The sequence below is a fragment of the Psychrosphaera sp. F3M07 genome (assembly GCF_018860345.1).
Classification (GTDB): Bacteria; Pseudomonadota; Gammaproteobacteria; order Enterobacterales; family Alteromonadaceae; genus Psychrosphaera; species Psychrosphaera aquimarina.
This window is the reverse complement of sequence record NZ_JAHKPJ010000015.1, coordinates 1-85,402: the sequence shown is the minus strand read 5'-3', so window position 1 is coordinate 85,402 and position 85,402 is coordinate 1. Positions and strand designations below refer to the sequence as shown.

The 85,402-nt window shown below is 37.9% G+C and carries 84 protein-coding genes and 2 pseudogenes; 30 read left to right on the top strand and 56 right to left on the bottom strand.

All coding sequences use genetic code 11. The annotated features are described in order from the left end of the window. Positions 1-76 precede the first annotated feature (76 nt). The 8 genes from sucD to sdhC all read right to left on the bottom strand — a co-directional run bounded on the left by sucD (position 77) and on the right by sdhC (position 9,905). Positions 77-949, bottom strand: a complete 873-nt coding sequence (gene sucD / locus KO505_RS07055) for a succinate--CoA ligase subunit alpha (RefSeq protein ID WP_216054749.1) — start codon at positions 947-949, stop codon at positions 77-79. Beyond that, positions 949-2,115, bottom strand: a complete 1,167-nt coding sequence (gene sucC / locus KO505_RS07050; protein WP_216054748.1) for an ADP-forming succinate--CoA ligase subunit beta — start codon at positions 2,113-2,115, stop codon at positions 949-951. The genes sucD and sucC overlap by 1 nt, the downstream gene beginning before the upstream one ends. 145 nt (positions 2,116-2,260) lie before the next feature. Beyond that, positions 2,261-3,745 carry a 2-oxoglutarate dehydrogenase complex dihydrolipoyllysine-residue succinyltransferase gene (odhB, locus tag KO505_RS07045; protein WP_216054747.1) on the bottom strand — a complete coding sequence of 495 codons (1,485 nt, stop codon included), beginning with the start codon at positions 3,743-3,745 and terminating at the stop codon, positions 2,261-2,263. Between the two features lie 15 nt (positions 3,746-3,760). Then, positions 3,761-6,568 carry a 2-oxoglutarate dehydrogenase E1 component gene (gene sucA, locus KO505_RS07040; RefSeq protein ID WP_216054746.1) on the bottom strand — a complete coding sequence of 936 codons (2,808 nt, stop codon included), beginning with the start codon at positions 6,566-6,568 and terminating at the stop codon, positions 3,761-3,763. Between the two features lie 123 nt (positions 6,569-6,691). Continuing rightward, on the bottom strand, positions 6,692-7,405 hold the full coding sequence (locus tag KO505_RS07035) for a succinate dehydrogenase iron-sulfur subunit (RefSeq protein ID WP_216054745.1): 714 nt from the start codon (positions 7,403-7,405) through the stop codon (positions 6,692-6,694). Positions 7,406-7,423: 18 nt separating this feature from the next. Then, a complete protein-coding gene (gene sdhA, locus KO505_RS07030; RefSeq protein ID WP_216054744.1) occupies positions 7,424-9,190 on the bottom strand; it encodes a succinate dehydrogenase flavoprotein subunit in 1,767 nt (588 codons plus the stop codon). Further along, positions 9,190-9,537 (bottom strand): succinate dehydrogenase, hydrophobic membrane anchor protein, encoded by a 348-nt coding sequence (sdhD, locus tag KO505_RS07025; protein WP_216054743.1) that lies wholly within the window; start codon positions 9,535-9,537, stop codon positions 9,190-9,192. The genes sdhA and sdhD overlap by 1 nt, the downstream gene beginning before the upstream one ends. Next, a complete protein-coding gene (sdhC, locus tag KO505_RS07020; RefSeq protein ID WP_216054742.1) occupies positions 9,531-9,905 on the bottom strand; it encodes a succinate dehydrogenase, cytochrome b556 subunit in 375 nt (124 codons plus the stop codon). The genes sdhD and sdhC overlap by 7 nt, the downstream gene beginning before the upstream one ends. Positions 9,906-10,309: 404 nt before the next feature. Between sdhC and gltA the strand changes: the two genes are divergently transcribed. Beyond that, positions 10,310-11,596 carry a citrate synthase gene (gltA, locus tag KO505_RS07015; protein WP_216054741.1) on the top strand — a complete coding sequence of 429 codons (1,287 nt, stop codon included), beginning with the start codon at positions 10,310-10,312 and terminating at the stop codon, positions 11,594-11,596. A gap of 67 nt (positions 11,597-11,663) precedes the next feature. Here the strand turns inward: gltA and KO505_RS07010 are convergent, their stop codons facing one another. After that, entirely contained in the window at positions 11,664-13,337 is a 1,674-nt protein-coding gene (locus KO505_RS07010) for a DUF342 domain-containing protein (protein ID WP_216054740.1), read from the bottom strand. 220 nt (positions 13,338-13,557) lie between these two features. Here KO505_RS07010 and KO505_RS07005 point away from each other — a divergent pair, with 220 nt between their 5' ends. Then, a complete protein-coding gene (locus tag KO505_RS07005; protein WP_216054739.1) occupies positions 13,558-14,772 on the top strand; it encodes an aminotransferase class V-fold PLP-dependent enzyme in 1,215 nt (404 codons plus the stop codon). Positions 14,773-14,794: 22 nt separating this feature from the next. Beyond that, complete coding sequence (locus KO505_RS07000) at positions 14,795-15,244, top strand: SufE family protein (RefSeq protein ID WP_216054738.1); 450 nt, start codon at positions 14,795-14,797, stop codon at positions 15,242-15,244. Positions 15,245-15,252: 8 nt separating this feature from the next. Here the strand turns inward: KO505_RS07000 and KO505_RS06995 are convergent, their stop codons facing one another. Continuing rightward, positions 15,253-16,317, bottom strand: a complete 1,065-nt coding sequence (locus KO505_RS06995) for a DUF3549 family protein (RefSeq protein WP_216054737.1) — start codon at positions 16,315-16,317, stop codon at positions 15,253-15,255. Between the two features lie 94 nt (positions 16,318-16,411). On the opposite strand from KO505_RS06995, the gene KO505_RS06990 reads away from it, so the two are divergent. From KO505_RS06990 to KO505_RS06980, 3 genes are all read left to right on the top strand, one after another. Continuing rightward, positions 16,412-16,768, top strand: a complete 357-nt coding sequence (locus tag KO505_RS06990) for a YqcC family protein (protein WP_216054736.1) — start codon at positions 16,412-16,414, stop codon at positions 16,766-16,768. Further along, on the top strand, positions 16,769-17,527 hold the full coding sequence (gene truC / locus KO505_RS06985; RefSeq protein ID WP_216054735.1) for a tRNA pseudouridine(65) synthase TruC: 759 nt from the start codon (positions 16,769-16,771) through the stop codon (positions 17,525-17,527). It abuts the gene before it with no gap. Between the two features lie 68 nt (positions 17,528-17,595). Beyond that, entirely contained in the window at positions 17,596-18,036 is a 441-nt protein-coding gene (locus KO505_RS06980) for a flavodoxin domain-containing protein (RefSeq protein ID WP_216054734.1), read from the top strand. Between the two features lie 137 nt (positions 18,037-18,173). Here KO505_RS06980 and topA read toward each other — a convergent pair whose 3' ends face one another. Next, complete coding sequence (gene topA / locus KO505_RS06975; RefSeq protein WP_216054733.1) at positions 18,174-20,855, bottom strand: type I DNA topoisomerase; 2,682 nt, start codon at positions 20,853-20,855, stop codon at positions 18,174-18,176. A gap of 346 nt (positions 20,856-21,201) precedes the next feature. Between topA and astB the strand changes: the two genes are divergently transcribed. Further along, positions 21,202-22,548 (top strand): N-succinylarginine dihydrolase, encoded by a 1,347-nt coding sequence (gene astB, locus KO505_RS06970; RefSeq protein ID WP_216054732.1) that lies wholly within the window; start codon positions 21,202-21,204, stop codon positions 22,546-22,548. Between the two features lie 171 nt (positions 22,549-22,719). Then, complete coding sequence (locus KO505_RS06965) at positions 22,720-24,066, top strand: dicarboxylate/amino acid:cation symporter (RefSeq protein WP_216054731.1); 1,347 nt, start codon at positions 22,720-22,722, stop codon at positions 24,064-24,066. Between the two features lie 75 nt (positions 24,067-24,141). Here KO505_RS06965 and KO505_RS06960 read toward each other — a convergent pair whose 3' ends face one another. Then, positions 24,142-24,537 (bottom strand): DUF3192 domain-containing protein, encoded by a 396-nt coding sequence (locus KO505_RS06960; protein ID WP_216054730.1) that lies wholly within the window; start codon positions 24,535-24,537, stop codon positions 24,142-24,144. A 171-nt stretch (positions 24,538-24,708) separates the two neighbouring features. Between KO505_RS06960 and KO505_RS06955 the strand changes: the two genes are divergently transcribed. Further along, positions 24,709-24,978 carry a hypothetical protein gene (locus KO505_RS06955; RefSeq protein WP_216054729.1) on the top strand — a complete coding sequence of 90 codons (270 nt, stop codon included), beginning with the start codon at positions 24,709-24,711 and terminating at the stop codon, positions 24,976-24,978. A gap of 57 nt (positions 24,979-25,035) precedes the next feature. On the opposite strand, the gene syd is transcribed toward KO505_RS06955, so the two are convergent. Continuing rightward, positions 25,036-25,578: a SecY-interacting protein gene (gene syd / locus KO505_RS06950; RefSeq protein WP_216054728.1), complete on the bottom strand. Its 543-nt coding sequence runs from the start codon at positions 25,576-25,578 to the stop codon at positions 25,036-25,038. Between the two features lie 65 nt (positions 25,579-25,643). Here syd and queF point away from each other — a divergent pair, with 65 nt between their 5' ends. From queF to KO505_RS06935, 3 genes are all read left to right on the top strand, one after another. Further along, positions 25,644-26,492 carry an NADPH-dependent 7-cyano-7-deazaguanine reductase QueF gene (gene queF, locus KO505_RS06945; RefSeq protein ID WP_216054727.1) on the top strand — a complete coding sequence of 283 codons (849 nt, stop codon included), beginning with the start codon at positions 25,644-25,646 and terminating at the stop codon, positions 26,490-26,492. Between the two features lie 141 nt (positions 26,493-26,633). Then, complete coding sequence (locus tag KO505_RS06940) at positions 26,634-27,020, top strand: ribonuclease E inhibitor RraB (protein ID WP_216054726.1); 387 nt, start codon at positions 26,634-26,636, stop codon at positions 27,018-27,020. 190 nt (positions 27,021-27,210) lie between these two features. After that, on the top strand, positions 27,211-28,101 hold the full coding sequence (locus KO505_RS06935; protein WP_216054725.1) for a radical SAM protein: 891 nt from the start codon (positions 27,211-27,213) through the stop codon (positions 28,099-28,101). A 470-nt stretch (positions 28,102-28,571) separates the two neighbouring features. Here KO505_RS06935 and KO505_RS06930 read toward each other — a convergent pair whose 3' ends face one another. Continuing rightward, positions 28,572-29,993: a sodium-dependent transporter gene (locus KO505_RS06930; protein ID WP_216054724.1), complete on the bottom strand. Its 1,422-nt coding sequence runs from the start codon at positions 29,991-29,993 to the stop codon at positions 28,572-28,574. Positions 29,994-30,152: 159 nt separating this feature from the next. Here KO505_RS06930 and KO505_RS06925 point away from each other — a divergent pair, with 159 nt between their 5' ends. After that, positions 30,153-30,452, top strand: a complete 300-nt coding sequence (locus KO505_RS06925) for a YciI family protein (protein ID WP_216054723.1) — start codon at positions 30,153-30,155, stop codon at positions 30,450-30,452. 31 nt (positions 30,453-30,483) lie between these two features. Further along, complete coding sequence (locus KO505_RS06920; protein WP_216054722.1) at positions 30,484-30,933, top strand: lysozyme inhibitor LprI family protein; 450 nt, start codon at positions 30,484-30,486, stop codon at positions 30,931-30,933. Positions 30,934-31,021: 88 nt separating this feature from the next. On the opposite strand, the gene KO505_RS06915 is transcribed toward KO505_RS06920, so the two are convergent. From KO505_RS06915 to KO505_RS06890, 6 genes are read right to left on the bottom strand one after another with little or no spacing between them, the layout of a single operon-like run. Further along, positions 31,022-31,252: a hypothetical protein gene (locus KO505_RS06915; protein WP_216054721.1), complete on the bottom strand. Its 231-nt coding sequence runs from the start codon at positions 31,250-31,252 to the stop codon at positions 31,022-31,024. A gap of 26 nt (positions 31,253-31,278) precedes the next feature. Then, positions 31,279-32,256 (bottom strand): Gfo/Idh/MocA family protein, encoded by a 978-nt coding sequence (locus KO505_RS06910; RefSeq protein ID WP_216054720.1) that lies wholly within the window; start codon positions 32,254-32,256, stop codon positions 31,279-31,281. Between the two features lie 2 nt (positions 32,257-32,258). Further along, entirely contained in the window at positions 32,259-32,780 is a 522-nt protein-coding gene (locus KO505_RS06905) for a DUF1697 domain-containing protein (protein ID WP_216054719.1), read from the bottom strand. Between the two features lie 36 nt (positions 32,781-32,816). Continuing rightward, complete coding sequence (locus KO505_RS06900) at positions 32,817-33,263, bottom strand: hypothetical protein (RefSeq protein ID WP_216054718.1); 447 nt, start codon at positions 33,261-33,263, stop codon at positions 32,817-32,819. Between the two features lie 9 nt (positions 33,264-33,272). Next, the gene (locus KO505_RS06895; RefSeq protein ID WP_216054717.1) at positions 33,273-33,500 is read right to left on the bottom strand and encodes a hypothetical protein; all 228 of its coding nucleotides are present in this window, start codon (positions 33,498-33,500) and stop codon (positions 33,273-33,275) included. Between the two features lie 11 nt (positions 33,501-33,511). After that, complete coding sequence (locus KO505_RS06890; protein ID WP_216054716.1) at positions 33,512-34,525, bottom strand: nucleoid-associated protein; 1,014 nt, start codon at positions 34,523-34,525, stop codon at positions 33,512-33,514. A gap of 69 nt (positions 34,526-34,594) precedes the next feature. Between KO505_RS06890 and KO505_RS06885 the strand changes: the two genes are divergently transcribed. Both KO505_RS06885 and KO505_RS06880 read left to right on the top strand, forming a co-directional pair. After that, positions 34,595-34,810: a DUF1414 domain-containing protein gene (locus KO505_RS06885; protein WP_216054715.1), complete on the top strand. Its 216-nt coding sequence runs from the start codon at positions 34,595-34,597 to the stop codon at positions 34,808-34,810. Between the two features lie 29 nt (positions 34,811-34,839). Continuing rightward, positions 34,840-36,315, top strand: coding sequence for a DUF3413 domain-containing protein (locus tag KO505_RS06880; RefSeq protein ID WP_216054714.1), 1,476 nt, complete (start codon positions 34,840-34,842; stop codon positions 36,313-36,315). A 27-nt stretch (positions 36,316-36,342) separates the two neighbouring features. On the opposite strand, the gene KO505_RS06875 is transcribed toward KO505_RS06880, so the two are convergent. The 12 genes from KO505_RS06875 to yceD form a co-directional block, all read right to left on the bottom strand. Next, the gene (locus KO505_RS06875) at positions 36,343-37,233 is read right to left on the bottom strand and encodes a hypothetical protein (RefSeq protein ID WP_216054713.1); all 891 of its coding nucleotides are present in this window, start codon (positions 37,231-37,233) and stop codon (positions 36,343-36,345) included. Further along, on the bottom strand, positions 37,230-37,853 hold the full coding sequence (gene tmk / locus KO505_RS06870) for a dTMP kinase (RefSeq protein ID WP_216054712.1): 624 nt from the start codon (positions 37,851-37,853) through the stop codon (positions 37,230-37,232). The genes KO505_RS06875 and tmk overlap by 4 nt, the downstream gene beginning before the upstream one ends. Before the next feature lie 19 nt (positions 37,854-37,872). Further along, positions 37,873-38,907 carry an endolytic transglycosylase MltG gene (gene mltG / locus KO505_RS06865; protein WP_216054711.1) on the bottom strand — a complete coding sequence of 345 codons (1,035 nt, stop codon included), beginning with the start codon at positions 38,905-38,907 and terminating at the stop codon, positions 37,873-37,875. Beyond that, positions 38,900-39,718, bottom strand: a complete 819-nt coding sequence (gene pabC / locus KO505_RS06860; RefSeq protein ID WP_216054710.1) for an aminodeoxychorismate lyase — start codon at positions 39,716-39,718, stop codon at positions 38,900-38,902. Before pabC ends, mltG begins: the two co-directional genes overlap by 8 nt. A gap of 118 nt (positions 39,719-39,836) precedes the next feature. Beyond that, the gene (gene fabF, locus KO505_RS06855) at positions 39,837-41,075 is read right to left on the bottom strand and encodes a beta-ketoacyl-ACP synthase II (RefSeq protein ID WP_216054709.1); all 1,239 of its coding nucleotides are present in this window, start codon (positions 41,073-41,075) and stop codon (positions 39,837-39,839) included. Between the two features lie 98 nt (positions 41,076-41,173). After that, positions 41,174-41,407, bottom strand: a complete 234-nt coding sequence (acpP, locus tag KO505_RS06850) for an acyl carrier protein (protein ID WP_105052546.1) — start codon at positions 41,405-41,407, stop codon at positions 41,174-41,176. A gap of 163 nt (positions 41,408-41,570) precedes the next feature. Next, a complete protein-coding gene (fabG, locus tag KO505_RS06845; protein ID WP_371819970.1) occupies positions 41,571-42,314 on the bottom strand; it encodes a 3-oxoacyl-ACP reductase FabG in 744 nt (247 codons plus the stop codon). Positions 42,315-42,339: 25 nt separating this feature from the next. Continuing rightward, entirely contained in the window at positions 42,340-43,260 is a 921-nt protein-coding gene (gene fabD / locus KO505_RS06840) for an ACP S-malonyltransferase (RefSeq protein WP_216054707.1), read from the bottom strand. Between the two features lie 25 nt (positions 43,261-43,285). Beyond that, on the bottom strand, positions 43,286-44,248 hold the full coding sequence (locus KO505_RS06835; RefSeq protein ID WP_216054706.1) for a beta-ketoacyl-ACP synthase III: 963 nt from the start codon (positions 44,246-44,248) through the stop codon (positions 43,286-43,288). 29 nt (positions 44,249-44,277) lie between these two features. Further along, positions 44,278-45,309 carry a phosphate acyltransferase PlsX gene (gene plsX / locus KO505_RS06830; protein ID WP_371819973.1) on the bottom strand — a complete coding sequence of 344 codons (1,032 nt, stop codon included), beginning with the start codon at positions 45,307-45,309 and terminating at the stop codon, positions 44,278-44,280. A gap of 19 nt (positions 45,310-45,328) precedes the next feature. Then, on the bottom strand, positions 45,329-45,493 hold the full coding sequence (gene rpmF, locus KO505_RS06825; protein WP_216054704.1) for a 50S ribosomal protein L32: 165 nt from the start codon (positions 45,491-45,493) through the stop codon (positions 45,329-45,331). Positions 45,494-45,514: 21 nt separating this feature from the next. Then, positions 45,515-46,048: a 23S rRNA accumulation protein YceD gene (gene yceD / locus KO505_RS06820; RefSeq protein ID WP_216054703.1), complete on the bottom strand. Its 534-nt coding sequence runs from the start codon at positions 46,046-46,048 to the stop codon at positions 45,515-45,517. A 125-nt stretch (positions 46,049-46,173) separates the two neighbouring features. On the opposite strand from yceD, the gene KO505_RS06815 reads away from it, so the two are divergent. Next, positions 46,174-46,788 carry a nucleoside triphosphate pyrophosphatase gene (locus tag KO505_RS06815; protein ID WP_216054702.1) on the top strand — a complete coding sequence of 205 codons (615 nt, stop codon included), beginning with the start codon at positions 46,174-46,176 and terminating at the stop codon, positions 46,786-46,788. 118 nt (positions 46,789-46,906) lie between these two features. Here the strand turns inward: KO505_RS06815 and KO505_RS06810 are convergent, their stop codons facing one another. Then, complete coding sequence (locus tag KO505_RS06810; RefSeq protein WP_216054701.1) at positions 46,907-48,703, bottom strand: bifunctional diguanylate cyclase/phosphodiesterase; 1,797 nt, start codon at positions 48,701-48,703, stop codon at positions 46,907-46,909. A 179-nt stretch (positions 48,704-48,882) separates the two neighbouring features. Next, positions 48,883-49,854, bottom strand: a complete 972-nt coding sequence (gene rluC / locus KO505_RS06805; protein WP_216054700.1) for a 23S rRNA pseudouridine(955/2504/2580) synthase RluC — start codon at positions 49,852-49,854, stop codon at positions 48,883-48,885. 544 nt (positions 49,855-50,398) lie between these two features. Here rluC and rne point away from each other — a divergent pair. After that, complete coding sequence (gene rne, locus KO505_RS06800) at positions 50,399-53,233, top strand: ribonuclease E (protein WP_216054699.1); 2,835 nt, start codon at positions 50,399-50,401, stop codon at positions 53,231-53,233. Between the two features lie 85 nt (positions 53,234-53,318). Here the strand turns inward: rne and KO505_RS06795 are convergent, their stop codons facing one another. Beyond that, on the bottom strand, positions 53,319-53,684 hold the full coding sequence (locus KO505_RS06795) for a hypothetical protein (RefSeq protein WP_216054698.1): 366 nt from the start codon (positions 53,682-53,684) through the stop codon (positions 53,319-53,321). Between the two features lie 355 nt (positions 53,685-54,039). Here KO505_RS06795 and KO505_RS06790 point away from each other — a divergent pair, with 355 nt between their 5' ends. Both KO505_RS06790 and KO505_RS06785 read left to right on the top strand, forming a co-directional pair. After that, positions 54,040-54,345, top strand: coding sequence for a hypothetical protein (locus tag KO505_RS06790; protein WP_216054752.1), 306 nt, complete (start codon positions 54,040-54,042; stop codon positions 54,343-54,345). Next, on the top strand, positions 54,342-54,719 hold the full coding sequence (locus KO505_RS06785; RefSeq protein ID WP_216054697.1) for a hypothetical protein: 378 nt from the start codon (positions 54,342-54,344) through the stop codon (positions 54,717-54,719). The genes KO505_RS06790 and KO505_RS06785 overlap by 4 nt, the downstream gene beginning before the upstream one ends. Before the next feature lie 123 nt (positions 54,720-54,842). On the opposite strand, the gene KO505_RS06780 is transcribed toward KO505_RS06785, so the two are convergent. After that, positions 54,843-55,517, bottom strand: coding sequence for an alpha/beta hydrolase (locus tag KO505_RS06780; RefSeq protein ID WP_216054696.1), 675 nt, complete (start codon positions 55,515-55,517; stop codon positions 54,843-54,845). A 605-nt stretch (positions 55,518-56,122) separates the two neighbouring features. On the opposite strand from KO505_RS06780, the pseudogene KO505_RS06775 reads away from it, so the two are divergent. Beyond that, positions 56,123-56,332 (top strand): annotated as a pseudogene (locus KO505_RS06775) (IS110 family transposase); the annotation flags it as partial. Between the two features lie 913 nt (positions 56,333-57,245). Here KO505_RS06775 and KO505_RS06770 read toward each other — a convergent pair. The 10 genes and pseudogenes from KO505_RS06770 to KO505_RS06725 all read right to left on the bottom strand — a co-directional run. Further along, positions 57,246-57,548 carry a hypothetical protein gene (locus tag KO505_RS06770; RefSeq protein ID WP_216054695.1) on the bottom strand — a complete coding sequence of 101 codons (303 nt, stop codon included), beginning with the start codon at positions 57,546-57,548 and terminating at the stop codon, positions 57,246-57,248. Positions 57,549-57,670: 122 nt separating this feature from the next. Then, positions 57,671-58,000 carry a hypothetical protein gene (locus KO505_RS06765; RefSeq protein ID WP_216054694.1) on the bottom strand — a complete coding sequence of 110 codons (330 nt, stop codon included), beginning with the start codon at positions 57,998-58,000 and terminating at the stop codon, positions 57,671-57,673. A gap of 123 nt (positions 58,001-58,123) precedes the next feature. Next, complete coding sequence (locus KO505_RS06760; RefSeq protein ID WP_216054693.1) at positions 58,124-58,405, bottom strand: hypothetical protein; 282 nt, start codon at positions 58,403-58,405, stop codon at positions 58,124-58,126. A 137-nt stretch (positions 58,406-58,542) separates the two neighbouring features. Further along, complete coding sequence (locus KO505_RS06755) at positions 58,543-58,944, bottom strand: hypothetical protein (protein ID WP_216054692.1); 402 nt, start codon at positions 58,942-58,944, stop codon at positions 58,543-58,545. A 99-nt stretch (positions 58,945-59,043) separates the two neighbouring features. Further along, the gene (locus KO505_RS06750; RefSeq protein WP_216054691.1) at positions 59,044-59,439 is read right to left on the bottom strand and encodes a hypothetical protein; all 396 of its coding nucleotides are present in this window, start codon (positions 59,437-59,439) and stop codon (positions 59,044-59,046) included. Between the two features lie 125 nt (positions 59,440-59,564). Beyond that, on the bottom strand, positions 59,565-60,674 hold the full coding sequence (locus tag KO505_RS06745) for a RelA/SpoT domain-containing protein (RefSeq protein WP_216054690.1): 1,110 nt from the start codon (positions 60,672-60,674) through the stop codon (positions 59,565-59,567). 509 nt (positions 60,675-61,183) lie between these two features. Beyond that, entirely contained in the window at positions 61,184-61,402 is a 219-nt protein-coding gene (locus tag KO505_RS06740; RefSeq protein WP_216054689.1) for a hypothetical protein, read from the bottom strand. A 515-nt stretch (positions 61,403-61,917) separates the two neighbouring features. Then, a complete protein-coding gene (locus KO505_RS06735) occupies positions 61,918-62,214 on the bottom strand; it encodes a hypothetical protein (protein WP_216054688.1) in 297 nt (98 codons plus the stop codon). 976 nt (positions 62,215-63,190) lie between these two features. Beyond that, positions 63,191-64,303 carry a PilT/PilU family type 4a pilus ATPase gene (locus tag KO505_RS06730; protein WP_371819969.1) on the bottom strand — a complete coding sequence of 371 codons (1,113 nt, stop codon included), beginning with the start codon at positions 64,301-64,303 and terminating at the stop codon, positions 63,191-63,193. 103 nt (positions 64,304-64,406) lie between these two features. Then, a pseudogene (locus KO505_RS06725) lies at positions 64,407-65,444 on the bottom strand (type IV pilus twitching motility protein PilT); the annotation flags it as partial. A 32-nt stretch (positions 65,445-65,476) separates the two neighbouring features. On the opposite strand from KO505_RS06725, the gene KO505_RS06720 reads away from it, so the two are divergent. The 4 genes from KO505_RS06720 to KO505_RS06705 all read left to right on the top strand — a co-directional run bounded on the left by KO505_RS06720 (position 65,477) and on the right by KO505_RS06705 (position 68,132). Continuing rightward, complete coding sequence (locus KO505_RS06720; protein WP_252731683.1) at positions 65,477-66,196, top strand: YggS family pyridoxal phosphate-dependent enzyme; 720 nt, start codon at positions 65,477-65,479, stop codon at positions 66,194-66,196. Between the two features lie 23 nt (positions 66,197-66,219). Further along, on the top strand, positions 66,220-67,065 hold the full coding sequence (gene proC, locus KO505_RS06715; RefSeq protein WP_216054685.1) for a pyrroline-5-carboxylate reductase: 846 nt from the start codon (positions 66,220-66,222) through the stop codon (positions 67,063-67,065). Between the two features lie 86 nt (positions 67,066-67,151). Next, entirely contained in the window at positions 67,152-67,694 is a 543-nt protein-coding gene (locus KO505_RS06710) for a YggT family protein (RefSeq protein ID WP_216054684.1), read from the top strand. A 12-nt stretch (positions 67,695-67,706) separates the two neighbouring features. Continuing rightward, entirely contained in the window at positions 67,707-68,132 is a 426-nt protein-coding gene (locus KO505_RS06705; RefSeq protein WP_216054683.1) for a DUF4426 domain-containing protein, read from the top strand. Between the two features lie 35 nt (positions 68,133-68,167). On the opposite strand, the gene KO505_RS06700 is transcribed toward KO505_RS06705, so the two are convergent. The 3 genes from KO505_RS06700 to KO505_RS06690 form a co-directional block, all read right to left on the bottom strand. Further along, the gene (locus KO505_RS06700; protein ID WP_216054682.1) at positions 68,168-69,877 is read right to left on the bottom strand and encodes a bifunctional diguanylate cyclase/phosphodiesterase; all 1,710 of its coding nucleotides are present in this window, start codon (positions 69,875-69,877) and stop codon (positions 68,168-68,170) included. A gap of 389 nt (positions 69,878-70,266) precedes the next feature. Continuing rightward, positions 70,267-70,629 carry a glutaredoxin domain-containing protein gene (locus tag KO505_RS06695; RefSeq protein WP_216054681.1) on the bottom strand — a complete coding sequence of 121 codons (363 nt, stop codon included), beginning with the start codon at positions 70,627-70,629 and terminating at the stop codon, positions 70,267-70,269. Between the two features lie 111 nt (positions 70,630-70,740). Next, entirely contained in the window at positions 70,741-71,649 is a 909-nt protein-coding gene (locus KO505_RS06690; RefSeq protein WP_216054680.1) for a LysR family transcriptional regulator, read from the bottom strand. A 109-nt stretch (positions 71,650-71,758) separates the two neighbouring features. On the opposite strand from KO505_RS06690, the gene KO505_RS06685 reads away from it, so the two are divergent. Then, positions 71,759-72,472 carry a CPBP family intramembrane glutamic endopeptidase gene (locus KO505_RS06685; protein WP_216054679.1) on the top strand — a complete coding sequence of 238 codons (714 nt, stop codon included), beginning with the start codon at positions 71,759-71,761 and terminating at the stop codon, positions 72,470-72,472. On the opposite strand, the gene KO505_RS06680 is transcribed toward KO505_RS06685, so the two are convergent. The 3 genes from KO505_RS06680 to KO505_RS06670 are packed head-to-tail and all read right to left on the bottom strand — an operon-like array spanning position 72,450 to position 76,696. Then, on the bottom strand, positions 72,450-73,166 hold the full coding sequence (locus tag KO505_RS06680; protein WP_216054678.1) for an alpha/beta fold hydrolase: 717 nt from the start codon (positions 73,164-73,166) through the stop codon (positions 72,450-72,452). The two genes, KO505_RS06685 and KO505_RS06680, sit on opposite strands and share 23 nt — an antisense overlap. A gap of 55 nt (positions 73,167-73,221) precedes the next feature. Further along, positions 73,222-75,891 (bottom strand): ABC transporter permease, encoded by a 2,670-nt coding sequence (locus KO505_RS06675; protein ID WP_216054677.1) that lies wholly within the window; start codon positions 75,889-75,891, stop codon positions 73,222-73,224. Next, a complete protein-coding gene (locus tag KO505_RS06670; RefSeq protein ID WP_216054676.1) occupies positions 75,881-76,696 on the bottom strand; it encodes an ABC transporter ATP-binding protein in 816 nt (271 codons plus the stop codon). Before KO505_RS06670 ends, KO505_RS06675 begins: the two co-directional genes overlap by 11 nt. 19 nt (positions 76,697-76,715) lie before the next feature. Between KO505_RS06670 and KO505_RS06665 the strand changes: the two genes are divergently transcribed. After that, complete coding sequence (locus KO505_RS06665; RefSeq protein WP_252731682.1) at positions 76,716-77,435, top strand: arylesterase; 720 nt, start codon at positions 76,716-76,718, stop codon at positions 77,433-77,435. On the opposite strand, the gene KO505_RS06660 is transcribed toward KO505_RS06665, so the two are convergent. Together KO505_RS06660 and KO505_RS06655 are read right to left on the bottom strand one after the other, a co-directional pair. Next, positions 77,436-78,278, bottom strand: a complete 843-nt coding sequence (locus KO505_RS06660; protein WP_216054675.1) for a sulfurtransferase — start codon at positions 78,276-78,278, stop codon at positions 77,436-77,438. Next, positions 78,275-78,988, bottom strand: coding sequence for an ABC transporter substrate-binding protein (locus tag KO505_RS06655; protein ID WP_216054674.1), 714 nt, complete (start codon positions 78,986-78,988; stop codon positions 78,275-78,277). The genes KO505_RS06660 and KO505_RS06655 overlap by 4 nt, the downstream gene beginning before the upstream one ends. A gap of 333 nt (positions 78,989-79,321) precedes the next feature. On the opposite strand from KO505_RS06655, the gene KO505_RS06650 reads away from it, so the two are divergent. Then, a complete protein-coding gene (locus KO505_RS06650) occupies positions 79,322-81,238 on the top strand; it encodes a TonB-dependent siderophore receptor (protein WP_216054673.1) in 1,917 nt (638 codons plus the stop codon). Positions 81,239-81,332: 94 nt separating this feature from the next. Here the strand turns inward: KO505_RS06650 and KO505_RS06645 are convergent, their stop codons facing one another. Further along, entirely contained in the window at positions 81,333-81,992 is a 660-nt protein-coding gene (locus tag KO505_RS06645; RefSeq protein ID WP_216054672.1) for an NADPH-dependent FMN reductase, read from the bottom strand. 392 nt (positions 81,993-82,384) lie between these two features. On the opposite strand from KO505_RS06645, the gene KO505_RS06640 reads away from it, so the two are divergent. Both KO505_RS06640 and KO505_RS06635 read left to right on the top strand, forming a co-directional pair. Continuing rightward, positions 82,385-83,050, top strand: coding sequence for a glutathione S-transferase (locus KO505_RS06640; protein ID WP_216054671.1), 666 nt, complete (start codon positions 82,385-82,387; stop codon positions 83,048-83,050). A gap of 229 nt (positions 83,051-83,279) precedes the next feature. Continuing rightward, positions 83,280-84,284, top strand: a complete 1,005-nt coding sequence (locus KO505_RS06635; RefSeq protein WP_216054670.1) for a Gfo/Idh/MocA family protein — start codon at positions 83,280-83,282, stop codon at positions 84,282-84,284. Positions 84,285-84,552: 268 nt separating this feature from the next. On the opposite strand, the gene KO505_RS06630 is transcribed toward KO505_RS06635, so the two are convergent. Next, positions 84,553-85,047 (bottom strand): arsinothricin resistance N-acetyltransferase ArsN1 family B, encoded by a 495-nt coding sequence (locus tag KO505_RS06630; RefSeq protein WP_216054669.1) that lies wholly within the window; start codon positions 85,045-85,047, stop codon positions 84,553-84,555. Positions 85,048-85,402 lie beyond the last annotated feature (355 nt).

The window sequence follows — 85,402 nt, the reverse complement described above, 5'->3', positions numbered from 1 at the left end:
TCGTTTTGTCCCTTAAACGAAAAAAAGGCGCTGAAAGCGCCTTTTTTATACATTATCAATTAACTAGAAGTAGAGACTACCAACCAGTTTTTTCTGCTAATGCTTTACCAATTTCAGCTAAAGAACGAACCGTTTTAACACCGGCTGCTTCTAATGCTGCAAATTTGTCGTCAGCTGTACCTTTACCACCAGAGATGATTGCACCAGCGTGACCCATACGTTTACCAGCAGGTGCAGTAACACCAGCAATATAAGAAACGACAGGCTTAGTAACGTTTTCAGCGATGTAAGCTGCAGCTTCTTCTTCTGCAGTACCACCGATTTCACCAATCATTACGATTGCTTCAGTCGCTGGATCTTTTTCAAACATTTCTAAAACGTCAATGAAGTTAGTACCTGGAATTGGATCACCACCGATACCAACACAAGTAGACTGACCAAAACCAGCGTCTGTAGTTTGCTTAACAGCTTCATAAGTCAACGTACCTGAACGAGATACGATACCTACTTTACCTGGCATATGAATGTGACCTGGCATGATACCAATCTTACATTCACCCGGAGTGATAACACCTGGGCAGTTAGGGCCGATTAAACGAACACCTAGCTCGTCACATTTAACTTTACAGTCAAGCATGTCTAATGTTGGTACACCTTCAGTGATACAAACAATTAGTTTAATACCAGAATTAGCCGCTTCTAAGATAGAGTCTTTACAAAATGCAGCAGGTACATAGATAACAGATGCATCTGCACCAGTTTCAGCAACCGCTTCTGCAACTGTATTAAATACAGGAAGACCTAAATGAACTTGACCACCTTTACCAGGAGTAACACCACCAACCATGTTAGTGCCGTATGCAATTGCTTGCTCTGAGTGGAAAGTACCTTGAGAACCAGTAAAACCTTGACAGATTACTTTAGTTTCTTTATTAATTAAGACAGACATTATTTGCCCTCCGCAGCTTTAACAACTAATTCAGCAGCTTCTTGTAAGCTTGGAGCTGCAATAATATCAACGTCTGAATTGGCAAGAACTTCACGACCAGCTTCTGCGTTAGTACCTTCTAAACGTACAACAACAGGAACCTGAACGCCCACTTCTTTAACTGCAGCAATAATACCTTCAGCGATCATGTCACAACGTACGATACCACCAAAGATGTTAACTAAAACCGCTTTAACGTTGTCGTCAGATAAGATGATTTTAAATGCTTCAGCAACACGTTCTTTTGTTGCGCCACCACCAACATCTAGGAAGTTTGCAGGACGGCCACCGTTTAAGTTAACGATATCCATTGTACCCATTGCAAGACCAGCACCGTTAACCATACAGCCAACGTTTCCGTCTAGAGCAACGTAGTTTAATTCCCATTTAGCAGCATCAGCTTCACGCGCGTCTTCTTGAGAAGGATCGTGCATTTCTTTAAGATCTGGGTGACGACCAACAGCATTGCTGTCGATTGCTACTTTAGCGTCAAGACAATGTAAGTCACCAGCTGGTGTGATTACTAATGGGTTAATTTCAATTAACTCAACGTCTTTTTCTTTGAATAATTTAGCTAAACCTAAGAAGATTTTAACAAATTGACCAATTTGCTTGCCTTCTAAGCCTAGTTTGAATGCTAAGTCACGACCTTGGTAAGGTTGTGCGCCAGCTAGTGGGCAAATCTCAGCTTTTAAAATTTTCTCAGGCGTTTCTTCTGCAACCGTTTCAATTTCAACACCACCTTCAGTAGATGCCATGAATACGATACGACGAGATGAACGGTCTACTACAGCACCAAGATATAATTCTTGCGCGATATCAGTACAAGGTTCAACCAAAATACGTGTAACCGGTTGGCCTTTTTCGTCTGTTTGATAAGTAACTAAGTTGTTGCCTAACCACTTTTCAGCAAATGCTTTAATTTCGTCTTTTGTTTTAACTAGCTTAACACCGCCAGCTTTACCACGGCCACCGGCGTGAACCTGTGCTTTAACAACAAACATATCACCGCCGATTTGATCTGCCGCTGCAGCTGCTTCAGCTGGAGTTTCAGTCGCGATGCCTTTTGATACAGGAAGCCCGTATTGAGCAAACAACTGTTTGCCCTGATATTCATGCAAGTTCATGATGTTCTGTCCATCTATTTTATAAGTTAAAGGCTACATAAAATGTAGCCCGATATAACATGCGGGGCGTATTATAAAACACCCTTGGATTAGTGCAACTAGACAAAAGTCTTAATTTGAATAATTACACTAATTTTTTGTTCTATTATACGTCTAATAGTAAACGTGTAGGATCTTCTAACAATTCTTTGATTGTTACTAAGAAACCTACTGACTCTTTACCGTCGATTAAGCGATGATCATAAGATAACGCTAAGTACATCATTGGTAAGATTTCAACTTTGCCATTTACTGCCATAGGACGATCTTGGATTTTATGCATTCCCAAAATAGCCGCTTGTGGTAAGTTTAAAATTGGCGTTGATAATAACGAGCCAAATACTCCGCCGTTAGTAACAGTGAAGTTACCACCTTGCATTTCTTCAACTGTTAGTTTTCCGTCACGGCCTTTAATAGCTAGTTCACGGATACCATTTTCAATTTCAGCAAAACCTAATTTGTCACAATCACGTAATACTGGCGTTACTAATCCACGAGGAGTAGAAACCGCAATACTTACATCAAAGTAGTTGTGATAAACAATGTCATCGCCATCTATTGATGCATTTACTGCAGGAAAACGTTTAAGAGCTTCAACAACGGCTTTTACGTAAAAAGACATAAATCCAAGACGTGCACCATGGCGCTCTTCGAATACATCTTTATATTGTTTACGAAGATCCATGATAGGTTTCATGTTGATTTCGTTAAACGTTGTTAACATAGCCGTTGAGTTTTTAGCTTCTAATAAACGTTTAGCAATGGTTTTACGCAAACGAGTCATAGGAACACGTTTTTGCGTACGCTCGCCTAAAACTTGGCTTGAAGGAGTCGCTGACACTGGCGCCGGTGCTTTAGGCGCAGAAGCTTGTGCTTTCATAAAACTTTCAACATCTTCTTTTGTAACTCGACCGTTTTTACCGGTACCTGTGATTTTAGAAGCGTCTAATCCTTTTTCAGAGATTAAACGACGAACAGAAGGAGATAAAACGTCATCCGCAGATGATGATTCTTCAGCTGCAGCTGGCGCGGCTGCCGCAGCAGATGCTCCAAAAGTAACTTCAGCAATTAGTTGATCACCAAGAACCGTTTCACCTTCAGGGCTAATGATTTTAGTCACTACACCATCTTCTGGAGAAACAACTTCTAATACAACTTTATCAGTTTCTATATCAACTAGATTTTCATCACGGCTAACAGACTGACCTTCTTGTACATGCCAAGTAGCTATCGTTGCATCAGCAACAGACTCTGGCAATACAGGAACTTTGATTTGTATTGTTTTAGTTTCACCAGCTGGGGCTTGAGGAGCACTAGCAGCCGGAGCAGCAGCGGCTGGTGCAGATGCACCAGCTGCGTCTTCAATTTTAGCTAGAAGTTGCTCACCTAAAACAGTTGCACCTTCTTCTTGTAGTATTTCAGTGATAACACCGTCTTCTGGTGCTACAACTTCTAATACAACTTTATCAGTTTCAATATCAACTAAGTTTTGATCTCGAGATACGGTATCTCCAACACTGACGTGCCAAGTGGCAACTGAAGCGTCAGCAACTGATTCAGGTAATACTGGAACTTTAATTTCAGTAGTCATGATTAATCCTTGAGATTATTTAATCGTTAATGCGTCGTTTACCAACGCTTGTTGTTCTTTAGCATGGACAGATGCATAACCTACCGCTGGTGAAGCTGAAGCTTTACGACCTGCATAAGTTAAATTTGCCCCGTTTGGAATAGACTTCCAGAAATGATGTTGACTACAATACCAAGCACCTTGGTTTTGTGGTTCTTCTTGACACCAAATAAAGTCTTTTACGTGTTTGTATTTTTCAACAACAACATCCATCTCTGCATGAGGGAAAGGATAAAGTTGTTCAATTCGCACAATAGCGATATCAGTTTGGTTATCTTTACGACGTTGTTCTAACAAATCGTAATAAACTTTACCTGAACACAGAATTACACGCTTAACTTTACTAGCATCAATATCATCTATTTCATCAATAACATTGTGATAAGTACCGTCAGCTAACTCTTCCATAGAAGAAACAGCTAATGGGTGACGTAACAATGATTTTGGCGTCATAACCACTAATGGACGACGCATTGGTCTAATAGATTGACGACGGATCATATTAAATACTTGAGCTGGTGTAGTTGGTACACAAACTTGCATATTATGATCAGCACACAATTGTAAAAAACGTTCCATGCGCGCAGATGAATGTTCCGGACCTTGCCCTTCATATCCATGCGGTAACAACATAGTAAGGCCGCATAAACGTCCCCACTTTTGTTCGCCAGAACAAATAAATTGGTCAATTACAACTTGAGCAACGTTGGCAAAATCACCAAACTGCGCTTCCCAAATTACTAATGAATCCGGTTCTGCTGTGGCATAACCATATTCAAATGCTAAAACACCAACTTCTGATAACACGGCATCATATATTTCAAATTTGCCTTGCTCTTTACTTATATTTTCAAGAGGTACATAGGTTGATGCATCTTCTTGATTATGCAAAACAGCGTGACGGTGGAAGAAAGTACCACGCCCACTATCTTGACCCGTAATACGAATATCCGTACCACGTTCAACAATGTCTGCATAAGCTAATGTTTCTGCAAAACCCCAGTCTAATAATTTCTCACCATTAAGCATTTTCACACGTTCATCGTATTGTTTTTTAACACGTGAATGTAGTTTATGCTCAGCAGGATATGTGGTTATCTTTTTGCCAAGGTCTTTTAATTTTTCTACCGAAACTGCTTTATCGTATGCGATATCCCAGTCATGGTTAAGATAAGGAGTCCAGTCTACCGAATGTGCTTCCATTGGACGCCATTCTTCAACCGTACGCTCACCTTGATCTAATAAACCACGGTAGCTGTCCGTTAATTGTTTCACTTCATCCGCTGAAATTGCGCCGTCTTTAGTTAAACGGTCAATATACAATTGACGAGGAACTGGATGCTTTTTGATTTTTTGATACATAATCGGCTGAGTTGCATTTGGCTCGTCTGCTTCATTATGACCATGTCGTCTATAACAAACTAAATCAATAACCACATCTCTACGGAATGTATTACGATAATCCACTGCAATTTGAGAAACCAAAGCAACCGCTTCAGGATCATCCGCATTTACATGAAATATTGGCGCCTGAACCATCTTCGCAATATCAGTACAGTATTCAGTTGAACGTGTATCTTCTTGTTTAGATGTGGTGAAACCAACTTGGTTGTTAACCACAATTCTAATTGTGCCGCCCACTTTATAACCGCGAGTTTGAGACATATTAAACGTCTCTTGTACAACACCTTGACCTGCAATTGCAGAATCACCGTGTACGGTAATTGGTAAAGCTTTAGAACCATTATCACAATTATGACGATCTAAACGCGCTCTCACTGAACCAATAACAACTGGATTTACAATTTCCAAATGTGATGGGTTAAATGCTAAGGCTAAATGAACATTGCCGCCAGCTGTCGCAAAATCAGAAGAGAAACCTTGGTGATATTTAACGTCACCTGCAGTTAACGATGGGTCGACTTTCCCACCAAACTCATCAAATAACTCGCCAGATTTTTTACCTAGAACATTAACTAATACATTAAGACGTCCACGGTGAGCCATTCCAATAACGACTTCTTTTTGTCCTTGTTCACCAGCGCGGTGAATGATCTCTTTGACCATAGGAACTAAAGCGTCGCCACCTTCTAATGAGAAACGTTTAGCACCAGGAAATTTAGCGCCTAGATATTTCTCAAGCCCGTCAGCAGCAATTAAGCCTTTTAAAATGCGTTTTTTAATGTCCGTAGAAAATGCAGGTTGACTCTGAATAGATTCAAATCGTTGTTGTATCCAACGTTTTTCATCAGTATCAGTGATGTGCATATATTCTGCACCAACCGAGCCACAATACGTATTTTGAAGAGCTGAATACAACTCACCTAATTGCATTTTATCTTGGCCGACAGCAAAAGAACCTACGTTAAATTCACGAGACATGTCTTCGTCGTCAAGTTCGTGATGAGCTAAACTAAGCTCTCTAACGATTTCTCTCTGCCATAATCCTAGTGGATCTAAATTGGCATTTTGATGACCTCTAAAACGGAAAGCATTAATTAGTTGCAAAACTTTTACTTGTTTTGCATCTGCTTGATCCGCCCCAGAAACAACCATACGGTCTTTGTTTTTGGCTAGTTGGGCAAATAAGTCGCGAACATCTGAATGTTTAGTTTCGACCGAAACACCTTCTACTTTCGGTAAATGGTCGAAGATCTCACGCCACTCGTCTGATACAGACGTAGGATCATCTAAAAATAATTCGTACATCTGCTCAACATATACCATGCTGTTAGCTGATAAATGCGAACTATCAAGCCAATTTTGCATAACACCTTCGTGCATTAGATATATATCCTTGTAAGTCTTACAGACTTAATTTTACTAGTTAAAAAATGAAAAAAGCCCTTCCACCGAAACGGAACGACTTTTGTCTTATCTGTTAAATTAAAGTATCAGTTATCAAAGCTAAACTGACCTCTGCAATAACATCGATTTGATATGACCTATCGCCTTAGTCGGGTTTAGGCCTTTCGGACAAACGTTGACGCAGTTCATGATGCCGTGGCATCTAAATACGCTAAACGCATCATCCAAATCAGCCAGGCGTTCATCAGTTGCGGTATCACGACTATCTATTAAGAAGCGATATGCATGTAATAAACCTGCAGGGCCAACGAATTTATCAGGGTTCCACCAGAATGACGGACATGACGTCGAACAACACGCACAAAGTATACATTCGTATAATCCGTCCAACTTGTCACGCTCTTCAACTGACTGAAGATATTCACGAGCTGGCGGCTGTTTGTCATCATTAATTAAAAATGGTTTTACTTTTTCATACTGAGTAAAGAACTGAGTCATATCAATAACTAAGTCACGTACTACTGGCAATCCAGGTAAAGGACGTAAAATAATAGTACCTTTGCCTAAAGAAGAAACCGGTGTAATACACGCTAAACCATTTTTACCATTCATGTTTAAACCGTCAGAACCACACACACCTTCACGGCATGAGCGACGGAAAACTAATGTTGGATCTTGTTCTTTAAGAAGAATAAGAGCATCAAGTACCATCATGTCATGACCATCTTCAACTTCTAGTTGGTAGTCTTTCATGTATGGCGCATCGTCTACGTCAGAGTTATAACGGTAAACAGAGAAATTCAAAGTTTTCATAATACGTTACTCTCCTGATTAATAAGTACGAGCTTTAGGTGGGAACGCTTCACGATGCACTGGGCTCATGTTAACTTCACGCTTGCTCATTTCTTCACTATTTGGATCATAAATACTGTGACATAACCAGTTTTCATCATCACGGTCTAAGAAATCTTCACGGCTGTGTGCACCACGACTTTCTGTACGGAAATTAGCTGCAACCGCTGTTGCATAAGCTGTTTCCATCAAGTTATCTAACTCAAGGCACTCAATACGCTGTGTATTAAATTCTTTCGAATTATCAGATAATTTCGCGTGTTTTAAACGTTCACGAATTTCTTTTAATTGAGCAAGACCTTCTGCCATTGCTTTACCTTCACGGAATACCGAGAAGTTAAGCTGCATACATTGTTGTAAATCTTTTTTGATTTGAACTGGATCTTCACCTTGAGATGTAGAATCCCAACGATTGTAACGTTCTAATGCTTTTTCAATGTCTGCATCATTTACTTCAGTTGCGCCTTTGCCTTCGCCTAAATATTTTTCTAAATATTTACCAGCAGCACGGCCAAATACAACTAAGTCTAATAATGAGTTACCACCCAAGCGGTTGGCACCATGAACAGATACACATGCAATTTCACCAACAGCGAATAAACCTTCAACTTCAGCAAAAGAACCGTCTTCAGCTTTAGTTAACGCTTGACCGTTAACGTTAGTTGGAATACCACCCATCATATAATGACATGTTGGTATAACAGGAATTGGCTCATCTGCAGGATGTACGTGAGCAAATGTTTTAGATAATTCACAAACACCAGGTAAACGCGACTCTAACGTTTCGCGGCCTAAATGATCCAGTTTAAGTTTAAGATGTGGACCTAAAGGACCATCACAACCACGACCTTCACGTATCTCTGTCATCATTGAACGAGCAACAACATCACGAGACGCTAAGTCTTTGGCATTAGGCGCATAACGTTCCATGAAACGTTCGCCATCTTTATTTAATAGGTAACCACCTTCACCACGACAACCTTCTGTTACCAATACACCAGCACCAGCGATTCCTGTTGGGTGGAACTGCCACATTTCCATATCTTGTAATGCAACACCTGCACGAACCGCCATACCAACACCATCACCAGTGTTGATGTGAGCATTAGTAGTTGAAGCGTAAATACGTCCTGCACCACCAGTAGCTAACACAGTTGCACGTGCTTTGAAGTAAACAACATCACCAGATTCAATATCTATCGCTGTACAACCAACAATAGCGCCATCAGAGTTTTTAACTAAATCTAATGCGTACCATTCACTGTAAACAGTAGTTTTATGTTTAACATTTTGTTGGTACAAAAGGTGTAATAAAGCGTGACCAGTACGGTCTGCAGCAGCCGCTGTTCTAGCAGCTTGTTCGCCACCAAAGTTTTTAGACTGACCGCCAAATGGACGTTGATAAATACGACCATCTTCAAAACGAGAAAAAGGTAATCCTTTATTTTCCATTTCAATAATGGCTTCAGGACCTTCTTTACACATAAATTCGATTGCGTCTTGGTCACCGATAAAATCAGAACCTTTAACAGTATCGTACATGTGTTGTTCCCAGTGATCTTCATGGGCGTTGCCCAATGCTACTGTTATTCCGCCTTGAGCAGAAACAGTATGAGAACGAGTTGGGAAAACTTTTGAAATCAAGGCAACAGTTTGGCCTGATTCTGCAATTTGCAAGGCCGCACGCATTCCCGCGCCACCTGCACCGATTACAACGGCATCAAATTCTTGAACTGTGATAGACACTACACACCCCACAATATGAATAGACCAGTTACAACGTAAGCTAATCCTAATAAATTAAGAACAAAGCTTAAGAACGTACGTAGTTTTGGACCTTTAACATAGTCCGTTAATACTTGCCAAAGTCCGATTCGAGTGTGAACCCAGATACAAAGCAATGTAATAAACGTGAAAACTTTAACGGCTACGTTATCGAATAACGCTGACCAAATTTCAAAGGTAACGACTGGAGTTGTTAAAAAGAAGCCTAAAATGAATATTGTATAGGCTGTCATAAATAATGCGGTAGCCCTTAAAGAAACATAATCCTGGACTCCATCTCTCTTTAATGATGCTTGATTGATCACCATATCCACACTCCAGCTAAAATTACAGTTACTAACCATATAGCAATGGATAGCGTAGCACTTAGGTTTCCTGACTCTAATTCTTCCCAATAACCCATATCCATTATTAGATGACGTATGCCACCAATAATGTGGTAAGAAAGAACTGCCAATGTACCTATAACAATAACTTTACCGATCACACCTTGCATTAGCGATTTCGCTAATTCAAAGCCTTCTGCTGATTGTAAAGAAATACCCCATGCTACGATCACAAATATTAAGGCGAAGAAAAGCGCAACGCCCGTTATACGATGTAGAATAGAAGCTTTTGCCGAGGCTGGCATTGAGATTGATGTCAGATCTAGATTTACAGGTCTTTGTTTTTTCACGGTTGCATGCCTATCCGAGCTGTTTATTATTTTTATGTCTGATCCATAAGTAAATGAATCACCCCATTTTTTTTATAAAAATGAACGCCAATGAAATGATGTTCAACCCTTATAAAAACTGCATTGAATACGTGTGCAGTGCGACTCAGTATATATAGCCAAAATCAATATGGCAATTTCTGTTTAAATTTAATGTGTTAAAGAATTTCATGCGTACAAAAAATAGCTAATAAGTTATACTTTCGTATAATTATTCACCATTTGTGCAATAAAATTGACTTTTTACTCTATTTTGTAGTTACAATGGCTGGATTTTCAAAATTAACTATGTGACAAATGTTGAATTCAATAATACATTTAGTGACTAGTAACAATTATAAAACAACAATTTGAGGAGAGCATGCATGACAGATAAGAAGGTCACCGTTCAAATCACTGGACAAGACGCATTCGAACTGCCAATGATGTCTGGTACAGCTGGTAATGATGTTATTGACGTGAGAACGTTAGGTTCAAAAGGCGTTTTCACCTATGACCCAGGCTTTTTAGCAACTGCATCATGTCAATCTAAAATCACTTATATCGATGGTGATAAAGGTGTGTTATTACATCGTGGTTACCCAATCGAGCAATTAGCTGATGGTTCTAACTATATCGAATTATGTTATTTATTACTTCATGGTGAATTACCAAGCCCTGAAAAATTAGTAACATTTGAAAATACAATTAAAAACCACACTATGATCCATGAAAAGATTGCTACATTCTTTAATGGTTTTGTTGTAGATGCACATCCAATGGCGATGTTATGTGGTGTTGTTGGTGCTATGTCTAGCTTTTATCATGATGATTTAGACATCTCTGATCCTAAACAACGTCAACGTAGTTCGTACCGCTTAATTGCTAAGTTACCAACTATTGCAGCTATGGCTTATAAATACAGTATCGGTCAACCGTTTGTATACCCACGCAACAACCTTTCTTATTCAGAAAACTTCTTAAACATGATGTTCTCTGTACCTGCTGAAGATTATAAAGTTAACCCTATCCTTGCTGATGCAATGGATAAAATCTTCATGTTACATGCGGACCATGAGCAAAATGCTTCGACATCAACAGTGCGTTTAGCTGGTTCTTCTGGCGCTAACCCTTATGCATGTATTGCTGCTGGTATCGCATCTTTATGGGGACCTGCTCACGGCGGCGCTAACGAAGCATGTTTAAACATGTTAAAACAAATCGGTAGTGTTGATAAAATTCCTGAGTTTGTTGCAAGAGCAAAAGACAAAGCTGACCCATTCCGCTTAATGGGCTTCGGTCACCGTGTTTACAAAAACTTCGACCCTCGCGCAAAAGTTATGCGTCAAACATGTCATGAAGTATTGTCTGCATTAAACGTTAGTGATCCATTGTTAGACGTTGCAATGGAACTAGAACGAATTGCATTGGAAGATGAATACTTTGTATCTAAGAAGTTATACCCTAATGTAGATTTCTACTCAGGTATTATCTTAAAAGCTATCGGTATTCCTACTAGCATGTTCACTGTTATCTTTGCAATGTCTCGTACTGTTGGTTGGATTAGCCATTGGGACGAAATGTTAAGCGAAGAAGGCCAAAAAATAGGTCGTCCTCGTCAGTTATATACTGGTGCAGCGAAACGTGATTATGTTGCTCCTACAGACCGATAAAAACTCGGCTTAGGATCAAAAAAGGCAGCTAATCGCTGCCTTTTTTTATAGCTACATTTTAATTTTTTTACAGTGGTTCTATCACTATATTGGAGTCTAACTTTCGAATAACACTGGCACTTTTACGTTCATTTGTGATCATGGCTTTCTGACCAATTTTAACTGAAACATTTCTATATAACTGCCTATGCGCTAACACTTTTATTTCGTTGATATAGTCTGCTCGTTTTTCAATTAATACTCGACGGAAATAGATATATTTTTTCACTTTGGTAATTAAAATAAGTAACTTTTTATCTTCAATGGTTTTTTCAGTAGGATTGTCTATCGTTGAAATTTTTTTCTTCAACTCTCCAACTCGTTGTTCTAAGACGTTTGTCCACTCCCACAACTCATGCTCTTTTTGTAAAAATACGTCGTATACCCTGTTCATATTAATATCTACAGGTATGTTAGTTTCGCTCCCACCCAATATACCAACGTTTAACAATTTACTTAACGTGAACTTACCACCTATGACTTTACCCTGAGGTTTTTCGGGATCACCAACAATTAGGCTTTTAGCCACCACTTTACAATTAGCTAAATACTTATTGGCCATCACATCAAATTTACATCTAAAAAACACTTGGCTCGCAAAATCCACATTAATATTTTGGCCAGAAACCAACTCACAACTTAGATCAGTCTCTAGTTCACTTTTTGTACCTTTATTAACAATATGTCCAACGCAACCGCCAATTATTGTTAAGTTGCCATGACAGCGAATAATCGCTGATTCAACAAAACCACCTACATATACATCCCCGGTCGCCTCAATTTTCATCTCCGCAGCAACGTCACCTTCTATGATCACAGAACCATGAAAATCTATATGGCCTTGTTTTGCGGTTAGCTCATTAATCACAAACACGTCATCAACGACTAATTTCTCCCCTGTTTTTCTTAACATACCTTCACAAATGGCGACTAAACAGTTTGGATCTTCTTCTGAAATTTCTGTGCCTTGAGTTGCTTTTAATTCAAAATCATTGCCTGGCGTTGGAATTAGTACATTGCCAAGTATGTCTTTACCTTCTAAGCCTTTACTAGGTTGTGTTTTATACGCAACCACTTGCCCTTTTTTAACCGTTTCTATTTCACCTAAATCCCTTAAGTTAAACGAACCGTCTGGGTTAATTCTATGCTGTCTTAACTGCTCACCGAACATATTTACTTTCGGCTTTAGCTCTGCATCTATCCCATCACTGGCGGGTTTACCTTTCACTAATAATTGTTTGACTTTAGTACCTGGCGGCAATCCTCTGACATTTTTTAATAATCGTTTTACTAATGTGGTTTTTAAGCCAAATTTAATATTGTGTTCTAAACACGCCCTTTTAATCTCAGCCATAGACAGGCGTTTTCCGCCTTGTGCAGTAACAACATTGGCTGTTGCAGACATTAAGTCTTCACTGATTTCAAAACTAATACTGGCATCAAGGATAGTGGCAAAATGAAAGTCTACTTTTTGAATTCGGTCTTGGTGTTGTTGAATTTTCTCAATTAATTCATTTGTAGTGGTTATAAAATCTGATAGTTTTTCCAACTGTTTAGCACAATTGCGATATTTACTTTGCTCAAATAGGTTTACGATTGTGTTTTGATCTAATAATTTCGTGACTGTATTACACACAACGACAAGAAAAACGTTACGTCCCCTTCCTTCAAACTCTATTTCGGTTATGTTTTCTTCTGCCATTGTACAACCTAAAAATTAAAACCAAACTACACCTGATAAAACGCTAACATTCAATTTACCTAATAATCAATTAATGTAAATTGAAACTGCATATATTATTACTTGTTTTAATTCCGTTTTTTTAATTAAGGGACTAATAAAAAGATTCGTTGAATTGAAAATGTTAAGCAGAAAACAAAATGGTATACTGGTTTTACCTTTTGTATTTGCCCAATGAATTATGTCAATACGCAGCCAGTTTACTCTATTTTCCAATCAAGAACTCAATACACCGACCCCCTTCATATATCTTGATAATGCTGCGACTACGCAAAAACCTCAATCTGTTATTGATGTTATAACTCACTTTTATCAACATCAAAATGCGAATGTTCATCGGGGATCCTATAACACAGCAAACCAAGTTACCGCACGATACGAACAAGCCAGAGTGAATCTAGCAAACTTCATTGGAGCTAAAAGCGATACAAACATTGTTTGGACTAAAGGCACCACTGAAAGTATAAATTTAGTTGCTTATGCTTGGGGCGAAACACATATTTCAGATGGTGATACTATTGTCGTATTAGGGTCAGAACATCACGCTAATTTTGTGCCGTGGCAACAATTAGCTCTGCGTAAAGGAGCCAATTTTGAAGTGGTGAACGTATTAGAAAATGGCGATCTTGATTTAGCTCATTACCAGAATCTTATGGATAAAAAACCTAAGTTAGTTGCAGTTCAACACTGCTCAAACGCGTTAGGTAATATACACCCTATTAAACAGCTTACTGAATTAGCCAAACAAGTAGGTGCAACCGTATTAGTTGATGGAGCACAGGCTGTTGCTCATATAAAGGTAGACGTGCAGGATATTGGCTGTGATTTTTATACCTTTTCTGGCCATAAAATGTATGGGCCTACAGGTATTGGCGTTTTGTATATCGCTGAAGATATCAAACATGAGGTGAATCCATTTCACTTTGGTGGGGAAATGATCCAATCGGTCACCATAGAGAAAACCTCCTTCCGCCCTATTCCTGCACTGTTAGAAACAGGAACGCCAAATATATCAGGAGTTTTGGGCTTTGATGCTGCAGTGAAATTTATGCAAAATGAACAAACTCAACACGAATTGGCGAGCACCTCCGATTTATATAATTATCTGATTTCTCAATTATCACAAATCGACAAAGTACGATTATTAGGTTCAACCGAAAATAATATTGGTGTAATTTCATTTGTTGTTGACGGAGAATCTGTTGCTGATATTGGTGCATTATTAAATGAACAGAACATTGCGGTAAGGTGTGGTCATCATTGCGCAATGCCATTAATGCAGGCGTTAAAAGTTAATGGCACAGTAAGAGTCTCTTTGGCCATTTATAACGATAAATCAGATGTAGATGGGTTTATTAACGCACTAAGAAAATCATTAGATATATTATGCTGCTAACAATGCAATTAGAGAGGTTTTAATGCCAACCAATCCAAAAATAATAATAGAACTTGGTGAGCAATTTGAGTTAAACGAAGTAGCCGTTATAGAGTTATTTTCTCCGCTAAAAAATTGGGAAGAAAAGTTTAGACAGCTAATGTTATTAGGGAAAAAACTACCAATTTTACCTATAGATCACCAATTAGATGAATACTTAGTGTCTGGTTGCGAAAGTAAAGTGTGGTTAGTACATCAATGGCATAACCAAACATTAAGTTTAGCAGCAACGTCCGACGCAAAAATTGTGAAAGGATTAATTGCCGTGGTTTTAGCTGCATTTAACAATAAAACGAAAACACAAATAATTGAGTTCAATCTAGATAATTATTTTGCTCAGCTCAACTTATTAAATCAACTTAGCCCATCAAGAGCAAACGGTGTCCATGCCATTATCAATGAGATTAAAAGCTTCGTAGACAACGTTCACTAAAAACTCGTTTATTGTTTACCAAAAACGGTTCCAATCGCTACAGACACGGCTTCAGGTCTAGTTGGATCTCGTAATAAACTTAATATATGTTGACGCACTGAAGGGATCGCGACCAAGTCGATAAACAAGCCTCCAAAAAGGTGTTTATTGGTATTGGTAGCCGCTTTTTCAAAAAATAAATGCAACAACGCTTTATCATCGAAGTATTGCCAAAAACGTCCAGCAATGACAATAAACAGAGTTTCTTCTGCACTTTCTGCACTAATTAATAATTTTTTTAACTGTGCTAAAACAATCGCTTTTGCTGAACTTCCGGCAAGACAACGTAATAAATGTAAAACTTGTTCATTGTCATTTTCTTCCAGTGCTCGATTTTGCACTTCGACGATACGTTGCGTTAACGCTAGTCCAATCTGATCATGTTCCAACGTCGCACCAATAGCACATAACGTCTGAATAGATAACTCTGGTAAATGTTTGATTAAGTCAGATTCGTTATTCGCTTGGTCGATTCTTGCAGTAAAATCAGCGATACCTTGAACTGTTAATTCTTGCCATTTATCTGCGTCAATTTGTCCTGCAAAAAATGCTTGTACATGTTCATAATGCATTGAAGCAGGTTGTTTCAGCGCCACTTTAACTTTTGCATTAAACGCCGCTTGGCGGTTTTGATCTGGTGTAAAACTATAAGGATGATTATCAAGTTCAGATTGTTGGTTATTCGAGTCCAGCATTTTACTGCCCAACTCTTTAATAACCATAGAAATATAATGATCTCTTTGTTGCAGTTTTAACAAACCAATTTCATCTAAATCAAATTGTAAAAACCAAATAAACGGATTCGCTTTAGCTTGCGGACCTTTTTCATCTTGGTCCCAAAATACCATAGCAAAACGTGCTTTTTTTTGAATTGGGTATGGGTAAGGTTTTTGTCCATTTTCGACGGCGGTAAATTCTGCTTTGGAAATTGACTGGATTTTTCGTCCTAGATCATAAACCCGCCACTGAGCATTGGCACTTTCCATTAAGGAAGACAACGTTGGAACTGGGTTATTGGCAGAACTGGCAGACATAAACAAAACCTTTCACAATCTTTAGAGTTTAATTTCTTGCGCATTATATATTTTGTTGGTTGGGACGTATATGGATTATTAATCAGATGGTAATATGGGTTTTTATTTTATTATTGTTATTAATATGTCTATTCATCATCAATGCGCCAGTTTGTTAGCCCAATTAACGATTGATTTAAAACAATGTAATTTATGGAGTAACGAGACGCCATCAATGGATCAATTGTCTAGCACTGAACCTTTCGCGGTTGATACTTTACGTTTTGAGCAATGGTTACAGTTTATCTTTATTCCTAAAATGACTGATTTAGTCAATAACAAAACAAACTTACCATCAAACATGAACATTTACCCAATGGCAGACGAGTCACTTAAACACAAAAACAAAACAATTACCCCCCTGTTAGCAACAATTAAGTCACTCGATCAACTTATTAGCCGTGGTGAGTAAATGAGAAAAGTTGTTTTTGAATCAGCACCCGAGCTTACAATTTTGTACCAAGATGAATATTTGGTCGCCATCGATAAACCATCTGGTTTGTTAGTTCATCGTAGTGAGATAGATAAACGCGAAACTTTATTTGCCATGCAACTGACCAGAGATTTAATTGGTCAACATGTTTATCCCGTTCATCGTTTGGATAGGCCAACCTCGGGGGTTTTATTGTTTGCTTTGTCATCTGAGGTAGCTCGTAAAATGTCTGAGTTATTTATTGCCGGTTTAGTCTCGAAAACCTATTTAGCTGTCATACGGGGTACTTGCCCAGAACAATTACATATTGATTACGCTTTAAAAGAAATTTTAGATAAAAAGTCAGATAAAAAAGCCAATAAAGATAAAGAACCACAATCTGCACAAACCAGCTTACGTAGACTAGCACAGGTAGAGTTACCATTTCCTTCTGGAAGGTACGCTCAAACTAGATATTCATTGGTTGAGTTAACACCCCATACAGGTCGAAAACATCAACTAAGACGACATATGGCTCATATTCGCCACCCCATTATTGGTGATACAAATCATGGCGACGGTAAACAAAATAAAGCCGCAAAAGAACATTTAGGATTAGACCGTTTAGCGCTCGTTGCAAAAAACTTATCTTTTCCACACCCAATCTCTAATGAGATTATAAATATTAGCGCTGATATAGATCCGACTTTAACGCACTTATTTAATTTATTTAGTCCAGATTCAGCCTTGATTTATTAAACCTAACTATTGATGCTTTTTAAACCATTGTGTTAAGTTAAAGCGAGTTTACTAATAGTGGGTTTAACATGGCGAATATTACGATAATGTGCGGCAGTGTATTTGGTGCAGCACAAGAACTTGCAGAGCGAATTAAATCAACTTTATCTGAAGTTGGGCATAATGTGATGTTAAATATTCCATGTTCGACGCCTGATATGGACAATGCAGATGCCATCTTAATTATTACGTCAACTACTGGACAAGGCGAACTCCCGTCCAATATAGAACCTTTTTATTTTAATGCTAAAAATAATATGCCGATGCAAACGGGTAAATTATTTGGCGTCATATGTCTAGGTGATTCAAGTTATACCACTTACGGCCAGGCTGGCGACTTAATGCAAGAATTGTTTATTGAGTTACAAGCTAAAGAAGCGTTCCTTATGTTAAAAGTAGATGCCGTACAAACGCTAGAACCCGAAACATTGGCGTTACCATGGTTAGAACAATGGGTGAAACGGCTTTAAGTTTCGAGTTTCGAGTTTCGAGTTTCGAGTTTCGAGTTTCGAGTTTCGAGTTTCGAGTTTCGAGTTTCGAGTGACATAAATAACAAAAAGGCTTCCTAAGGAAGCCTTTTTTAATTTAACATATTAACCAGGACTAACTAATCTTTCTTCTTAGCGGCTGGTTTTGCCTTAGCTTTTGGCTTTGCCTTCGCTTTAGGCTTCTTACGTTTATCTTCTTCTACCCATTTACCATCAGTAAACCAAGCACTCCAACCTGACGCTTTACCTTCACTGTTTTCCGTCATGACATATTGTTGTTTTGTTTTCCGGCTAAAACGAACAACTGATTTATTGCCATCTGGATCTTGTGCTGGTGCATCGGCTAAATAATAAAATTTAGGGCTAATGCGATCACGATATAAAGCAAGTTCTTCAACTAATGGTGCTCTAGTTTCTCTAGATTTTGGGAAGGTTGAGGCCGCCATAAACAAACCTGCAGCGCCATCACGTAAAACAAAATACCCATCCGACTTAACACAAGGTAATTCCGGTAAATGAACCGGATCTTCTTTCGGTGGCGCAGCTTCACCACTTCTTAGTAATTTACGCGTGTTTTTACACTCTTCGCCAGTACAGCCAAAATACTTACCAAAACGGCCAGACTTAAGTTGCATATCCGAACCACATTTATCACATTCGATTAATGGTCCATCATAGCCCTTAATTTTAAACTCACCCTTTTCAACCACATGACCAGAACAACTTGGGTTATTACCACAAATATGAATTTTTCTGGTTTCGTCAATTAAATAGCTGTCCATTGCCGTTTCACAAACAGGACAACGTTTCATGTGACGTAATGCTTCGGTCTCTAATTCTTCATCAGAAACATTTTCAGCTTCATCACCATGGGTTAAGTTCATTGTATTGGTACAACGTTCTTTTGGAGGCAATGCATAACCAGAGCAACCTAAGAAAACACCAGTACTTGCAGTACGAATGTTCATCTTGCGGCCACACTTAGTGCAATCAATATCGGTTGGTACCGGTAAGTTTTGACGCATACCGCCTTCATCTGTTTCAGATGAAGCCACTACTAGTTTTTCTTGGAATTCACTATAGAAGGTATCTAACAACTTCTTCCATTGTAAATCACCATCCGCAACTTCATCTAAACGACCTTCCATTTTTGCAGTAAAGTCGTAGTTTAATAACTCAGTGAAGTTTTCAACTAAACGGTCGGTAACAATTTCGCCCATTTTTTCGGCGTAAAAACGACGGTTGTCTAATCGTACATATCCACGGTCTTGAATTGTCGAGATGATAGAGGCGTACGTAGATGGACGACCAATACCACGTTTTTCTAATTCTTTAACTAAGCTGGCTTCAGAGAAACGTGCAATAGGTTTAGTAAAGTGTTGTTTTGGTAGATATTCAGCTACATCTAATACGTCTCCAACACTCACATTTGGTAATTCAATGTTATCATCATTGGCTTTTTTAACGGCCGTTTGCACTCTTGTCCAACCGTCAAATTTTAACACTCGACCTTTAGCTTTAAGTTCAAAATCACCAGCAGTAACGGTTACATTTGTTACGTCATATTCCGCAGGTACCATTTGACACGCCACAAATTGATTCCAAATCAACTCATACAAACGCTCGGCATCTCGCTCCATGCCCACTAATTGTGAAGCTTGAACACCAACACTCGAAGGACGAATCGCTTCATGCGCCTCTTGCGCTCCTTCTTTGCTACCGTAAACCAGTGCATTAGCAGGTAAGTATTTTTCACCAAATTCACTTTGGATAAATAAACGACAAGCGCCAACAGCTTCACTACTTAAGTTAGTGGAGTCGGTACGCATATAAGTAATGTGACCCGCTTCGTATAAACGTTGTGCCATCATCATGGTTTTCTTTACGCCAAAGCCCAAACGTGTACTCGCCGCTTGTTGTAACGTTGACGTTATAAACGGAGCAGATGGTTTGCTTTTAGATGGTTTGTCTTCACGGTTAGACACCGTAAATGTCTGGCCTTTAATATCTGCTAATATCGCATCCATTTGATCTTTATTAGTCGGTTTAAAGGTTTTACCTTGTTGTTTATTTACTTCTAATAAGATTTGTTCTTTTTTAGAGGTAAAGGTATCAACATTCAAACGCCAGAACTCTTCTGGAATAAACGCTTTAATTTCTCTTTCACGTTCAACAACAAGACGAACAGCTACAGATTGAACTCGTCCCGCTGACAAACCTCGTGCTATTTTTTTCCATAACAAAGGCGACACCATAAAACCAACAACACGGTCTAAGAAACGGCGTGCTTGTTGAGCATTTACTTGGTGTATATCTAATTCACCAGGTTTATCAAATGCTTGTTTTATTGCGCTTTTGGTTATTTCGTTAAAAACAACGCGTTTAAATTTATCTTCATTACCGCCTATGATTTCCCGCAGGTGCCAAGCAATGGCTTCCCCTTCGCGGTCCAAATCCGTTGCGAGATAGATATGGTCAGCTGACGCTGCCAATTTTTTAAGTTCCGCAACAACTTTCTCTTTACCCGGTAATATTTGATATTTAGCAGCCCAACCGTTTTCTGGGTCTATCCCCATACGGCTGACTAAAGCAGTTTTATCTTTTGCTGCTTTTAATTTTGCTTTTTCTTCTACAGACAACCCTTTTGTTGACACACGTTCAGCTGGTTTTTTCGTACCACCTGACGTTGGGAGATCACGAATATGACCAACACTGGATTTTACGACAAAATCTTTGCCTAAATACTTGTTGATGGTCTTTGCTTTTGCTGGTGACTCGACTATGACCAGAGACTTTCCCATAATTCCTCAACCGCTTCTTGGGTAAATTGCGTACTTATACCAAGTTATAAGATATATATGCGATTCTATTCGACTTCAAGCTAAAATCGCTATCTATTTCTGCACCAAAGTGAGATTTTCTTCTTTAACTGCGTATAATATAAACAGTTTTCGATTAACGACACGCAATGATACTAAGGTTTTCAGAAGATTTGTCACTTAAAAAATTAAATGATTTTATTTACATTTATTTTTTTATCTAATTAATTTGTTAAAAATTTGCTCTAGTTTAAAAAAAACATCAAATTTTTTTTGTGAATAAAAATGTAAATCCTGTGTCACTGTATTTTATGGAGAAGTTCTAATAATGAAACATTTTGAAGCTAATTTTGATGGTCTAGTTGGCCCAACTCATAACTATGCCGGATTGTCTGTTGGTAATGTTGCCTCTTTAAATAACGCAAAAGATACCTCTAATCCAAAATCTGCAGCCAAACAAGGTTTGCAAAAAATGAAAGCATTACATGACATGGGATTAGTTCAAGGGGTTTTAGCGCCACATGAAAGACCTGACTTAGATGCATTACGTCGTTTAGGCTTCAGTGGTAGCGATACTTCGGTTTTAGAGCAAGCCGCTAAACAAGCCCCACAAGTGTTAAGAGCTGTATATTCGGCTTCAAGTATGTGGACAGCCAACGCCGCAACCGTTTCACCAAGTGCGGATACTGCTGACAAAAAAGTGCATTTTACCCCGGCTAATTTAACTAATAAATTCCACCGTTCGTTAGAGCCTGAAACCAGCGGCCGTATATTAAAAGCCATGTTTAATAACGAACAGCATTTTGCACACCACCAGCATTTACCAGATAACGATCATTTTGGTGATGAAGGCGCAGCAAATCATACTCGTTTGTGCGGTGAATACGATCAAGCAGGTGTGGAATTATTTGTCTATGGCAGACACGCATTCGATTCTTCAAAGCCAGCACCCGTTAAATATCCTGCACGTCACACCTATGAAGCCTGTGAAGCGGTTTCACGTTTGCATCAATTAGATGAGTCAGGTGTTGTTTACATGCAGCAAAATCCTGATGTCATTGACCAAGGTGTATTCCACAATGACGTTATATCTGTGGGTAATCAAAATGTATTGTTCTATCACGAACAAGCCTTTTTAAATACCGCTGAAAAGTTTAAAGAAATCCAATCTAAATTTGCTAAAAAATCAGATAAAGAATTCCACTTTATTAAAGTTGCCACAGATCAAGTCAGTGTTGAACAAGCGGTTAAAACTTACTTATTTAATACTCAGTTGGTTGATATCGGTAATGGTCAAATGGCCATCATTGCGCCAATGGAATGTAAAGAAAACCCGTCGGTATCGGCGTATTTAGACAATTTAATTACGCAAAACACACCGATTAAACAAGTAAACTACTTTGACGTTAAACAAAGTATGAGAAATGGTGGCGGACCGGCATGTTTACGATTACGAGTTGCGTTAAATGAACAAGAACTAGCCGCAACCAATCAAAATGTTCTGATGTCAGAACAGTTATTTTCAACATTAAATACCTGGGTAGATAAACATTACCGTGATGAATTATCGGAATCAGATCTAAGAGATCCTATGTTAGTAATTGAAACTCGAGCTGCACTCGATGAACTCACTCAAATTTTAAACCTTGGTTCAGTTTATCCATTCCAACGATAATTACGTTATAACTATTGATTAAAGCGACCTTAGGGTCGCTTTTTTTATAGTTAAAACTTTTAATAGAATCCGTATTTGTATGAGTTTTGTTCACTTATCGTCAGAAAGCTCTACATTTTTAGCTGACTTGTTTATACTCGAATCGAATTCATAAAATAAGAATAAATAAAAATGACAAAACAACCATCCAATCAAAAGTTTGGGCTCACGGCTCGCATTTTAATCGGGATGATCTCCGGTATTCTTACCGGTGTGATCTTACAAGAACTATTTGGTACTTCCGGCGACATTTTAATCCCATTAGGCATCACTACCCTTTCTATTAATGACTTTTTTGTGAACGGATTGTTTCATGTTGGCGGCAGTATATTTGTTGCTAGTTTGAAAATGATCGTGGTTCCGCTGGTATTTGTTTCATTGGTCGTTGGCACTTGCAGTTTAAACGACACCAGTAAGTTAGCTCGCCTAGGTGGGAAATCAATTGCGTTGTACTTAATGACAACCGCAATTGCCATCACATTAGCCATTCTATTAGCTTTAGTTGTTGGGCCAGGACAAGGGTTAAATTTACCAACGGATCAAAACTTTGTAGCTAAAGAAGCGCCAGGGTTTGCTCAAGTTATTATCAATATGTTCCCAACTAACCCTATTAGCTCAATGGCGCAAGGTAATATGTTGCAAGTCATTGTATTTGCACTCTTGTTTGGTGTGTCTATGGCACTTGCGGGTAAATCAGGTGAACGTTTAGCGGCCTTGTTTGTGGATTTAAACGCCGTAATTATGCGCTTAGTGGTTATTCTAATGAATGTCGCCCCTTATGGCGTGTTCTTCTTATTAGCTAAATTATTCACTACCCTTGAATATGAAACCATTGGTAGTTTAATTAAGTACTTCTTCTTAGTAATTTTTGTATTGTTGTTACATGCGTTTGTGGTTTACGGCTCGTTATTAAAAGCCTTCACTGGTTTAAGCCCTGTCATCTTCTTCAAGAAAATGCGCGATGCTGCTTTGTTCGCTTTTAGTACATCAAGCTCAGGTGCAACCCTACCTGTTACCATGGAAACGGCTACTAAAAAGCTAGGCGTTAAAAACTCTATCGCTTCATTTACATTACCTATGGGTGCCACACTTAACATGGATGGTACGGCCATCATGCAAGGGGTTGCTACGGTATTCATCGCTCAAGTATTTGCGGTTGATTTAGCCTTAAGTGATTACCTAATGGTGGTATTAACGGCAACATTAGCCTCTATTGGTACAGCTGCCGTTCCGGGTGTAGGTTTAATTATGTTGGCGATGGTATTACAGCAAGTTGGTCTACCTGTTGAAGGCATAGCGTTAATTATTGGTGTCGACCGATTATTGGATATGACTCGTACCGCCGTTAACGTTACGGGTGATTGTATGGTGAGTTGTATTGTTGCTTCATCTGAAAAAGAATTTGACCATGAGATGTTCGCTAACGAAGATGCCGGTACTGAAATTGAAAATGTTGATTTTGATAAACTAAAATCGTAACTCAATTTAGTTAATCCACAAAAAAACCGAGTTTAATAACTCGGTTTTTTTTATTGATTATATATTTTGCCTTGGTTAAAGCTTTTTATACGCTTTTTGACCCCAAGATTGTAATACACCGTCAACAAAAATGAGAGGTGTACATTCATCTTTAGTTGTTTCACCGTCTGAGTGTTTGTGACGAGTTCGATAAAATAACACTTGGTATTGTTTGTCATTATCTGTAAACGCTTCATTAAAGTCAGCAGAGCCAAACGTTGTTTTTACTTGTGAAATGGTTTCACCAACTTCTAATTGCGCTATCTTCGCTTTATTCGTTCTCTGTACTTCTTTCCATTCACTACTTGAGTTAGAGTTATTCCATCCTCTTCCTTCATCATCACCTACAACGACAACACAGCCAGTTAACGCAAATGTTAATGGAAGTGTTAAAATTAATGTTTTAATTGTTTTATTAAGTGTTTGATTCATTGTCATCTCAACTTTATTATTTATATTAACGATGCACCTATAAGGCAAAATCAGTTCCAACATGGTAAACAGTTGTTATATAAGGAGAATTATTAATATAACATCTAAGTAGAGCACCACTAATCGTCATAAATACAATTTAATAGTTAAATTAACCAAATTATAGAGAATATGAATATTTCAGATATTATTAACATTTGCCAAGTATTAAAAAATGAAGGGAAAGAGCCCTCGATTGCTTTAATAAAAGCTAGGGCGGATAAAAATACGCCAATGCCAACATTAATCTCTGGCCTACAGCAATGGCGTTCGAATCCTGATGTCGTAATTCCAAAGAAACAAAATAAACTGACCAGCACTGATGAAAAGAAAACATTAGAGCAAAGAGTGGAAATGTTGGAACAGGAAGTTGCATTGTTAAAGTCCTTGCTGCTCAAATAAGACTCAACACCCCTAATTTAGTAACCCTAATCTGGTTAGGGTTACTCGGTATAAAATTTATAAAACCGGCGAACACTGTTCGATAAAGTCAGCTAAACTGTTGGCGACTTTTTTATGTGGTTCTTTACCGACATATTCCAACCACACCTCTCCTGTTTCATTAACCACAACCAAATTAAGATCATCTTCATCCGTTAGCGCAAAAAACAACGTAGGTGATTGTTTTAATTTGGCTTTCATCATCAAATGACCAATAAGGTTTTGCTGCAGTCGTTCGAAATCTGTATACGACCACGCTTGTAAAAATTGTAATGGACCAGCGTTATGTTCAGCATTGATGTTGTCGGCATAATACTTACAAAACAATGCAGAGTATTGCGGATCTATGATTAAATCCATTGCCCGACCAACATTATCAAATTCTAACGCTTGTTCAATTTCAACCGGTTTCCAATACGTTTTGTTATTAGCACTAAATTCACACGGCGAAGGCCATTCAGGATCGGACTCAATTTCAGGATATCCATTTTGCTCAGCAAGTTTGCTCCAATTTGAAACAAACTTAACCCAAGCCTGATTTAATAATTCAATTTTAGTCATATCCACTTCCACTTAAATTTATATTCTTTACAATACCCACATTCAAACTAGATATTGTTTACCCTATGACTTCAAAGTATACAGAAAGTGGCGCGTTAGATGAACTGACTCTTGGCAAACAAACCGCCTATGAGACAAAATATAATCCAAATCTACTGCAACCCGTTCCTCGTAGTCTTAACAGAGACGATTTAAACCTATCTGATCCATTACCTTTTTATGGTCACGATTTATGGACAGGTTATGAAGTAAGCTGGTTAAATGCCAAAGGCAAACCTGTGGTGGCCATTGCTGAGTTTGTTGTGCCTGCAACAAGTACCAACTTAATAGAAAGTAAATCATTTAAGCTGTATTTAAATAGCTTTAATCAAACCAAGTTTACTTCTTGGACAGATGTGCAAGAAGCAATGGAAAAAGACTTAACCGACTGTGCAGGTGAGACGGTAGATGTTCGTTTGTTATCCGTTGAACAAGAAGCCCCATTTCAAGTAACGCCGCTAGATGGCGTTAATATAGATGATATAGATATTGAAATAGACAATTACGACTTTAATAATCAGTTATTAAAATTAGATAAATCTGGTAACACAGTTACCGAGCAATTAAATAGCCACTTGTTAAAGTCAAATTGTTTAATTACCAGTCAGCCAGATTGGGCCAGTATTGTTATTTCTTATACTGGATTACAAATAGACCATGAATCATTATTGCGTTATTTGATTTCATTTAGAATGCATAACGAATTCCACGAACAATGTGTGGAGCGAATTTTCACCGACATCATGACCCTTGCCAACCCAAGCGAATTAACCGTTTATGCAAGATATACCCGACGTGGCGGATTAGACATTAATCCAGTAAGAACCACCTTAGTTGACTTTATTCCAAAACGTATGCGAATAAACAGGCAATAGTCCAATAATGTGGCGTAAATGTAAAAAATGCAGAGTTATTTTTAACCTAAATATTACTTCTACGCTTACCATAATAGTACTTGGGTCAAATTGATAACTTAGCTACAATTGGCCCATAACCACCAGTGATAATGGATAACAATGAATTTTCCAAATGATGATACCGGCCAAATATTACAAGACATGGCCAATGCAGGATTTGATTTTAGTGAGCAATACGTCGTCGACTTTTTTGCTTTATTTGATCAAGAATCCGATGCCGATACTGTTGCAAAGTTATTTATCGCTAGGATTGAAAACGAAGAGCCGTTTGTCAAAGTTGAAAGCCGTAAATACGACCATGGGGGTGCATCGAGTATTGCCATCGAACTGCAAGTATCTAAAGTAATGGACGTTACTTACGAAAACATTGTTGCATTTGAAAAAGAATTCAAAAAAATCGCTGAAAAAAATAAAGGTTACTCTGATGGTTGGGGTGTATTCATGGGCGACGAAAACGAGCCTGATGAAGAAGATTCTTATACTTAAGTTATGAGTTTCGGGTTTCGGGTTACGAGTGACGAGTTTCGGGTGACGGGTTTCGAGTGATGAGTTTCGAGTGACGAGTTTCGAGTGACGAGTTTCGAGTGATGAGTTTCGAGTGACGAGTTTCGAGTGACGAGTTTCGAGTTTTGAGCTACAAAAAGTTTGTTTTGAGAAAGTAATATTAGGGTTAAACATGTATCCATTAAAATATATTGAACCGGTATTCCGTCCACCTAGTGAGTGGAAATCTCTTATATTACAAGTCACTAATGGCTGCTCTTGGAATCAATGCACTTTCTGTGACATGTACACTCAAGACAATAAAAAGTTTAAACCTAAGAAGCTAGAAGACATTGAACAAGAGCTTATTGCAATAAAACGCTCAGGCATGCCGGTTCATCGTGTATTTTTAGCCGATGGTGATGCCCTAACATTGCCATTTAGACGCTTACAAGAGATCTGTGAGCTGATAAACAAGTACTTTCCAGATATACAACGTATCTCCTCTTATTGTTTACCTAGAAATTTAACCAATAAAACCGTTGAGCAACTGCAATCGCTACAACAATTAAAACTCAGTTTAGTTTATGTAGGTTGTGAAAGTGGTGATGATCATGTTTTACAATTGATCAAAAAAGGCGAAAGTTACGAATCCTCAAAAATCGCGTTAGACAAGTTACAACAGGCCGGCATTAAACGTTCGGTTATGATCTTAAATGGTTTAGGTGGCAACGAATTCAGTCAACAACATGCCATTAATTCCGCCAAATTAATGAACGAAACCCAACCAGAATACCTATCAACTTTAGTAGTTTCCTTTCCACTAGGCCAAGAGCGTTTTGCTAAAGAATTCCCTAATGGCTTTGAACTCCCCAACCAGCTTGGTTTATTTAAAGAGATGGAAACCTTATTAACGCGCTTAGAGTTAGATAAAACCATATTCCGCTCAGATCACGCCTCAAACTACTTAGTATTAAAAGGCATATTAGGCAAAGACAAAGCCTCCTTGTTAGCTAAAGTGCAAGCTGCCATCAATACACCGCAGATGATTCCCTTAAGGCAAGAGTGGCAACGGGGATTGTGACTTTTAGGCCAAAAAGTTGGTTAGGTTTATAGTTTAATATTCTTATGTTGAATATTAGCTTTAACATAGTGCCCCTATGTACGCTAAGGTTTCACCTTGACGGTGGTCATCAAAACCTTTTTTCAACAGCCAAAAAAGGTAGGCGCTCTTATAATGAAAAAGAGCGCAGCCCGTAAACAAATATCTATTTGTATTAAATACTAACTTTTGTCATCAAATACGGACGACTCCATGGATGGAGGAGGTAGAGCGAAGCAGGATGCCAGTGCCGAAATAACATTCGTCCATGAAAATTTTCCTCAATCGGGCATCCATGCCCTATCGATTTGAGAAAAGTTATATTTAATACAGATATTTTGAACCGGGAATTAGATTAAGAGTTAAATAAGATAACAAGATAAATAAAACTCAAAAAAAAACCTTAACATTCGTTAAGGTTTTTAATCACTAAAATTGGAGTTAAGCCAAAACTAGAACAACAATTTATAACCAAAGAACTTCATTGCTACTGTATTTAAGAATACTAACGCTAAGATCACTGGGATATAAGTTTTAAGCGCAATTTCTGAGTAACGTAATAAGAAACCGTGTTTACCCTTTTCTAGCCCTTCATCTAGTTCTTTCTTGAAGTTAATCATCTTCCAACGAGAAATAACAAATAAACAGATCAGTAAACCATTTAACGGCAATATGGTGTCGTAAAATACATCATAGATAACATCAAATAGCGACTTGGAAGCGCCTGCATAATGCGTTAAGCCCGTTAAGGTATCAGACATACCAAACGACATAGACGTTAATACGGTTAAAAACACCATCAATATGGCTAAGTAAGTAAGTGACTTTTTACGGCTTACTTTCATGCCATCCATCACAGCTGCATTTGGTACTTCAATGATTGACACTAAAGACGTAATTGCAGCAAAAAATACCAATAAGAAAAACAGTGATGCTATCGCGCTTGCGCCAAAGTAACCGATATCCATTTGAAGTGATAAGAAGATCTTAGGTAATAAAACAAAGATTAAGTTAATAGACGACTCATTTAACTTGTCCGGTTCAACCATAGGGTTAAAGCTAAAGATAGCTGGCATGATCATCAAACCTGCGATAAATGCCACGCCGGTATCTGTTAATGCTACTAACTTAGATGAGTCTGCAATATCTTGTTTTTTACTGATGTAAGAACCGTAAGTAACTAAGATACCCATACCTAATGATAGGGAGAAAAACGCTTGTGATAACGCCGCATTGATCACGCTGCCATTGATTTTAGAAAAGTCAGGGACTAAGTAAAATGCAACACCAGAGAATGCATTATCTAAAGTTAATACGTAGATAACTAATAAAATAAGTAAGACGAATAATGAAGGCATTAATATTTTAGCTGCCCTTTCAATGCCCTCTTTTACACCGCTCATTAAAATTACGCCTGTGATAGCCACTACCACAATCATGTAAACAAACAGTGAATTACTGGTAATAAACTCACCAAACATCTTAGGGTCAGCGAGAGCCGCTAAGTTGCCTGTTACTGCATTATATAGGTATCCAAATATCCATACGGTGATCACCATATAAAATACAGCAATCATAAATGGCGTTAACACACCTAATAAACCAGCTAGTTTCCATTTTTTATCGTTGTTCGATATTGAATTATAAGCGCCAAGTGGATCTTTATTGGTATGTCGACCAAATGACATTTCAGCCATCATCACAGGTAAACAAATTAAGATGACGAACATCGCGTAGATAAATAGAAATGCACCGCCGCCATTTTTTGCGGCAGCAACAGGAAATCCTACAAGATTACCGATACCAACAGCCGAACCAGCTGCGGCCAAAATAAAACCTAGTTTTGAGGAAAAATGCTCTCTTTCAGCACTCATATGTACTTCCTTTATAATTATTATTGTTAAATTTTTCTGCACCGCATGCTAGCAAGTAATTTATACGCTGTCTTCCTTTCCACTTGATTTTTAACTCAAATGTTGCAAGATCCAGTGAAATAATAAAAATGAATTTTTTCAAACAGGAATACTCGTAAAATGTATTACATGATTTGTTCACAAGACGTAGAAAATAGCTTAGCCTTAAGGTTACAAACCAGAGAAAAACATTTAGCGCGTCTACAAGCGTTAACGTCTCAGGGGCGTTTGTTATTAGCAGGCCCTCTACCGGCGGTTGATGCAGAGAACCCTGGTGAAGCTGGATTTACTGGCTCATTAGTCGTAGCCGAATTTGACTCGTTAGAAGACGCTCAAAAATGGGCAGATGCCGACCCTTACCTTGCCGCTGGTGTTTATCAAAACTCCGTCGTTAAACCATTTAAAAAGGTGTTGCCGTAAACATTTAACACCAATTATTAGGAAAATAACCTTGTTAAATAAAAAGTTTTTACTAGTGTATTTGCTCTTATTTGTCAGCGAAGGACTATTAGCTAACAAGATAGACGCTGAATATGTAGATCGTTTTGGCGTACCAGAAGTTAACGTTTGTAAAACCAAGTTTGATGACAAGGTTAATTACTCGGCCTGCTTAGATACGGTTCATACTAGCAAGGTAAGAGAATTAGAGATCTGGCAAAAAAATATTGTTTTTAAATTGCAGGAAGTGGCAGAAATTAATGGCCGTAGAGATGCCATTACTTTGTTTAAGTCTACCAGTAAAGAGTTTGAACAGTTTAAAAATAAAAACTGCAAATGGCAGTACTTGTCTATGTTACCGGATGCAAGTATCGCTGCCAATATGTCTAAAGAGTGTCATATTTATATGACGATTCAACGCACCAATGAGTTAAAACAACTTAGTCAGTTTGAGTTCTTTTAAACTGACTATTGTCTTGTGAGAATGAACCGATACTTTGTTTTAGTATCGGTTTTTTTATGAGAGTTATCCTTTAGGCACCTTTATTTTTTCACTCACTCATATCTTTATGATCACTTTTTACTTTTCTGGTCATAGCCACGTAAAAACAAACCGCTCCAGCAAACATCGCTAACAAGGCACTGAAGTTAAATTCACTTTTATTAATAAAAGTTGCCACTAAAATAAATAATGCCACGGCAATAACACAAATAGAAAACACACCTAAAATGCCTTTGCCTGTTGTAATTGATTTATTTCTAAACTTATCAAACTCCATCATTATTCCTCATAAACAGACTCTCATGTTCAAAGTAAAATTTGATCCATCACCCAACTTGTGTGTGTTGCTGTCTCACCACTCGATGGGTGCTTCTCACCGTGTAATAAATGTTTCTGCATATTTTCAACATGATGCAACTGCACGTTTTCTGGGTGTTCGATAAATATTTTAGATTCGCTTGTCGCTGTTTTAATTTTAATTGATGTTTCATCAAATACAGAAAAATTAAGCTCACCTTTACTACCAACAATCGACACTTTATCGCTATTGGAATAACTTCCAAAGTTCCAATTTCCTGTGCCTGTAACACCTGTTTTATGTTGCCAACACGCTGTTACCGTATCAAAGGCAGTATATAAGTCTTGTTGATTATTCCCCATACCACATACCTTATGATAATCACCTAACAAGTACGCAAATAAATCTAAACCGTGACTGGCCAAGTCATCAAAATAGCCACCTAACGCCACTTTTTTATCAGTGCGCCAGTTATACTGTTTTGACAAATCTAGTTCGCTAGTGGATTTATAAAGTGACCAAGATATATGCCTAACTTTTCCAATCTTGCCAGAATCAATTAAGTATTTAACTTTAGTAAACCTTGGTAGTGAACGTCGATAATAGGCCACAAATAAAGGTACATCTGCGGCTTTGAACGCATCTAATATTGCCTGACTATCTTGTAAACTTGGTGCTAACGGTTTTTCAACGCAACAAATTTTGCCCGCCTGAGCGACTTTAACAGCATATTCTTTATGGGAGTCAGGCGGCGTAGCAATATAAACCGCGTCGATATCTTGATCATTGATCAAATCATCCGCATTGGCGTAATATTTTTCAACGCCATGTCTTTGAGCATAATCTTTAGCTAACGCCTCATTACGTCTCATTACCGCTGCTAGTTTAAAGTTTTTTACTTTTTGATAAGCAGGTCCGCTTTTTACTTCTGTTACATTACCACAACCTATGATGCCCCAACGTATTGTTTGATTAGTTGTATCCATTGTTATTTATTATCCTCTAACATCATGGTTATTTTATTAATAGTATTTAAGTTTCGTCCGGTGCCCGCTTGGCCTAAACATGACTCAATATTGGCCACTAACTTAGACCGACCAATCCCATCCGGTGCATGCAAATAAAATACATTATCTGCAATATGATACGACTCAGTGCTGCTTTGCCATTTTTGGGTCTTTTCCAAATTTAATTGAATTGGCGCCTGACAGAAGTATAAGTGCACCAACTTGCCATCAAAATTTTGATAAGGATTATTAGTAACGGCGGTGGAAAAATCAGACACAGAGATAACAAAAACACTTGGCGTAAATCCAAAGTTTAATGTGATCAATTTTTTAATGTCTTGTTCTGGATTGTGCTTGGCACTTAATACGATATTGCCGGTTTGGATATAGGTAGAAATGTCTTGGTAATGATTGGATTTTAGGAGGGGAACCAAGTCTTTCATTGGCAATTTATTATGACCACCTACATTTATTCCTCTTAATAAAACTATAAAGGTTTGCATCCACTCTCCTAATTAATGTTTGCTGATATGTGTTACTTATTCCTTACCTGCAGACTTTTTAGCTTTTTCAATTTCCGCTTTTTCTATAAAAAAGTCGGCTTTTGACCTAAGTGATTTTTTTTCACGGATATTAGCAAAAGGATCCGGATGATTCTCAGAGGTCATATTTGCACTTTGGTTCACCGTTTGCTCTTTTGCTACTTTCATTTTTCGGTGTAAGTCTGAATCTTTATCACTTTTTGATTTAACTTTTGTGACACTGAACCAATAAACGGTGACTAAACCTAAATACACTAACCATTTGATAACATAAGATAAACCCAAACTGTCATTGTTTGCAGCCAAACTGTAGTTTACAAAGTCCTGATGCAAAAATGACGTTAACATTAATGCCAATATCAAGGCAATCGTGATGCCTATGTGTTGTTTGTATTTACGCCAAATGGAAATTAATAACGTCCATTTTAATAATTGATTAAACATAACGAACAATTAGCCCCACAGTGATAAGCCCAACAGGGACGCTAATACCAAAAGGCCTTTTTCTTTCGCGCCACTTAAGATCTTTTCTTCTTCCTCTTTAACAATTACTTCCAGTTGTTCTTCGTTAAAATCTTCTGGCACCTTGCCCGCTAAAACAATACGTGTTTTAGCGCGCGAGATAGCCTTGTCTCGGATCTTTTGATTTAACTTATCTTTAAGATTGGGGATTCGTTTCATAACTTCTGTCTTTATTCCAAACCAAATTCATCTAACAGGTGAGCTTTTAATGACGCCGGCACACCTTTAATGGTTAACGTATCAGAACCTGGATTATAGTTAACTCTGTCTCCCAACAATATACGATCAAATGATATGGAAACACCACCACCCGCGCCAGATAACTTAACTAATTTACGCACCGTACTTTTATCTAACGTAACTTTGTCATCAAAACTGTATTCTTGTTGTTGTATGAAGTCTTTAAATTCACTGTCTGACAATACCGACAGCGTTTCGTTTAATTCAGTTAAGTCCGCATCTTCACCGCTTGATATTTTTTCACTGCAATACTCAAATACTTTTTCACGCGTATCTGACTTCTCGTTTTGTGCCATAGATTCAGTTGACATAAAGTCATCAATCGCGGTTAACAACTCTTTACTTTGCGTTTTGGCATTAATGGTTTCTGTGCAACCTAACAAGTCCATAAAAAAGTCATTTACTTGTCTACCAGCTCGGCCTTTAATAAAAGAAATTGTTTTTAAATCTTCTTTGGCATGCAACAAATTACTCACGTCAATTCTGGCCGCTAATTGAATTTTATTTAAATCCAAATGACGAGAGCTTTGAATGCCAAACTCGGTGTCTATTGCAAAATGCTCTGTTAGGTTAACCACGCCAACCATAAAATAACGTGTCGCCACGTACTCATAATCAATCAGTAATAAATAGCCGGTATCATCAAACTCATACTTTTCTAACTCAGCTTGAAATAATTGAAGTGTTTCTTTTGATACATGGTCAAAGGCAATTTCTTGGTTCAAATAACTGTGTAACTGTTGCGAAAACGCCGTGTTTTTTTCTTCACTAAACGCAGCATAACTTTTACTTGGTTTACCGTTATAAATATTATGTAACTGCTCAACAAACATATTCGATTTGTCTAAGCTAGTGTCTGTCATTACCGCCCATTTGGTAGAAAAGTCGGTATCTTCTCTTTTTTCATAAAAAGCGATTGAAAATTGGTTAACCGTTACTGACATGGTTTTTCCTAATCATTATATTGTGTTAGCATCTGCGTTAATTAAAATACAACGCAGCTAGAAAATTATATGCCAATCATATCAAAATACTCTAACGATGAGATTAATAATTTAGTCGAAGAAATCATTTCTATAATACAAGCCAATAAAGCCCCGGTAGATCTCGCTTTAATCGCCTTAGGAAACACAGTTAGCAACGTAATTGACGACAATGTATCTGAAAAACAAAAAATGGCGATTGCTAAAAGTTTTTCTGATGCCCTATTAGCATCTATGGCTAGTTAATTTAGTTGTGACAGTGAGAGATTGAACAATTGATTAAAATTCGTAGTCAACAGGAGATAGAGCGCCCGTTTAACTTATTATCATGGGGACATTGGTTCACCTTTGCTAATATTATTTTGGCTCTGTTATTTTCATTTTTCTATCTCTCAACTTCACAGTTACCAGCCACCTTTTTGGGTTGGATGTATTTAATCGTTAATTGGCTAGGGCATTTTTCTTTTTTAGCTATTAGCTGTTTTATTCTCACCATATTCCCAATTATTACCCTGTTTCCCCATCGTCATCATATCCGAGGTATTTCCTCCATTATGGCGACCTTCTTTCAGTTACTCTTATTTTTAGATGTTTTGTCGTTTAGAAGTTTGGGTTATCACTTATCTGCGACATCCTTGTTGCAATTACGTGAAGTGGAAGACTTTTATATTGCTCATATGGGAAATGGCTATTGGTTTTTACTCTTGTTTGTCCTTGTCGCTATTTTGGCTTACCAATTTGTTGTCAGTAATTTAACTTGGAAGCGGATCACCCAATTACAAAACTTTAAATATAAAAACGTGATTGCGACCACCTTAGTGTCGGTATTTTTTATCAGCCACTTAATGCATATGTGGTCTGACGCTACCCTTAATTCCGATATCGCAAAACAAAACAATCTATTTCCCGTTTCTTATCCGTTAACGGCAAAAACTTTATTAGCTAAATATGAGTTGATTGACCTTAAAAAGTATCAATTAGTTAAAACACAACAAACTGACGTTTCACAATCAGGTTTTACCATTAAGCCTTTTACTATGATTAGTTGTGATGTTGCTGATAAACGTAACTTATCGGTTCACTTGGTCGATATATCTAATATCACGTCCATCACTCACTGGTTAACACGCTTTAATATTAATTATCAAACCTCCGATCAGCTGATCATTCCTAGCGACTTTGATACTGCAATATTCAACTTTAGCACCGGTTTACCTGGCCTATATAGCCATATGGGCAGCCAAACTCAACTTGAAATAAACTACCAGCTAAGTGCTAACAAAATTGCCATAGAACTTCACTCTGGCACTTACGATGTGGAACAACAATCGGCTAATTCGGATACCAGTCGTGTTTATGTTTTTTATGATAAAACCAATCCATCTCCGTTTTATCGCAGCAAGGTTATATTAGTGGGCTTTAACACCATTAATAGTTCGCCAATGGCCCCTCAAAACATTATTGCCTCCTATATGAAAGACGAATTGCAATGTGACGAATATAACGAATTGAATCTTATCGACAGTGCGATTAGTGATATCGAAGATGATTATATATTCACTAACTTTCATGAAGGGTTATTTAGCATAGTTTACAAAGACAAAAGCATGTTATTTGAACACGGACAATTGGTTTCTAATCTTTCATTTTCAAATGAAAAACCTGTAATAGAACCATTAGATTTGCAAACAATTCAAGCAGCGATAACAAAACTAACCAGTAGACGACTTAAGTTAGCCCCTATTAATTAACTCAAGACTGTTGAGCCAATACCTGGTCTAACTGATTAAAGGTTCTACCGAGGTTAATAACTGGGACATGGCTAAGGCTTTGTTTTGCCCTTTAATAAGGTTCGATGTTTGATTATATTTAGTCAGTAGTTTGGACGCCGTTAATGCTGAGGTTGAATTGCCGGTTTTGGCTGACTTTAACATTAATTGTCGAATACGCTTTTCAATTAAATAAAGTAAAAATGACGACATTAATGGGTTAGACAAGACTTTATTACTGATCACAAAGTTTGGTATTTGTTTTTTTAACCACTGAATAAATAACTGATAGACCTCAGTAAACTCTTCAACTTTTTGCTCTTCAACCCACTTTGCCAACTCACTTTCTGAATTATTAGAAAAACCAATGATGTAATCCGCTAACTCGGGATAGGTCAGTTTTAGTTCATCTTTTGTTTTATTGTTTATTTGAATAAACTGACAACGACTTAGAATGGTTGGCAGTAAAACCGATTTTGTTTTACATAACAAAAATATAAAACACTTATTAGTCGGCTCTTCCAATGTTTTTAACAAGGCATTACTGGCGTTTTCTGTCATATTTTCAGCGTGTTCTATTACCACAACCTGATTGCCAGATAAGTGCGACATGTTTGAAAGGAATTGAGAAATTGCGCGCACATCGTCCACACCAATCGTACCTTCATCGGCATTAACCATCATAAAGTCTGGGTGTGTGTCTGCGTTTAATAAATTACAACTATGGCAATGACCACAAAAATCACCAACGATGGTTTGTTCCGTTTGGCACAATAAACTGCGGGTTAAACCCTGAATATTAATAAGTCGCTTTTTTATATCAATGCCTTCAACAATATAGGCGTGAGCCAAATTATCTTGGTGTTTCGGCAGTGATAATATATCTAAGCTGTTATTCATAAGTTTGTTGTTAACCAAGCTGTTAATTTATCGGTGATTTGTGTTTGTACATTGTCGATGTCTTTTGAGGCATCAATCACCACCACTTTCGGGTTTTGGTCGGCCAATGATAAATACACGGCTCTGGTACGCTCGAAAAATTCTATTTGTTCACGTTCGATTCTATCTAATGCACCACGAGCTGCTGCTCGAGCTAAGCCAATTTTAGGATCTAAGTCCATTAATATGGTTAAGTCAGGTTCAAAGCCTTTTAATACCGCATTCCTGATTGGCATAATCAAGTTTTGATCAAGTTGACGACCGCCACCTTGGTAAGCCAATGATGACATATCATGCCTATCACCTAATACCCATTTCCCAGAGTCTAATGCGGGTTTTATTACATTTTCAATCAATTGAATTCGACTTGCATACATTAATAACAATTCGGCTTCTGGTGTTAGTATTTCATCGGTTTCAGACTTAACAATATCACGCATCTTTTCTGCTAATGGTGTGCCACCGGGTTCTCTAGTGGTCACAAATTCAATATTTTGTTTTGTTAATATTGCTTTGATTAGCTCCTGTGCAGTAGTTTTTCCTGCACCTTCTAATCCTTCAACTACGATAAACTTGCTCATTAATAACCTTTTCCAATTATCATTTGGATTTATTTAAATAGTCCTGTACTGACTTATTGTGATCTGCCAACGTTTTATTAAAAACATGTCCACCATTACCCGAAGCAACAAAGTAATAATACTCAGTAGAGGCTGGATGTAAGACGGCTTCAATCGACGCTTTACTTGGGTTTGCAATTGGTGTTGGTGGCAACCCATTTATACGATACGTATTATATGGCGTTGTTTGTTTTAAATGTTTACGTGTTATATCACCTTTGTACTCATCCCAAACTCCGTAGATTACGGTCGGGTCTGTTTGTAAACGCATCTTTTTATTTAATCTATTGTGGAACACAGAAGCAATGATTTCTCGCTCAGTAGCAACGGCAGACTCTTTCTCAACAATTGACGCTAAGATCAATGCTTCATAAGGTGTACTGATTGGCAGCCCAGCTTGTTTTTGTTGCCATAACTTGGCTAATATTTCTTGCTGTTTATTAACCGCGCGTAAAAGAAGTGCGGACGCATCTGTGTATGCAGAATAATAATAAGTATCTGGGTATAACCACCCTTCCGGTGTATCCGATGTAAGTAACAATTTTTGGGATAATTGAGGCAAAGGCATGGTTTTGATGTCGTTTACTAAAAAAGTAGCGTGTTTTAACTTATCTAATACCTGATAAATATTGTCGCCTTCGAGTAAGGTAAACGAAAATTGTTGCTCTTTCCCTTCATTTAAATTGGCAACAAACTGATTTAGCGCGAGACCAGGTGTTAACGCGTACACACCGGTTTTAACTTTACCTACGACAGGGTTAATTTTAGAAAAAACTTTAACCCCCAAACAGTCATTTATATAATCATGCTCAATTAAACGGTTGCACACCGTATAAAGTGAATCCCCTTTTTTTAATTGAATTAATTTAGGACTGTCCAAATTGATCGGTTGAGTATAACTCACCCTTAACACACCAAATAATATAACCGTCATGCATACAATAAATAATATAATGACACTTAAAATGGTTTTATTGGTGAATTTAAATGTATGTAAACTAAAAAGACTAGGCACTCGATACTTCTTTCATAAATTTTTGACTTAATTCGACATCTAACATTCTATCATCAATAGAAGAAACTGCCTGTAAACCAATTAAACAATTACAAACAATCATTGCTTCTGCTTGTTGGCTAACAAATGCCATGCTGGTGTCGGCTTGGATTATATTTAACTTCTGGTCTAATAGCTGCTCAAGCATAACACCGCGAACACCAGAGTTAATTAACGAAGGTGTATACCACGCACCTTGGTGATACCAAATAATATTGGCTTTGGTTGTCTCAATAACATTACCTTGAATATCCGCGATTAAACCATCAGGGAACTCAGTGTGTTCTAACTCCGCACTCGCTAAAACTTGCTCTAATCGATTGCAATGTTTAAGACCCGCTAATAAAGGTTGTAACCCTAATTGCGTTGTTAACTGAGTTAACTTTATTGTATTGGGGTGGGACAGGGTTTTAACAAAAGGCGATGTTAGCTCGCCAAAAGAGACAAAAACAGTGGTCTTTATTTGAGCACACTGACCGTAACCTCGTAATGATTGACCTCGACTAAAATGAATTTTTATAAAACCCAAAGTTAACCGTTTTGCTGTTTGTTTTAATATAGTTTCTAATTTGAGCCAATCAACTTGGCTGAATTTCAACTTGTCATTAGCGTTTTGTAATCTAGCAATATGGCTTGTTAAATACTGAATCTCACCGTCTATTACTTTCGCTGTCGAAAAATGGCCGTCGCCATACAAAAAACTTCGTTGGTATTGAAACTCTTTGTCGATAGATAGTTCATTTAACTTGTGATCAAAGCACAAAAAAGACATATAAAACCCATAAAAAAAAACCTAACAGTTTTGTTAGGCTTTTGTATCAAATTAGGCGCTAATTATCATCTTAATAATTCATTTAATTAGCGTTTTTAATTTCAGATTTTACTAATAGCTACATCTTTTTGAACAGTAATGTGCCGTTAGTGCCACCAAATCCAAATGAATTACACAGTGCATATTCTAATTGAACATCACGAGCAACATGCGGTACGTAATCTAAATCACAGCCTTCATCTGGATTATCTAAGTTAATGGTTGGAGATACTTTTTGATCCACCAAGCTCATAGCCGTAATGATAGATTCAACTGACCCAGCAGCACCTAATAAGTGGCCTATCATTGACTTAGAAGACGAAACCATGACTTTACCAGCGTGATGGCCAAACACACGTTTTACCGCGGCCGTTTCAGCTTTATCGCCAGTTGGGGTAGATGTTCCATGGGCATTGATATAACCAATTTGCTCAGGATTAATTTGTGCATCGTTAATTGCATTTAACATTGAACGTGCAGCACCGTCACCATCGGCTGGCGGTGACGTCATGTGATAAGCATCACCACTCATGCCAAAACCAACGATCTCAGCATAAATTTTAGCACCACGAGCTTTTGCATGTTCATAATCTTCAACAACCATAACACCAGCACCATCACCTAACACAAACCCATCACGGTCTTTATCCCATGGTCGGCTTGCCGCTTGTGGATCGTCATTTCTTGAAGATAAGGCACGTGCAGCGCCAAAACCACCAATACCAAGTTGCGTTGATGCTTTTTCAGCACCTCCGGCAACCATTACATCTGCATCACCATAAGCAATCATTCGTGCTGCTTGTCCAATATTATGAACACCAGTAGTACAAGCTGTTGTGATAGAGATATTAGGGCCTTTTAAACCATACATGATAGAAAGGTGACCAGAGATCATATTGATAATGGTAGAAGGAACAAAAAATGGTGATAACTTTCGAGGGCCAGAATTCATTAACTTAGTGTGGTTTTCTTCGATTAAACCTAAACCACCAATACCAGAACCAATAGCAACACCGATTCTATAAGCATTTTCTTCTGTAATTTCAATGCCTGAATCTCTAATAGCTTGGATAGCAGCAATGATCCCGTATTGAATGAACAGATCCATTTTTTTGGCTTCTTTACGTTCAATATAATCTGCAGTATCTAAATCTTTAACCATTGCCGCAAATTTGGTACCGAAGTTTGTTGTATCAAAATGGGTAATAAGATCTACACCACTTTTACCTTCCAACAAATTTGCCCACGATGACTCTACATTATTCCCCAGCGGAGATAACATCCCCATACCAGTAACAACTACTCTACGCTTTGACACAATTCTCTCCTAAACGACTATCTAAGATCAGTTTAATTAAGCAAATACAAGATGAAAAAAAAGGCAGCCAAAGCTGCCTTTTTAGAACAATTATAAAATTATTCTGCGTGTGCTTTGATGTAATCAACAGCTGATTGAACAGTTGTAATTTTTTCTGCTTCATCATCTGGAATTTCTGTATCGAACTCTTCTTCAAGAGCCATTACTAATTCAACAGTGTCTAGAGAATCAGCGCCTAGATCATCAACAAAAGATGCTTCTGATTTTACTTCTTCTTCTTTAACACCTAGTTGTTCTATTACGATCTTAGTTACGCGATCTTCAATGCTCATCTTATTTTCCTTATCAATAAAAAGATAAATTTCAAATTTTGAATGCGCCTAGTTTAATTATTGCGTCCGACGTATTCAAGTAATAATTTTCATTATATCTGTGGTCGAACCTCACAAAGCAAATTCGACCACTTTTCCATCAAAATCAATGTGATTTCGACGGTTATACCATATACATGCCGCCATTTACGTGAATCGTTTCACCTGTAATGTACGCAGCTTCGTTACTTGCTAGAAATACCACAGTAGATGCAATTTCATCTGGGTCACCTAAACGATTAGCAGGAACTTGATCTGCTATCGCTTTACGTTGGCCATCGTCCAATGCTTTTGTCATATCTGTATCAATAAATCCTGGCGCTACTACATTAACGGTAATACCACGAGATGCAACTTCTCTTGCAAGTGATTTAGAAAAACCTATAACACCGGCTTTCGCTGCAGCATAATTTGCTTGTCCGCCATTACCCATAGTCCCTACTACAGAACCTATGTTTATAATACGGCCATGGCGCTTTTTCATCATAGGTCTTAACACGGCTTTACTCAAACGGAAGATAGACGTTAAGTTAGTGTCAATAATGTCATTCCACTCGTCGTCTTTCATACGCATCATTAAGTTATCACGAGTTATACCAGCATTATTTACTAAAATATCGATATCACCAAGATCCGCTTTAATCGCGGCTAAAACTTCGGTAATTGAATCTGGGTTAGTTACGTTCAGTGCATAACCTTTACCATTTTCACCTAAATAAGCAGATATGTTTTCAGCACCATTGTCTGATGTTGCTGTACCAGCAACTTTAGCACCCATACCAACTAATTTTTCAGCAACCGCTTTACCAATTCCTCTAGAGGCTCCAGTAACTAAAACAACTTTACCCTCTAAACTAAATAAAGACATTGTCATTCCTATAATTTAACTATTTTTAAAGTATTGCTTCTAACGCAGCGCTATCGCCAATAGAAACACAACTCACTGTTTTGTCTATGCGTTTTGATAAACCAGATAACACTTTACCTGGGCCAAACTCATAACATTCTGTAATACCTTCAACCGCAAAGTGCTGAATAGTTTCGGTCCAACGAACTGGACTATAAAGCTGTTTAATTAAAGCTTGTTTTATTGCTTCAGGCGATTGCTCAGCCGTCACGTCAACATTATTAACAACCGCAATTTCTGGTTTATTAAATACTAATTCTTCTAAGTCTTTAGCTAACTGTTCAGCTGCTGGTTTCATTAAAGCACAATGAGAAGGCACAGATACTGGTAAAGGAAGTGCTCGTTTAGCTCCCGCTTCTTTACATAATTCCATTGCGCGTTCTACTGCTTCTTTATTACCCGCAATAACCACTTGGCCTGGAGAATTAAAGTTAACAGATGAAACAACTTGCCCTTGTGCTGCGTCTTCACATGCTTTGGCAATTAAGTCGTCCGCTAACCCAATAATGGCAGCCATGGCACCGGTTCCAGCAGGAACGGCTTGTTGCATGTATTGACCACGCTTTTCAACTAACTTAACACCATCGGCTAACGAGATAACATTGGCACATACTAATGCTGAGTATTCACCTAAACTGTGTCCGGCTAAAAATGTTGGTTTTTCACCGCCATTATCTAAATATGCACGCCAAACCGCGACCGAACTTGTTAATAATGCCGGTTGGGTAAACTCAGTCTTATTTAATTTACCTTCTGCATCTTCGCTCACTAGTGCCCATAAGTCATAACCCAGTGCATCGCTTGCTTCAGCGAAAGTATCTTTAACTACTTGATGGTTTTCGTAAAGGTCAGCTAACATGCCAACGGCTTGAGAACCCTGACCAGGGAAAACAATTGCTTTAGTCATTATTTATTACTCTATAGAAAATTTATTAATATTTAATTAATGCAGACGACCAAGTGAAACCACCGCCAAATGCATTTAATAATATGTTTTGACCACGTTGAATTCGACCATCACGGATGGCTTCATCCAAAGCGGTTGGTACAGTAGCTGCAGATGTGTTACCAAATTTATCGAGGTTAATCACCACTTGGTCCATCGACATATCTAGTTTTTTAGCAACCGCTGAAATGATTCGTAAATTAGCTTGATGTGGCACTAGCCAATCAATATCTGATTTTTCAATGTTATTGGCAAGTAATGTTTCATCTGCAACTTGGGATAATTTAGTTACGGCAACTTTAAATACTTTGTTACCTTCCATTGTTCCCCACGCATTATGTACCGAAGCTTCATCGCCACGCACAGGCATGCCGACTTGTAACAATTCAGTGTAATTACCATCTGAGTGGATATGGGTAGATAATACGCCAGGTTCTTCCGACGCTTCTAAGATGACTGCGCCAGCAGCATCGCCAAATAAAATCACCATTGAACGATCGTCAGGGCTCATCATTTGACTTAAACAGTCAGCGCCTATAACTAACGCTTTTTTAGCTTTGCCTGCTTGTATATAAGTATCAGCAATACTTAACGCATAACAAAAGCCTGAACAAGCTGCAGCAACATCCATAGCTGGTACGCCTGATGTTAAACCTAGATCACGTTGTACTTCACATGCTGCACTTGGCAATGCACGTGAATGGCTTGTTGTGCCAACTATGACAAAATCGATTTCGCTTGGGTCTATTCCAGCAGCTTCAATGGCTTTTTTAGCGGCTTCTACTGACATAGTTGCAACGGACTCATCTTTACCGAGAATGCGACGCTCTTTCATGCCCGTACGTTCTTGGATCCATTCGTCGTTGGTATCAACCATCTTTTCTAGATCTTTATTGGTACGAACTTGTTTAGGAAAATAACTACCGGTTCCTACTATTCTTGAATACATGCACCCTCTCTGCGTCTTTTAGACTATTCTTATTTTTTCTCATCACTGAGAACTTGTTCCACCTTATCTTTTATCTTATGGGGAACTTGACGTTGCGCCTCTTTAACCGCCTCTTTTATAGCACTAAAAAATGCTTGGGAAGAGGCGTTTCCATGGCTTTTGACCACAATTCCGCGCAATCCTACCAGACTCGCACCGTTATACTGGTCGGGGTTCATTTTAGAAAATAGCTTTTTTATCCCTGGAAGCAGTATTCCTGCTAGGATTTTGCTTAAAAAAGACCTTTCACTAAGTGCTTTAATTTTCGACAGAATAAGCTTAGCTACCCCTTCGATGGTCTTTAAAGCCACATTGCCAACAAATCCATCACAAACGATGACGTCTGCTTTGCCAGAGAATATTTCATTCCCTTCTGCAAAACCTACATAATTAATTTCTTTGCAGTTGGTTAGTTTTAGTGCTGCTTCTTTTAAGTGTGCACTGCCTTTTATATCTTCAGAGCCAACATTTAACAGAGCAACACGAGGTGACTCAATTTGTTCAACTTCGGTAGCCATTACAGATCCCATAACGGCAAATTGAAATAAGGTGTCGGAGCATTGATGAATATTGGCACCTAAATCTAACAAAAATACTTTTTCGTTTTCATAGGTAGGGAGTGCGCTAATTAATGCGGGTCTTTTTATACCAGGTAATGTTTTTAAAACATAACGAGCTATTGCTAATAAAGCACCGGTATTTCCAGAGGAAACACAAGCATCTGCTTGTTCTTGTTCAACAAGTTCAAGGGCTTTACGCATGGATGATTGAGGTTTACGACGTAATGCAAGATCAGGACGTTCATCTTGATTGACCACTTGTTCAGCATGGACAATGGTTAATCTTGGATGTGCAAGTGCATTATGTTTATTCAGAAAGGTGTGAATACTCTGTGAGTGACCACAAAGGAACAGGTGTAAATTGGGATATTTATCTACAGCTCTGATCGCTGCAGGAATAGTAGATCGGGGGCCATAATCGCCCCCCATCATATCTAGCGCGATTCTGATATCACGCATAATAAAGCAGCCTTAACTTACTTTATATTATTTTACGACCTTTGTAGTAGCCGTCTGCTGTCATATGATGACGACGGTGAGTTTCACCAGTCGTTTGATCTACAGATAAATGCTCTGTAGTTAATGCATCATGTGAGCGACGCATGCCACGTCTAGCACGGGATTTCTTACTTTTTTGAACTGCCATTGCCGTCTCCTAGTTCTTTAATTATTTCTTTAATTTTTTCAATATATCAAATGGATTAGATTTTTCTTCATCCATTGCTTCTGGCGCTAACTCCCCAAAAGTCATGTCCTCTTCAGTAATAGAACAGTCTTCTGGTTCATGCATTGCTACAATTGGCAACGCCAGCATTAATTCGTCTTCGACTAATTGAATCAGGTTAATTTCACCCTCTTCATTTAATTCGATTTCTTCATATGCATCCGGTATCGGCTCTTCGCTCTCTTTCGCAGCTCGACGTACAGGAGTATATAAAAATTCTGCCGAAACATTTGTTTTTATACCACCACCGCAACGCTGACAGCTCAATTCAAGATTGACTGACGTAGAGCCTTGAACAAATACTAAATTCTGTGGATCAATACCACATTCAAAAGTAACGTCCAGATATTCATCTAACACATCAGCCACTTCAGCTAAACGCGACAGATCACCTTTAACGATAATACCGTCAATGGTCATTCGTTTTAACGCAGCATTCGCTGGGTTGATCGAGATTGGAATTTTCAACTTTTGCATAGGGCGCGCATATTATAGTTACTGAGCAACATAGTCAAAAGAAAATAGTATGAATATGTAAAAAAAGCTAAACTTAGTCGACTTTATTTATTTATTAACCATTTTGCTATTTTTTTGAGCGACTCATGACTAAAAACCCTACTATCATTCTCGGTTCCACCTCTCCATTTAGAAAACAAATCTTAGAAAAACTAAATTTAGATTTCCAAACAGCCAAACCTGAAGTTGACGAAACGCCCTTGCCTAATGAAACTGCACATCAGTTAGTTGAACGTTTGGCAGTAGCAAAAGCACAAGCGGTTGCAAACAAACACAATAATGCGTTAGTTATAGGCTCAGATCAAGTTGCTTTATTTAACGACACTATACTAGGCAAACCACATACGCATGAGAATGCAATTAAGCAACTTTCGTCTTTTTCTGGTAATAAAGTCACCTTTTTAACCGGTTTAGCGGTTATTAATAGTGAAACCGGTGAAACACACGCTTTAGTCGAGCCATTTGAGGTTTACTTTAAACAACTAACCTTGGACAGCATCGAAGCTTACTTATTAGCTGAAAAGCCGTACAAGTGCGCTGGTAGCTTTAAAAGCGAAGCGTTAGGTATCTGTTTATTTGAAAAGTTGGTTGGAGATGATCCAAACACTTTAGTTGGATTGCCATTGATAAAACTGGTTGGACTGTTTGAAAAGTTTGGCTTTTCTGTTTTACAACAGCAAGTGACAAAAGCACAAAGCTAATTCACAAAGCTAAATAAATAAGTGGCCTCAGTATACTTTATATAACTAATAACAAATGCTGCTGATATTGACACATTAACCTGTTTCCAATATCAGCTACATTATATAGGTAAATACATTAGGATTCGGTCACCAATGACCTTTCAACAAACTCGTTGGTAAAATCCATATTAAATTTAGGTTGAATGTATATTTCGCCATCCACCATTTTCTTTGCCATTTTTTTCGCTTCAGAAGCTAAATTAGCCACATCTAAATGAGAGCGTACAATACTCACGTTTGGATGAATAATGCCACAAGATAAAGACATGAGTGAAAACCACTCTTTATTGCCTTTGCGGCTAACCGCGTAATAACCGCCTTGTTTTAAATGTTCCGGCTTAAAAATACTGGTAATACGTTGGCCAAATATCTCTAACACTTTAGTGCACGCAAATTCTGGTTCTGAATGCTGGAACAACACCACAAAATCATCGCCGCCCACATGGCCTACAAATGCATCACTACACACCTTGGACAATACATCTGCTACTAAACGAATGACCACATCTCCTTCGGCATAACCGTATAAGTCGTTAAAGGGTTTAAAGTGGTTGAGATCAAAATAGGCCATTGAGAAGTTTTTCTTATTGGCTAATAAATGCATTATTTTTTGCTCAATAATAATGTTGCCCGGTAACATAGTTAATGGGTTGGCATGTTGGGCATGCTGAATTTTTTGTTCTGTCATTATTTTTAACAAAGAACGAATACTAGCAACGCCAACATACTTGCCTTTATCAACAACGATAAACTCAGGCCTTAAGTCAAAATGGGTGTTGTCCGTCACCAAACTGCTAACATCATCGATAGAAGCCGATATGTCCGCAGTAAAAGGGACATTTTCCATTAAATTGGTAATTGGTTTTTTGTCGTACAGAGCGTGACCATAGTCTGATGAAAACATCTCAGCTAATGTATCTCGGTATATAACTCCTATCGGTTTTTCATCTTTATCAATCACCGCAATTGACTGCATTTTGGGTGACTTTTTAAATAGTTGATATACCTCGGAACACATCTCGTTGATTGAAACGGGTTGACTATAGGTAAGTAATTTTTCTAACTCAAACACATTATGATCATTAGACAGAGTATTTGGGCCTATCTGTCTTAAACTGAGACTGTCAGGTAATTTGGTGTCTGGGAATTCTGCCGGTCTGGAAAGTAAAAACCCTTGAGCAAACTGCATACCCATTTTTTCTAATAATAAAAACTCTTCATTATGCTCAATACCCTCAGCAATAATTGAAACGCCAGTTGCGGTTCCCAATTCAAAGATAGTTCTTAGTAGTTCACGTTTAACAATGTTTTTGTGACAACCACTAATAAAATAACGGTCGATTTTAACTATATCCGGTCTTAGTTCTGACCACTGTTTCAAACCAGAATGCCCTGTGCCTAAATCATCTATCGCAATTTTAAAACCTAGCTCTCGGTAATGTTCCAAACTTTGTTTCAGGATTTGATTATCGTTTGCTTCAAATTGTTCGGTGATCTCAATCACTACTCTATCTGGCGAAATACCCGCACATTTGAGTAAGTTTAATGTTTCGCCTTTTGGGTGATCGGCTTGCGATAAAGTGCAAGGACTCACATTTAAAAACAACAACCCCGTTAACTTAAGCTGAGCAAAACGGTTAATGGCTTGTTGACGACAATGTAACTCTAATTCAGACAACATTCCCACTTGGTTTGCTGTGCTAAAAAGGTGATCGGGGCTTTTAATACTTGAATCTGCTGGTAAGCGAGTTAATGCTTCATAACCTAATATAGCTTCTTGGCTCACATCAAATATAGGCTGAAATACGATAGTTAAACTGCGATCTAATATTAATCGAGTTATTTCTTCTAGCAAAGAGGTTGTATACGACACATTAACCTACGTTATAAAGATAAAAGGACATTTATCTGCAATGTAGCATTAGATTGTGTCAGTTTTGTTACTAATAGGTTGCAGGAATTTGACAGTGTTTTTTACAAAGTGTTGAGGTCATGTACTTTCATCAGTATGCGGCGTAACGGCTTTACAAAAGCCATTACACCTAATATTGCTTACTCTGTCGTTAATTTAGGTAGTTTTTTTAACCCTTGTTCTAACACAGGATCAAGTGGCGCTTCAAAGTGCACCGTAGTTTCCGAAACGGGATGATAAAATGAGATTTCTTTAGCGTGCAAAAATAAGCGATTAATACCTGCTTTTTTTGCTAATTTATCAAATTCTCGGTCACCGTATTTATCATCACAAGCAATAGGATGTTCTTTACACGCGGTATGCACACGTATCTGATGTGTTCGGCCAGTTTGTGGTCTTGCTTCAATTAACGTCGCGCCATCAAACTCTTCTATTACATCAAATAAAGTACAAGACTTTTTGCCCTCTTCACGATTAACCACCACCAGTCGCTCACCAGATTTAGTATTAATTTTCAGTAATGGCTCTTGCACAGAACGTTGACTTGCACTCCACTGCCCTTTTACTAATGCCCAATACACTTTGTTCATCGTTTTAATACGTAACTGCTCGTGTAATGACACTAAAACCGAACGACGTTTGGCTATTAGCAGTATGCCAGACGTATCTCTATCCAGTCGGTGAACTAACTCCAACATTTTCTCACGTGGACGCAACGCTCTTAACGCTTCAATCACACCAAACTTTAAACCACTACCACCATGCACGGCGATCCCAGATGGTTTGTTTAACACTATTAAGGTTTTGTCTTCGTAAATAATGGCTTTTTCAAGATCTTGTACCGCTTGTAACTTATCTGAAATGGCAGGTTGTGTATCCTGACTCACTCTCACAGGTGGAATTCTGACGGTGTCATTCATCTGCAATTTATAAGTTTGTTTAATTCTGCCTTTATTAACACGAACTTCACCTTTGCGCAGAATTCGATAGATTACACTTTTAGGCACACCTTTTAATTTGGTGATTAAAAAATTATCAATTCGCTGACCAACATATGTTTCATCTATTTCGACTTGTTGCACTTTTGGATAATTTATTTCATTTTCAGGCATTTTTTGGCTTTCACTAGTGTTTAATTGAACATTTATTTAAATAAACTATTAATTCAGTTGCTATATCTGCGTTTGCGACTGATAATAACGGCGCTTTAAAATATAAAGCAACTGATTGAACTGCCTCAGGTAATGAACATAAGAGTCATGTAACGGAGCAGGGTTTGAAGACACGATCATATCAGAGTTAATAGATAAAGCTATGTACATATATAAGAATAGTACTAGCTAGACAAAAAGACTTCAGACCTCCACGCCATCTAAGTAAGGTAATGCGAGTATCATATTACCCTCTATTTTAACCGTTCAGACCAGTCGAAATATAAGAGGCGTTAACTTAACCAGTGCCACGAATTCCAATAGCGTTTATATGCTAAAGGCACCGAAGAATTCTGAAAATTAGAATCCAGTATCCTTGATTACAGTCGAGATGATTGAAATACAGCAAGCAACTAGTTGGGAAACTATACCGCGCCGAGGTGTTTAGAAAGTGCAGCTATAAACGTGCGAATTGTGGCCTTTGATAAAAGAAGAGTTACATATAATGAAACGCATGTTAATTAATGCCACGCAACAAGAAGAGATGCGTGTTGCATTGGTTGATGGTCAAAAGTTATATGATTTGGACATAGAAAGTCCTGGTCATGAACAAAAAAAGGCCAACATCTACAAAGGAATAATTACAAGAGTAGAGCCAAGTTTAGAAGCGGCTTTCGTCAATTACGGTGCAGACCGTCATGGATTCCTACCTCTCAAAGAAATAGCGCGTAACTATTTCCCATCAGATTACAAATTTTCTGGCCGTCCAAATATCAAAGAAGTGATAAAGGAAGGACAAGAAGTAATCGTTCAAATTGACAAAGAAGAACGTGGTCAAAAAGGCGCAGCCTTAACCACATTTATCAGCGTTGCAGGTAGTTACTTGGTATTAATGCCAAATAATCCTCGTGCCGGTGGTATTTCTCGTCGTATTGAAGGTGATGAAAGAACGCAGCTAAAATCGGCTTTAAATAAATTAGAATTACCAAAAGGCATGGGCTTAATTGTTCGTACCGCTGGTGTTGGTAAATCTTATGAAGAATTAGAGTATGACTTAGGCGCCCTACTGTTACATTGGGAAGCTATTCAGCAAGCATCAGAAACTATGCCTGCACCTTTCTTAATTCACCAAGAAAGTAACGTTGTTTTCCGAGCTATCCGCGACTACTTAAAACGTGATGTTGGTGAAATCTTAATTGATAACCAAAACGTTTATAACGAAGCTCGTGGTCACATTGAATTATTCAGACCGGATTTCATTGAACGTGTAAAAATGTATCAAGGTGAAGTACCACTATTCACTCATTACCAAATTGAAAGCCAAATTGAATCTGCTTTCCAACGTGAAGTGAGATTGCCATCTGGTGGTTCAATTGTAATTGACCCAACAGAAGCATTGGTATCAATTGACATTAACTCTTCAAAAGCAACCAAAGGTGGCGACATTGAAGAGACAGCTTTAAATACAAACCTAGAAGCTGCTGAAGAAATTGCACGTCAATTACGTTTACGTGATTTAGGTGGTTTATTAGTTATCGACTTTATCGATATGACACCGCCAAAACACCAACGTGATGTTGAGAACCGTTTAAAAGACAGTATCAAACAAGACAGAGCTCGAGTACAAATTGGCAAAATCAGCCGTTTTGGTCTGCTTGAAATGTCTCGTCAACGTCTACGTCCTTCACTAGGTGATGCAAGTCAACATACTTGTCCTCGTTGTGACGGACAAGGTACAGTAAGAAGTAATGAGTCGTTAGCGTTATCTATCCTTCGTCTAATTGAAGAAGAAGCGATTAAAGACAATACAGCTCAAATTCAAGCACAAGTACCAGTGCCAGTGTCTTCGTACTTGTTGAATGAAAAACGTGATTCTATTCGTCACATTGAAAACAACAATAAAGTTAACATCATGGTTATTCCAAATATTCATTTGGATACACCTCATTATGATGTTGTACGTGTACGTATCGATGAAGATATTGCCGACTCTAGCTTTAAACTAGTTACACGCCCTGAAGAAAAAGAAGTAACATCAAATGTTGTTTCAACGGTCAAAAAAGATATTGAAGAGCCTGTACTAAAAGGTTTTGCATCTCCTAAAGCGCCTGCACCAAAAGCCGTAGTTGCTGATGAACCTAAACAACCAACGTTGCTTGAGAAAGCCGTTAAATGGATTAGTTCATTATTTGCGAAAGAAGAAAAACCGAAAAAAGTTGAACCTGCTCGTAATAAAAATTACAAAGGTAAAAACGAAAACCGTCGTGGCCCGCAAAAAGGTCGTGCTCGTAATGCTCGTACTGGTGATAAAAAGCCAAATGAACGTAACGAAAAACGTGATAACACACGTACGGATCAAAAAGATACTAAACGTGGTAATCAAAAAGACACACGTCGTAATAACGATAACCGCGATGAAAATCGTAATGACAACCGTAAAAAGACAGCCCATGCAAATGCTGACAATGCCTCTCCGGCAAAAAAAGAAGAGCATGTAGCTGAACGTAGACAACGTCGTAGTAATCGTAAACGTGTACGAGTTCAAAAATCAGAAAATGCCTCACAAAAGGTAGAAGCGGTTAATGAACAAGTTGTTGCTAAAAAATCGGAAAGTCCAGTTGTTGACGTAAACATAGACGTTAATAAACCAGTTGCTGAAACAAAAGCTGAAGTTACCCAGCCTGTTGCAGAAGTTAAAGCCGAGGTTACTGAGAAAAAAGTAATCAAGTCTAAACGTACTATTCGTAATAAGTCAGGTGAATCTGTGCAACAAAAGCGTAAAGCGATTGTAAACACAGCTAGCGGTGTTAAGTCAGCGGCTAAAGTTGAAGTTGAAATTGAAGCTAAACCTCAAGACAATAATGACCAGCTAGAAAAAGAAACAACTACCGCTCCGGTTGAAGTTGTTGAAACTAAGGCCGAGAACAATACCGTAGAACAAAAAGTTGAAACTGAAGCAGTTGTAGAAAAAGTAGCAACAGAAACGCCAGTAGAAACAGTTAAAGATGACGTCGTAGCTGAAACGGCAGACGTTGAAGAAGCTAAACCTGCTAAGGCCACTCCTGCTAAAGAGAAGAAGCCTGCTGCAAAAGCCAAAGCTAAAGTTGCAAAAGAAACACCAGTGAAAAAAGAAATCGTTAAAGAAAAAACGAGTTCTGCTAAACATGTTGGCTTTTCAAGTGCTCCTATGACTAAACCGGCTCCTGTTGAAATGGTATCTGTAGGGGTTCCTACAGCGATGGCTGACGCTGATAGAACAGCTGTTGTTATATCGGCTAGAACAGGTGGTTCTGCATCTGCTACAAGCAGTGCAACCTCTGGTACAACTAAAACACTATAAGTGTTTTGTTATGTAGGCTATGTTCATTCATAGTCTACAAACAAAAAAACCGCTCAATGAGCGGTTTTTTTATATTTAATTTTTATCAAGATTTAATGATAAACCCTTTGTTCTCAACACATTTATACGCGTCTTTCGCCAAGTTCATATTTTTATGCATCACATCACTGTTGGCTTTTTGCATAGCATCATCTTTCGCTTTGTTAACTTCCTGCTCAGTGATTTGATCAAGCTCATGGTGGCTAACATTACTACTCGATCTCACTTGTTGGCTAGTGCCTAACATTGCCTTATTGCTTTTTTTCATTGCTTCACGATAGTTACACGCTTTTAATGCGCTTTCCAACTCCGCTGAGCTAAAGTCAGAGTTATCTACTTTTACCCAATTAGTTGAGCTGCACCCAGCGATATATAAACTTGATAATAAAACTAACATGGTTGATTTAACCATAAAAACCTTCTCCTTGTTGGTAACACTGATTAACTGTTTGACTATAACTGATAGTAAACAGGATCATAAAACTATTTATATAATTTTCTACCAAGCCAAATAAACACTGGAAATAATCATCACATTAAAATAGTTTGTGACTTTGGTTGGCATATAAAAAAATGTGTATCACATTAATTGAAATATCGACATGTTGAACAACATACCAAATTACAGAGTAACCTACTTTAAATAACAACCTACGCATTGACTATTAGAAAGCAAAAAAAGAATAGTTTAGAATAGATACTCTATGATTAAATTTTTACTTTTAAAATTCATTACTTTCTTTTTGGGATTTATCGCCTGCTTTGCAATGCACACAACCTTGGCACTGCCATTAGTCATATCTGCCGCGTTAACAGGTTTGATTGGTAAAGTTATCCCCTTCCCTCAAGAATATAACAACCATCCATACGCTGCTATTTATGCTGGGAGTTTTGCCGGGATGTGCTCCGCAAACCTTATTACCAGTTACTGGGAAATCGCTATAATTTCGTGTATTGGTGCCAGTTTATATGTACTGACCATGGATATGTTTGATGGCTTTGGTGGTAAGTTGGGTGGTGTCGCTTTTGCCAGCGTAACCCTTTTTGTTATTGTCAGAGGTATTATACTTTGAGTATTGAATACCCAATCCTCGCGCTACTGGGCGCGTTTTCAACATTTTATCTAGCAAGACACCATCGTTTTGACGGTATCAGTGCCTCCGCTTTGCTATCCATAGTGGCGTATTTAATATTATATGCCGTAGACATGACCCCTGACCTATACGCAATCGTGTTTTTTGGCGGAACCTTTATTGGCATGAGCGCCCCGCACCGCTTTGGTGTTTATACCATAAGCAGCGCATCCATTATTTTCTCAATCCTATTTGAATACCTTGTTCCAGTATTTGATGGTTACGGCGGCGCACTAGGTATGAGCGCATTTTTATCTGTCTGTATTTGCCACATATTTATTCTACTAGGTGCACCTAGAAGCAAAAAGGCATAGGGCTTTAGGGCTTTAGGGCTTTAGGGCTTTAGGGCTTTAGGTAATGATTGGTGCAGATAAGATTTCAGCCAAACGGTATATTCATTTTAGATAAACAAATATTGCTGTCCGTTTATACAAATCTTAAGCAAGCAACCTAGCTTGTAACCACACTGAAATATCCGCGAGTTGCTCTGGTAATACAGAATGTTCCATTGGGTAGCTTTTCCAAGTCACATTATATTTAGCAGCATTAAGTAAATCGTTTGCAATTTTACCTGCACTTATAGGAACAACACCGTCACGCTCCCCATGATTTTGTAAAATAGGAGTATCAGCGTTAGCACTATGACATTGCTCTGGTAGTTTATCCGCAGTCGGTAAATAACACGACAATGCTAAAATACCTGCCAAGCTATGCTCAAAACGTAAAGCAGTAAATAAACTCAAAACCCCACCTTGACTAAAACCAGCTAAAATAATCTTTTCTGCAGGTATACCTGAGTCAATTTGCTCTTGAATTAAGCCTTTGACCAGTTTCTCAGACGCTAACACACCTTCTAGATCAGCACGATTATGTAAATCCATACTTTTAATGTCATACCAAGAACGCATTACATAACCTTGATTAATCGTAACCGCTTGCTCTGGGGCGTGAGGGAAAACAAAACGAATCCCATGATTTTCCGGTAAAGCTAATACTGGCACAATAGGAGCAAAGCCAGCGCCTGAATCTCCTAGTCCATGTAACCATATTACACAGGAAGTAGCTGGAGATTTTGGTTCAATAGTAATTCGTTCAAGTAACGTTGTTGGCATAAAATTCAATACTTAATTTTTAATGAAGTGCAACATAATAGCAATGCTTGCTGCTCGTAGCAAAACGAGTGACATTTAATTATTACTAAAGAAAGGCTAAATATAAGTTTAAACCCATTACAAGTTTAATAAGAATGAAAAAGCCAATTAACTTACGCTAACTGGCTTTGTTGTTTGAATACATCTAAAAAATAAAAGTGATGTTTATGTTTACGACTTTTTAGAAAGTTTTTTCTTTAAAAATTCATCAACCGTTTTTTGGGAATAGCAGTGCTACGAATAACCTCGCGTTCTTCTTCATATTCCCCAAACTTCACACTCTTACGGTTATTGACACGCCTTCACAATCACTTTTATCTGCAGGAGTAGCATAAATACAATTTTTCAGTTTTGGCTCATGCAAAAGCTCATACAAAAGCTCATACAAAAGACTGTCACGCGGATTAGCCATACATCCACTTAAAAGAAGAATAGTAAAAAATCCAAAACCATTACCTTCACACCAACCTCCTTGTTTATTGTGTATAACTCGCGTTTATATAAGCTGCAACTTTAAATCAAATATTGAAACCACCAAGCTTTAGTGGATGGCCTTGTTATTTTCAGGGAACGGTCATTTAAAGTGGGCATTCAGTGAAGCGGCGGTGTTGTATTTACGAGGGAATGACAAAGCTCGACGTTATCTCAACAAACTACAAAAACGAATGAGTAAAGCCAAAGCCTTATCTGCGTTGGCGCATAAACTCGGCCGCAGTGTTTACTTCATGTTAAAGAATAAAACGGTGTTTGATGATGAACGATTTTTAAAACCTTAAGTCGCACAGTGGGATGAGCTGAACGTCTAACTAGATAAAAAAGAACTATCGCGTGTTATTTGTGGTCTATTTTCATTAAGTAACTTATTGCAGGTAAATATAGTCGCTGTATAAGCTCGTTGGTCTTGATTAGACATCCCGCTGGTGCGCATTAACAATGAGCAAAATTGTTTACACCTTAGCTGAGCCTGAAACTAACTGAACCTAGTTATTAATTAGTAGTCATTTGCTTGAGTAGTGCCAGATTAAGGTTAACCGATAAATGTCTCGGCTTTGGCTTCCTGCGTCGCTCTACCTCCTAAATCCATTTAGTCGTAGTGCCCCTGAACAACCAATGGATTAACGAATTCAGGCAGTGATGAGATCACATTAAGAGAGCCTCAATATGTGTTTGCTGTAAACAATTTATTAACAGCGACCGTGACAGAATGAAGTAGATGTTTTTGCTGATTGACGATAAAAATTAGCTGCCTAACGGCAGCTAAAAAAGATGTTATTGCTTATTTGACGGCAGAAGGTTCATATGTGTTAGGTAACCTGTACCCATAAGCTATGTTTGTGCATGCTTTTTAAATAGTAAAAACCCAATTATTAAACAATAAACAATTGGAATAACAAAGATTAACCCAAACCAAACCATAATTCCAAGTGACCAACCATCGACGATTTTAGCGCCGATGATTAGACCATGAATGTAGTCAAAAGCTTGTATGAATAAACTAGAAGTTAAAAACGTGATCAAATAAATTACAGCAAAGTAGATACTGCATTTTTTCATATAACCATTTATTCGAGAGCTATCCATGCTTTGGGTTACCTAACGCCTTACTAATGGGCGCATAAATGCTTAGCTAAAATAAGTGAACGTAGTGAACAAAAAGCCAACTGTTTTTTGTCCTTGTTGAATTTCTTGTTATGTTGCAACTAGCTCGAAAACCCCAGCTAGCGAAATGTACAAAACGAACAATACAAATAGTAAACCAATAAATCTTACTATTTTAGGTGCATCTTTTTTTATTTCCAGCTGATTCGCAATACCAAAATCAAAATTAAAGGACCACAAGAACACTTTATCTAAGCTCCATAAAGCCATAAAAACATATACGCTTAAAAGCCCATAATATTCCACATCCCCGAGTAGTAAAATGAACATTATTGCTAATGCTACTAAAACTACTCCGAAGTTAATTTTTTTGATTTTTTCGACAATATCCATATGCAACATAACGCTTTGCTAAGGGGCAATTGGCTGTTGGCTATACTTGCGCGAAGCGCCAAACCAACTGTTAATTGTCCCAGTGAGTTTACGAACGAACTTGAGCAACTTGTTATAAACCATTAACTCAGACTCTTTAAATACGTAAGAGCAGAAATAAGCAACATAACAGTTGAAACGGTCAGGGCTATCAACGATCTGGTGTTAGCTTTTGACGAAATATCATTTGCTTCTTGTGCTAATTTACTGGTTTCTCTTAACAGTGCCAACGTTTCGTCTTTCCTTTCGATGTCTGACATTTTTTCGTGTGTGAGAACCCAGCTTTCCACAATCTCTTTTATTTCTGGCGTATCTTCGTAAGCACCTAACTTCAAAAGGTTACGCTCTTCTTCAACAGTTGAACCACTTAAATTGGCTCTTACTTCTCTTTTACGTTCTTCAGATAATTCCATTTATTTGCAGAGCCTCTATTTGGTTTATAACGCCCTGTTAAGGGGCAAATTGTAGTTGGCTAAAATGTGAATCGAAGCGGAACCAGCCAACTGTAATTTGTCCCGCTTTAACAGCTTGTATGTTTACGTTGTATAGACGATATAAATTGCACCATTCTCATCAAGTGTCTGTTGCCACTCTTTAGGCTCACCAAAAGATTTAGGTGCATCGTTTGAACCCTTTATTGTTCCATATCGCAAGAAATCAAAATCTCCCCAACCATTTTCTGACATTAAATCACTAGCACATTCAGTGGCAACATCAATATCGTCACTTTTTGTAATAGCGAGAACAGGATATGACTCGTCTTGTTTATATGCGCCATCATTTCCTTGATATTTAGCCTTGAGTTGAAGAACTAGCATTGACTTCCTTTGTAAATATAACGCCGTTGTATGGGGCATTTTTTTGTGTAGTGTAGTTTTGGGGTAAAGTGGCGAATCCCCCCCAAAACGGAGCGAAGCAAAAAATGTCTCTATGACAACCTTGTTAGGTGATTGAGTTAGTAAATTGTGCATAGACCAGTTACGACCTCGCCGAAAGCGCCCTTATAAATAAAAGGCTTTAATTTTTGCTCGACATGCTCCTGAATTTGAAGGAGGTCGATTGTATAATTAGGTTTATAAATCGTTAAAGCTGAATATGAATTTTCCGAAGGTTGATGACTATAGACTGTGGGCATATAGCCAGACATAGTATTTGTAATTTTTTTGCCCGTAATTTTCCCAGACTGTCGGTTTACTACAAACTTGCTTCCTACTTCAGGTGTAACAAACCCCTTACCTGGAGTAAGTAAGCCTGCATCGTTCAGTTTATACACCTCTTTCACAGTGCATTCAAAATCATTTACCGCGTAGGACTTGAGCGGCAATAAAAAAAGAACAATAAATAGTACACGTTTCATTCGGAGTCTCTTTCCACCTAACGCTTCGTTAAGAGGCAAATAATATGTTGGCTAAAATAAGCGACGCAGGAGCAAAAGCCAACTGTTATTTGTCCTGCTTTAACGACTTGTTATGCGTAATTTATAATACGATAGCCAAAACACAACAGCTATAAAACTACCAATTGCACCACATTGCATTGCTTGTAAAAATAAATCATATGGCGCTTCATGGCCAAACGGCTTAAAAACATAAACAAAAACAATACCAGGGACAAATCCTGATAGTAAGTAATATGTCCATGATTTTAGATTTTTACAGCGCATATAAATATGTGTTGGAATCCCCCACACAAGCATAGTTATACCTACAACAAAGGTTGTAACCACGGAAATGGATAAGGTTATTAGCCAGTGATCAAAGTCACCGCCATAAGAATCAACAAAGGTTAATACAAAGCAGACAACAAAAACGACTAAAAGTGTTTTGGCTGTAGCGATAACTAAATGCTTCAACGATCGTCCTTTACGCATAACGCCCTAATAATGGGCAAAAAATTGTTGGCTAAAATGTTGAGGAACGAAAACAGCCAACTGTTTTTTGTCCTTATTAATTAGCTTGTTATGTTTTAAGCAACTCTTTACTCAATGTGCTTTCTTATGAAGCTTCGGAAGTCGAATGTGTCACCAAAGTAGTTTGGATAAGCTTTCTTCAATGTTCTAGCATCTGTTGTTGCTAACAGAACTGATAGTGAAATATCTTCATCTTTTTCACTTTCATTTAACTCACTCAAGGCAATTTTAGTGTCACTATTTTTAAACTGTTTAGTCTCAAACTTTAGATCGTTAATACTTGTATGCTTTGGGTCAAACAATTCGTCTTTTCTCAGTATTACTAAACACATACCTATATTTTTACTGTAAGATAATTTTTTTGAAGAGTTTGTTGCTGCTTTTATAGCAAAAGAAAAATGAGCAAGCTTACCTGTGACTTCTAATTCAGCCTCTAGAGTTTTCAGCTCCTTTTTAGCTTCAACTAGTTCTTGATCATTTAAGATACAAGCTGATTCATCATGAGCGACAAGCCTTCCTGAAACCTTAAAAAAATGCCTCCACTTTTCATGCCCAGTTATACTTGTTTTTAATTCGATTTTTTCTAAAGTATCAATTATCTCAAGACTAGTAGCCCAAGCATGCTGCAACTTAGTCCTAAGTTGAACTTCTATCTTAGTTTTTTTCCAATTATTCCCAGTATCATCTTCATCAAAACAACTATAAACTAAATGAACTCCACCATAACCACTTTCTTTTGGAGTGAGATAATTAGATTTATGAATAACTTTATGGACTGATTTACTTTTCTCAAGTCTAAGTTGAAGAGCAGTAAGTTCACTTAAATTTTTTACAATCGCTCTGCATCCTCCAATATCCTGCATCCTAGTGAGTTTAATAGCATTACCTTGAGTCCCATCAAGTGTTGGCCTCTCAAGTTTATTAATTATTGTAGGTAGACGCTTTAATCGTCTTGCGATAACAATATCCTTATTTATTTTTTTTGCAGTTCTCGCTAGATGGTTTTTGATTAACATTAGCGGATACATGTGTAATTCACGAAAGTTTTGAATTTTATTTATAGCATCATCTCGAACTTCACCTTCGCAACCATGACGAATACTTCTAGCTGCCTTATCGATAGATTTTTTTGAATAAATAAGTGTAACTTTTTGGTTTTCGTATGCTTGATTTGCCAATGGATAATCCTTTAAAACATAACGCCTCAATAAGAGGCCGAATTATGCTTGGCTATACTTTGTGAGGAACGAACACCAGCCAAGCGTAAGGCGTCCGACTTAATTGACTTGTTATTTACCCGATGCGTATTTCGACTTTATTCTTTCTCTTCTTAGCGAATATGAAAGTATATTACGGTTATAATCAGCAACTGACATTATTCCAACTAGAATTGATATTGGCCAACCAATTATAAGGCCAAATCCAAACGCACCTATTGTTGGAATAATTGTGATCGAAAATACAATGCCGAGTAGTTTACTAGAATAAAACAGACCTAATGGACCAAAAAACAAATTAAGAAAGAATTGCTTAAGGTAACTCTTATATTTTAATTCACCTTGCATTGAAACAAAACTCTGTAGTTGGTTTAGGGTATATAACGCCCTAATAATGGGCAAAAAATTGTTGGCTAAAATGTTGAGGAACGAAAACAGCCAACTGTTTTTTGTCCTTATTTATTAGCTTGTTATATTGCAACTACACCATAATAAAACATAATTCCTCCCATAGAAACGATGACCAAAGGCGAATATGAATATACCAACCATTTACCAATTATTGAGTCGTAACCATTACGGTAGATTTTATAACTTTTAATGGAGTAATTAATTACGGCTACAACACACGCTAAAAAACTGATTGCAGCTAAACCAGACCAAATATTTGGAATGGCAAATGAAAGCATAATGAACCAAAAAAAATAGGCTAGATAGATCACTTAACTCGATTCCTTTCACAAAACTGCTTTGCAATATAACGCCCCTAATAAGAGGCTGATAAATGCTTGGCTATAATGTGAAGCGAAGCGGAACCGAGCCAAGCTTTAACAGTCCCATGCTTTATTGCCTTGTTATATAAACTGGCTAAGGTTTTAAACTTAATTTACAAGCCTTTACCGAAGTTAGCAAGCTAAGAGAGCTAGCAACCTTTACCCACCGCAAACGTAAACCTGAACGTGGATATTACTGAACTTACGTAATTGTTTGCTTTGAAAAGCCGTACTTGCAACAACACCCAGACCAAAAGAATGCAACGAAAGGAATAGGGGATTTAACGCCTTGGTACGTAGCTATTTTTACTGGAATTAGTTGCGGTATATAACGCCTTACTAATGGGCGCATAAATGCTTGGCTAAAATTAGCGACGAAGGAGCACAAGCCAAGCGTTTTGCGTCCTTTTGAGTAACTTGTTAGCAGTACATTAGTCGCCGACAAAAATTACGTTTTTACCATTGCTTTCAGCTGACTCCAAAACAGAGATAAACTCTGAAAATAGAGCCGCACTTTTACCGTACTGTGGAGCAACAGAGTTAAGTATATCTATTAAATTTTGAAGCCCTGATGAGAATTTGGTATCGGAATATTGATCTATGACTAAGCCTGTTTTAGCTTTAAATATCTCGAACGCTTCATTAAATAATGACCATTTTTCAGAATCAATTGCGTAAATCCATTCCTTTGGTTGGCCATTTTCCAGTATGTGTAAATCTAGTGCCATATTTCCTGTACTGCTAACGCTTATTATCGAGCATTTCGTATATGTAATTGCTCAATTCTTTATTAATTCATGTTACTGCCAGACATTACCAATTGATTTTATTAGCTATTTTCAATAAATTTATTTCATAAATTGCTAAATAATCAAAAACAAAACGAGCCTGACTTTAACGCGACTTTTTCACTTCCTATTAAAAACTAAATGAATGCTATTTTCCATTGTTTAATTAATAACTTAGTTAGTTACTGAAAAACAAAGTGAGACTTGAGTATTTATTTAATAGGAAGGGGTTATTAATAAAAAAGCATCGCGTCAGTTTTCGCAAATATTAAAATTAAAATACGGACTGTTAATCTCGTTTTTGCTTTTGCTTTTGCTTTTGCTTTTGCTTTATAAGTCCCACTTTAAAATATCTGTATTAAATATAACTTTTCTCAAATCGAGAGGGCATGGATGCCCGATTGAGGAAAGTATTCAGGGACGAATGTTTTTCCGTATTTGATGATAAAAGTTAATATTCAATACAATTAGATATTTGGTGACGGGCGGCCTTTTGGCCTACCTTTTTGGCTGTTGAAAAAGGTATGGTCGCCGAAGGTGAAATAGTCTTTTAATCTTTGAAAATATAAAAAGCCGCCTACCTTTTTTGGCTGTTGAAAAAGGTAACTCGCCGAGGGCCGAAACGGCTGTAGCCACGAGTGTCGAGTCACGAGCTTTGAGTAAAAACAAAAAGCCGCACGCCTTTGGGTCTGATGAAAAAGATATTGTCGAGTACATGGATGTACTCGCTTAGGTTGTGTCGGGAACTGACAACCTGCCACTTCATGGATGTACTCGCTTAGGTTGTGTCGGGAACTGACAACCTGCCACTTCATGGATGAAGGGATGCCATCAATAGAGGGATGTATTATTGATGGCCGCCGAGGGGGAAAAGGCTGTAGCCACGAGTCATGAGCTTTGAGTAAAATACCAAAAACTACAACCCATCAACTGTCACTCCAGATAACAAGCTACTTGGTGCTTTATCTTTAGAGTCCAATTTAATCATTAATCTGAGATCATTTGGCGCATCAGCATGATGTATCGCATCGTCATAACTTATCTTGCCTGCGGTATATAAATCATATAATGCCAAATCAAAGGTTTGCATACCTAACTCTCTAGACTTAGCCATGGTTTCCTTAATTCCTGAAATATCACCTCTTTTTATCAACTCCGCTATCATAGGGGAGGATAATAAAATCTCAATTGCTGCTACGCGCCCATTGCCATCAACGGTTGGTATTAATTGCTGTGCAACAATGGCTTTTAAGTTAAGGGCTAATTCATATTTAAGTTTATCTTGTTGTTCTTTTGGCACTAAATGCATGATCCTATCAATGGCCTGATTAGCATTATTTGCATGTAATGTAGCGACACACAAATGGCCAGTTTCAGCAAAAGACAATGCATATTCCATTATTTCTTGTGAGCGTATTTCCCCAATTAATATAACATCTGGAGCTTGGCGTAATGAGGTTTTTAATGCCGAGTCAAACGATGGGGTATCTAATCCCACTTCTCTTTGGGTAACAATGCAATTTCTGTGTTCATGGACAAATTCAATTGGGTCTTCAATCGTTAATATATGACCTTTTGAATTTTCATTACGATAACCTAACAGTGCAGCTAAGCTGGTTGATTTACCGGTTCCTGTGCCACCGACAAATAACACTAAACCACGTTTGGTCATGATCACGTCTTTTAGCGTTTGTGGTAAACCCAAATCATCCGGATCTGGAATTTCTGTCACTATTCGACGGACAACCATACCTACTTTATCACGTTGCCAAAAAGCCGATACACGAAAACGTCCTGATTCATTTGCAACCGCAAAATTACACTCACGGTCTAGCTCAAATTCTGCTTTTTGTTTTTCTGACATGCAAGACAATACCAGTTGTTTAGCATCATCTGCTGATAACTTGTCACCAACTAAAGGCACTAGTTCACCATTTAACTTAACACTCACTGGCAAACCTGCCGTAACAAATAAATCAGACGCTTGCTTGGCAACCATTTGACCAAAAATATCACTCATGTTACTCATCATTTATCCTTTGACTGTTTATTAGTTAAAAACCACTTCCAAAATCACTTGAAGGTGGCGTTTGTGGTGGTGTGCTCACTGGCGGTGGTGTGGACGTGGAACCGCCACCAAATGCTTTTTTATCAACGGCTTTACTGGCAGCTTCATCGTTAGATATTAATCCTTTGCCTTTTAATTCCGTTAAACACTGATCAAGAGTTTGCATTCCGTAACTCGCACCAGTTTGGATAGAAGAGTACATTTGTGCCACTTTATCTTCTCTGATCAAGTTACGAATAGCAGGAATGCCTATCATAATTTCATGTGCAGCAACCCGTCCCCCACCTTGTTTTTTACATAAGGTTTGAGATATTACTGCCTGTAATGATTCCGACAACATGGAACGCACCATAGACTTCTCATCGCCTGGGAATACGTCAATGATTCGGTCAATGGTTTTAGGTGCTGAGGTGGTATGCAATGTACCAAATACCAAATGTCCAGTTTCTGCAGCGGTCATGGCTAATCGGATGGTTTCTAAGTCACGTAGTTCACCCACTAAAATTACATCTGGATCTTCACGTAACGCCGAACGCAATGCGTTAGAAAAACTTAACGTGTCTCTGTGCACTTCACGTTGGCTAATAAGGCTTTGTTTGCTTTTGTGTACAAATTCTATTGGGTCTTCAATGGTCAAAATATGATCGTGTCGACTGGCATTGATATAATCAATCATAGCGGCAAGCGTTGTTGATTTACCTGACCCCGTTGGTCCTGTAACTAAAACTAGCCCTCTCGGCTTATTTGAAATTTCTTTAAAGATATTAGGTGCGCCAAGCTGATCCAGTGTTAAAACTTCTGATGGGATAGTTCTGAATACCGCAGCTGCGCCACGTTCGGTATTAAACACATTAACACGGAAACGAGCTAAATCTGGCACTTCAAAGGAAAAGTCGGTTTCTAAGTTTTCTTCGTATTCTTTCCTTTGTTTATCGTTCATAATGTCATAAATAAGTGACTGAACTTGTTTTGCATCTAACTCAGGTATGTTGATCCTTCTAACATCGCCATCAACTCTGATCATGGGTGGTGTTGCAGCTGACAAATGTAAATCTGATGCATTATGTTGCACACTAAAAGCGAGTAATTCAGTAATATCCATAAATGTAACCTAGGTAAGTTAAAGACAATTTTATGTCGGAAAACAAAGATATAAATACCATAGCAAATCAATTGTTAAACGCCCAAGACAATATTAACAATGTCGCAACTAAATTTAATCGAAACACCAATTCGATTGTTTTGATGGCGGTGAGTAAAACAAAACCAATTGCAGATATTGAAGCCGCTTACGCTGCAGGACAACGTGTTTTTGGTGAAAATTACGCACAAGAGTTATTTGATAAACAACAAACATTAAGTCATCTTAAAGACATACAGTGGCATTACATTGGACCAATCCAGAGTAATAAAACCAAAATCATTAGCCAAAGTGCAGATTGGATAGATAGTGTCGATCGGTTAAAAATAATTAAACGTATCGATCAACACGCCAAAGCGTTAAACAAGACGATAAACCTGTTAATCCAAGTGAATATTTCAAACTCACCACAAAAGTCAGGTGTCAGTTTAGACCAGGTAAATGAGTTGGCAGAGTCCATTAATGAGTTAAAACATGTTAGTTTAAGGGGGCTGATGGCTATCCCTGACAATTATGAACCAAATGCCGATGGTCAAAGACCACAATTAAAGGCTGAATTTAATTTAATGTTCACTTGTTATTCACAGTTGCAGCAGCAATATCCTAGTGTAGATACGCTCTCTTTGGGTATGAGCGGCGACTTAGACACTGCTATTGAATGTGGGTCTACTATGGTGAGATTAGGCACAGCAATATTTGGTAAGCGAAAATAAATAAACGTAACTAAAGGAAATAAATGACAAATAATAAGCAGTTAACATACGCATTTATCGGCGCAGGCAACATGTCTGGCGCTATTCTCGGTGGCATGGTTAATAGTGGCATTAACCCAGACAATATTATTGCGACCAACAGAACCGTTGAAAAACAACAAGCGCTTAAGCAAAAGTTTGGCATTAAAACTGACTTAGATAATAAGTCTGCCATTACCCAAGCTGATGTGATCATTCTTGGTGTTAAACCACAAATGATGTTGGCTATGTTAGCCGACTTAGTGCAACAAGGTATCGATTTTAGCCAAAAGCTTATTATTACTGTTGCGGCTGGTTTAACTGTTAACCGTTATACTGACATTATCGGTAACGTTCGAATTATTCGTTGCATGCCAAACACCCCTTCTTTAGTTGGCTTAGGTGTTTCAGGTTTATTTTGTGGCACAGATGAAGGTTCATTTTCAGCTGACGTTATCCAACAGGATAAAGAGGTTACGTCTACTATGTTTGATGCCGTTGGCAAAACAGTATGGTTAGAACAAGAGTCTCAAATTGATGACATAGCGGCAGTGTCAGGTTCGGGCCCAGCTTATTTCTTCTTATTTATGCAGCATATGGCTGACAAAGCTGTTCAATTGGGCTTTGATCAAGACACGGCCAATACCATTGTATTACAAACTGCGCTAGGCTCTGCTGAAATGGCCGCTCAAAGTCCTGACAGCTTTGAACAATTAAGAGTTAATGTTACTTCTCCAGGAGGTTCTACCGCTGAAGCGATAAGAACTTTTAACGAAAATAATTTAGACGACATTGTGGCATCCGCATTAGACGCAGCAGTGTCTAGAGCGAAAGAAATGAGTAAACTTTAAATATAGGTAAGTCAGTGTTACCGCATATAACGCGTCAACACTGAAATTTAGCTTTAAACTTAAATTGAACTGGAAATAGACACGTTATGCAAGCAACTCAATTTTTAATATCCACCCTATTTGATCTCTATATGATGGTCGTTATTTTACGAATTTGGTTACAACTGACCCGCGCTGATTTTTATAATCCAGTTAGCCAATTTGTTGTAAAAGCAACCAATCCGATATTAGTCCCACTTAGAAGAATAATCCCAGGGTTTGCCGGGGTTGATTGGGCTGGGATTGTATTATTATTGTTAGTTGGCTTTGCTAAAGTTGCCCTATTACAAGTGTTATATGGCGCCAGTTTTCCAGTTGTGCAAATTTTAGTTGCCAGTAGCATCTCTATCGTTAAAGAAGTGTTAAACCTTATCTTCTGGGTAATGTTAATCCGCGTAATTTTGAGCTGGATAAGTCAAGGTTACAATCCAATAGAAGCATTGTTACATCAGTTAACAGAACCAATGTTAAATCCGATTAGACGTTTATTACCGGATATGGGCGGGTTTGACCTTAGCATTATGGTGTTTTTGATTGGATTGAAGTTTGTCGAAATCTTGTTCCAAGACTTGTTACGTTCTTTTATATAAAAGGCACTCAATATGACTTTATTAAAACACATAGTTTTTATATTAATACTGTTCTCGTTTAACAGTAATGCTGAGCAAAAGTTCACTAAAGGGAATTGGGATATTCATTATATTGCTTTCCCTAGCTCTTTTATTCAGCCAGAAATTGCCAAGCAATACCAACTGCAACGCAGTAAGTACTTGTCAATTATCAATATTTCGGTGTTAGATAATACCAACGACGACAAAGCTCAAAATGTCTACGTGTCTGGTAAAGCTGAAACGTTATTAGGGCAAAGCAGCGAATTGGATTTTGTAAAAGTGACCGAAGGCGAAGCCACTTATTATCTCGCTCAATTAAACTATCACGACCGCGAAGTCTATAAGTTTACAATTGATATTCAACAAGGCGAAAGAACCGAAACCATAAACTTCACTCAGATGTTTTATGTCGATTAGATAAAAGAAAACCAGATAGCCAAAACCTATCTGGTTTACTTGTTATATTCCGCAGCAAACACTTCAAATTGTTCCGCAAATATAGGCTTAGACCAATAATATCCTTGCCCTATTTCACACTGTAATTGTTGTAAAACACGCACGGTTTTTTGATCTTCAACTCCTTCAGCTATATTTTGAATCTCCAAGCCATGAGACATTTGAACTATCGCCTTTACTAAGGTTTTGTTTTTTGGATTGGTGACTAAATCACTGATAAACGATCGGTCTATTTTTAAGTATTCAATATCAAACGCTTTTAAATAACCTAAATTAGAATAACCAGTACCAAAATCATCAATTGAAAGGTGCACACCAAGATCATGTAAGTTTTTAAGTGTCGATTTTAATTCATCACTATTATCAATTAACAGAGACTCCGTCATTTCTAACTCTAAAGATGAAGCATTTAACTGATATTCGCTTAACGTTTTTTCTACTTTTGTATAAAAGTCTTTTTTAGCGAACTGTTTTGACGATACGTTTACCGCCATTGTAAAATCAGAATACCCACTGTTAAGCCACTGCTTACATTGTCTACACGCAGCACTTAGCACCCAATCCCCAATCTCAATAATTAAACCGGATTTTTCAGCTTGGGGAATAAATTCGTCTGGATAAATTAGCCCTTTTTCAGGATGTTGCCAGCGGATTAACGCTTCAGCACCAATAATTTTATTGTTTTGAATATCAATTTTAGGTTGGTAAGTTAAAACCAGTTCGTCTTGTACGATGGCCTTGCGCAGATCAGAAACAACACTTATATACTCATGACCATGAATGTTCATTTCTTTATTATAAAAATGGAAACTATTGCCACCTTGAGATTTGGAATAATACATAGCCGCGTCGGCATGTTTTAATAAGGTATCAAAATCTTCACCATCCGTAGCTGTGGTACTAATACCTATTGAACAGCCGCATATAAATTCATTACTCAGATAATAAAATGGCTTACTTATCTGTTCGATGATCTGTTGCGCTAAACTCGCCACATATTCTTCAGATTCAGTGGACTCAACAATCACTACAAATTCATCTCCAATGTAACGACAAACTGAATCCCGAGTTTGCAGCAATTGAAACATACGCTGTGATAACTCAATTAATAATGCATCGCCAGCTTGATGTCCAAGTGCATCATTAATTACTTTAAAATTATCTAAATCTAAAAACATTAAATAAATATTCTTACTGCTGTCCGTGTTAGATCTTGCTTTAGCAAATAACTCTTTTGCCATTATTTTATTGGGTAAACCCGTTAATAAGTCATGATGTAATAAGTTTTCTATTTCTTGTTTTGATTTAATAACATTGGAATTTTCGATGTTAAGTTTATTCACTAACTCGCGGAAGTCCTCAACCATTATCCATATGATATAGCTGATGAGATATATGGTAATTAAAACTAAAAATGTATTGCCTAACGAAATTGTCGAACTGGAATTTATATACCATGATTGGCTATTGACTAGACCGTTTAAGCCAATAGACGCAGAGATAACTACGAGTAAGTTAATAAATAATGACTTATCCCCTACCATAGCAGCCATGATCAATATACAGGGATAGGCAAGTACACTTTCGTCATACAAGCCGCCATGTCGCCACATAAATTGGGTTACTAATATGGTGAGAACATAAAGTAGAATTGTCGCGGCTTGTGTAATTTTATTGTTTTTGGCTAGATGGTAAACCGGTATCAATAAAAGACCCGCGATTAATACTAATCCACACTGGAGATATTGTTGTAAAAATATCCGATGAAAAAAGATAATAGCTAACGTCAGCTCAACAGCCCAAAATATTTGAATAAGACGTTTGGTTTGGAAATATTGATGGCTGTCTATATTTTTTTGGATGTTAATAAGGTGCTCCTACTACAAAATCATCGAACATTTAACATTAGCAATTAATAAATTAGCGTTTTATAAATTAGCTCAACGTAAGTGTAGATTGAAACCTTGATATGTAAAGTAGCGATATTGATTTCTAGTTAATTATTAGTTACTTAAACTGGAAATTAAATAATTAGCAAATAACACATTTGTGAAATTTGCTAATAAACCTACTTTCACTGCGTTGATTATCTTTATTAACAGAACTCTTGCTCTAAGTAATTGATAATATCAGATGATTCGTACATCCATTGCACCTCACCTGAGTCTTTTTCGATACGTAAACAAGGGACTTTTAATTGACCACCACCATTGACTAACTCTTGGCGACTCTGCTCATTGCGTTTTGCGTCATGAGTGGCAATTTTTAACGAATTACGTTTCATACTACGGCGTACTTTTACACAGAAAGGACACGCTTTGTATTGATACAGGGCTAATTTCTGTGTTTTTTTATCTATTTCAGTTTGAACCTTAGCCTCTCGTTTTACACCTCTAGGTGTAGTTATCCAATCTAAAAATAAAATCAATGCGCCTAGTATTACTCTTATAATTTTCATTAAACTCTCTGTCTTTTACTAATTAAATCATCAAAATAGACTGATTAAGAATGCTGCATTATACCTGCGTTTTAACAGTTTAAAACACTTAACTGACGATTCTGTGAATGATCACCAGAACTGTCGCTTTGATAAAAAGAAGTCGATAAAGGCTCTAATTTTTACCTGTTCAATTTTAGCGTGTTGGTAATAGATATATATCTCTGCCGACGATAACCAATGTTCTTCTAAAACAGGGATTAACTGCTTTTTGGCTAGGTAATCTTTAATGTCATGGTTATCGACCAAAGCATTTATTAACCCCAATCCCTGCACTGCAAAATTAGATTGGTTACTCACAGTTAATATTGGCGCGTCCACTTCAACCACATCCATTCCTGTGGGATCTGATTTGGATTTTATAACCAATATGTTATTAGGGTTAGATTGTGGGTGGCCTATCATTTTATGCCCTCTTAACTCATCAATATTTTTAGGCATGCCATGTTTTTTTAAGTAGTCAGGGGAGGCAAAAATACCCAACTGAGCTTGCCATAAAGAACGACGTTTAAGTGACGGGGACTGAATGCCTAAATACTCACCTATTCCCCAATAAATATCATGGTGGTGTTGGTTGAGATCCAAAGGCGATTCATTTACTTCAAACACCAATTTTATATCTGGATATAACCGCTGAAACTCACCAACCCAAGGAAAGATAGTTTCTTCATAAGTTTGTACATCTTGCGCCACCACTTTTATCGTGCCTTCTAAATATCCTTTTCTGGAATCTAACCAAATATCTAGCGCATCATGTTGCGCTAATATTTCTTTAGCACGCAATAAGAAGTTTTCGCCAAATTCGGTCAATTTAATGATACGGGTGGTTCGAATAAATAACGGCTCTTGTAAGCGAGATTCTAATTGTGAGATCTGTTTACTTATCGCCATGGTACTTTGTTGTTGTTCTTTGGCTGCAAGTGTAAAACTCTTGTATTTAGCAACCAATACAAAAGCGATTAACGATTCGGTTTTAAACATAACGGCAACTGTAAACTTTAAGTTTATTATTAATAAAATTATATACTATATTTTTATTAATGTATTAACACTATGATGTTCATACCTTAACTATTACAAGCAGATCATAATGAAATATTTAGAATACATCTTAATGTCCTATTTTATCCTGTATCCCTTATACATTTTGTTCAGCCATAAAGCCGAGAAACAAAGAGTAGTCAATCAACAAGAGTCGAGAGTCAGTGTGTATTGCAAAACCATGTTATACCTATGGGTTCCATTGGGCATATTGATGGTTTTAGTGGTAAACACTGAATTAACACTGCATGACTTAGGTTTAAGATGGCAATGGAATATGACCAATAACATAGGTTTATTTTGTTTAGTTTTATTAGGTGGTTACTTTTTAGCGTCATTAAAGTCGTTGCAAAACAATCCTGATGAACACGCTAAGATAAAGCCACAATATGAGTTTATTCGTTGGTTTTTGCCCGTCACAAAAACAGAGTCCAACTACTTTATATTCGGTTTAGCCGTAACGGCGGGCATTTGTGAGGAGTTGTTATTTAGAGGGTACATCATCCATTTGTTAGATAAAGATTTACCTATCTACGCTGCCGTCATTCTTTCCTGTGTATTATTTGGATTAGGACATATTTATCAAGGCATGGTGCATGTAGTTAGAACCGCAGTGCTAGGTTTAGTTATGGCGATTATCTATCTGGTGACGGATTCGATTATCATCCCAATCGTGCTGCATATCATGATTGATATGTATGGTGGTGCTGTTGCATTTATGATTTTTTCTGATAACAAAACTAAAGAACTGAGCACAAACTAATACCACCAAATGTTTGTTCCATAAGCTGTGCTAATGCTTCTGGTTTTTCTAATGGCAACATATGCCCGTTGCCATTAGAAACAACCAAACGGCAATGCGTGTTGCTATCTGCTAACTGTTGTAACCAAGCTAGATTAATTAACGGGTCTTGCTCACTATAATAAAACGTTATTTCATTTTTAAACTGGGATAACGGCTCTAGAAGATCGTCCCTTTCAGTTGTATACGTCATTTGACTTACCAACTCATCAACACCTAACTCTGAATCCATCTGTTTAATGGTGTTTATATGTTCTAACTCGTCATTATTAGAGTCTAACAATTGTGATGCTCGTTGATGACTGACACCTTTGTACTTATTGGTTGACACAAAATTGAGCAGTTGTTGACGTTGAGTTACTTCTTGATAGCTTAAACGGCATGGACTATTACCGACCACCAGAAGCTGTTTAATTCTGTGCGGATACTTAACGGCAAAATAAGACGCTATATAACCCCCAAGTGAAAAACCCAACAAACACACCTTATCTTCAATTAAATATGAATTTAACCACTGGGCTATCTGCCTAATGTCTTTATTGGCCGGTATTGGAATATGAATAAACTCAAAATTCGCTTCAGCACAAGCAATGAGCTTGTGCCAAAGCCTTTGATTACACATAGTACCAGGTAGTAGATATACCTTAGTTTTCATTACGTTTCTTAACTCGGCGGGTTCATTCATCCGATTAACCGTGTGTTATAAGTGATTAACTTAATTGGCGAATTAACTCGTTTGGCGTCATTTTTAATAATGAACGAGTACTTAACGTGCCCACCAACGCAACAAATACGGCACCTGATATTGGGCCAATTAGCCAAAGTTCAGGATGCGGTACCCAGTCCATATCAAACATAAGTGATTGCAATAAATATAAACTGACTTCAGCCACTAACGCGGCGATTATACCGGCGATCGCCCCTAAACTCAGGAACTCAAAAGTAATGGCATTTTGGATCATTGACCCTTTAGCGCCTAAAGTTCGATAAATAACGGTTTCTTTACGGCGTTCATCCAGCGAGCTTTGAACTTGTGCTAATAACACTAATGTGGCGGCCATCACGACAACAAGCAAAACAAAGCTGATTGAAACTGACACTTGCTCGATTACTTGTTGAATCTCATTGATCATTGCCTCTACATCAATGATGCTCAAGGTCGGGAACTGTTTAACTAATTGATTGACCCACAATTTGTCTTCTTTAGATAAATAGAAAGCCGATATATAGGTCGCAGGAAAATCCGCCACCACGTCATTGCTGAAGATCATAAAGAAATTAGGTTGGAAACTGTTCCAATTCACATCACGGATACTGGTAACATTCACTTCCACTTCTCTTGCGCCAATCAAGAAACCTAACTTGTCACCGAGTTTAATTTCCATGCGCTCAGCAACGCCTTTTTCTACCGATACCTGGTTTAACACACCTTCTGTCATCCATTCGCCTTCTAACAAGGTATTGTTTTCAGGGAATAACTCAGTAAAGGTTAAATTGAGCTCTCGTCCAATGCCCTTTCGTCCCTCTGATTCAGAACCTTCCTCTTCATCACTGGCGCGGTTTTCGGCTTTTGTTTGTGCATTGTTGGCTTTCTCTTCTCCATCCGTCAGCTTAGCACCTGACTTATCTTTATCTCTGTCGTTTTGCAGCAATACTTCATCGTTGATGGTCGTGAGACGACCACGAATAATTGGATAAAACTGCTCTAGCACTATGTCCTTCTGCTCAAACTCTTGTTTGACTTGTTCCAGTTCGTGTTGTGCAATATTTATAACAAAGTGATTTGGCGTACCTTCTGGTAACTGCTGCTGCCATTCTTTTATGATTGAGTTTTCCAGTGAATATAAAATAAGAATTAACATAATGGCCAAGGTAAAGCCGATTAACTGTGAAGTGTTTTCACTGGCTCGCCTTTTTAACGACGCTAATGCAATTTTTATCGCACTACCACCAACACTAGAACCAACCTTACGACTAAGTCTGATCATTATGTTAGAAACCACCAGTATAACCGCAACCAGTACTGCCCCTGCTCCCATAACAATAGCGGTTAACCTCAAATTTTGGCTGTAAATCAACACCAACAAAATAGTCGTGATCGCCATGATAATTTTAGCCATGATAGAAGTTGCAAAATTATCACCTAAATTTCTACGAAGCACTCTAAGTGGCGGTACTGAAAATAACTTTAACAAAGAAGGAATGGAGAACATTAACGCACAAACTGCGCCTGTAGCGATGGCAATTAATAGTGGTTTAAAGCCAACTGGCGGTAAGTCTTTCGGTAATTGACCGGCCATTGCTTCTACAGCAACACCTTGTATTAAAGAGCCGATAATGATGCCAACTAAAACACTGAATATAGTGATCAACACCAATTGAAATAGGTAGACAACGCGAACCTGTTGAACGCTTGCCCCTAAGGTTTTAAAGATAGCAATAGAATCAAAGTGTCTTTGGCTATAAAGTCGTGTGGCAACCGCAACCGCCGTTGCCGCCAATAATAAGCCCAATACACCGGCTAACATCAAAAAGCTTTCCGCACGTTGTAACGCATTAGACATGGCGGTTTCACCATCTTTAACATCTCTAATTTCTTGATTTGGTTTTAATTGCGGTTCTAACCACTGTACAAGTTCATCAAGTTGACCGGCTTCACCTGCAAACAAGTCACGATAAAATATTCGGCTGCCTGGTTGGATCACATTGGTAGCTGGTACGTCGCCAATATTCATGATCAATCGAGTGCCTGAGTCAAATACTTGAAAAGGGGCATCCGGTTCAGATTCAATTATACCGGTAACATTTAACGCAAGTTCACCCACTTCTACAACCGGTGGTGTGTCTGACGACAACATAGCATCATCTAAAGACAGGGCATAAAACAATCTTTTACTTAACCAAGCTTCACCTTGTTTAGGTCCCTTTTTAGTGACACTTTGGTTAGTCACTAAGTCTTGCGATATAAATAATTCCCCTCGTAATGGGTAAGTTTCTGTCACCGCTTTAACAACGGCAATATTCATTTCGTCTCCGGCAAATGCCATGGACGAAAAATAAATGTGTTTGTCAGTTTGTAGCCCTAATTCATTGGCTTTTTCTATAACGATATTATCGATAGGATGTGAACTTTGCAGATCTCTATCGGCGGCAATAAAGGCAGCACTTTTACTCATGATGGCTTGTTCAACCCGATCCGTCACACTGCTTAATGCCATGACGGACGACACGGCAAGAATGATAGACAGCGCAATGATGGTTAACTCACCTCGGCCTAACTCTCTAACAAATAAACGCCACGCTATTTTTAACCAAGTAAAAAAGGCACCGGATGAGTCTGTTGTATTAATTTGTTTGGCTAATTGTGAATTAGAATGCATTGGAAATCGCCTCAGCAACTTGAACATCTAATGATTTATCTGTGTTATTAGAGGTTGAACTGTCACCACCTTCATTAATGACCGCTGGTTTTTCCACTAAGTGACCGTTGGTTAGTAACACTCTGCGTTGACATCGCTTAGCAAGTTCTAAGTCATGTGTGACTAATACCAATGTTGTGTTGGCTTTTTCATTTAACTCAAACAATAGATCTTCAACTAACTTACCGTTTTCTGTGTCTAAGTTTGCTGATGGTTCATCAGCAAATAACAGTTTAGGGTTAGTGATAAAGGCACGAGCAATAGCAACTCGTTGTTGTTCACCACCTGACAATTGATTTGGAAAATGATCCAAACGGTGTGACAAACCAACTTTATCTAACCATTGCTCAGCTTTAACTTTTGCGTTATTTCTAAGTTCCGGATCATCTGACAATTCAGCCGGCAACATCACATTTTCTAACGCCGTTAAACTTGGCACTAATAAAAACTGCTGAAAAATAAAACCTACTTCCGTACGTCTAATTTGCGCTCTTTGTTCTTCATTTAAGGTATTAATTTGTTTTTCATAAAAATGGACTTCACCAGTAGTAGGTAAGTCTAAACCAGCCAATATACCTAATAAAGTGGATTTACCTGATCCCGACGCACCGACAATTGCAATTGACTCGCCGTCTTGAATAGTTAACTCTATGTCGTTTAAAATGCTTAATTGCTTTTCATCACTGGATGAAGATGGGGCCGATGGCAAGGAAACTTGTTTTGATACATTGGTGGCAACTAAAGCGGATATTCGACTTTGACTCATAACTAGGCTCTCTAAATTTATGTATACAGTTCTTAACAATAATTGGTTTGACCCAACAAATGTAATAAGTTCATTAAGTGGCTCTTCTGATTACAAAAATACTCGAATTAAAACTTTTATAAAGGCTTTAATTGTTACATTTTTAATATTTACTTGTTTTAGTACGTTAGCTAAACCAACAAAGATCATGATCTATGGCGATAGCATTAGCGCAGGTTATGGCATGACCTTGCCTGAAAGTTGGCCTAACTTACTAAATGAAACCTTTAAATCCGAGCAAAAATCCATAACCATCATTAACGAAAGCATTAGTGGTGAAACCACAGGTGGTGGTTTAGCTCGTATAGAAAACGTATTAAAACGTCATCAACTTACGTCTAACGATTGGATTATTATTGAACTTGGTGGCAACGATGGTTTAAGAGGTTTTCCTATTAAGACCATCAAACAAAACTTGTCAGGAATGATAGAAGCGGCACAGTACAAAGGGATCAACGTGGCATTAATGCAAATTAAAATCCCGCCTAATTATGGGTTCCGCTACACTCAGTTATTTGAAAGTAATTACCAACAATTATCAGAGCAGTTTAAGTTACCCTTAATGCCGTTTTTCATGGAACAAATAGCGTCAAAACCTCAATACATGCAACGTGATAATCTTCACCCTAACATTGATGCACAAGTCATAATTAGAGACATCATGCGTCCAGAAATTGAAAAGCTATTAGAAAATAAGTAATTATTTCCCTGTTGCTATTGGGAGTTGTTCATCGGCTCCCCATTCACTCCAAGAGCCGTCATATACTCTCAAGTTTTTATATCCCAAATTATAAAATACGAACAGAGGTATACAAGCCGTCACACCCGAACCACAACTAAATACCAATTGCTGATCAGGATTAATACCCAAAGACTGTATTGTTTGAGCCAACGTTTCTGGTGAACAGAATTGATTGCCATTTAATAAACGAGTAAAAGGCAGATTAATTGAATTGGGGATATGCCCAGAACGCATTCCCGCTCTTGGCTCTGTATCAGCCCCCGTAAAACGACCTTCTGAGCGTGCATCAATAATCGAAACCTGTCTATTATCAATGTTATCTAATATAAAATCTGCATCACAAAATGCCGTTTGTACCAGTTCACCACAAAAGTTACCGTGGCCATTTGGCGTTGCATACCAATTCTCAGTGACAAAGCCCGCGGCTAACCAAGCTGGTAATCCCCCATCGAGGATTTTGACATTTTTATGACCCATCACATGAAACATGTACCAAGCACGTGCTGAAGAAAATATGCCTTTATTGTCATAAACAACAATCGTTGAATCGTTATTTATCCCCAATAATTGAGCTTGACGATTAAACTCTGTTTGATGCGGCATCATGTTCGGTAATCTGTTGTGTTTATCCACAAATACGTTTTCAAAATCGAATATGAGTGCGTCTGGGATCACGGTATTTGATGCGGAAACATCACTATGTACTGAATGATGCATGCTGGCATCTAGTACAATAATGCCTTTGTCCTGTTTATGAGTATTTAACCAATCAACAGTGACTAGGTTTGATAATAAGGTCATTTGCTTTTGTCTATAACCGCTGGGAATAGTTTGGATTTTAACTCTTTTGACATGGATTTATTCACAGCCAAATAAGCCACCGTTTCTAAGTCATCTAAAGGAAAGTATTTAGAAAAAAGATTCAGCTCAATCTTTTCTCCATTAATAGTTGGCACATAGGTAATGTCTTCAACAATAAAATCGACTTTGCCATTTTTAACTAAACGCCATGAGTCCACGATGGAGTTAGTTAAAATAATATTCTTATTTTCAATAAAGCCTTTTTCTAACAAATAATCATGGGAAAAGTCATTACGTTGCACCGCAATCGTAAATGACTTGGCTTGTTCTAAGTTACGAATATTTAAGTCTGTTCTATGTCCAAGGCCGACTAAATAAGGTTTAAACTCATAAACAGGAATTAACCAATCAAATATCTTCTCGCGTTTGGGTGTTTTTGCAATCCCGTAAATCATCATATCGGTTTTACTAGATGCTAATTTATACGCCCGTGCCCAAGGGTACATTTGAATGTCATAGTTAATGTTTTTGCTATCTAAATACTGTTTCACTTTTTCAGTGGCGAATCCACCAATATGATTATCATTGATAGTTTGATATGGAGGCGATAATTCGGTAACAACGATGATTTTATCCGATGCATTACAGTTAAATGAGATAGAAAAAGAGAGCCCTATTAGGATCAATATTATTATTTTTATTTTTTTCATACCGCTAACAACGAGCTCCTTTTACATTGACCTAAGTTTATATCAAACAATTAGGGCAATTAACAATCTAAACCCTTAAATTTTAAAAGTATATTTCTAACCAAGAACCTAGACGCATATATCATTTACCTATGATAAATGGATGACAAGCTGTCTCAGTTATATAAAATTTTAACAGTTACTATATAATCCCCCAAAATTGTAAAAATGAACGTTAACCAAGGGTTAATGTTTATCATAAAGATTAATTAAGTCCATATTTTACCCTTATTTGTTAAAGCGCTTATTTACATCGACTGTGACATACTCAAATTTCTAAACAGAGAAAATTAAATGACCCGAATAGTACAAGTTAGTTTACCGATTTTATTGTGTGGTGTATCAAGCTTTTCAATTGCATCTGATGATGCCAATGCCGTTAATCTTCAAAAAACAAAACAATCAGACTCCATAAACAGCATTGAAAAAATTACCGTTGAATCTTCAGCAACCGCCAATAAAAAACCAGTAGGCACCTTTGATGCTCCGGTATCAAATTTAGAATATGATCCTCGGGTTGATTTACAGTCGCGCAACATGGCTGAAGCACAGGCCGATGTCACTATCCGTGGTGGTATTTTCGAAAACACCGGATTTAGGGTGGGCAGTGCTACCTTATTTGATCCACAGACGGGCCATTATTTTTCAGAAATACCTATTGCTCCCCAAATGTTAAGCGGCCCCAATATCCTTACTGGTGCCGATAACGCTTTATTTGGCATGAACAGCTCTGTGGGAACGGTTGACTTTGGTTGGAAACCTATTTACACAGCAGGCAGTGTATCGATTGGTTTAGGTAATAACGGTTTTAACTTACAAAGTGTGCATGCAGCATACAGTAAGCCACTTGATGGTGTTAATGACTGGACGCTGGGTTATGAAGGTGAGATATCCCAATCACAAAGTGACGGTACAATAGAAAATGGCGATCACGACTTTGAGCGTATTTCTGGCCGAGTGCAATTATCCAATTCAAACTCACAGACCGATATATTCTTTGGCTCTCAAGATAAGTTTTTTGGCTGGCCTAATATGTATACGCCATTTCATGTCAATGAAACTGAAGACTTAAGTGCTCAGTTGTTTATGCTTAATCATAAACAAACCTATTCTTTAACTGAAGGTGGAACTGAAAGCGCATTTGAAGTTACGGCATACACTCGTAACCTTAAAGATCATTATGTATTTTCTCGCGAAGCCCCTGAGGCTTTTCAGGCGTTCCATGAAACCGACGTTACATCTATCGCTTTGTCAGGCCGTCATGCACAAAGTAATGTATTGGCATGGAATTACTCAGCCCAATATATAGAAGACTCTATTGAGTCAACGACACTTGAAAACAGCTTCACTTCACGTAAGTACTACAAGATAAGTGTACTGCCGGAATATAATATGCCATTAGCAGAAAACGAAACGTTAACCTTACGTCTTGGTGCTGCTTTTGATGATACCAACCGTGATGACTCTGACGTATCTGTTATTAGTGATGTTACTTGGAATAAACTCGAAAGTGACGGCGCTTCTAAAACCCTTTATTTCTCGTACGCCGAAGCAAGCCAAGTGGCAGGTTACACCGCCATTGGTGGTAGCGAAACAGGCGGGTTATTTAGAAGTAATCGTCAACTTAAACGTGAAAGTACCAAGAACACAGAGTTAGGTTTTGCATTAGAGCAAGATTGTTGGACTGTAGATGCGGCAATATTTTATCGTCAAGATAATGGCTTAACCGACTGGACTTACAATTATAATTCGACCACGGCTCGTTCAGCAAACCCTGTTGATATAGATAGTGTTGGTTTAGAGTTATTGACCACTCATCAACTGGACAGTGCTAAAGTCATTACTAGTTACACCTTTTTGAAAAAATCAGAAGACTATTATCAAGCCCTTGGGGGTGACAACATAGACGCGAGTTTTTACGCATTAAATTATCCAGATCACCGTGTAACATTAGGTGCTATTTGGAATCCTATGGATATGCTTGAAGTTCGTGTTGATAATGAATGGCGTCAACAACAAGAAAACGCATTACGTAACGGTGATGACGATGCATTTTTCACTCACCTAACGTTTACATACACCCCAACTCAGATTGATGGTTTAAGCATTACTCTTGCTGCGGATAACCTTTGGAATGAATCGTTTGAAGAGATCCCTGGAACACCTGGACGCGGCCAACAGTACACAATAAGTGCGACCTATAACTGGTAAACCTCTCACCAGTGAAAACTAACAATGCACGCCTTGATTGCCGCGCCCCCTTGTTTAAAATAATAAACGTAAACAAAGATCCGCGGCAATCTAATCAAGGGGTATTTCGCTGTGAAGGCGCCGACGTAAAGTTTGTAATTAATGTGTGAGGGTCAACTTCATTTCTTTGTTTTTTAGTCGCATCAGCCCACCAGATCAACTGTTTGATTGTTCTAGCAAAGTAATCAAACCAAGATGATTGATCTTCACCATTCTGTACATCACCATTTTCAATAAACACATCTTGAGCCTTAGGCACATGTATCATTGCCGAAACAGGCAAACAGCCTAACTCTGATAAAAATGAACGCATGCCAATAGCAGCCCGCAAACCGCCCCACTGCCCAGCTGAATAAGTAACAATCGCACTTGGTTTATAAGCAAATAACGAACTACCAAAGTGATTTAACAAATTCGCCAACGCTGGACTCATTGAATGGTTATATTCAGGACTCACCATAATGTAAGCATCTGCGGAATCTATTTTCTGCGCTAAATTATTAAGCTCAACCGGCGCTTTGCTTTTGGCATACGCAAAGTGAGGTTTAAATACAGGTTCCAATTGATAATCCAAAGCATCTATCAACTCGATGTCATGTTCGCCATATCGACTTTGCAAACAAGCAATAATCGCTTTTGTCACCCTTTCTCCTAACCGAGCAGGACTTGGCGGCGTACTATTACGCACACTACCCAAAAAAACTAAAAATTTCATATCCTTCTCCGAACGATACTGACTAACAGAGTAACCACTGTAAATGTAGGTGTATTTACAATCAACTTAAAACAGCTTTAAGCTTTAAGCTTTAAGCCGTAAGATTTAAGCGGTAAGTAAAATCAAGAGCCAAGAGAGCAGTAATCTTGAAGGCTTTAAGGATTGAAGGAAAAGAATATCAAGCCAAGTATCTAGTTCGCTTTTGATTAGATTTTAAAGATGGGTGTCTCTTTTATATTAAATTTAAAATATGCATGTCTCTTTTATGGATAAACAAGATATCATGAGTCAAAAGGTATGTTTAATTTCGTCAGTTACCATTTGTGCCACCAGAACATCAATTAAACCTAATACCATCAACAATCTTTCGTATTTCAGAAAAAGGACTAAGTATGATCACAGTACATCATTTAAATAATTCACGTTCTCAACGTATTTTATGGTTATTAGAAGAGCTAAGGCTTGAGTATGAAATAAAAGAATACCAACGAGACCCTAAAACTTCAGCCGCACCGGTGTCACTAAAAGCGATTCATCCATTAGGAAAGTCACCTGTCATCACTGACGGTAACTTAACCATTGCAGAATCAGGGGCGATCATTGAATATCTGTTAGACAGTTACGACTCAGAAAATCGTTTACGTCCAACAACTGGGCAAGCGTTATTAGACTACCGCTACTGGTTACATTTTGCAGAAGGTTCATTAATGCCATTATTAGTGATGAAGCTAGTTATGATGAAAATGCCAAAAAATCCAATGCCATTTTTTATAAAGCCCATAGCCAAAACGTTAAGCCAGAAAATACAGGATATGTTCATCACCCCTCGCCTAACACCACAAATAGAACTGATAGAAAAAACACTTGCCGATAACATCTGGTTAACCGGCAATGAGTTAACCGGCGCAGACATCCAAATGAGCTTTCCAATTCAAGCGTCAAGCAACCGTATGGATTTAACCGCTTTTCCCAATATAGCTCGTTATCTCAAACAAATAGAAGCTATTCCAGCCTATCAAAAAGCAGTAGAACGCGGTGGCGTTTTTCAAACTTTATAAGGGTAGCTGGAAGCTTGGAAGCAGCTGTAAGTCATAAGCCGTAAGCTTGAAGGCTTAAAACCGGAAGCAAAAATAGAAAAACAAAGCGAACTATCTAGTTCGCTTTTTTTATTAAGTTTAAAAATCAAAGTGATCTGAACCCCCTATTGATTCAACCTTATTGATTCCAAGCTTGTTTACAGAGTTAAGATTGTATACCTTTGCAACTAGTCAACAAGAGGACAAGGCAATGAGCGTAGGATTTGCAATTATTGGTTCAAACTTTATTACCGATACCTTTATCAAGGGACTACAGCAATGCAGCGAAGCAAATTTAGTAGGTATTTATTCTCGCGATCCAGCAAAAGCTCAAGCCAAGTTTACTCAACATTACGGCCAGCCAGATGCCGGTATCTCGTTTGGTAGCCTTGAAGCGTTATGCGCTTGCTCAGATGTAGACGCAGTCTATATTGCTTCGCCAAACAGCTTACACTTTGCTCAAAGCAAACAATGTCTACTCGCGGGTAAACACGTATTGTTGGAAAAACCCGCCTGCAGTAATCAGGCGCAACTCAGTGAACTCATTGAACATGCCAACCAGCAAAAGAAATTATTGGCTCAAGGTATTTTGGCCTTTAGCTCGCCTATTTATGATCGCTTCAAAGAATGTGTAAACAAACTTGGTAAAATTGAGCGCTACCACGGCGAATACTGCCAACGTAGCTCTCGCCTAGATTTATTATTAAAGGGCGAACTACCTAATACCTTTAATCCCGAATTCTCAAACGGTGCATTAATGGATTTAGGCATTTATCCACTAGCACCTATGGTTGCCCTATTTGGATTACCTACGAAGCTACAGGCACAAGGCAAGCTGCTAAGCACCGGCGTTGATGGCATGGGGGAAATACAATTTGACTACCCAGATATGCTTGCCAGTATAGCCTATTCCAAAATCACCCTGGGGCAAAACATCATTGAGATCCAAGGGGAAAATGGCAGATTAACCGTTCACTCAAGCTCACTCTTTGAACGGCTTGAGCTTGAGTTAATCACAGGGGAAAATACCAGCATCGAGGGAGTGGATCATGTAGGTGCCATGCGATCGCAAATTGTGGCGTTTTGCCAAGACGTGCAATCAGGGACCTTGCTACCATGTAAAGTCAGCCATCAAATAAGCCTCGCGATTCAACAACTACTGGATGCCACACGTAAGCAACTTGGCGTGATATATCCACAGGATCTGGAAAATTAATATATTAGTATCTAGGCAAAAATAGCTTTAAGGCATTAAGCAAGAATACAGCAAACCAAGAAGTTCGATTTTTTATTAGGTTTAAAGTGATTGTCTCTTTTATATCAGCTGGAAGCTGTAAGTGGTAAGTAAAAGCAAGATCAAAAAGAACAGTTGGAAGTACTAATTTTAAGGGTTTAAGGGTTTAAGGGTTTTAAAGGTGGGTGGCACTTTTATTTTTGGTTGGCTTATTATTTGGTTTTAAAGGTGGGTGGTACTTTTATTTTTGTTAGGCTTTTAATACGCCTTGCCAATAACCCACATCTTGCCATTGTTCAAATTTAAAGCCTACCTCTTTAAAGTGAGCCACTTTTTCTAAGCCAAATTTCTCATGAAGAGCGACACTCGCCGGATTAGGCAATGTAATCCCGCCAATCACGGAATGAATTGAACGCGATTTCAACTCTGAGAATAAAGCATCATAAAGCTGTGAACCTACGCCGTTACCTATAAATGTTGGCGCTAAATAAACAGTAACTTCGACAGAAAAGCGATAAGCAAAGCGCTCTCTCCATTTAGTAGCATAAGCATACCCAATTAATTTCCCTGAAGCATCTTCAGCTATTAACCAAGGTAAACCATCGGATTGAACTTTAGATATACGACTGAGAATATCCTCAGAACGGATCATCTCTGTTTCGAATGTAACCACAGTATCTGAAATATAATGATTATATATTTCAGCAATAGAAGCTGCATCCTTAGCAACGGCATTACGAATCACAAAACCTCCTGAAAGGTAATTAATAAGATAACATTGCCACCCACTTTAAATTAAACTTAAACAATTTGTAAATTTAAAATAAAGTGTAGATTTTAAATTGACGTTTAATTTGAAATATTGAGTGTAATTGTACGCTTTTACTCGTCTTTTTGGCTTGGTTTAACTTTTGGGTTGAATGCTAGATATGCACTTATCTCAGTGGATTCTGATTTGATATTTTGTCTTTTTGGTTAATTTTTTACAGGCTTTTTTGGAGGTTAAGCTAGCAATCTTCTACAACTCGATAAGTTTGGTCGTCGTTTTAGTTGTAAGTTCTCACTGAAGTTTTGTAATACCTGCTCATTACCTACTGCAC

What these genes read in the sequence shown, in the direction of transcription:
- KO505_RS06705 (WP_216054683.1), top strand. Translation starts at nt 67,707, where the DNA reads ATGACTTTATTAAAACACATAGTTTTTATATTAATACTGTTCTCGTTT.
- KO505_RS06780 (WP_216054696.1), bottom strand. Translation starts at nt 55,517, where the DNA reads ATGCCAACAACGTTACTTGAACGAATTACTATTGAACCAAAATCTCCA.
- rpmF (WP_216054704.1), bottom strand. Translation starts at nt 45,493, where the DNA reads ATGGCAGTTCAAAAAAGTAAGAAATCCCGTGCTAGACGTGGCATGCGT.
- KO505_RS06905 (WP_216054719.1), bottom strand. Translation starts at nt 32,780, where the DNA reads ATGCAAACCTTTATAGTTTTATTAAGAGGAATAAATGTAGGTGGTCAT.
- KO505_RS06720 (WP_252731683.1), top strand. Translation starts at nt 65,477, where the DNA reads ATGTCGGAAAACAAAGATATAAATACCATAGCAAATCAATTGTTAAAC.
- KO505_RS06940 (WP_216054726.1), top strand. Translation starts at nt 26,634, where the DNA reads ATGAATTTTCCAAATGATGATACCGGCCAAATATTACAAGACATGGCC.
- KO505_RS06760 (WP_216054693.1), bottom strand. Translation starts at nt 58,405, where the DNA reads ATGCTAGTTCTTCAACTCAAGGCTAAATATCAAGGAAATGATGGCGCA.
- KO505_RS06915 (WP_216054721.1), bottom strand. Translation starts at nt 31,252, where the DNA reads ATGATGGAGTTTGATAAGTTTAGAAATAAATCAATTACAACAGGCAAA.
- sucD (WP_216054749.1), bottom strand. Translation starts at nt 949, where the DNA reads ATGTCTGTCTTAATTAATAAAGAAACTAAAGTAATCTGTCAAGGTTTT.
- KO505_RS06755 (WP_216054692.1), bottom strand. Translation starts at nt 58,944, where the DNA reads ATGAAACGTGTACTATTTATTGTTCTTTTTTTATTGCCGCTCAAGTCC.
- KO505_RS06680 (WP_216054678.1), bottom strand. Translation starts at nt 73,166, where the DNA reads ATGAAAACTAAGGTATATCTACTACCTGGTACTATGTGTAATCAAAGG.
- sucA (WP_216054746.1), bottom strand. Translation starts at nt 6,568, where the DNA reads ATGCACGAAGGTGTTATGCAAAATTGGCTTGATAGTTCGCATTTATCA.
- fabG (WP_371819970.1), bottom strand. Translation starts at nt 42,314, where the DNA reads ATGTCTTTATTTAGTTTAGAGGGTAAAGTTGTTTTAGTTACTGGAGCC.
- KO505_RS06655 (WP_216054674.1), bottom strand. Translation starts at nt 78,988, where the DNA reads ATGAAAAAAATAAAAATAATAATATTGATCCTAATAGGGCTCTCTTTT.
- KO505_RS06645 (WP_216054672.1), bottom strand. Translation starts at nt 81,992, where the DNA reads ATGAAATTTTTAGTTTTTTTGGGTAGTGTGCGTAATAGTACGCCGCCA.
- KO505_RS06695 (WP_216054681.1), bottom strand. Translation starts at nt 70,629, where the DNA reads ATGAAAATTATAAGAGTAATACTAGGCGCATTGATTTTATTTTTAGAT.
- KO505_RS06670 (WP_216054676.1), bottom strand. Translation starts at nt 76,696, where the DNA reads ATGAGTCAAAGTCGAATATCCGCTTTAGTTGCCACCAATGTATCAAAA.
- KO505_RS06895 (WP_216054717.1), bottom strand. Translation starts at nt 33,500, where the DNA reads ATGAAACGAATCCCCAATCTTAAAGATAAGTTAAATCAAAAGATCCGA.
- KO505_RS07000 (WP_216054738.1), top strand. Translation starts at nt 14,795, where the DNA reads ATGCCAACCAATCCAAAAATAATAATAGAACTTGGTGAGCAATTTGAG.
- KO505_RS06925 (WP_216054723.1), top strand. Translation starts at nt 30,153, where the DNA reads ATGTATTACATGATTTGTTCACAAGACGTAGAAAATAGCTTAGCCTTA.
- rne (WP_216054699.1), top strand. Translation starts at nt 50,399, where the DNA reads ATGAAACGCATGTTAATTAATGCCACGCAACAAGAAGAGATGCGTGTT.
- KO505_RS06640 (WP_216054671.1), top strand. Translation starts at nt 82,385, where the DNA reads ATGATCACAGTACATCATTTAAATAATTCACGTTCTCAACGTATTTTA.
- sucC (WP_216054748.1), bottom strand. Translation starts at nt 2,115, where the DNA reads ATGAACTTGCATGAATATCAGGGCAAACAGTTGTTTGCTCAATACGGG.
- rluC (WP_216054700.1), bottom strand. Translation starts at nt 49,854, where the DNA reads ATGCCTGAAAATGAAATAAATTATCCAAAAGTGCAACAAGTCGAAATA.
- pabC (WP_216054710.1), bottom strand. Translation starts at nt 39,718, where the DNA reads ATGTCTTTTTTGTGCTTTGATCACAAGTTAAATGAACTATCTATCGAC.
- KO505_RS06790 (WP_216054752.1), top strand. Translation starts at nt 54,040, where the DNA reads ATGCACACAACCTTGGCACTGCCATTAGTCATATCTGCCGCGTTAACA.
- KO505_RS06740 (WP_216054689.1), bottom strand. Translation starts at nt 61,402, where the DNA reads ATGCTTTCATTTGCCATTCCAAATATTTGGTCTGGTTTAGCTGCAATC.
- KO505_RS06770 (WP_216054695.1), bottom strand. Translation starts at nt 57,548, where the DNA reads ATGGATATTGTCGAAAAAATCAAAAAAATTAACTTCGGAGTAGTTTTA.
- KO505_RS06735 (WP_216054688.1), bottom strand. Translation starts at nt 62,214, where the DNA reads ATGGCACTAGATTTACACATACTGGAAAATGGCCAACCAAAGGAATGG.
- KO505_RS06815 (WP_216054702.1), top strand. Translation starts at nt 46,174, where the DNA reads ATGACTAAAAACCCTACTATCATTCTCGGTTCCACCTCTCCATTTAGA.
- KO505_RS06890 (WP_216054716.1), bottom strand. Translation starts at nt 34,525, where the DNA reads ATGTCAGTAACGGTTAACCAATTTTCAATCGCTTTTTATGAAAAAAGA.
- KO505_RS06885 (WP_216054715.1), top strand. Translation starts at nt 34,595, where the DNA reads ATGCCAATCATATCAAAATACTCTAACGATGAGATTAATAATTTAGTC.
- KO505_RS06875 (WP_216054713.1), bottom strand. Translation starts at nt 37,233, where the DNA reads ATGAATAACAGCTTAGATATATTATCACTGCCGAAACACCAAGATAAT.
- KO505_RS06660 (WP_216054675.1), bottom strand. Translation starts at nt 78,278, where the DNA reads ATGACCTTATTATCAAACCTAGTCACTGTTGATTGGTTAAATACTCAT.
- KO505_RS06995 (WP_216054737.1), bottom strand. Translation starts at nt 16,317, where the DNA reads ATGTCTGCCAGTTCTGCCAATAACCCAGTTCCAACGTTGTCTTCCTTA.
- KO505_RS06960 (WP_216054730.1), bottom strand. Translation starts at nt 24,537, where the DNA reads ATGAATCAAACACTTAATAAAACAATTAAAACATTAATTTTAACACTT.
- acpP (WP_105052546.1), bottom strand. Translation starts at nt 41,407, where the DNA reads ATGAGCATTGAAGATCGCGTAACTAAGATCGTAATAGAACAACTAGGT.
- KO505_RS07005 (WP_216054739.1), top strand. Translation starts at nt 13,558, where the DNA reads ATGTCAATACGCAGCCAGTTTACTCTATTTTCCAATCAAGAACTCAAT.
- yceD (WP_216054703.1), bottom strand. Translation starts at nt 46,048, where the DNA reads ATGCAAAAGTTGAAAATTCCAATCTCGATCAACCCAGCGAATGCTGCG.
- odhB (WP_216054747.1), bottom strand. Translation starts at nt 3,745, where the DNA reads ATGACTACTGAAATTAAAGTTCCAGTATTACCTGAATCAGTTGCTGAC.
- KO505_RS06675 (WP_216054677.1), bottom strand. Translation starts at nt 75,891, where the DNA reads ATGCATTCTAATTCACAATTAGCCAAACAAATTAATACAACAGACTCA.
- KO505_RS06765 (WP_216054694.1), bottom strand. Translation starts at nt 58,000, where the DNA reads ATGGAATTATCTGAAGAACGTAAAAGAGAAGTAAGAGCCAATTTAAGT.
- KO505_RS06685 (WP_216054679.1), top strand. Translation starts at nt 71,759, where the DNA reads ATGAAATATTTAGAATACATCTTAATGTCCTATTTTATCCTGTATCCC.
- KO505_RS06650 (WP_216054673.1), top strand. Translation starts at nt 79,322, where the DNA reads ATGACCCGAATAGTACAAGTTAGTTTACCGATTTTATTGTGTGGTGTA.
- topA (WP_216054733.1), bottom strand. Translation starts at nt 20,855, where the DNA reads ATGGGAAAGTCTCTGGTCATAGTCGAGTCACCAGCAAAAGCAAAGACC.
- KO505_RS06710 (WP_216054684.1), top strand. Translation starts at nt 67,152, where the DNA reads ATGCAAGCAACTCAATTTTTAATATCCACCCTATTTGATCTCTATATG.
- KO505_RS06635 (WP_216054670.1), top strand. Translation starts at nt 83,280, where the DNA reads ATGAGCGTAGGATTTGCAATTATTGGTTCAAACTTTATTACCGATACC.
- KO505_RS07035 (WP_216054745.1), bottom strand. Translation starts at nt 7,405, where the DNA reads ATGAAAACTTTGAATTTCTCTGTTTACCGTTATAACTCTGACGTAGAC.
- KO505_RS06665 (WP_252731682.1), top strand. Translation starts at nt 76,716, where the DNA reads ATGTATACAGTTCTTAACAATAATTGGTTTGACCCAACAAATGTAATA.
- KO505_RS06835 (WP_216054706.1), bottom strand. Translation starts at nt 44,248, where the DNA reads ATGTATTCAAGAATAGTAGGAACCGGTAGTTATTTTCCTAAACAAGTT.
- KO505_RS06690 (WP_216054680.1), bottom strand. Translation starts at nt 71,649, where the DNA reads ATGTTTAAAACCGAATCGTTAATCGCTTTTGTATTGGTTGCTAAATAC.
- KO505_RS07010 (WP_216054740.1), bottom strand. Translation starts at nt 13,337, where the DNA reads ATGGCAGAAGAAAACATAACCGAAATAGAGTTTGAAGGAAGGGGACGT.
- tmk (WP_216054712.1), bottom strand. Translation starts at nt 37,853, where the DNA reads ATGAGCAAGTTTATCGTAGTTGAAGGATTAGAAGGTGCAGGAAAAACT.
- KO505_RS06990 (WP_216054736.1), top strand. Translation starts at nt 16,412, where the DNA reads ATGGGTTTTTATTTTATTATTGTTATTAATATGTCTATTCATCATCAA.
- KO505_RS06795 (WP_216054698.1), bottom strand. Translation starts at nt 53,684, where the DNA reads ATGGTTAAATCAACCATGTTAGTTTTATTATCAAGTTTATATATCGCT.
- gltA (WP_216054741.1), top strand. Translation starts at nt 10,310, where the DNA reads ATGACAGATAAGAAGGTCACCGTTCAAATCACTGGACAAGACGCATTC.
- KO505_RS06935 (WP_216054725.1), top strand. Translation starts at nt 27,211, where the DNA reads ATGTATCCATTAAAATATATTGAACCGGTATTCCGTCCACCTAGTGAG.
- KO505_RS06980 (WP_216054734.1), top strand. Translation starts at nt 17,596, where the DNA reads ATGGCGAATATTACGATAATGTGCGGCAGTGTATTTGGTGCAGCACAA.
- KO505_RS06965 (WP_216054731.1), top strand. Translation starts at nt 22,720, where the DNA reads ATGACAAAACAACCATCCAATCAAAAGTTTGGGCTCACGGCTCGCATT.
- KO505_RS06910 (WP_216054720.1), bottom strand. Translation starts at nt 32,256, where the DNA reads ATGGATACAACTAATCAAACAATACGTTGGGGCATCATAGGTTGTGGT.
- syd (WP_216054728.1), bottom strand. Translation starts at nt 25,578, where the DNA reads ATGACTAAAATTGAATTATTAAATCAGGCTTGGGTTAAGTTTGTTTCA.
- KO505_RS06930 (WP_216054724.1), bottom strand. Translation starts at nt 29,993, where the DNA reads ATGAGTGCTGAAAGAGAGCATTTTTCCTCAAAACTAGGTTTTATTTTG.
- KO505_RS06730 (WP_371819969.1), bottom strand. Translation starts at nt 64,303, where the DNA reads ATGAGTAACATGAGTGATATTTTTGGTCAAATGGTTGCCAAGCAAGCG.
- fabD (WP_216054707.1), bottom strand. Translation starts at nt 43,260, where the DNA reads ATGACTAAAGCAATTGTTTTCCCTGGTCAGGGTTCTCAAGCCGTTGGC.
- queF (WP_216054727.1), top strand. Translation starts at nt 25,644, where the DNA reads ATGACTTCAAAGTATACAGAAAGTGGCGCGTTAGATGAACTGACTCTT.
- sdhD (WP_216054743.1), bottom strand. Translation starts at nt 9,537, where the DNA reads ATGGTGATCAATCAAGCATCATTAAAGAGAGATGGAGTCCAGGATTAT.
- astB (WP_216054732.1), top strand. Translation starts at nt 21,202, where the DNA reads ATGAAACATTTTGAAGCTAATTTTGATGGTCTAGTTGGCCCAACTCAT.
- proC (WP_216054685.1), top strand. Translation starts at nt 66,220, where the DNA reads ATGACAAATAATAAGCAGTTAACATACGCATTTATCGGCGCAGGCAAC.
- KO505_RS06955 (WP_216054729.1), top strand. Translation starts at nt 24,709, where the DNA reads ATGAATATTTCAGATATTATTAACATTTGCCAAGTATTAAAAAATGAA.
- truC (WP_216054735.1), top strand. Translation starts at nt 16,769, where the DNA reads ATGAGAAAAGTTGTTTTTGAATCAGCACCCGAGCTTACAATTTTGTAC.
- KO505_RS06900 (WP_216054718.1), bottom strand. Translation starts at nt 33,263, where the DNA reads ATGTTTAATCAATTATTAAAATGGACGTTATTAATTTCCATTTGGCGT.